This is a genomic window from Streptomyces sp. NPDC059169, assembly GCF_042755225.1.
In the GTDB taxonomy this organism is placed as follows: domain Bacteria; phylum Actinomycetota; class Actinomycetes; order Streptomycetales; family Streptomycetaceae; genus Streptomyces.
The window spans coordinates 95550-183703 of record NZ_JBHZCF010000018.1 but is presented as its reverse complement, the minus strand read 5'-3'; the positions used below and the strand labels follow the sequence as shown (position 1 = coordinate 183703).

The 88154-nt window shown below is 70.0% G+C and carries 75 protein-coding genes, 1 other RNA gene and 5 pseudogenes; 35 read left to right on the top strand and 46 right to left on the bottom strand.

Annotation, left to right across the window (positions count from 1 at the left end; all coding sequences use genetic code 11):
- Positions 1-518 (top strand): annotated as a pseudogene (locus tag ACFXOM_RS28950) (glutamate dehydrogenase); the annotation flags it as partial.
- A gap of 396 nt (positions 519-914) precedes the next feature.
- On the opposite strand, the gene ACFXOM_RS28945 reads toward ACFXOM_RS28950, so the two are convergent.
- Positions 915-1583 carry an O-methyltransferase gene (locus tag ACFXOM_RS28945; RefSeq protein WP_384942282.1) on the bottom strand — a complete coding sequence of 223 codons (669 nt, stop codon included), beginning with the start codon at positions 1581-1583 and terminating at the stop codon, positions 915-917.
- Positions 1584-1653: 70 nt separating this feature from the next.
- On the opposite strand from ACFXOM_RS28945, the gene ACFXOM_RS28940 reads away from it, so the two are divergent.
- A complete protein-coding gene (locus ACFXOM_RS28940) occupies positions 1654-2235 on the top strand; it encodes an SRPBCC domain-containing protein (RefSeq protein WP_384947304.1) in 582 nt (193 codons plus the stop codon).
- On the opposite strand, the pseudogene ACFXOM_RS28935 reads toward ACFXOM_RS28940, so the two are convergent.
- The 5 genes and pseudogenes from ACFXOM_RS28935 to ACFXOM_RS28915 all read right to left on the bottom strand — a co-directional run.
- A pseudogene (locus ACFXOM_RS28935) lies at positions 2218-2645 on the bottom strand (transposase family protein); the annotation flags it as partial. The gene ACFXOM_RS28940 and the pseudogene ACFXOM_RS28935 sit on opposite strands and share 18 nt — an antisense overlap.
- Positions 2646-2724: 79 nt before the next feature.
- Positions 2725-3681 (bottom strand): malate dehydrogenase, encoded by a 957-nt coding sequence (locus ACFXOM_RS28930; RefSeq protein WP_385040197.1) that lies wholly within the window; start codon positions 3679-3681, stop codon positions 2725-2727.
- Between the two features lie 284 nt (positions 3682-3965).
- Positions 3966-4259, bottom strand: a pseudogene (locus ACFXOM_RS28925) (transposase); the annotation flags it as partial.
- A 312-nt stretch (positions 4260-4571) separates the two neighbouring features.
- Entirely contained in the window at positions 4572-5273 is a 702-nt protein-coding gene (locus ACFXOM_RS28920; protein ID WP_385040195.1) for a DUF6882 domain-containing protein, read from the bottom strand.
- A 244-nt stretch (positions 5274-5517) separates the two neighbouring features.
- Positions 5518-5886 (bottom strand): ATP-binding protein, encoded by a 369-nt coding sequence (locus ACFXOM_RS28915; RefSeq protein WP_384947298.1) that lies wholly within the window; start codon positions 5884-5886, stop codon positions 5518-5520.
- A gap of 128 nt (positions 5887-6014) precedes the next feature.
- Between ACFXOM_RS28915 and ACFXOM_RS28910 the strand changes: the two genes are divergently transcribed.
- Positions 6015-6866: a Scr1 family TA system antitoxin-like transcriptional regulator gene (locus tag ACFXOM_RS28910; protein ID WP_384947290.1), complete on the top strand. Its 852-nt coding sequence runs from the start codon at positions 6015-6017 to the stop codon at positions 6864-6866.
- The gene (locus tag ACFXOM_RS28905) at positions 6823-7086 is read left to right on the top strand and encodes a DUF397 domain-containing protein (RefSeq protein ID WP_385040192.1); all 264 of its coding nucleotides are present in this window, start codon (positions 6823-6825) and stop codon (positions 7084-7086) included. The genes ACFXOM_RS28910 and ACFXOM_RS28905 overlap by 44 nt, the downstream gene beginning before the upstream one ends.
- Before the next feature lie 16 nt (positions 7087-7102).
- Here ACFXOM_RS28905 and ACFXOM_RS28900 read toward each other — a convergent pair whose 3' ends face one another.
- A complete protein-coding gene (locus ACFXOM_RS28900; RefSeq protein ID WP_385040189.1) occupies positions 7103-8371 on the bottom strand; it encodes a serine hydrolase domain-containing protein in 1269 nt (422 codons plus the stop codon).
- 220 nt (positions 8372-8591) lie between these two features.
- Positions 8592-9845 (bottom strand): cytochrome P450, encoded by a 1254-nt coding sequence (locus tag ACFXOM_RS28895; RefSeq protein ID WP_384942265.1) that lies wholly within the window; start codon positions 9843-9845, stop codon positions 8592-8594.
- A 249-nt stretch (positions 9846-10094) separates the two neighbouring features.
- Between ACFXOM_RS28895 and ACFXOM_RS28890 the strand changes: the two genes are divergently transcribed.
- Complete coding sequence (locus tag ACFXOM_RS28890) at positions 10095-11264, top strand: steroid 3-ketoacyl-CoA thiolase (protein WP_384942263.1); 1170 nt, start codon at positions 10095-10097, stop codon at positions 11262-11264.
- A 440-nt stretch (positions 11265-11704) separates the two neighbouring features.
- Here ACFXOM_RS28890 and ACFXOM_RS28885 read toward each other — a convergent pair whose 3' ends face one another.
- The 7 genes from ACFXOM_RS28885 to ACFXOM_RS28855 form a co-directional block, all read right to left on the bottom strand.
- Positions 11705-12106: a transglycosylase SLT domain-containing protein gene (locus ACFXOM_RS28885; protein ID WP_384942261.1), complete on the bottom strand. Its 402-nt coding sequence runs from the start codon at positions 12104-12106 to the stop codon at positions 11705-11707.
- 320 nt (positions 12107-12426) lie between these two features.
- Positions 12427-13266 carry an ECF transporter S component gene (locus ACFXOM_RS28880; protein WP_384947295.1) on the bottom strand — a complete coding sequence of 280 codons (840 nt, stop codon included), beginning with the start codon at positions 13264-13266 and terminating at the stop codon, positions 12427-12429.
- 29 nt (positions 13267-13295) lie between these two features.
- The gene (locus ACFXOM_RS28875) at positions 13296-15065 is read right to left on the bottom strand and encodes an ABC transporter ATP-binding protein (protein WP_384947282.1); all 1770 of its coding nucleotides are present in this window, start codon (positions 15063-15065) and stop codon (positions 13296-13298) included.
- The gene (locus ACFXOM_RS28870; RefSeq protein WP_385040186.1) at positions 15062-16171 is read right to left on the bottom strand and encodes an energy-coupling factor transporter transmembrane component T; all 1110 of its coding nucleotides are present in this window, start codon (positions 16169-16171) and stop codon (positions 15062-15064) included. Before ACFXOM_RS28870 ends, ACFXOM_RS28875 begins: the two co-directional genes overlap by 4 nt.
- Complete coding sequence (locus ACFXOM_RS28865) at positions 16168-16863, bottom strand: SCO2322 family protein (RefSeq protein ID WP_384942255.1); 696 nt, start codon at positions 16861-16863, stop codon at positions 16168-16170. Before ACFXOM_RS28865 ends, ACFXOM_RS28870 begins: the two co-directional genes overlap by 4 nt.
- Complete coding sequence (locus ACFXOM_RS28860) at positions 16863-18140, bottom strand: prenyltransferase/squalene oxidase repeat-containing protein (protein ID WP_384942254.1); 1278 nt, start codon at positions 18138-18140, stop codon at positions 16863-16865. The genes ACFXOM_RS28865 and ACFXOM_RS28860 overlap by 1 nt, the downstream gene beginning before the upstream one ends.
- A 266-nt stretch (positions 18141-18406) precedes the next feature.
- On the bottom strand, positions 18407-19498 hold the full coding sequence (locus ACFXOM_RS28855; protein ID WP_385040183.1) for an MBL fold metallo-hydrolase: 1092 nt from the start codon (positions 19496-19498) through the stop codon (positions 18407-18409).
- A gap of 582 nt (positions 19499-20080) precedes the next feature.
- On the opposite strand from ACFXOM_RS28855, the gene ACFXOM_RS28850 reads away from it, so the two are divergent.
- Both ACFXOM_RS28850 and ACFXOM_RS28845 read left to right on the top strand, forming a co-directional pair.
- Positions 20081-21544: an aldehyde dehydrogenase gene (locus ACFXOM_RS28850; protein ID WP_385040180.1), complete on the top strand. Its 1464-nt coding sequence runs from the start codon at positions 20081-20083 to the stop codon at positions 21542-21544.
- Positions 21544-21777, top strand: a complete 234-nt coding sequence (locus ACFXOM_RS28845) for a ferredoxin (RefSeq protein ID WP_384942248.1) — start codon at positions 21544-21546, stop codon at positions 21775-21777. The genes ACFXOM_RS28850 and ACFXOM_RS28845 overlap by 1 nt, the downstream gene beginning before the upstream one ends.
- A 235-nt stretch (positions 21778-22012) precedes the next feature.
- On the opposite strand, the gene ACFXOM_RS28840 is transcribed toward ACFXOM_RS28845, so the two are convergent.
- The gene (locus ACFXOM_RS28840) at positions 22013-22636 is read right to left on the bottom strand and encodes a TetR family transcriptional regulator (protein WP_384942246.1); all 624 of its coding nucleotides are present in this window, start codon (positions 22634-22636) and stop codon (positions 22013-22015) included.
- Between the two features lie 208 nt (positions 22637-22844).
- On the opposite strand from ACFXOM_RS28840, the gene ACFXOM_RS28835 reads away from it, so the two are divergent.
- The 3 genes from ACFXOM_RS28835 to ACFXOM_RS28825 all read left to right on the top strand — a co-directional run bounded on the left by ACFXOM_RS28835 (position 22845) and on the right by ACFXOM_RS28825 (position 26204).
- Entirely contained in the window at positions 22845-24158 is a 1314-nt protein-coding gene (locus ACFXOM_RS28835) for a glycosyltransferase family 4 protein (RefSeq protein WP_384942245.1), read from the top strand.
- Between the two features lie 199 nt (positions 24159-24357).
- Entirely contained in the window at positions 24358-25095 is a 738-nt protein-coding gene (locus ACFXOM_RS28830; protein WP_384942243.1) for a class I SAM-dependent methyltransferase, read from the top strand.
- The gene (locus ACFXOM_RS28825) at positions 25092-26204 is read left to right on the top strand and encodes a prenyltransferase (protein ID WP_384942241.1); all 1113 of its coding nucleotides are present in this window, start codon (positions 25092-25094) and stop codon (positions 26202-26204) included. The genes ACFXOM_RS28830 and ACFXOM_RS28825 overlap by 4 nt, the downstream gene beginning before the upstream one ends.
- Before the next feature lie 20 nt (positions 26205-26224).
- Here the strand turns inward: ACFXOM_RS28825 and ACFXOM_RS28820 are convergent, their stop codons facing one another.
- From ACFXOM_RS28820 to ACFXOM_RS28800, 5 genes are all read right to left on the bottom strand, one after another.
- Positions 26225-26518, bottom strand: a complete 294-nt coding sequence (locus ACFXOM_RS28820; protein ID WP_384942239.1) for a hypothetical protein — start codon at positions 26516-26518, stop codon at positions 26225-26227.
- Positions 26519-26751: 233 nt separating this feature from the next.
- Complete coding sequence (locus tag ACFXOM_RS28815) at positions 26752-27762, bottom strand: LLM class F420-dependent oxidoreductase (RefSeq protein WP_385040177.1); 1011 nt, start codon at positions 27760-27762, stop codon at positions 26752-26754.
- A 111-nt stretch (positions 27763-27873) separates the two neighbouring features.
- Positions 27874-28671, bottom strand: a complete 798-nt coding sequence (locus tag ACFXOM_RS28810) for a hypothetical protein (RefSeq protein ID WP_385040175.1) — start codon at positions 28669-28671, stop codon at positions 27874-27876.
- A gap of 166 nt (positions 28672-28837) precedes the next feature.
- Positions 28838-29785 carry an N-acetylmuramoyl-L-alanine amidase gene (locus tag ACFXOM_RS28805; protein WP_385040172.1) on the bottom strand — a complete coding sequence of 316 codons (948 nt, stop codon included), beginning with the start codon at positions 29783-29785 and terminating at the stop codon, positions 28838-28840.
- 32 nt (positions 29786-29817) lie between these two features.
- Entirely contained in the window at positions 29818-30471 is a 654-nt protein-coding gene (locus ACFXOM_RS28800) for a class I SAM-dependent methyltransferase (RefSeq protein ID WP_385040169.1), read from the bottom strand.
- A gap of 377 nt (positions 30472-30848) precedes the next feature.
- Between ACFXOM_RS28800 and ACFXOM_RS28795 the strand changes: the two genes are divergently transcribed.
- From ACFXOM_RS28795 to ACFXOM_RS28785, 3 genes and pseudogenes are all read left to right on the top strand, one after another.
- On the top strand, positions 30849-31997 hold the full coding sequence (locus ACFXOM_RS28795; RefSeq protein ID WP_385040166.1) for a permease: 1149 nt from the start codon (positions 30849-30851) through the stop codon (positions 31995-31997).
- Between the two features lie 341 nt (positions 31998-32338).
- Positions 32339-32620, top strand: coding sequence for a hypothetical protein (locus ACFXOM_RS28790; protein ID WP_384942227.1), 282 nt, complete (start codon positions 32339-32341; stop codon positions 32618-32620).
- A 117-nt stretch (positions 32621-32737) separates the two neighbouring features.
- Positions 32738-32929 (top strand): annotated as a pseudogene (locus ACFXOM_RS28785) (hypothetical protein); the annotation flags it as partial.
- A 300-nt stretch (positions 32930-33229) separates the two neighbouring features.
- Here ACFXOM_RS28785 and ACFXOM_RS28780 read toward each other — a convergent pair.
- From ACFXOM_RS28780 to ACFXOM_RS28770, 3 genes are all read right to left on the bottom strand, one after another.
- On the bottom strand, positions 33230-33667 hold the full coding sequence (locus ACFXOM_RS28780; protein WP_384947268.1) for a DUF5959 family protein: 438 nt from the start codon (positions 33665-33667) through the stop codon (positions 33230-33232).
- A 331-nt stretch (positions 33668-33998) separates the two neighbouring features.
- Entirely contained in the window at positions 33999-34289 is a 291-nt protein-coding gene (locus ACFXOM_RS28775; RefSeq protein WP_385040163.1) for a hypothetical protein, read from the bottom strand.
- A gap of 93 nt (positions 34290-34382) precedes the next feature.
- The gene (locus ACFXOM_RS28770) at positions 34383-34703 is read right to left on the bottom strand and encodes a winged helix-turn-helix domain-containing protein (RefSeq protein WP_385040161.1); all 321 of its coding nucleotides are present in this window, start codon (positions 34701-34703) and stop codon (positions 34383-34385) included.
- Between the two features lie 761 nt (positions 34704-35464).
- On the opposite strand from ACFXOM_RS28770, the gene ACFXOM_RS28765 reads away from it, so the two are divergent.
- Positions 35465-35803: a transposase gene (locus ACFXOM_RS28765; protein WP_385040158.1), complete on the top strand. Its 339-nt coding sequence runs from the start codon at positions 35465-35467 to the stop codon at positions 35801-35803.
- A 92-nt stretch (positions 35804-35895) separates the two neighbouring features.
- On the opposite strand, the gene ACFXOM_RS28760 is transcribed toward ACFXOM_RS28765, so the two are convergent.
- The 3 genes from ACFXOM_RS28760 to ACFXOM_RS28750 form a co-directional block, all read right to left on the bottom strand.
- On the bottom strand, positions 35896-36183 hold the full coding sequence (locus ACFXOM_RS28760) for a hypothetical protein (protein ID WP_385040155.1): 288 nt from the start codon (positions 36181-36183) through the stop codon (positions 35896-35898).
- A complete protein-coding gene (locus ACFXOM_RS28755; RefSeq protein WP_385040152.1) occupies positions 36176-36514 on the bottom strand; it encodes a hypothetical protein in 339 nt (112 codons plus the stop codon). The genes ACFXOM_RS28760 and ACFXOM_RS28755 overlap by 8 nt, the downstream gene beginning before the upstream one ends.
- A gap of 157 nt (positions 36515-36671) precedes the next feature.
- Positions 36672-37919, bottom strand: coding sequence for a helix-turn-helix domain-containing protein (locus ACFXOM_RS28750; RefSeq protein ID WP_385040149.1), 1248 nt, complete (start codon positions 37917-37919; stop codon positions 36672-36674).
- Positions 37920-37963: 44 nt separating this feature from the next.
- Here ACFXOM_RS28750 and ACFXOM_RS28745 point away from each other — a divergent pair.
- Positions 37964-38329: pseudogene (locus tag ACFXOM_RS28745) on the top strand (tyrosine-type recombinase/integrase); the annotation flags it as partial.
- Here the strand turns inward: ACFXOM_RS28745 and ACFXOM_RS28740 are convergent.
- From ACFXOM_RS28740 to ACFXOM_RS28725, 4 genes are all read right to left on the bottom strand, one after another.
- A complete protein-coding gene (locus tag ACFXOM_RS28740; protein WP_385040146.1) occupies positions 38289-38753 on the bottom strand; it encodes an IS5 family transposase in 465 nt (154 codons plus the stop codon). The pseudogene ACFXOM_RS28745 and the gene ACFXOM_RS28740 overlap by 41 nt on opposite strands.
- Before the next feature lie 155 nt (positions 38754-38908).
- Positions 38909-39391, bottom strand: a complete 483-nt coding sequence (locus ACFXOM_RS28735) for an SMI1/KNR4 family protein (protein WP_385040143.1) — start codon at positions 39389-39391, stop codon at positions 38909-38911.
- 2 nt (positions 39392-39393) lie between these two features.
- A complete protein-coding gene (locus ACFXOM_RS28730) occupies positions 39394-46431 on the bottom strand; it encodes an RHS repeat-associated core domain-containing protein (protein ID WP_385040140.1) in 7038 nt (2345 codons plus the stop codon).
- Positions 46432-46562: 131 nt separating this feature from the next.
- Positions 46563-50228 carry a LamG domain-containing protein gene (locus ACFXOM_RS28725; RefSeq protein ID WP_385040137.1) on the bottom strand — a complete coding sequence of 1222 codons (3666 nt, stop codon included), beginning with the start codon at positions 50226-50228 and terminating at the stop codon, positions 46563-46565.
- A gap of 683 nt (positions 50229-50911) precedes the next feature.
- Between ACFXOM_RS28725 and ACFXOM_RS28720 the strand changes: the two genes are divergently transcribed.
- Complete coding sequence (locus ACFXOM_RS28720; RefSeq protein WP_385040134.1) at positions 50912-52102, top strand: lipid-transfer protein; 1191 nt, start codon at positions 50912-50914, stop codon at positions 52100-52102.
- A 207-nt stretch (positions 52103-52309) separates the two neighbouring features.
- On the opposite strand, the gene ACFXOM_RS28715 is transcribed toward ACFXOM_RS28720, so the two are convergent.
- Positions 52310-52999 (bottom strand): 1,4-alpha-glucan branching protein, encoded by a 690-nt coding sequence (locus ACFXOM_RS28715; protein WP_384938474.1) that lies wholly within the window; start codon positions 52997-52999, stop codon positions 52310-52312.
- 165 nt (positions 53000-53164) lie between these two features.
- Here ACFXOM_RS28715 and ACFXOM_RS28710 point away from each other — a divergent pair, with 165 nt between their 5' ends.
- Positions 53165-54652: an MFS transporter gene (locus ACFXOM_RS28710; RefSeq protein WP_385040132.1), complete on the top strand. Its 1488-nt coding sequence runs from the start codon at positions 53165-53167 to the stop codon at positions 54650-54652.
- A 79-nt stretch (positions 54653-54731) separates the two neighbouring features.
- Here the strand turns inward: ACFXOM_RS28710 and ACFXOM_RS28705 are convergent, their stop codons facing one another.
- The 4 genes from ACFXOM_RS28705 to ACFXOM_RS28690 all read right to left on the bottom strand — a co-directional run bounded on the left by ACFXOM_RS28705 (position 54732) and on the right by ACFXOM_RS28690 (position 58397).
- Complete coding sequence (locus tag ACFXOM_RS28705; protein ID WP_384938478.1) at positions 54732-55373, bottom strand: response regulator; 642 nt, start codon at positions 55371-55373, stop codon at positions 54732-54734.
- A 196-nt stretch (positions 55374-55569) separates the two neighbouring features.
- Positions 55570-56724: a sensor histidine kinase gene (locus ACFXOM_RS28700; protein WP_384947244.1), complete on the bottom strand. Its 1155-nt coding sequence runs from the start codon at positions 56722-56724 to the stop codon at positions 55570-55572.
- A gap of 12 nt (positions 56725-56736) precedes the next feature.
- Positions 56737-57456, bottom strand: a complete 720-nt coding sequence (locus tag ACFXOM_RS28695; protein ID WP_384947242.1) for an ABC transporter permease — start codon at positions 57454-57456, stop codon at positions 56737-56739.
- A complete protein-coding gene (locus ACFXOM_RS28690; protein WP_385040129.1) occupies positions 57453-58397 on the bottom strand; it encodes an ATP-binding cassette domain-containing protein in 945 nt (314 codons plus the stop codon). The genes ACFXOM_RS28695 and ACFXOM_RS28690 overlap by 4 nt, the downstream gene beginning before the upstream one ends.
- A gap of 274 nt (positions 58398-58671) precedes the next feature.
- Between ACFXOM_RS28690 and ACFXOM_RS28685 the strand changes: the two genes are divergently transcribed.
- Genes ACFXOM_RS28685 through ACFXOM_RS28675 form a run of 3 tightly spaced genes read left to right on the top strand, consistent with a single transcriptional unit; the run spans position 58672 to position 61634 of the window.
- Positions 58672-59526: a MaoC/PaaZ C-terminal domain-containing protein gene (locus tag ACFXOM_RS28685; protein ID WP_384938486.1), complete on the top strand. Its 855-nt coding sequence runs from the start codon at positions 58672-58674 to the stop codon at positions 59524-59526.
- Between the two features lie 52 nt (positions 59527-59578).
- On the top strand, positions 59579-60655 hold the full coding sequence (locus ACFXOM_RS28680) for a Zn-dependent alcohol dehydrogenase (protein ID WP_384947236.1): 1077 nt from the start codon (positions 59579-59581) through the stop codon (positions 60653-60655).
- 37 nt (positions 60656-60692) lie between these two features.
- Positions 60693-61634 carry a 3-oxoacyl-ACP reductase gene (locus tag ACFXOM_RS28675; RefSeq protein WP_384938490.1) on the top strand — a complete coding sequence of 314 codons (942 nt, stop codon included), beginning with the start codon at positions 60693-60695 and terminating at the stop codon, positions 61632-61634.
- 435 nt (positions 61635-62069) lie between these two features.
- On the opposite strand, the gene ACFXOM_RS28670 is transcribed toward ACFXOM_RS28675, so the two are convergent.
- On the bottom strand, positions 62070-63215 hold the full coding sequence (locus ACFXOM_RS28670; RefSeq protein WP_384938492.1) for a hypothetical protein: 1146 nt from the start codon (positions 63213-63215) through the stop codon (positions 62070-62072).
- 403 nt (positions 63216-63618) lie between these two features.
- Here ACFXOM_RS28670 and ACFXOM_RS28665 point away from each other — a divergent pair, with 403 nt between their 5' ends.
- The 3 genes from ACFXOM_RS28665 to ACFXOM_RS28655 are packed head-to-tail and all read left to right on the top strand — an operon-like array spanning position 63619 to position 66460.
- A complete protein-coding gene (locus ACFXOM_RS28665) occupies positions 63619-64434 on the top strand; it encodes a Nif3-like dinuclear metal center hexameric protein (RefSeq protein ID WP_384938494.1) in 816 nt (271 codons plus the stop codon).
- On the top strand, positions 64431-65174 hold the full coding sequence (locus tag ACFXOM_RS28660) for a zinc ribbon domain-containing protein (protein ID WP_384938643.1): 744 nt from the start codon (positions 64431-64433) through the stop codon (positions 65172-65174). The genes ACFXOM_RS28665 and ACFXOM_RS28660 overlap by 4 nt, the downstream gene beginning before the upstream one ends.
- A complete protein-coding gene (locus ACFXOM_RS28655; RefSeq protein WP_384938496.1) occupies positions 65174-66460 on the top strand; it encodes a bifunctional RNase H/acid phosphatase in 1287 nt (428 codons plus the stop codon). The genes ACFXOM_RS28660 and ACFXOM_RS28655 overlap by 1 nt, the downstream gene beginning before the upstream one ends.
- 316 nt (positions 66461-66776) lie before the next feature.
- Here the strand turns inward: ACFXOM_RS28655 and yaaA are convergent, their stop codons facing one another.
- Positions 66777-67583: a peroxide stress protein YaaA gene (yaaA, locus tag ACFXOM_RS28650; RefSeq protein WP_384947230.1), complete on the bottom strand. Its 807-nt coding sequence runs from the start codon at positions 67581-67583 to the stop codon at positions 66777-66779.
- A 218-nt stretch (positions 67584-67801) separates the two neighbouring features.
- Here yaaA and ACFXOM_RS28645 point away from each other — a divergent pair, with 218 nt between their 5' ends.
- A complete protein-coding gene (locus ACFXOM_RS28645; RefSeq protein ID WP_385040126.1) occupies positions 67802-68347 on the top strand; it encodes an ATP-binding cassette domain-containing protein in 546 nt (181 codons plus the stop codon).
- 222 nt (positions 68348-68569) lie between these two features.
- Here ACFXOM_RS28645 and ACFXOM_RS28640 read toward each other — a convergent pair whose 3' ends face one another.
- Positions 68570-69169, bottom strand: a complete 600-nt coding sequence (locus ACFXOM_RS28640) for a TetR/AcrR family transcriptional regulator (protein ID WP_384947227.1) — start codon at positions 69167-69169, stop codon at positions 68570-68572.
- 186 nt (positions 69170-69355) lie between these two features.
- On the opposite strand from ACFXOM_RS28640, the gene ACFXOM_RS28635 reads away from it, so the two are divergent.
- Both ACFXOM_RS28635 and ACFXOM_RS28630 read left to right on the top strand, forming a co-directional pair.
- Positions 69356-69958, top strand: coding sequence for an ATP-binding protein (locus tag ACFXOM_RS28635; protein WP_384938504.1), 603 nt, complete (start codon positions 69356-69358; stop codon positions 69956-69958).
- 1074 nt (positions 69959-71032) lie between these two features.
- Positions 71033-72226, top strand: coding sequence for a hypothetical protein (locus ACFXOM_RS28630; RefSeq protein WP_385040123.1), 1194 nt, complete (start codon positions 71033-71035; stop codon positions 72224-72226).
- A gap of 363 nt (positions 72227-72589) precedes the next feature.
- Here ACFXOM_RS28630 and ACFXOM_RS28625 read toward each other — a convergent pair whose 3' ends face one another.
- Positions 72590-73333 (bottom strand): YoaK family protein, encoded by a 744-nt coding sequence (locus tag ACFXOM_RS28625; protein ID WP_384938507.1) that lies wholly within the window; start codon positions 73331-73333, stop codon positions 72590-72592.
- A gap of 315 nt (positions 73334-73648) precedes the next feature.
- Positions 73649-74095 carry a hypothetical protein gene (locus ACFXOM_RS28620; RefSeq protein ID WP_385040120.1) on the bottom strand — a complete coding sequence of 149 codons (447 nt, stop codon included), beginning with the start codon at positions 74093-74095 and terminating at the stop codon, positions 73649-73651.
- 855 nt (positions 74096-74950) lie between these two features.
- Here ACFXOM_RS28620 and rnpB point away from each other — a divergent pair.
- Positions 74951-75361: RNase P RNA component class A (gene rnpB, locus ACFXOM_RS28615), an RNA gene on the top strand.
- 299 nt (positions 75362-75660) lie between these two features.
- Here the strand turns inward: rnpB and ACFXOM_RS28610 are convergent.
- Positions 75661-76899 carry a tyrosine-type recombinase/integrase gene (locus ACFXOM_RS28610; protein ID WP_385040117.1) on the bottom strand — a complete coding sequence of 413 codons (1239 nt, stop codon included), beginning with the start codon at positions 76897-76899 and terminating at the stop codon, positions 75661-75663.
- An 893-nt stretch (positions 76900-77792) separates the two neighbouring features.
- Between ACFXOM_RS28610 and ACFXOM_RS28605 the strand changes: the two genes are divergently transcribed.
- From ACFXOM_RS28605 to ACFXOM_RS28595, 3 genes are read left to right on the top strand one after another with little or no spacing between them, the layout of a single operon-like run.
- Positions 77793-78461, top strand: a complete 669-nt coding sequence (locus tag ACFXOM_RS28605) for an RNA polymerase sigma factor (RefSeq protein WP_385040114.1) — start codon at positions 77793-77795, stop codon at positions 78459-78461.
- A complete protein-coding gene (locus tag ACFXOM_RS28600) occupies positions 78445-78831 on the top strand; it encodes a hypothetical protein (protein ID WP_385040111.1) in 387 nt (128 codons plus the stop codon). Before ACFXOM_RS28605 ends, ACFXOM_RS28600 begins: the two co-directional genes overlap by 17 nt.
- 55 nt (positions 78832-78886) lie before the next feature.
- Positions 78887-80500: a hypothetical protein gene (locus ACFXOM_RS28595; RefSeq protein ID WP_385040108.1), complete on the top strand. Its 1614-nt coding sequence runs from the start codon at positions 78887-78889 to the stop codon at positions 80498-80500.
- 51 nt (positions 80501-80551) lie between these two features.
- On the opposite strand, the gene ACFXOM_RS28590 is transcribed toward ACFXOM_RS28595, so the two are convergent.
- The 4 genes from ACFXOM_RS28590 to ACFXOM_RS28575 form a co-directional block, all read right to left on the bottom strand.
- The gene (locus tag ACFXOM_RS28590) at positions 80552-81007 is read right to left on the bottom strand and encodes a single-stranded DNA-binding protein (RefSeq protein ID WP_385040105.1); all 456 of its coding nucleotides are present in this window, start codon (positions 81005-81007) and stop codon (positions 80552-80554) included.
- Positions 81008-81061: 54 nt separating this feature from the next.
- The gene (locus ACFXOM_RS28585; RefSeq protein WP_385040102.1) at positions 81062-82114 is read right to left on the bottom strand and encodes a peptidoglycan-binding protein; all 1053 of its coding nucleotides are present in this window, start codon (positions 82112-82114) and stop codon (positions 81062-81064) included.
- 77 nt (positions 82115-82191) lie between these two features.
- Complete coding sequence (locus tag ACFXOM_RS28580) at positions 82192-82833, bottom strand: hypothetical protein (RefSeq protein ID WP_385040099.1); 642 nt, start codon at positions 82831-82833, stop codon at positions 82192-82194.
- Positions 82834-82853: 20 nt separating this feature from the next.
- Positions 82854-83576: a hypothetical protein gene (locus ACFXOM_RS28575; RefSeq protein ID WP_385040096.1), complete on the bottom strand. Its 723-nt coding sequence runs from the start codon at positions 83574-83576 to the stop codon at positions 82854-82856.
- Between the two features lie 333 nt (positions 83577-83909).
- Here ACFXOM_RS28575 and ACFXOM_RS28570 point away from each other — a divergent pair, with 333 nt between their 5' ends.
- The 5 genes from ACFXOM_RS28570 to ACFXOM_RS28550 all read left to right on the top strand — a co-directional run bounded on the left by ACFXOM_RS28570 (position 83910) and on the right by ACFXOM_RS28550 (position 88009).
- On the top strand, positions 83910-84518 hold the full coding sequence (locus ACFXOM_RS28570; protein ID WP_385040093.1) for a hypothetical protein: 609 nt from the start codon (positions 83910-83912) through the stop codon (positions 84516-84518).
- 53 nt (positions 84519-84571) lie between these two features.
- Entirely contained in the window at positions 84572-84862 is a 291-nt protein-coding gene (locus ACFXOM_RS28565) for a hypothetical protein (protein ID WP_385040090.1), read from the top strand.
- Positions 84859-85854: a hypothetical protein gene (locus ACFXOM_RS28560; protein ID WP_385040087.1), complete on the top strand. Its 996-nt coding sequence runs from the start codon at positions 84859-84861 to the stop codon at positions 85852-85854. The genes ACFXOM_RS28565 and ACFXOM_RS28560 overlap by 4 nt, the downstream gene beginning before the upstream one ends.
- 14 nt (positions 85855-85868) lie before the next feature.
- Positions 85869-86690 (top strand): ATP-binding protein, encoded by an 822-nt coding sequence (locus ACFXOM_RS28555; RefSeq protein WP_385040084.1) that lies wholly within the window; start codon positions 85869-85871, stop codon positions 86688-86690.
- 155 nt (positions 86691-86845) lie between these two features.
- A complete protein-coding gene (locus tag ACFXOM_RS28550; protein WP_385040081.1) occupies positions 86846-88009 on the top strand; it encodes a DUF2637 domain-containing protein in 1164 nt (387 codons plus the stop codon).
- Positions 88010-88154 lie beyond the last annotated feature (145 nt).

The following is an 88154-nucleotide window of genomic DNA, read 5'->3' as shown; positions in this document are numbered from 1 at the left end:
TCGCTCTGCTCAAGCAGGTCAAGGAGGTCGAGCGGGGTCGGGTGAGCGACTACGCGGCGCGCCGGGGTTCCTCGGCCCGCTACGTCGACGGCGGCAGCGTGTGGGAGGTGCCGACGGACGTGGCTCTGCCGTCCGCCACCCAGAACGAACTCGACGCCGATGACGCCGCCATGCTCGTCCGCAACGGTGTGAAGGCCGTCTCGGAGGGAGCCAACATGCCCACCACCCCGGCGGCCGTCCGCATCCTCCGCGAGGCGGGAGTCGCCTTCGGCCCGGCGAAAGCCGCCAACGCGGGCGGGGTGGCCACCAGCGCCCTGGAGATGCGGCAGAACGCCGGACGGGACAGCTGGCCCGCCTCCCGCGTCGGTGACGAACTGGCCGCCGTGATGCGCCGTATCCACGACACGGTGTACGAGACGGCGGAACGCTACGACCGCCCCGGTGACTACGCGGCCGGCGCGAACATCCTCGGCTTCGAACGCGTGGCGGACGCGATGCTGGCCCAAGGGGTCATCTGAGGGCGGGCCCGCCCCCTTGACCATCGGCTGCGGTCAGGGGGGCGGGCCGAGCGGCAGAGGTGTGGGCCCGCACCAGGACCGGCGCCCGGCACCCCTGCATCAGGCAGGTACGGAAGGGTCCGGGTGCGGGCGCCCGGCGGGTACGAGCGGAGAGCCAGTACGGTCCAGGGGCGTCAGCGCGCCCAACGGGCGGTGCCGCAGCGGCCGGCGGAACGCGGGCTCCTGCTGGTTCGCCTCTCCCGCTCCGTACGTCGGCGGGCGCCGGGTCGCACGTCGGTGAGACGTCGGGCCGACTGGTCCGTATCCGGTCCGGTGCGGTCACGGAGGTGACGGAGGTGACGGACCGGCAAGGGCCGGCGGTCCGTGGACGAGTGCCGCTGACCGCCGCGCTCCGGCTCAGCCCGTGACACGGGCCATCAGGAACCCGTCGTACCCCTTCGAGCCCACCGTCTGCACCGCGGTCGCCGTCAGTCGCGGGTGTTCCGAGACGAGCTCGAACATCCGGCGGGTCCCCCGGATCGCCGCGTCCTCGCTCGCAGCGTCGAGGATCCCGCCGCCGCGGACCACGTTGTCGACGATGATCAGGCTGCCTGGCCGGGACAGCTTCACCGCCCACTCCACGTAGTTCGGGTTGTTGACCTTGTCCGCGTCGATGAAGAACATGTCGAACGGCTCCGCGCCCTCTGCCTCCAGCCGGGCGAGGGTGTCGAGCGCGGCGCCCACCCTGACCTCGGCGACCTTGTCGAGGCCCGCGCGGGCGAGGTTGGCACGTGCCACGTCCGCGTGCGCCGGGTCGAACTCGAGCGTGACCAACTGTCCGTCGGAGGGCAGGGCCCGGCCGAGCCAGATGGTGCTGTAGCCGCCGAGCGTGCCGATCTCCAGGATCCTCTTCGCCCCCTGGGTCAGGGCGAGCAGGTGCAGCAGCTTGCCCTGGTTGGGCGCCACGGCGATCGGAGGCAGACCGGCGGCGTCACTCGCGGCCAGCGCCTCCGTCAGGGCCTCGTCGGCAGGGGCGAGGGCGTCGGTCACATAGGTGTCCACGGCGTTCCATTGATCTTCAGACATACCCGAAACGTATCCCAGAAGCCGTTGACCGTCGTGTCCTTTCCCACGCCCCGGAGCGACACAACACACGATGATCACCGGTGCCGTACCTGCCCTCGCACTGCCCCTGACCAGCCACATCGCGGTCTACGGCCAGCGCATTGTGATGGGTGTAGTGGTCGATCTCGACGCCTTTGGGGCGGAAGGGTTCGTCATGACGCACGAGGGCGGACTGAGGCTGCACATGCAGCGTGTTCTCACCGCGCCCTGCTCGGTCGTATTCCGAGCCTTGACCCAACCAGAGGAACTGGCCAAGTGGTGGGGCCCTGACGGGTTCACCACCCCGAGCGTGGGAAGCGACCTTCGGCCAGGAGGCGGTTATCGGATCGCGATGCAGCCTCAGGGAGGTGATCCATTCTACTTGGTAGGGGAATTCCTTGAGGTCGACCCTCCGGAACGCCTGTCCTACACCTTCCGATGGCAGGATCCCGATCCCGAGGATCGGGAGACGGTAGTGACGCTGTCGCTTCGCGATATCGACGGTACGTCGGCGGAGCTGGTCTTCACCCAGGGTGACTTCGCAACTGAGCGACGACAAGCTCTCCACGAGGAAGGCTGGACTCAGGCTCTCAACAAGCTGGAAGAGCTGATGTCGTCGGCTGCGTCGCCTTGAGATCACTCCTCCCCGGGAGGGCCCTACCGGTGGCCACACCATTTCCTCCCACGCCTTCAGTCGTTGCGGTTTTCCGCGAGCGGCCGGCCGACCACGACGACCAGGCGGGTGTCGGCGTCGATGACGACCTGGTGGTTGGTGGAGTACCGCTAGTTCTTTGGACTGCTCGGCTACGGTGTGGTCGCGGGTGGGGACGAGAGTGCCGTCCACGATGAGCACAGCGTCCTTGGCGAACCGCTTGCGGGGCGGAGCCCGAGCATCGGCCCGAGAGATGGACGATGATGCGGTCCGCCGCCGACTTCGACATCCCGAACAGCGGCGCGAGCTGCCGCATGGTCAAGGTTCGTGCGCCAGTGCGCCGCGACCAACAGTGCCCGGTCATCCAGCGGAAGGCTCCACGGCCGGCCCCTGCAGGATGACTCCGACGCCGTGATCACACCAGCCACACCAAGATCATCTCGCCCATGGCCAGCAGTTACGGGACAACCCCTAGACGGACACGGACGAGTAGGCGCCGTTCAAGGCCTCCCGGGCGGCGGCGAATTCCAGTTGCTCTCGTTCATCCAGTTCGTACTCCAGAAACTTCTCGACACCCGCAGCCCCCAAGATGCAAGGCATGGACATCACGGCACCGTCGCTGCGATACATCGCGTGCACCCTGTGAGAGACCGTCGCTATCATTCGCTCATCGGCCAGGATTCCCTCGATCACCTTCGCGACAGCCGTCGCGATTCCATAGTCGCTGAACCCCTTGCGCCTGACGACGTCGTTCCCGCGCCGCCTCACGTATGCATTGATCTCGTTTCGAATCTCGTTCTGACTTTCATCGGGCGAGCAGGAAAGCAGCTTCGCGAGCGGGATGCCTGCGACGTTGGCGCAAGACCAGAGGAAAAACGCGTGATCGCCGTGCTCGCCGACGACGTAGCTGTTTATGTTCCGGTGGTTGATGCGGAGTTTCGCGGAGAGAAAACGGCGCAGCCTCGCAGTGTCGTTGACCGTCCCAGTGCCCAGTACGAGGCTTTCCGGTCGCCGTGAGGTCTCGACGGCTACGCGAGTCATTACGTCTACGGGGTTACTGACGACAAGAAGCACGGCGTCGAGGGAGGCGTCATCGAGCCGTTCGACCACTTCGCGAACGATCGGGGCAGTCTTTTGGGCCAGAGTGAGCCGAGTCTTCGCCTGGGGATCAGTGTAGCCGACAGTAATTGCGATCACATCGGCTTCCGACATGTCTCCGAGATTGCTGGTCGGCCTGATAGACATTTGTGAGGAGGTGAATGGAATTGCGTCGTCAGTGTCCCAAGCCTGCCCCTCGGCACGCGCAAGGCCCCTGTCAAACAGAATGGCATTCCCTCCGTACCCCCGGCGGGCCATTGCGTTTGCTATTGCGGAGCCAACGCGCCCTGCGCCGATGATTCCTATGGTCGCATTGTTCTTCGGAGCCACGGACTCCACGCTCCCCATCCGGTCGGGAACCAAAGAGCGGAGACAGCCCCTTACACTGTGGCACCGGCCAGTTGGTTACGCGAGTGGTGGGGTACTGACTTCGGCTCGTCAAGATGGTGTTGGCTCGTTGAGGGTCAGGGCGGTGCCGGCTATGGAGCCGTCGAGAGTGGCGGGCCGGTATTGAAGCCGTTCGAGGCGGTTGCGGATGAGGGTTTCGAGCAGCACGAAGGACTGTCCCGTAAATGATCTTCGGGTCGTTGTGGGCCGTGGAGCGGTCCGCTCGGCTATCCGGCGAGGGCGAGGTTGTGCAGGCGGGCGATGCCGAGCATGGCGTGGTGGACGCCGTCGCCTTTGGGGCGGCAGTCGCGGAGGATCTTCGAGGTCTTCATGCGGGCGAAGACGTGCTCGACGCGGGCCCGGACTTGTTTGTGGGACTTGTTGTGCGCCTGCTTCCACTCGGGCAGATCTTCGCCCTTTCGCCGACGGTGGGGCATGACAAGTTCCGTCCCGGGGTAGCCGCCGTCGGCGATCGTCAGCGTGCTGCCGACGGCTGCTTTGGCGCCGGATTCCTCCCCCTTCGGACGCCGGGCTCGGAGGGATCGGTTCCGTGTGCTGCACACGGAACCCCCCGGTGCGGGCCCAAGGTGGCCGGGCCGAGGGGACGCCGCCAGGGCGCCCCCTCGGGTGGATCGCCGCGTCCAGCCAGGATCCGCCCACCGGGCCGTTCTCGCCACTTGATCATTGGGAGGGCCGGTCCGGACCGTGGCGCCGCAGTGGTCGGGGCGGCGCTCCCGGGGTGACGGGTGAGCTGGAGGGAGAACCGTTCCCGACATGCGGCGGTGGTGCTGTGCAGGGTGGCGGTCCGGCCGGGGATCGGGGTGGGCCGTGCGTCAGGCCGTGGCGGGCTCCCCTGAGTTGACGTTCACCGAGGAGATGCGGTCGAGTTCGTCGAACAGGACGTCGACCGTGCCGCCGTTGGGCAGCCCGGCGCTGATCCGGTCCGCCGCCCGCCGCAGCGGGAGGTCGTGGTGGGCGAAGTAGCCTTCGACCACCCTCCGCGCGGACCCTCCGAGGAGCTGGACCCCGGTGAGGAGCACGCGCGGCAGGGTGATGGCGTTCGGCTCGGCCCACGGGACCTGGGGGTCGTCGGGGACCAGGTACGCGCGGGCGTCGGGATTGGCCTGCACGCCGAGGTAACCGGGGGCACCGAGCACGCCCATCGCCGTGAAGGCGAGGGTCTCGGCAGCGCGGCGCGGGTCGTCGTGCCCGGAGAGGTCGAGGAACGCGTCCGCGAACTCGGCCAGCCCGTGGGTCTGTCCGTACTGTCGCACCTGCTCGGCCGCGGCGACCACGGGCGTGCCCTGCAGGCCGGGATTGGCCCACGACCACAGCCAGGACCGCTCGTTGGTGTCGAAGGTCCCGAGCAGCGAGATGCGCAGCTCGCGTCCTGCCTGACGGTAGGTGCACCGGGCGAGGTCCGCCGTCCAGTCGCCCGTGGGCAGGAACTCGTTGAAGGTCTCGAGCTGCTCCGCGCCCCAGGCGGCGTGCCGTGCGGTGAGGTGCTGGAACGGTTCGCTGAACATCGCGGTCATGGTCATGACCCTATGGGGCGCGTGGCACCGCCCGGCCGTCGGGCCCGTCGTCCGCGCAGGGCGACCTCGGCCACACCGGAGCGGCCGCGAGCGCCGCATCGCCGAGCGCCGCATCGCCGCCCGTGACCGGGGCGGCGGCTGCGGCCGACGGAACGTGCGGTCCTGTGTGCGCCGCCGGCACGACGAGCGGGCCCTGCGGGTCGTCGACTGCCCTGCGTGCACTGCCATGGCCGACGACGCCGGATCACAGCGGTGCGGTCCGGCACTCGAACCAGACCGTCTTGCCCGGCGATCCGCTCTGCGCAACGCCCCACGTGTGGACCACGGCGTCCAGCAGTGCCAGTCCGCGCCCCTGCTCCTCGTCGGGCGACGGGACCAACACTCTGGGGAGCGGCGGGAATTCGTCCCGGACCTCCACCCGGACGCCCACCGGGCAGCGCTCGATCAGCAGCGCACAGCGGCGGTCCGGGACGTGGCGATGGACGTTGGCGAGGAGCTCGGTGAGCGCGAGCCCCGCGGCGTCGGCCAGTTCGGGCATCCCCCAGAGGGCGAGGTAGCTGCGGAGGATGCGGCGCACGTGGCGGGCCGAGTGGTTCCCGACGGTGAAGCGCATCCCGTACTGGCGGGTGGGGGTGATGTCTTCGTTCACGGTACGAGCGTGGGGCCGGGTGACTACTCTCGGCCACGGAACGAATACAACCCGTCCCGTGGTGGGCGGAGGTGCGTACGGGAGGGTGCGGCGTGACCCACATCAACGTCCTGGATCCGGGCGCGTCGCCGCTCGACTACTACGGCTACGAGCTCCGCCGCTACCGCGAGGCCGCCGCGTTGACGCAGAAGCAGCTCGGCGCGGTCATCAACTACACGGGCTCGCTGGTCGGCCAGATCGAGACGGCCCGGAAACTGCCGACACAGGAGTTCAGCGAACGCGCGGACGCGGCGCTGGGCACGGGCGGGCTGCTGTCGCGGCTGGTGGGGCTGGTGCTGCGGAGCCAGCTGCCGGCGTGGTTCCAACAGGTGGCGGAGTTGGAGGCGCGCGCGGCGGAGATCTGCACCTTCCAGACGCACATGGTGCACGGCCTGCTGCAGACGGAGGCGTATGCGCGGGCCGTGCTCGGCGCCGTGGACCGCAGCAAGCTCGACGACCGCACGACGGTACGGCTCGCGCGCCAGCGCATTCTGGGTACGGAGGAGCCGCCGGTGCTGTGGACGATCCTCGGGGAGGCGGCGCTCCACCAGGAGATCGGTGGAGCCGAGGTCATGCGGGAGCAACTGTCGCGGCTGTTGTCGTACGAGGACGAGCCGCGGGTGAACGTTCAGGTGCTCCCGTACGAGGCCGGAGCCCACGCCGGGCTACAGGGCTCGTTCACCCTCTACCGCTTTGCGGCCGACCCGGCCATCGTCTACACCGAGGGGTATGGAACAGGGCATCCGACGGCCAACCCGGACACGGTCAGGGACTGTTCGCTCCGTTACGATCACCTCCAGGCCGCCGCCCTGTCCCTCAGGGACTCGGCCGCGCTGATCCGGCGCACGATGGAGGAACGCTATGGGGAACGGCAACTCTCATCCGACGGGCGCCCGGTGGCGTAAGTCCAGCTACAGCGGCGACCAGGGTGGGGAATGCGTCGAATGCGCCCCCCTCAACGGTGCCGCCTGGCGTAAGTCCAGCTACAGCGGCGACCAGGGCGGCGACTGCGTCGCGATCGCCGAAGCCTCCCACCTCGTCGCCGTCCGTGACTCCAAGGTCCCCGACGGGGACGTCCTGCACTTCCCGCCCGCCGCGTTCGCGGCGTTCGTCGGCTCCCTGTAGGCGCCGGGGCCGGATCTCAGGACGCCGACGGGCTCGTCGTCGGGGACTGCGGCGCCGAGGGGATGTCGAACACATTGTCCGGGGTCACCACCGAGGTGACGGCCCGGCCCATCAGCGTGCTCAGCGACTGGCCGCGGTAGTCGTCGTCCGAGTTGATGAGGATCACCAGCGTGGCCTGCTGGCCGGGCAGTTGGACGGCGAGCGTCTCGTAACCGGGCAGTTCGCCGTTGTGGCCGATCCATCCGTTCACCCGCATGACGCCGAGCCCGTAGCTGACGTTCGGGATGCCCGTCGGGCCGAACGCCAGGCGCTGCTTCTGGGTGGCGGGTTTGAGCAGGCGCCCGTCGACCAGTGCGGGGACCCAGGTGTGCAGGTCGTCGAGCGTGGAGACCATGGCCCCGGCCGCCCAGGCCCACGAGGGGTCCCAGTGGGTGGCGTCGACCGTGTCGCCCGTCGCGGTGGCGGTGGGGGCGCCGGGTTGCGTGTCGTCCGTGTACCCGTGGGCGTAGGGCTCCGGCAGTGCCGCGTTCGTCGGGAGCGAGGTCTGCTGCAGCTTCAGCGGGGCGTACACGTGCTCTTCGAGGTAGGCGCCCAGCGGCTGCCCGCTGACCTTCTCGATCACCAGGCCGAGCAGCACGGTGTTGGTGTTGCTGTACTGCCACTTCGAGCCCGGCGGGAAGTTCAGCCGGTGCGCGAAGGAGTAGTCGAGCAACTCCTGCGGGGTGTAGGACCGTTGCGGGTCGTCACGCAGTGACTGTTCCCACTTCTCGTCGTCGGTGTAGTTGAACAGGCCGCTGCGCATCTCGGCGAGTTCGCGCAGGCTGATGTGGCCGCCCTGGGGGACGCCGGGGACGTACTTGTCGATGAGGTCGTCGAGGCCGACCTTGCGCTGGTCCACCAGCTGCAGCAGTCCGGTCACGGTGAACGTCTTGGTCACGCTGCCGATCCGCATGTGCATGTCGGTCTTCATCGGGGTGCCGGTCGAGGTGTCCGAGACGCCGAACGACTTCTCGTACGTGCCGCGGCCGGGGATCCACACGCCGACGCTCACGCCGGGGATGCCGGTGCGCTCCATGGTGTCGGTGATCGCCGCGTCGAGCCGTTCCACCGTGGCCGGATCGAACTGCTGCGGCACGGACGTCGTCGTGGCCCCTGTTGGTGCGGCCGGCGCGATCAGTGCCGCCGGTGCGATCGGTGCGGCCGGTGCGGCCGGTGAGCCGAAGACGCCGAGGGCGACGAGCAGGAGGGCGGCGACGCTCGCCACCGCGATTCTGAGACGGATCATCCGCAGCCACCCCCGGTGTGCCCGGCGATCGGGCGGGAACGGGCGTCGTGTCACTGTACGGATCACCCATCATAAGATCGCCGCCATCCGACGGCGACCGGGGCGGGAGACGGGGGCGGGGCGTAGGGGGACGGCCCCCGCCTCCCCTGTCCGGGCCGGCGCGGAGAGCTCGGCGCGGGTGCCGGCTGCCGGGTCCGCTGGTCGGGGTCCTGCGCGGGGCTCAGCCGCCGCCGAGCGTGACCTGGAGCTCCTTGATGCCGTTCAGCCAGGCGGCGCGCAGCCGGCGGGGGGCGCCCGCGAGGCGCAGCCCGGGCATGGCGTCGGCGAGTGCGTTGAAGATCAGGTCGATCTCCAGGATGGCCAACGACTTGCCGAGGCAGAAGTGCGGACCGCCGCCGCCGAAGCCGAGGTGCGGGTTCGGATCGCGGGTGATGTCGAAGGTCTCGGGGTCCTCGAAGACGTCGGGGTCGTTGTTGGCGGAGGAGTAGAACATCCCGACCCGGTCGCCCTTCTTGATCTTCTGGCCGCCGAGTTCGGTGTCCTGGGTCGCGGTGCGCTGGAAGGAGACCACGGGCGTGGCCCAGCGGACGATCTCCTCGGCCGCCGTCGCCGGGCGCGTCCTCTTGAAGAGCTCCCACTGGTCGGGGTGGGTGAGGAAGGCGTGCATGCCGTGGCTGATGGCGTTGCGCGTCGTCTCGTTCCCCGCGACGGCGAGCAGCAGCACGAAGAAGCCGAACTCGTCGGAGGACAGGTTGCCTTCGCCTTCCGCCGCGACGAGTTGGGTCACGATGTCCTTCGCCGGGCACTGCTTGCGGGCCGCGGCCATGGTCATCGCGTAGCCGATGAGCTCCATCGCGGCCTCGGCGCCGATCTCTTCGGTGATGGCGTATTCGGGGTCGTCGTAGGCGACCATCTTGTTCGACCAGTCGAAGATGCGGGCCCGGTCCTCCTGGGGGACGCCGATGAGTTCGGCGATGGCCTGCAGGGGGAGTTCCACCGCGACGCTGGTGACGAAGTCGAAGCCGCCGCCGTCGGCCGCCGCGTTGCGTTCCGCTTCCTCGACGATCTTCCGGGCGCGTTCCTCCAGTGCGGCCTGGAGGCTGCGGATGGCGCGCGGGGTGAAGCCGCGCTGGACGATCTGGCGGACCCTGGTGTGTTCGGGTGGGTCCATGTTGAGCATGATGAGTTTCTGGGCTTCGATCTGGTCGCGCTGGATGTGCTCGTTGAAGCGGATGATGGCCGTGTTCTCGGTCGAGGAGAACAACTCGGGGTGGGTGGAGACGTACTTGACGTCCGCGTGGCGGGTGACGGCCCAGTAGCCCTCGTCGTCGAAGCCGGTGATGCCACGGCGCTGCGGGCACCACCAGACCGGAGCGGTCTGCCGCAGCCGGGCGAACTCCGGGAAGGGGATGCGGCTCTGCAGCAGGTCGGGGTCGGTGGCGTCGAACCCTTCGGGAAGGTGGGGGCAGGGCATCGGCAACTCCTGGTCCGGCGGCAGCAATGTTCTGACGGTCCATCAGGATCGACCGAAAGGTAGTGACGGGCTCCGCAGGTGGCAAGGGCCGTGGTGGGAACTGTTGCGTGCAGGAGCCTTGCGAACCGAGGGTAACGCTCGTGACACTGCAAGGGAACTAGAACGCGTACTAGTTATTTGCGGTTCGTGCGGGCGGGGCGCCGGGACGCCCCCGCCGCGCATTCGTTGGCTTAAGGAGAGGACGAGCTCATGGCCGCGGAACCCGTCATCGTCGAAGCCGTACGCACTCCCATCGGCAAGCGCGGTGGCGCGCTCGCCAACCTGCACCCCGCCTACCTACTGGGCGAGACCTACCGGGAACTGCTCGGTCGCACGGGCATCCACGCCGACTGCGTCGAGCAGATCGTCGGCGGGACCGTCACGCACGCGGGCGAACAGTCCATGAATCCCGCGCGGAACGCCTGGCTCGCCATGGGTCTGCCGTACGAGACGGCCGCGACGACCGTCGACTGCCAGTGCGGCTCCTCGCAGCAGGCCTCGCACATGACCGCCAACATGATCGCGGCCGGGGTGATCGACGTCGGCATCAGCTGCGGCGTCGAGGCCATGTCGCGCGTACCGCTCGGCAGCGGCTCCAAGCACGGCCCGGGGAAGCCCTGGCCCGACGAGTGGAACGTCGACCTGCCCAACCAGTTCGAGGCGGCGGAGCGCATCGGGCGGCGCCGCGGACTCACCCGCGAGAACGTGGACTCACTGGGGCTGATCTCGCAGGAGCGCGCGGCGGTCGCGTGGGCCGAGGAGCGCTTCAAGCGCGAGACCTTCGCGGTGCAGGTCCCGACGACGGAGGAGGAGCAGATCGCGGGGCAGGGCATGTGGCGGCTCGTGGACCGTGACGAGGGGCTGCGGGACACCTCGATGGAGGCGCTGGGCGGACTGAAGGCGGTCATGCCGACCGCCATCCACACCGCGGGCAACTCCTCCCAGATTTCCGACGGGGCCGCCGCCATCATGTGGGCGTCCAAGCGGATGGCCCGTGCGCTCAAGCTGAAGCCACGGGCCCGGATCGTCGCCCAGGCGCTGGTCGGCGCCGATCCGCACTACCACCTCGACGGGCCCGTCGACGCGACCCGGGCGGTGCTCGGCAAGGCGGGGATGTCGCTCCGGGACATCGACATCGTCGAGGTCAACGAGGCGTTCGCCTCCGTCGTGCTGAGCTGGGCGCAGGTCTTCGAGCAGGACCTGGAGAAGGTGAACGTCAATGGTGGCGCGATCGCCCTCGGGCACCCGGTGGGCGCGACGGGAGCGCGGCTGATCGCGACGGCCCTGCACGAGTTGGAGCGCAGGGACGGTGAGTTCGCCCTGATCACGATGTGTGCGGGCGGTGCGCTGGCGACCGGGACGATCATCCAGCGGCTGTGACGGGCGCACGCCGCGAGGTCGTCCTTCGTCTGGCGGGTGCGGCGGGTGCGGCGGCCGTCCGGCCGGTGTGACGGTGTGACGGTGTGACGTGGCCGGTGGACGGTCGCCCGGTGTCGGTGCCGGTGCCGGTGCTGGTGCCGGGGTCGGCGGTCGCCCGTCAGGTCGTGGCGGCACGGATGCCGCCCGTCGTCCGTGCCCTCCGCACCGGTGTGTGGAGGGCGTCCCGCGGCGTGGTGCGGATCGCGTGGGAGGGGCGGGAGCGGTCGTGGCGTGCGCGGCGGGTCGGCCGGTGGGTCTCCGCGGAGCGGCGGGGATGCCGTCGACGGGCCGTCGTCCTGCCCGAGTGGGGCCCGCCGACGGCGCCGCAGGGGCGTGCCCGGGTGCGGGCGAGGCCCCGGAGCGTCGTCGTCGCTCCGGGGCATCGAGGGCGTTCCGCCGGCTCAGTACCAGTGGTTGGCCTGCCAGAAGTTCCAGGCGCCGCAGGCGCTGCCGTAGCGGTCCTTCATGTAGTCCATGCCCCACTTGATCTGGGTCTTGGGGTTGGTCTTCCAGTCGGCGCCGGCCGAGGCCATCTTGCTGCCGGGCAGGGCCTGGACCAGGCCGTAGGCGCCGGAGGAGGCATTGGTGGCCGTGTGGTTCCAGTTGGACTCGTGCGACACGATCTTGTCGAAGCACTGGAACTCGGCGGCCGACATCATCTTCTGTGCCATCTCCTGCGGAGTGGCGGCCGAGGCCGTCGACGTGGTCCCCATGACCGTACCGGCCGCACCGAGGAGCACGGCGGTACCGGCCACGACGGACTTGCTGCGGGCGGTGAATCGGGTGATCAGCGAGCGGGACACGGCTCTACCTATCGTTCGGGGGCATCTGGGTCGCGAGGGGCGGGCCGAGCCGGGCTCGTGTGCTGGGCTTCGAGGCCCTGCGACGCCTTGCGACGGGAACAGTTGTAGCCGGGTCCCCGGACGCCGTGCCGTGACCGGGCTCACCCCCCAGATACGACGTAGAGCGGACATGGGTGGCCGAAAGTCCCAAAGTGGACAAATGTGGTCTATGTGCAGGTGGGAGGTGGTGCTCGGGGTGGCGGTCTTCTCGGGCGTCGACTACGAAGCGGGATAGTTCCGGGACCAAGGTCCTGTGGGCCGCCTCACCCGCGCGACGGGTTCTACCGCCCCTCGAATGTGACCTGGGCCTCGAAAGCGGCCCTCCTGGTCGCCCGCCGCAGTGCCTTCAGCAGGGTCGGGCCGACCGCCACGGTGAGGACGACGGTGAGGACGGCACGGCCCAGGTCCCAGCCGAGCGAGGTCGCGAGGACGTACGCGCCGAACCGGACCAGGTTCTCGCCGACCGGGTCCTCCGGGTGGAACGAGACCCCCGAAGCCGTGCCCTGCACGATCGTCCAGCCGTACAGGTTCATCACCGTGCCGTACGCGAAGGCGGCGACGAAACCGTATACGGCGAGCATCAGCACCTCGCCCCGCCCCCGCAGGCGGTCGGCACCGGGCAGCAGGCCGGCGCACAGGGTGAACCAGCCCATCGCCAGCATCTGGAACGGCATCCACGGCCCGACACCGCCCGTGAGCAGCGCGGAAGCAAACATGGTGACCGAACCGAGGACGAAGCCGAAGCCCGGGCCGAGAACCCGTCCGCTCAGCACCATCAGGAAGAACATGGGCTCCAGACCGGCCGTCCCCGCACCCAGCGGACGCAGCGCGGCCCCGACGGCGGCGAGTACGCCGAGCATCGCGACGGCCTTGGCGTCCACGCCCCCGTCGGCGATCGTCGCGATGACGACGCCGACGAGCAGCGGCAGCAGCGCGGCGAAGAGCCAGGGCGCGTCCTGGGCGTGGTCGGTGATGCCCGCACCTGCCCCCGCGAGCAGCGGCCAGCCGAACGCGGCGACGCCGATCAGGCTGACGAGGCCGAGGGCGACGACGGCACGGGGACCGAGACGGACCGGCCGGGCGTCCACGGAGCCGCCCCGGCCTGCGCCGCGGGCGTTCACGGGGCTGTTCCCCCCCGCGCTGCGGGCGTTCACAGGGCCTCCTCCACCTGGGCCACGGTCAGCCAGGGCTGTGGAGCGAGGATCTTGGCGACCTGCGGGGCGAACGCGGGAGAGGAGACCACGACGTCCGTCGTGGGGCCGTCCGCCACGACCTCCCCGTCGGCGAGGATCACCACCCGGTGCGCCAGCTCGGCCGCGAGCTCCACGTCGTGGGTGGCCAGCACGATGGCGTGACCCTCGGTCGCCAGTCCGCGGAGCACGGAGACCAGACGGGCCTTCGCGGCATAGTCCAGACCGCGCGTCGGCTCGTCGAGGAGCAGCAGCGGGGGCCGCGCCGTGAGGACGAGGGCGAGGGCGAGGGCGAGGCGCTGCCCCTCGGAGAGGTCGCGCGGGTGGGCCGCGTCCGGCACCCCCGGCAGCAGCTCGCCCACCAGCGCCCGGCAGGTCCCGGGGGCAGCGCCGACGTCCGCGTCGGCGGCGGTGCACTCGGCCCCGACGGTGTCGGCGCACAGAAGGTCGCGGGGTTCCTGCGGGACCAGTGCGACCCGGCGGATCAGCTCGCGCGGCGGCGTGCGGTGCGGAACGCGGGCACCGACCCGGACGGATCCGGACGTCGGCCCCACCATCCCGGCGAAGCTGCCCAGCAGGGTCGACTTGCCGGCGCCGTTGCGCCCCATGAGGGCGATGGTCTCCCCGGGTGCCACGCGCAGGTCCACGTGCCGCAGCGCCTCGATGCGGCCGCGCCGTACGGAGAGGCCGTCGGCCTCGGCGAGGTACGCGGCCGTGCGGGAGGGCACCGGCGTCGGGCCCGGCGCGGCTGCGTCGCCGCCCGCCCCCTCCGGGCGTCGCAGCCGGGCGAACACACCGCGCAGTCCGCGGGGTCCGGGGCCGGGGGCGCCCGTGCCGGCGGCCGGGGACGGCGGGCCGGCCGGGTCGGGGCCACCGCTCGGGTGCGGCACCTGCACCGCCGACGGGGGCGTGCGGTCGGTCAGCCGGGAGCGGAGGTCGCCGGCACGTCGGCGGGCGTCACGGACCGAAAGGGGGAGCGGGTCCCAGCCCACCAGGCGGCCGAGCGCGGCCACGGGCGGACGGACGGGGGAGAGCGCCATCACCTCGGCGGGGGCGCCCGTCACCGGAGGCTCACCGCGGCCCGGGAGCAGGACCACCTGGTCCGCGTACTGCACCACCCGCTCCAGCCTGTGCTCGGCCATCAGCACGGTCGTGCCCAGGTCGTGGACGAGTCGCTGCAGGACCGCCAGCACCTCCTCCGCCGCGGCCGGATCGAGGGCCGACGTCGGTTCGTCGAGGACCAGCACCTTCGGGTGCGGGGTCAGCACCGAGCCGATCGCCACCCGCTGCTGCTGGCCGCCGGAGAGCGTGGCGATCGGCCGGTCGCGCAGTCCGGCCAGGCCCAGCAGGTCGAGCGTCTCCTCGACCCGGCGCCGCATCACGTCCGGGGCGAGGCCCAGCGACTCCATGCCGTACGCCAGCTCGTCCTCGACGGTGTCGGTGACGAAGTGCGCGAGCGGATCCTGGCCCACCGTCCCCACCAGGTCGGCGAGTTCACGCGGCTTGTGGGTGCGGGTGTCCCGGCCGGCCACCGTGACCCGACCGCGCAGCGTGCCGCCGGTGAAGTGCGGCACGAGGCCGGAGACGGCTCCGAGGAGGGTCGACTTGCCGACTCCCGACGGTCCGACGAGGAGCACCAACTCGCCCTCGGGAACGGTGAGGTCGATGCCCCGGAGCGTGGGCCCCGCGGCGTCGCCGTACGTCACCGAGACGTTCTCGAAGCGGATCACGAGGACTCCTTGGGCGGTACGGGAGCGACGAAGGCGGGCAGCAGCCCCGGCAGGACCGAGACCGCGGGCCACAGCGGCAGGGTCGGTGCCACGAGGGGCACGACACCGGGGTGCAGGGCGTCGGGATCGACGGACCCCGCCCAGATCATCAGCGCCGCGACCGCCACGCCCGATCCCGCCACCAGCCAGGCACGGATGCCCCACCGGTCGGGGCGGTAGCGGGTGCGCACCTGGCGGCGTCCACCGAGCCACAGCCCGGCCAGTGCCGCGGCGGAGCCGCCCAGCAGCACCGGCAGCCCGTACCCGGCACCCGAGGCGGCGAGCAGCCCGTACGAACCGGCGCAGACCCCGAGGAGTCCGCCGAGCGTGAGGGCCGTCGTGGTGTGCCGGACGGCGGGCGGCACCTGGGCCGTGCGCCCGTAGCCGCGGGCGTCCATCGACGCGGCCACCGCGACCGACCGCTCCAGCGCCCCTTCCAGCACCGGCAGCCCGATCTGCAGGACCGCCTTCACCCCGCCCGTGGGACGGCCCCGCAGTCGGCGCGCGGTACGCAGCCGCACCACGTCGGCGACCATGTTCGGTGCGAAGGTCATCGCGACGACCACCGCGACCCCGGCCTCGTACAGTGCACCCGGCAGTGACTTCAGCAGTCGCGCCGGGTTGGCCAGGGCGTTCGCGGCGCCGACGCAGATCAGCAGCGTGGCCAGCTTCGCCCCGTCGTACAGCGCGAACACCACCTGCTCGGCCGTGACCCGGCCGCCGATCCTGATGCCCCGTGCCCAGTCGGGCAGCGGGACCTCCGGCAGGGCGAAGAGCAGATGCGTCCCCGGCAGCGGCGAGCCCAGGACCACCGCGAAGACCAACCGGATGACGAGGACCGCGAGACCGAGCCGCACGAACGCGCCGTACGAGCGGGCCCAGGGGGCGTCGGTGCGGCGTGCGGCCACCACGTAGCCGGCGACACCCACCAGCATGCCGAGCAGCAGAGGATTGGTGGTGCGCGAAGCGGCGGTGGCCAGGCCCAGGGCCCACACCCACCAGGCTCCCGGGTGCAGGGCGTTGCTGCGGTTCGCCTCGGGGGCGCGCAGTCGACGCGGGGCGGTCATCCGCGCCGCTGGCGGGACCGCCAGAACGCTGCCGCGCCCAGCACGACGACCGCGGCGACCCCCGCGAGGGCGCCGAGCGACGGTCCGCCGGAGCCGCCTCCCGTGCCGCCGTCCCGTTGCGCCGTGCTCCCGGACGGGGCCGGCGCCGTGCTCCCCGACGGGGCCGGGGCGTCTCCCGATACCTGTTCGCCGCAGCCCGTCCTCGGGTAGCCGGCGATCGCGCACAGCAGGGCGTCCGTGTTGTAGCGCAGCGGCTTGGCCACCGCGGCGAGGGCCTCCGCACTGCTCGCGTCCTCGCGGACCTGTGCGCACCCGGTGCGCGGCGACGGCGGGGTCTCGCCCCGCGGCGCGTCGCCCGCGGTGCCGAAGTCGATCACCACACCCACCCGTTTGGTGCCGGGCCGGGCGGGGGTGCCCGCGCAGAGCGCGGCGAAGCCGGGGGCCCGGCGCGGTTCGGCCGAATCCTGCGAGTCCGCGCTGACGGAGAAGCGGAAGCCGTCCACCGTGCCGTCGGCCGGGCGTGCTGTCGCGGGGCCCTGGGTCGCGTACGACCACGCGCCGCCGTCGGACTGCCAGAACGACCAGTACCGGTAGCCCGCGGCCTGCGCGGGCGCCGCGCCCAGCACCAGGGCGACGGTGGTGAGCACGGCGGTCAGCGCGGGGACGAGCCGGACCGGTCGGGTGCACCGCATCACGACTGCTTGGTCTGCTTCCGGCGGGTGCTGATCACGAAGCCGATGCCGGCACCGGCGGCGAGACCGGCTCCGACGATCCACCAGATGCCGGCGCTGTCGCCGCCCATCTGGCCTTCGGCCGCGGAGCCGGAGTCGGTGCCCTCCCGCAGCGAGGCGTCGGGACCGGTGGTCGAGGCCGGCGCGGGGCCGGTCGCGTTCAGCTGCTTGACCAGGTCGACGCCGCCGAAGTCCCTCGCGTCGCCGCCGGAGGCGTGGACGGCGAGGACCAGCTGCGCGTACGCGGCGGGGCCGCCCTCCTTCGCCCAGGAGGCGGAGTTCTTCTCCAGCCACCGCATCGCGCCGGCAGCCTTGTCGGCGTGTCCGGCGGCCGACAGCGCGACCACGGCGTCGGCGGTGTTGCCGAAGTCGGGCAGCGGGGTCGGGTCCGTCGCACCGGGCATCGGCGGAGAGTCGAGGTGACCGGCCTTGGCGAGCGCCTCGGCGAGGTATGCGGCTCCGTTGCGGGCGGCCTGCTCGGGCGTGGGCGTGGCGACGGTGTCGCACTTCGGTTCGCCGTCCGGCTTCGGGCCCTCGGCGACCATGCCGTGGCCGAGCCCGGCGAGCACCGCGGCGGCCGTCGCGTCACCGTTGGCGAGCAGCGCGCCACTCTTGTCCGGCTGGTAGGCGAACGCCCCGCCGCCCGCCTTGTCCGTACAGGGGATCGCGAACGAGACGAGCGCGTCGTACGGGTTCTTGCCGGCCTTCGAACGCAGCTCGCCCGGCTTGGCCTCGGCAGCGGCGAAGGCGCCGATGACGACCGACGTGGAGTTGGCGTCGGACGGCGTCCCGGGGTTGTAGCTCCAGCCGCCGTCCTCGTTCTGCACGGACTTCAGCCAGCCGAGGCTCTTCTGTACGGCGCCGCCGTGGCCACCGACCGCGACCAGGGCCTGGACCGCGGCGGCCGTGGCGTTGGTGTCGAGCATCGTCTTGGCGTCGCACGGCTCGGTGGCGTCCGGGCGGTAGGACGCGAAGGCGCCGTTCGCGCACTGCTGGCCGACGAGCCAGTCGACGGCCTGCTCGGCGGGCACGGTCTTCACGGTGCGCTGCGCGGTGAGGGCGAGCGACTGCCGCCACACGCCGTCGTACGTCGGGTCCTTCGTGCCGTACAGCCCGGAGGGGATCACCGGCGAGGGCGACGGGGACGGAGCGGCGGGCGCGGCCACCGCTGGTGCACCGGCGACGCAGAGCACGGCGGAAGCGGCGGCGAGCGCGCTTGCGCTGCGGCGAACGGTCATGGCGGGCTGGCCTCTCCTGCGGGGGCCGGGCACGGGCGCGTTGGGGCACCTGGGCTCCGGCTCCGTATTCCTCGACGGTGCCGGCCACCGGGTGGTCCGGTGGCACGAGCCGATCAGTCCGGCACGGGGCATTCCGACGAGCCGCCTCCGAAGGCGGCTCACGGCACGGCGTCTCCCCTGGTCGCGCGCAGCGCGTAACGGGGGACGGGCCAGTGCCGGATTCGCACCGGCTCCCCCCGTACGGGAATGATGACGACTCGCACACTCTACCGGCCCGTAATTCCTCCCGGCCGGGCCTCCCCCGGCGGAGCCGGGAGGTCCCGCACCGCCAGGTAGGAGACCGGGTCGCTGCCCGCCACCGCCTCCGCCCGGCCCAGCTTCACCAAGCGGCGCAGATGGGCCTCCGCCTCCGAGACGGCGATGGTGCGCGAGCCGAAGGGGATCAGGTCCCAGGGGCGGTTCCACTCCATCTTCTCGGCCAGCTGCCACGGGGTGTGCGGTGTACTGAGCAGCGCCAGCAGGCCGGAGAGCCGGTCCTCGTGGTGGGCGAGCAGCTCGGCGACCCGGGACCGGGCGTCGGTGAAGGAGTGCTGGTGGGCGGGGAGGACCTCGGCGACGCCGAGCCGGCCGATGCGTTCCAGGGAGTCGAGGTAGTCGCCGAGGGGGTCCGTGACGGTGGCGTCGTCAGGGTCCTCGTACAGGCCGACGTGCGGGGTGATGCCGGGCAGCAGGTGGTCTCCGGAGAAGAGCCGTCCGTGGCCGGGGCGCCGCCCGGGGTGCTCCTCCTCCAGGTGCAGGCACACGTGGCCGGGGGTGTGGCCGGGCGTCCAGATCGCCCGCAGCCGCCGCCCCGCCAGGTCCAGCAGCTCCCCGGGCACGATCTCCCGGTCGGGCAGGGCGGTGCGCAGCCCGGGCAGGGCGCGGGCCCGGCCCGCTGCCCGGGCCGCGAGCAGCGGCGCCAGGTGCTCCTCGGGCGCACCCGCGGCGGCGAGCTTGCGGCCCAGGTACTCCAGCCAGACTCCCGGCTCGACCTCGCGGGTGCGGCGCACCACGGCGGTGTCCGCCGCATGCATCGCGATCCAGGCACCGGACGCCTCGCGCACCTGGCCCGACAGCCCGTGGTGATCGGGGTGGTGGTGCGTGACGACGACGCCGTGGATCTGGTCGATCGAGGAGCCCAGCGCCCCCATGCCCTCGGCGAGGGCGGTCCAGGAAGCGGGGTCGTCCCAGCCGGTGTCGACGAGGACGGGACCGCGGTCGGTGTCGAGGACGTGGACGAGGGTGTGTCCGAGGGGGTTGTCCGGGATGGGCACCCGGAGGGACCAGACCCCTCCTCCGTGCTCGGTCACGTCGGGCATCGGTCGTCCCCCTCTGCGCTGAGGCCACGGGTACGGCTCGGGCAGGCTCACTATACGAGGCTTGACGAAACGTCAGAACAGCACGTGGACAACCGTTTTGGCCCTCCCGGCAGTGGTGTGGCCGCCGACGGGTGGCGAACCGTCGAGTGCCCGTGCCTCATCCGCGGCTCCCTGCGGACGGTCCGCGCGGTCGGCGCCGGCCGCAAGGGCGGTGGCGCGCTCCTCGTGCGGCGGCCCGCCGCGCGGTCGGGGCCTGCCCGCCCGACGGCACCGGGGCGCGCGCACGCCCGTCGGCGTCGGTGTCCGCCCGGGCTCGGGTGCGGCCGGCGGCAGGCGGCGTCCCGGCGGTCCGGTCGACGGCGCCGCCGACCGGACCGTGCTGCGCGTGACGGGCGTGCAGAGGGCGGGCCGGAGGGGCGGTCCGCGGCCGCCACCCCGCCGGGACCGGGTTCGCGGCCGTGCGGCACCGGGGCCGGTGGCTCCGGTCCGGAGCCTGGTCTAGCGCAACCGGACCTGGTATCAGTTCTGACGTAGCGTCAGAACATTCACACCTGGTACCCCGGTGCAGCGGGAGGCGGCGTCATGAGCGATCTGGTGGAGCACGGAAAACTGTTCATCGGCGGCGAGTTGGTCGATCCGGCGGGAGCGGAGACCATCGACGTGGTCTCGCCGCACACCGAAGAGGTCATCGGGCGGGTGCCACACGCCGCACGGGCGGACGTGGACCGTGCCGTCGCCGCCGCTCGGTCCGCGTTCGACCGCGGACCCTGGCCCCGGACCACCCTGGACGAGCGGATCGAGGTCGTGGGCCGGATCAAGGACGCGATCGCCGTACGGCACGAGGAGATCGCCCGCTCGATCAGCGCCCAGAACGGATCGCCCTACTCCTGGAGCGTCCTGGCCCAGGCGCTCGGCGCGATGATGGTCTGGGACGCGGCCATCGGCATCGCCCGGGACTTCACCTACGAGGAGCGCCGCACCGGCGCCCTCGGCCCGATCCTCGTGCGGCGCGAGCCGGTCGGCGTGGTCGCTGCCGTCGCGCCCTGGAACGTCCCGCAGTTCGTCGCCGCGGCGAAGCTCGCGCCCGCGCTGCTCGCCGGATGTACGGCCATCCTCAAACCGTCCCCCGAGTCCCCGCTCGACGCCTACATCCTGGCCGACATCGCCCGGGAGGCCGGTCTGCCGGAGGGAGTGCTGTCGATCCTGCCCGCCGACCGCGAGGTCAGCGAGTACCTGGTCGGGCACCCGGGCGTCGACCGGGTCTCCTTCACCGGTTCGGTCGCGGCGGGCAAGCGCGTCATGGAGGTCGCCGCCGGCAACCTCACCCGCGTCACCCTGGAGCTGGGCGGCAAGTCGGCGGCCGTGGTCCTCCCCGACGCGGATCTGGACGCGGCGGTCCAGGGCATCGTCCCCGCCGCCTGGATGAACAACGGGCAGGCGTGCGTCGCCCAGACGCGCATCCTGGTGCCGAGGGCGCGCTACGACGAGTTCGCCGACGCCTTCGCCGCCGCGGCGGGGGCACTGGTGACCGGTGATCCGCTGGACCCGGCGACCCAGGTCGGGCCGCTGGTGGCGGAGCGCCAGCGGCAGCGGTCCCTCGACTACATCGGGATCGGCCAGGAGGAGGGCGCCAAGATCCTCGCGGGAGGCGGCCGCCCGGCCGGGCTGGACCGGGGGTGGTACGTCGAACCGACCCTCTTCGGCGGTGTGGACAACTCCATGCGCATCGCCCGCGAGGAGATCTTCGGGCCGGTCATCTGCTTGCTGTCGTACGGCGACGAGGGTGAGGCGGCGGCCATCGCCAACGACTCGGACTACGGGCTCAGCGGCAGCGTGTGGACCGCCGACCCCGAGCGCGGCGTGGACTTCGCCCGCCGGGTGCGGACCGGCACGTACAACGTCAACACGTTCAGCCTCGACATGCTCGGTCCGTTCGGGGGATACAAGAACTCCGGACTGGGGCGGGAGTTCGGACCGGAGGGCTTCGGCGAGTACTTTGAGCACAAAATGATTCATTTGCCCACCGGATACGGGAGCGAGAGCTGATGGGTGACCGCTGGCACGTCGAGGTCGACCGGGGAGTGTGCATCGGATCGGGCATGTGCGTGAGCCACTCGCCCGGCGGATTCACGCTGGATTCGGCCCGACAGTCCCACCCCTCCGCGTCGGACACGGACGCGGACGAAGAGATCCTCACCGCGGCCGAGTCCTGTCCGGTCGAGGCGATCACGATCACCCTCGCCGACTCCGGCGGCGCGGTGTTCCCGCCCGAGGAGTAACCGCGGCGACCCGGGGCCGGCGCGGCCGTGCTGCGGGCCCGGGTGGCGCCGGCCGGGTTGCGGTGAGCCCGCCGCACCGGCGGGCGGCGCCGGGCTGTCGTACGGGCGCGGTCGGGCAGGTGGCAGCGCGCCCGGCGTGCTTCCGGGGCGCGCCGCAGACCGGGCGCCGCCGGAGCGGGGGCCGGGTGCGGGTGGTGCGTCGCGCCCCTCCCCGGGCGCGCGGCGCCGTCGGGCGCTACGTCCCCTGCTGATCCCCGCCGGTGAGGTCGATCAGACGGCAGACCGTCTCGATGTCGATCTTCACCTGGGCGATCGAGGCGCGCCCCGAGAGCCAGGTGATCAGTGCCGAGTGCCACGTGTGCTCGATGACCCGGACGGCGGACAGTTGCTGGGGTGTCGGACGGTCCAGCCCCATGGCGTCCAGGATGATCGCCGTCGTCTGGCGCGAGACCGTGTCGACCTCGGGGCTGACGCTGCGGTCCGCGAAGGTGAGAGCCCGGACCATGGCGTCCGCCAGGTGCGGCTCGCGTTGGAGCGCGCGGAACGCCCGCATCAGCGTTTCCGCCACCCGTTCGGCCGCGCTGTCCCCGGCCGGAGGGCGCTTGCGCAGGTTCGTGTGCATGTGCTGGAGCTGGTCCTGCATGGTGGCCACCAGCAGGTGGACCTTCGAGGGGAAGTAGCGGTACAGCGTGCCGAGGGCCACCTCGGCCGCCTCGGCCACCTCGCGCATCTGTACGGCGTCGAAACCGCCCCTGCTGGCCAGCTGGGCGCTGGCGTGCAGGATGCGTCGGCGCCGCGCCTCCTGGCGCTCCGTCAGGGGCGGGGAGGCCGGAACTGCTGCCTTGGCTTCCGCGGTCATGTCTCCCGTTCCCCAGAGTTCCTGCAGGCCCAGCATGACAGGGTCGCGTGCGTGGCGTGAATCACCTGGTGCAGGCATTACAGCCGCGCTACCTGCCGGTAGATTCGGTGGTCCTTGAGCGATCAAGAACGATCAAGTGTGAAACTTGTTCTAGATTAGCGCCAGCGGTTACGCTCCGGCGAAATGTGGAGTGAGGAAGGGGCTGTGAGTGACCGCTGAGGCCATAGCTGCCGGGCCCCGTCCGGGCGCCTCGGGCAGCGCTGACCGTCCCCTGCGCATCGCTCTCCTCACCTACAAGGGCAACCCGTTCTGCGGCGGCCAGGGCGTGTACGTACGGCACCTGTCGCGCGAACTGGCCCGTCTCGGGCACAGCGTCGAGGTCATCGGCGCCCAGCCGTACCCCGTCCTCGACGAGGGCGTCACGCTCACCGAGCTACCGAGCCTCGACCTCTACCGGCAGGCCGACCCCTTCCGGACCCCGAAGCTCGACGAGTACCGCGACTGGATCGACGGGCTCGAAGTCGCCACGATGTGGACCGGGGGCTTCCCGGAGCCGCTCACCTTCTCGCTGCGGGCGCGCCGCCACCTGGCCGCGCGACGCGGGGAGTTCGACGTCGTCCACGACAACCAGACCCTCGGGTACGGGCTGCTCGGCGACCTCGGCGCACCGCTCGTCACCACCATCCACCACCCGATCACCGTCGACCGGCAGCTGGACCTCGACGCCGCGGACGGTTGGACGCGGCGTGCCTCGGTCCGCCGCTGGTACGGCTTCACCCGCATGCAGAAGCGGGTCGCGCGGCGGCTTCCGTCCGTGCTGACCGTCTCCGGCTCCTCGCAGCAGGAGATCGTCGAGCACCTCGGTGTTCAGCCGGAGCGGGTGGAGGTGGTGCACATCGGCGCCGACACGGACCTGTTCTCGCCGGACCCCTCCGTCGCCGAGGTGCCGGGCCGGATCGTGACGACGTCCAGTGCCGACGTCCCGCTCAAGGGCCTCGTCCACCTGATCGAGGCACTCGCCACGCTGCGCGCCGAGCGCCCCGACGCGCACCTCGTCGTGGTCGGCAAGCGCGCCGAGGACGGTCCGGTGGCCCGGCTGATCGAGCGGCACGCGCTGTCGGGCGCGGTCGAGTTCGTGAAGGGCATCTCCGACGCGGAGCTCGTCGACCTCGTGCGCAGTGCACAGGTGGCGTGCGTGCCGTCGCTGTACGAGGGCTTCTCGCTGCCCGCTGCCGAGGCGATGGCGACCGGCACGCCGCTCGTCGCCACGACCGGCGGAGCCATTCCGGAGGTCGCGGGCCCGGACGGTGACACCTGTCTGGCCGTCCCGCCGGGCGACGCGGGAGCGCTCGCCGCGGCGCTCGGCCGACTGCTGGGCGACCCCCCGCTGCGCCGGCGCATCGGCGAGGCGGGCCGCGACCGCGTGCTGACCCGCTTCACCTGGGCCCGCGCCGCCCAGGGCACGGCCGACCTGTACCGGGAGGCGATCGCCGCCCGCGCGGCGGCGGGCGGTGCCCGATGACCGCCCCGGCCCACCCGGGCCGAGCGCGCCGCCCCGGCCCCTCCGCCCGGGCGGGCGCGCTGTGCCCCGGGCGCGCGAACGGCGGCACCGACGCGTCCGCGCGCGCGGGCAGCAGGGCCACAGGCCCGCTCCGCTCCGCGGCCATTGCAAGGCGCGCCCTCCGTGAGGGCGCCGATACCCATCCGGAAGGGCAGACCTCGTGCTGACCGTCGACTTCTCCCGCTTTCCGCTCGCCCCGGGCGACCGCGTGCTCGATCTCGGGTGCGGCGCCGGGCGGCACGCGTTCGAGTGCTACCGGCGCGGGGCCCAGGTCGTGGCGCTCGACCAGAACGGTGAGGAGATCCGCGAGGTCGCCAAGTGGTTCTCGGCGATGCGGGACGCAGGGGAGGCTCCGCAGGGCGCCACGGCCACCGCCATGGAAGGTGACGCGCTCAACCTGCCCTTCCCCGACGAGTCGTTCGACGTCGTGATCATCTCCGAGGTGATGGAGCACATCCCGGACGACAAGGGCGTCCTCGCCGAGATGGTCCGGGTGCTCAAGCCCGGTGGGCGCATCGCCGTCACCGTGCCCCGCTACGGCCCCGAGAAGATCTGCTGGGCGCTGTCGGACGAGTACCACGAGGTCGAGGGCGGCCACATCCGCATCTACAAGGCCGACGAGCTCCTCGCCAAGATGCGCGAGGCCGGTCTGAAGCCCTACGGCACCCACCACGCGCACGCCCTGCACGCGCCGTACTGGTGGCTGAAGTGCGCGTTCGGCGTCGACAACGACAAGGCGCTGCCGGTCCGCGCCTACCACAAGCTGCTGGTCTGGGACATCATGAAGAAGCCGCTGGTCACGCGGGTCGCCGAGCAGGCACTCAACCCGGTCGTCGGCAAGAGTTTCGTGGCGTACGCGACCAAGCCCCACCTGCCGCGGGCGGCGACCGCCAAGTGACGTCGACCGGAGGTGTCCCCGGCGGAGCGGCCAGGGGAAGCACCGAACACCTCGTCCTGCCCGGCGTCCTCACCGCGGAGCAGGCGGCCACGACCGTCGCCGGGATCCTCGCGGTACAGCGCGAGGACGGAGCCATCCCCTGGTTCCGCGGCCACCACCTGGACCCGTGGGACCACACCGAAGCGGCCATGGCACTGGACGCCGCGGGCGAGCACGCCGCCGCCGCGCGCGCCTACGACTGGCTGGTACGGCACCAGAACGAGGACGGCTCGTGGTACGCCGCCTACCACGACGGCAACGCCCACGAGCCCACCGACCGGAGCCGCGAGACCAACTTCTGCGCCTACCTCGCGGTCGGCGTCTGGCACCACTACCTGTCCACCGGTGACGAGGCGTTCCTGGACCGGATGTGGCCGTCCGTCCACGCGGCGATCGAGTTCGTGCTGCAACTGCAGCAGCCGGGCGGCCAGATCGGCTGGAAGCGGGAGGCGGAGGCGGACGGCAACGCCGCCGTCAACGACGCGCTGTTGACCGGTAGTTCGTCGATCTACCACGCGCTGCGCTGTGCTCTGGCGATCGCCGAGGAGCGCGACGGGCCGCAGCCGGACTGGGAGTTGGCGGCCGGGGCCCTCGGCCACGCGATCTGCCACCACCCGGAGCGGTTCCTGGACAAGTCCCAGTACTCGATGGACTGGTACTACCCGGTCCTGGGCGGAGCACTGACCGGGGCTGAGGCGAAGGCACGCATCGAGGAACGGTGGGACGAGTTCGTGGTGGCCGGGCTCGGCGTCCGCTGCGTGCTGCCCAATCCGTGGGTGACGGGCGGCGAGAGCTGTGAACTCGCCCTGGCACTCTGGGCGATGGGGGAGTCCGACCGGGCGTTGGAGATCCTCCAGTCGATCCAGCACCTGCGCGCCGAGGGCGGCATGTACTGGACCGGATACGTCTTCGAGGGGAACCGCGCCGTCTGGCCGGAGGAACTCACGACCTGGACGGCCGGTTCACTGCTGCTCGCGGTGGCCGCCCTGGGCGGGGACGAGGCGACCACTGCGGTCTTCGGAGGGGAGAGGCTGCCGCGCGGGCTCGAGCCGGAGTGCTGCCGGCCGTAGCGGACCGCCGGGAGGGGGTGTCAGCGGCGGCGCAGACGGCCGGCCACGGCGTGTCCGACGAAGAGGTACACGACCGCGGCGAGACCGTAGCCGGCCACGACCCGCGCCCACGCCTCGTCGAAGGTGAACAGGTCGTACGACCAGCCGGCCAGCCAGCGGGCCGTGTCCTGGACGAAGGACACCAGGGCGTTGGCGCGGTTGGCGTCCAGGACGTACATCAGGATCCACAGGCCGAGTATCACGGCCATGACGTCGGCGATGACGACGATGATCGTCGCCGCCTGGTTGCTTCCACTGCGTTGACGAAGGGACATGGACGTCGGTTTGCCGTTCCTCGGTGAACGAAACCCGCCCGTGCCGTCCCGGAGGGGTGCGGGGCACGGGCGGACGCCGGCCGCTGCGAGGGCTCGCCTCGCTCGACGGGACGGTCGGCGTCCTCGCCGGCTCACCCTCCACACGGCCGCCGGGCGGAGGCGGAAGCAGGTGTCCCGGCCCCCGGCCCCTGGCGCTGGAAGCGCGTTCCCCGGCCCGTTCGCCGGGGCGGAGCTCAGGCGTTCAGCTCCGCCAGCACCCGTAGGGTGTGCCGATCGGGCGCCGTCACCAGCAGATCGGTGACCGGACCCTTGCGCCACAACTCCAGCCGTTCGGCAATGCGTTCGCGGGGACCGACGAGCGAGATCTCGTCGGCGAAGGCGTCCGGCACCGCGAGCACCGCCTCCTCCCGCCGACCGTCGGCGAACAGCCGTTGGATGAGGCGGGCTTCCTCCTCGTAGCCCATCCGTCCCATCAGGTCCGCGTGGAAGTTGCGTGCCGCGTGGCCCATCCCGCCGATGTAGAAGCCGAGCATCGCCTTGACCGGCAACAGCCCTTCGGCGACGTCGTCGCAGACGGCCGCCCGCGCCATCGGCGCGATCATGAAGTCCTGGGGGACCCGCTCAAGCGACGGCCGGTACACGTCGGTCCGCAGCGGCGACCAGTACAGCGGGAGCCAGCCGTCGGCGATCCTGGTGGTCTGCTCGATGTTCTTCGGACCCTCGGCCCCGAGCAGCACGGGCAGTCCGGGGCGCAGCGGGTGGGTGATCGGTTTGAGCGCCTTGCCGAGCCCGGTCCCGTCCGCTCCGGTGTACGGGTGGCCGTGGAAACGACCGTCGAGCTCCACCGGCCCCTCGCGGCGCAGGACCTGGCGGATGACGTCGACGTACTCCCGGGTGGCGGTCAACGGGCTGCTCGGGAACGGCCGTCCGTACCACCCCTCGACCACCTGCGGTCCCGACAGACCGAGGCCGAGCAGCACCCGGCCGCCGGAAAGGTGGTCGAGGGTGAGCGCGTGCATCGCGGTGGCCGTGGGCGTACGGGCGGCCATCTGCGCCACCGCCGTTCCCAGCCGGATCGTCGACGTGCGTGCGGCGATCCACGTCAGGGGGGTGAAGGCGTCGGACCCCCAGGCCTCGGCGGTCCAGACGGAGTCGTAGCCGAGCCGCTCGGCCTCGACCGCGAGGTCGACGTGGGTGGGGTTCGGGCCGCGTCCCCAATAGCCCAGTGCGAGTCCGAGCCGCATGCCCCGTATCCTTTCTGACGATCAGTCAGTCAACGTCGCGGGGCGACTGTACGGCAAAGGCCCCCCGCCCGGAAGGGCGAGGGGCCGGCGGGAGCGTCCGCGCGCGGTGCGTCAGCCGCGCTGGATGCCGCTGGTGTCCTGAAGGACGCCGCGGCGACCGTCCTGCGTCTGCGCCACCAGTGCGGCACCGCGCTGCTCGACCGCGAGGTACCAGGTGCCGGGCGCGAGCTCGGCCACGGGAGTCGGCGAACCGTCCTCCGCGTACAGCGGGCGGGCCACCGGAACGGCGAACCAGAACGGCGAGAAGTCCGCGGCCGGCGCCGGGGCGCCCTGCGCCGGACTGGCCGGCTGCGGGGTCTGCTGCGGCTGGGCGCCGAACGCCTGCGTCTGGGCCATCTGCCCGCCGTAGGGCTGCTGCGCCCCCGGGTAGCCGTAACCTCCCTGCGGCTGCCCGCCGTAGGGCTGCGGCGCCTGCGGCTGCGGTGCGGGCATCAGGGGCGACATGAGGGCCGGGACGAGCGGTGTGGCGACCGCGCCGCCGGCCAGGACCAGGGCGGAAATCAGTCCGAGGATGAGGCCGGCGCCCACGGACACGCCGTCGCCGAGGTCCACGACCGTCCAGAAGAGGTTCCAGACGGTGAAGATCGTGGCCGCGACGCCGAACTGGGCGAGGTCGATGCCTGCGACCTTGCGCGGCTGCTGCAGGCCGCGGGCGACGACGACGAGTGCCGCGCCCACGACGCCCACCATGTACACACCGAGAGCGGTGTTGAGGGACTTCCAGGCGTTCGGAGGGTCGAGGCTGATGCGTGTGTCGTACGAGACGACATTGAGGAACGAGGCGATGAACAGCACCACCGCTGCTCCGATCACCACGCCATCACCTCGAGTGAGGGAGCGGATGTTCACGTGTTGGTCCTTCGTCGGTTGCGTGTCGTCGGGCGGTCGTCGGTGCCGCCGGTCAGCGGTGCACGGCGTGAGGCTCGGGGGTGGACCCCATCGTACGGATGTGCTGCGGCCTCCGGGGAACAGCCCCGGATCCCCGGGCCGGAGAAGAATCTAGCGCCTGCCGGTTCTACCCCAGCAGATAGGTGCTGATGCCGTCCGCGATTCCCTGCGCCGCCTTCTGCCTCCACTGCGAACTCGTCAGCAGGGCCTTGTCCTTGGAGTCACGCATGTTGCCGCATTCGATGAACACTTTCGGAACGGTGGAGAGGTTCAGCCCGCCGAGGTCCTCGCGCACGTCCAATCCGGTGCCTTTGCCGACGTAGTTGGAGGGCGCGCCACCCGTGGCGCGCACGAAGTTCCCAGCGATGCGTTCGCCCAGCTCGCGCGACGGTCCGACGATGTTCGTGGTGTCGGCACCGCCCTTCTTCACCAGGGCCGGCAGGATGACGTGGAAGCCGCGGTTTCCCTCCGCCGAGCCGTCCGCGTGGACGGAGACCACCGCGTCCGCCGCGGACCCGTTCCCGAAGCGCGCACGTTCGTCCACGCACGGCCCGAACGGCCGGTCGGCGTCCTGGGTGAATCGCACCGTTGCGCCCTGCCTTTCCAGCAGCGTGCGAAGACGGTGTGAGACATCGAGGGTGAATTCGGCTTCGCTGTAGCCGTCATTGGTGGACGTGCCCGTGGTGTCGCATTCCTTGCGGTGGGTTCCGACGTCCACGAGCTTGTTGATCTCGTTCGGGTGCCGGACGTTGCCCGGGTTGTGCCCGGGGTCGACGACGACGACCTTCCCGGCGAGGGGGCCCGTACCGGCTCCCGACGGCCGCGGGCTCCCCGACGGCTGCGGGGACCGGGCCGTTGCGGACGCGGCGGGGCTTCCCGCCGGCGCCGTCCCGGGCGCCGCCGAGGCGGCACCGGAGCCGCCCGCGGCGCCGGGCCGGGCGTCGGCGGGCGGCGAGCCGCCCTCCCCGCCGCATCCGGCCAGGCCGGCTGCCGCCAGCGCGGCGGCGGCGAGGACGGTACCGCCGCGGACCGGGCGGCGGCGGGGCAACGGCGGCTGGTTCTCGACGTACGGCACGTCGCGATGCTAGGGGATGTCCGGGCCCCGGCTCAGATTCCCGCTCCCGTGCGCCGCAGGACGCGCAGCGAATCCGTCGCCGAGACCTCGGCGAAGGCGCCCGAGGCGAGCGCCCTGAGGTAGATGCGGTACGGGGCCTGACCGGTCCATTCGTCGACCGGGTCGGGGAAGACGTCGTGGATCACCAACAGTCCGCCCTCGGCGACGTGCGGGGCCCAGCCCTCGTAGTCGTGGGTGGCGTGCTCGTCGGTGTGTCCGCCGTCGACGAAGACCAGCCCCACCTCCCGGCCCCACACCTTCGCCACCTGGGGCGACCGGCCCACGATCGCGATCACATGGTCCTCCAGGCCCGCCTTGTGGAGAGTGCGGCGGAAGGTGGGCAGGGTGTCCATCCGCCCCACCTCCGGGTCCACGACTTCCGGATCGTGGTAGTCCCAGCCGGGCTGCTGCTCCTCGCTGCCCCGATGGTGGTCGACGGTGACGGCCACGGTTCCGGCCTCGCGGGCGGCGTCGGCCAGCAGGACCGTGGACCGCCCGCAGTACGTCCCGACCTCCAGGAGCGGCAGGCCGAGTGCCCCGGCCTCCACGGCCGCCCCGTACAGGGCGAGCCCCTCGCGTACGGGCATGAAGCCCTTCGCGGCCTCGAAGGCGGCGAGGGTCTCCGGCTTGGGGGCGGCAGCTGCCATGGGTTCCTCCGGCGGACGGGCTACTCGGCGGTCACATCGTAGGCGGCGGGACGGGGGCGCGCCGTTCCTCCCTCCGGTACGTGACGTCCTGGTGCCGGCACGCGGAGTCCTCCCGCCGGCACGCGGCGTCGTCCGGCTGGCACGTGGCGTCCTCCGGCCGGCACGTGGCGTCCTCCGGCCGGCGCGTGGCGTCCTCCCGCCGGCGCGCGGTGGGGGCGGTCACGTTCGGCCACGGAGCTGGAGGGGACTCGCCCGTGGCCCGGAGCGGGGCCCGCCCGCGGGGCGCGGACGGGCGGTCCCCGCCATCCGGGGCGGGTACGCGGCCCGCGGCCGTGTCCGCAGGCCGTCCGGGCGTGCCCGGCCAGCAGGCTGGGCGGATGGATGCCGCGCTCGACGCCGTACTGCACGCACTGGCCCTGACCGGGGCCATGACCTGGGAGATCACGTGGGCCCTGATCCTCGGCTTCACCCTCTCCGCCGTGGTCCAGGCCGTGGTCCACAAGGCGACCGTGGTGAACCTGCTCGGTGACGACGGCCCCCGTAGCCTGGCCACCGCGGCGGGCCTCGGCATGGCGTCGTCGTCCTGTTCGTACGCGGCCGTGGCGCTGGCCCGCTCCCTGTTCCGCAAGGGGGCGAACTTCACGGCGGCGATGGCCTTCGAGATCGCCTCGACCAACCTCGTCGTGGAGCTGGGGGTCATCCTGGCGTTGCTGATGGGCTGGCAGTTCACCGTCGCGGAGTTCGTGGGCGGGCCGATCATGATCGTCGTGCTGGCCGTGCTCTACCGGCGACTCCTGCGCGGCCGGCTGGTGGCGGAAGCCCGCGAGCAGGCCGCGCGGGGGGTGGCCGGCTCCATGGAGGGACACGCGTCCATGGACATGTCCATCCCGGACGGGGGCTCCTTCTGGCGCCGACTGCTGTCCGGGGCGGGTTTCACCGCCATGTCCCAGGTGTTCGTCATGGAGTGGGCGGCGATCCTGCGCGATCTCGTGCTGGGCCTGCTGATCGCCGGCGCCGTCGGGGCCTGGGTGCCGGACTCGTTCTGGGGCGCTTTCTTCTTCGAAGGGCACCCGCTGGCTGCAAAGCTGTGGGGGCCGCTGATCGGCCCGCTCGTCGCCATCGCCTCGTTCGTCTGCTCCATCGGCAACGTCCCGCTCGCGGTGGTCCTGTGGAAGGGCGGCATCAGCTTCGGCGGCGTGATCGCCTTCATCTTCGCCGACCTGCTGATCGTGCCGATCCTCAACATCTACCGGAAGTACTACGGGCCGCGGATGGCGCTGTTCATCCTCTGGACCTTCTACGCGGCCATCGTCCTGGCCGCGTACGCAGTCGAGTTCGTCTTCGGTGCCCTCGGGCTCGTTCCCGACCAGGCGCGGGCGAAGCTCCCCGAAGGGGGCGTCCGCTGGGACTACACGACCTGGCTCAACATCGCCTTCCTGCTGCTGGCGGCCGCCTTCGTGGTGCGCTTCGTGCGGACCGGGGGCGCCCGGATGCTCCGCATGATGGGGGGTGACCCGGCCCGTTGAGCGGGGGAGGGGGAGAGCGGTCCGACGAATCCACCACAGGGCCGTTCCGCGCTTCCCGGGTTCCGTGCTCCTTGGTTACGCGCTCCTGGGTTCCGTGCTGCCCGGGTTCCGCGCTCCCGGGTTCCGTGCTGCCCGGGTTCCGTGCTGCCCGGGAGGGGGCCGGGGCCATGGGGCGTCCGGCCGAGCCCGCGGGAGAGTGCGGGGCGCGGGCGTCGGAGCGCCGGCCAGGTGGGCTGGAGCGCGCCTACGGGTGTTCGGCCGGGATTGCGGGGACCATGGAGAACACCCATCTGCATGTTTCGACTGCACTTCCGATTTCGACACCGTTGCGGAGGCGGGCCATGGACACCTTTGCGACCTGGACCACCCAGGGGATCGTCGCCGGCTCGGGCGGCGTCATGACCACCGAGGGGGGCCCGATCACCGGTGACCTGACGGTGCACACGATGTGGACCGAAGGACAGGCACAGGTGACCGTGCAGCACACCGGCGCCACCGAGTGGTACGCGTTGCAGGGCAGCCCGGTGGACGCGGACGACGAGGCCACGGGCAGGGCGGTCCACCAGGCCGCCGTGGAGCTGGTGAAGGAGGGGGGCGGGGCCTCCCTCTCGTTCCCGGTGTGACGCTTCCTTGCACGTTCTCTCGTTCCCGGTGTCACGCTTCCCCGTCGTTCTCGGAGTGACGCTTCCCCGGCGGAACGGAGGTCCGCTCGCCGCCGACCGCCCCGCGCTCGCGCCTCGGTGACGATCCCCCAGGGCCGCACCACCCGCACGACGTACGACCTGGCCGGCCGGGTGACCTGCAGCAGCGACGAGGACGGCGCGGGCACGGTGGTGCGCCCCGGGTCCACGGCATACGACGAGGACGGCAACCCGACCGCGGTCACGGACGCGCTGGGCCACACGGCCACACGGACGTTCGACGCGCTGGGTCGCCCGACGAAGCCGGTAGAGCCGGTCGACGCCGGCACGTCCGTCGCCACGAGAGGACCGCATCGCCAAACGCATCTCGGGCGGCGAACGGGTGTACTGCCTCTCGGTGCCGCTCTACGACGGAGACTCCGTGATCCCGTACCAGACCAGGCTGTACGCGATCGGCAACCAGGGAACGAACGACTCGATGGTCGTGAAGAACACGCCGACGGGGAAGCAGCCGACGCCGGTCGGACACGGGAGGCCGGGGAAGGGCTCAGCCCTTCCCCGGCCTCTCCGTCTTTCCCCGGCCTCTCCGTCTCACGACTCCAAAGGGAAGCGGTCCCTGACCTCGGCGAGCAGCCGGCGATGGCGAGCGGTCCAGTCGGGCGGCGTCTCCACGGGCACCGTGACGAAGACCTGCGAGCCGGTGACGTCGTAGACGCTCACCTCCGTGTACCCGCTCTCGGTCTCCTCCGTGCAGTCGATCATGATCCGCGGGGAGCGTCCGCTCTCCAGCCAGGTCGCCTTCCGCCCGGCGTCGACGGAGTCCAGCACCTCGGCCCAGCTGTCGAGGTCGAAGGCGTTGACGTACAGCTCGACGCGGCCGCTGACGAACCCGGTGCCGATCACGATCTCGCCACGGAGAGCGTCGTACCGGTCGGAGCCGGAGAAGCTCATTCCCTCGACGATGCGCAGGGAGACGCTCTGCTCCTCGTCCGCGAGGTGAATCAGCTCCAGGGCGTTGGAGTCGGGCACGGTGTCCCACCCTTTCGTTCGATGCGCACACGGAGCACATCCACGATCCCACGAGCGGTACCTCGCGGGCGCGGTCGGCGTGCGTCCGGCGGGCTCACCGCCCTCCCCGCGCCGCCACGCGCGGACGACCGCCCCCACTGCCCCGCCCGCTCCCGCCGATCGGGCGGCACCAGGCGGGGTAGAGGGGCGGGGACCGGCCACGATGTCGCGGTGCCGGGCGGGTCCTGAAGCGTCACGAGTCGGGCGCACCCGTCCGGCCGTGCAGAGCAGAAGTCCGGGCCGGGCCGAGGTCTTCGATCGTCCGGGGCGCGAAGGTCGGGCAGGGACTTCTTCAGGTGGGCCCAGACGCCTTCGTCGGGGTTGCGGTCGGCGCGTACGGCGGAAGCTGACGATGGTCAGCCAGTCGCTGTTGCTCGCAGAACTCCCTCAAGGGCTTGGCGCGGTGGGTGCTGGCGTCGTCCCACACCACGATCAGCGGGACTTCGCCGAGCTGCCGGCGGGCAGAGGTCAGCAGGTCCGCGAACTCGCGGGCACGGAAGCCCTTCTTCTCGCCGGTTCGGTTCCTGTATCTCTGGATTCGGCGGATCAGGCGGGTCTCTCGGCCTGGCCGGACGCAGATCATCCCGGCCATCAGGACCCGGCCCGGAACCCTGGCCCATCACTCGGATCAGCGGCGACCGCCCGCGTCGCAACCAGGTCCGGGCCGTATCGGGTTTCAGGTCCTGCCCGGCTTCGTTCTCGAAGGCCATACACGCGCCCGGGAGCCGGGCCGTCCTCTTACCCGCGGCCACGGCTCCGTCCGGCACGACTCAACGGCACGCCGCACGGGGAGCTGCGGCGACCAGCCCAGCCGGTGCAGCAGATACGACTCCCCGCGCGGGGTATGCCGGTAGTCGAACAGGCGATGGATCAGCTTCGCTACCCTCGCCAGGATCCACCGCTGGTCTTCCGTCCGCCATGCGCGGCCGGGCCTCCCGGAGGTCAGGGCCACACTGCCGCCCTCGCGCCAGACGGCGTGCCAGGCGTAGGCCGACATTCCGCGACACCCGTAACCTGCGGGGCCGCCTCCGGCGGCCGCACCCCCTGCTCGAACATCTCCGCGGCCTCGAAGCGCACAGCCTCCTTCTTCGCCCGCCCGCAGGCGGTCAGTCCGCCGTCATCCGCGTACCTCATGACGAGGATGGAACACCGCCAACGCCTGCTGTCACCCCATCCTTTCAATCTCAGCGTCGACTACTGCCGCCACCGCATGCAGATGCCCTGCCAGAAACTGCCTGACGGGGCACCGATATTACTGTTGCACATATCGGATCTGGCACCGCCGGAGGCGGGTTAGTAATTCGGTTTAGCCATCCCGAATTTCGAGATACTCAGTGGCCTCAGCCCCCTCATCCCAAAAGACCCAGAGTCGATTGCACACCTTGCAACGCCGAGCATCTACGCCCCTGCCGAGAAGCGTCGTGCCGTCAGCATCGTCAGCATCGAACTCTTTATTGGGCAAAAGGATCAGGCTGTAGTCTGGATCGTCATCTCGAATGACAGCTCCGCATTTGCACCTCATCTTGGCCATCAGGCTCCTCCAAAGAAACTAATGTTACCGATGAAACTGTCCTTCCCTCAGCTGTGGATCTGATCGTTCACTCGCCCGAGAGCCTCGTCAAATTGCGATGCAGAAAGGCCAGCGCCCGAAAGGTCCACATTTACACCACCCCCGTGTAGCTTCGAATGCTTCGTGGCTATCGTGTTGATGATTCCATTCACGTTGGAGTTAGTCGGCGAGTAAACATCCCACAGATCGTGAGGCTGGAACGGGACCTGGAATGTAGCCGTATCCAGCTCGGCGGACCGATCGTGCTCGTCTGGGACAACGCCCGCATCCACCTCGTCCCGCCGCTGAAGGCGTTCTTCGAGGCCAGCGCAGACTGGCTGACCGTCTTCCAACTGCCCACCTACGCGCCCGACCTCAACTCCCAAGAAGGCGTCCGGCCGCTTGTCAAACGCGACATCGGCAACCTCGCCGCCGCCGACCTTGGCCAGATCACCCGGGCCGTCAAACGCAAGGTCAAGCAGATCCAGTACCGCCCACACCTGATCGACGGCTGCCTCGCCGGCACAGACCTGATCATGGACGGCTGACCGACATCACGACTTCAAGTTCAGGTACTGCCGTCAACAGCTCGGGGCACACGGTCGTGCTGCCGCTGGCCTGGTGTCGGCGCAGGGGGACTCTACTGCCATGCGCCGGGTTCGGCGCGGACGAGGGCGCGGGCGGTCCCTCGATACAGTTCATGGCCGCTCTGGGCGCAGTGTCCGGCGATCCAGCTCGTCAGTTCGTCCGGGGTGTGCGGCGTGCCTGAGGTGGCTCCGCAGTTGCGCTCTCCGCCGGTGACGCAGACCGCTGCGAACGCTGGCAGGGCCATGGGGTCGGGGACGGTGGCCACGTGGTACTCGCGGAAGCGGTAGCGGCCCCGGGAGGCATTGCGTACTGGTGCGCCGGCGTTCGGGGATTCAGGCATCCTCGGTCGCCTCTTCCGGATCTGGGATGCGCTGTCCGCGCGAGTCCGCGACCCTGAGCGCGTCCGCCAGAGCTTCTGCCAACCGGCGGGCCAGCCAGCGGTACTCGGTCGCTGACAGAGCTTTCGCGCCGGGTGCCGTGGCGTCGCGGGCGTACTCCAACAGTTCCATGCCCATGCTGAGCTGCACCGTCTCGATGCTGTCGGCGAGGGTGGAGAGGTAACCCCGGCCGTCGCTGCTCAGGTAGCAGGGCTTCCCCTCCGGGCTGGTCCACGGCAGTAAGCGGGGACCTCCCCGACCCGACGCGGCGTCGTACAGGTCTCTGCGACGCATGCGGTCGGCATCGCTCCTGGACTGGCTCACTGGGCACCTCCGGCCTGGGTCGCTGATGGTGGACACAGTGACCGTAGGCAATGACTGAACGTCACCCCAGGCGGTAGCCATGGCAGTTCGCCACTCGTGGTTCACGAACTGCCACGCTGCGTGTCAGTTACCCGGCAACGCCCAGGTAGTCGGCCATTTCGCGCATCTCCGTCGTGAGGGTCCGCTTGCGCTTGCCCAGGATCTCCTGCATGGTCTCGGCGGCCCCGCACTGGTGCCGCAGCCACTGCGGTGCGGCTTCCCTGGCCTGGGTCAACTCGTCCAGGGCGGCGGACAGGTCCCCGGTCCGGGTGTAGGCGCGCGCCACATCGAGGGTGAAGCGGTTGCCGTCGTTGGGGCTGGGCCTACCCAAGCGCTTCCACGCCTTGGGCGACAACTCCTCCTGCTCGCCTGCCTTGCGCACCACCGCGCGGGCGTCGCCGATGACCAGGGAGTCTTCGAGTGCCTTGACCGCGACGGTGACCGGCCCGAAGACGGACCAGTGACGGGAGACGTTGCGATGCGCCGTCCCGATGGCGGTTGCCGCGACCCGGGCAGCTTGACGGTACTCCTTCGCCTCGTCGGGACGGTTGTTCCTCGCGGCTGCGGCAGCGGCCTCCATCGCCAGGCCGCCCCATACCGCGTAGTGGTCCGGCTCGGCCCCGGTGATCTTCGGCTCCACCGCGTCCATGCTCTGAGTAGCGACCTGCTCTGCCTCGTCCAACCTGCCCTGGCGCACCAGCAGCCAGCACATGCAGCCGACGCCGGAACCCGCCGCAAGCATGTCCCCGGCTTGACGGGCGTCCATGATGGCGCCGCGCACGGCGGCATACGCGATGTCGTACTGCCGTACCTGGGTGAGGTAGGTGCCGGCCAGCCGCAGGGCCTCTGCGCGGGTCAACAGGGCCTGCCGGTGCTCGTCCCCGCTGTCGTAGTAGGCGACGGCTTGTGCGGCATCGCGCAGCAGGCCCGGCAGCTGAGCCGCGACGCTCTTGTAGCTGTCGGAGAAGTACAACACCCGTGCGTCTTGCAGCGTCCGCCGGAAGATGCGCAGGTTCGGTTCCTCGGCCACGGCCTCGGCGTCCTGGTCCACGAGCCCGACGGCTGGGGTGAGGGCGGCGCGGAGCTGGATCAGGTTGACCCGGTTCGGCTCCTCGGCCTGCCCGACGGGCTCCGGTGCATCCGAGGCCATCAGCGCGGCCGTGGTCACCCCCAGCGCGCGGGCAAGCGTGTGCAAGGTCTCCATGCGGATCGTGCCGCCCTGCTCGGTCTTGCGCACAGTGCCCGGCGATACGCCTGCGGCGTGGGCGAGTTCCTCCTGGCTCATCCCGGCCCGACGCCGGTACTTGCGGACGTTGTCAGCCAGCTCCGTGGTCATCAACTCACCACCTCCCATTCCACGGTACGCCCGGCCGGCACATCAAACTGGCTCTCCGCACCGGACTCCGCAAAGGCGAACTCCTCGTCCTCCGATGGGTAGACCTCGACCTCGACGCGGGTACCGCCGCCATCCGCCGCACCCTTCAGCGCACCAGCGCGGGCGGGCTCACCACGCTGCCCACCAAGACGCGGGCCTCCGACCGCCGCATCGCCCTCCCCACCCACTGCGTCCAGTTGCTGAAGCTCCACCACGAGCAGCAGAAGCGCGAGCGTGAGGCCGCGGGCACCACATGGCAGCACGGCGGGCACGTGTTCACCACCACGCAGGGCAGAGCGATCGACCCAACCAACCTCACCCGCGCCTTCATCACGCTCCTCCGCAAGGCCGGCCTCCGCGGGTGTCGGTGACGATGAACCGCTTGTGGCCCTTGACCTTCTTGCCCGCGCCGAAGCCCCTGGTTGCGGCCGGAACGGTGTCGGCGGTGCGGATGGACTGGAAGTCGACCAGCCCTGCGGTCGGTTCGACATTCCTGCCGTCGGCCGTCCGGACCTTGCCGCGCAGGGCATCGTGGATGCGCTCGACGGTGCCGTCGTCGTGCCACCAGGTGAAGTACCAGTAGACGGTGGGCCAGGGCGAAAAGTCCTTCGGCAGCTGACGCCAGGCGCATCCGGTTCGGACCACGTAGAAGATCGCATCCACGATCCGTCGCCGCGGGTGCTTCTCCCGCCGCCCGCCCTTCGGGCCCACCCTCGCCGGTGGCAGCAACGGCTCCACCAGCGCCCACTGGTCGTCAGTCAGGTCCGACGGATACCCACCCTCAGAACCACTCACGCAGGGCTCAACGACCTCTCCCGCCCCAGGACACGGCAGATCTCAAACACGGTCTCAGCGGCAGCGTTGCCTTCAAACGAAACAAAGGTCCCCTCCACACCACTGCGCGGAGGGGACCTTGCTCTGTCCTCAAGAACACCGGAAAGGGCGTGACCCTAAATCGGTGGACTGCAGGGAACCAGTCCAGACAAGAACTCCTCGAATGATCCCGCTACTTTACGAGGAACACGGTCCTCGTCGATGTAGGCGACAGAAGGCTCACCAGCTGGTCCGGACTCGGAATAGTCGAGCATTACTGCATCATGCCCGCCTGAGGGCATATCGCAGATGACTACGCCGATTTCCGGATAACCCCATTCGGCAATCAGGTCAGCACTCCCCAGGCCAGAGGAGGAATCAATCCCCCACTTCCCGCCAATTCCGAGAAGTGCGCGAATCTCGAAATGGTCGACAGCCCAGGACGTAGCGAACTTCGTAGGAAAACGGCGTCGCTTCAATACTCCGCCGTTTTTTTCCGATAGCGCCGCGACATAGCTTGACGGAAGTTGCAGACCCAGAGCCTGCTCGGCCCGACTAATCATGTCAACGCTCAGTGGTGGACCCGTATAGAAGTCCCCATCTTCAAATAGTTCATTCATCGCTACCTCCCTCCGGAGAATCCACCCGTGTGGGCCGTCCGTTTATGGGCCTCTGTCTCAATCAGCTGCATGAGACCAGGTTCTTGATGATGGTGCCAGGTATAGCCATCTGGCGTCTCACTGAGTCCTGCCGCCCGGTTAGATCTCGCGAAATCTGTTCCGCGACTACCGGAGAGCTCGATCCGAACATCAGGCACATCTGGATGGCGCCATGCAGAGAAGTCAGGGAAGCCGTTTTCATCGAATGGAACATTCGTCTTGGGGTGAACATCTCCCGCCAGCTTCCCATTACGCACCTTCGGTATTCCGCCATCGGCACATTCACAGGCCGCCGGGTGCCCTGTAACTGCACCGCCGCAATTGTGAACGAGGACCGGCGTGGCCCCCGCCACCACATAGTACGCGTGGATGTCCTCGATCGTGAGGTCGTGGGTTCGCTGGCGTTTGGTGTAGTGGCTCAGAGCGGTGATCTGGACGTGGGTTCCGGAACTGGTGCGCAACCATTGCCCGGGCTGGAGGTCTCCCGCCTCAACCCATTCCTTCATGTCGAGGACCCAGAAGGGGTGCGTATCAGTAGCTACGATGCTCGAGAGTCCACCGCTAGTAGATATTGTGATTTCGGTGAAGTCTTTGTCGTCTTCCGTCGTGATCGTTGAGACGACCTTTTTCTCGACGGTTTCTTCCGTTTCCGTGTCGGTGGTGGTGACCAAATCGCCGACTTTGACTTCTTCAATCGACTTCTCTGTGCCATCTGCGAGGAGGACGCCGGTTCCAGGCAGGAAACTGTGACACATTCCGAGGATCTTGCCTACCCTGGCGGAGTTGGCTATGGCAGCGCCAGCACCTCCCGCGGCCGCGCCCCATACGGCCCCCTCGACTTCATCGGCGAGAATTCCGGTGAGGCTGTGATCGGCGTCCGGCGTGAGTGCGTTACGAACAGCTGCTCCGGCGGCTCCTGCAACTGCTCCGCATCCAGCGGCGGCGGCGAACCCTATGCCTCCGGTCGCCAGTCCGGCGGCAGTTGCGGCGCTCATGCACAGCCCGCCTGCGACGATTTCCGTTGCGACTTGAGCAATGGTTCCCTTGTTTTCAGAGATCCAGTCTGTTGTTTTGTTCCAGGCCTTTCCCCAGCCGCATTTGGAGAAGAACCCGCAGTCCGGCTCCGCTGTCTCGCCGCCACCACTTGAGGTGCCGCCCGAGTGGCCTCTGCCGCCTCCTCCACCCCCATTGCTGACGCTGCAACTTCCGCGGTGGCACGTGGGTCCTGCGGAGTTGCTCGGGTCGACGGGGCCTTCGGTGATTATTTTTCCGGAACCGTCGCCCTTGGGTGTGCCGATACCGCACAGGTCGGCGGGGCACATGCCCGTGGGGTCAGAGAGCGTGACGGGAGTGTTGTTGGCGTAGCTGTAGCCGTTGAGCGATTGGTGCTGGTCGGGTGAGAGGAGGGGGTCGGTGCTGATGAACTGGCCTGTGGACGGGTCGTATTCGCGCGCGCCGATGTGGGTGAGTCCGGTGGTGGTGTCGGCTGGTTTGCCGAGGAAGGCCTTGTCGTCGGGCCAGGACGTCGGGTTGGCACCGCGGGGTGCGCCGAAGGGCGTGGTGTGGCGCTTGGTGATGGCGAGGGTGGTGGCGTCGATCGCCAGGCTGGAGGTGCCGTGGTGGTCACCGGCGAGGAGTGTCAGCTGGGTTTCGGTGTTGCCCTTGGTGCCGGTGCGCAGGGCTATGGTCTGGCCGGCTGCCGTGTAGTAGCGGGTACCGCTGAGGGTCTTGGCCGAGCCCTTGGTGGTGAGGCGGACCTCGTTGCCGCCGAGGTAGAGGATGGTGTCGCCGTCGGCGGTGGTGTTGCGGCGGATGAGGAGTTCGCCGTCGGCGTCGTAGAGGTACCCGGTGCCGAGAGCCGGCTTGGAGCCTGCGGCCGGTTCTGTAGCGGCGGCGATCTTGCCTTCGGTGTTCCAGCTCAGAGTTTGCTGGGCTTGGGTGCCGGGGCGGTTCTTGGTGTTGCCCGTCTCGTCATATGCGTAGGTCGCCGCCTTCGCGCCGGTCGTCGAGACGAGCGTGTGAGGCTGGGAAGCTCCGTAGGTGTAGCTGGTGGTCTTGTCGCCCGTGGCGGTGTGCTCGGTTTCGGTGCTTCGCTGGCCCGAGGTCTTGTAGGTGTAGCTGGTCCAGTAGGGGGCGGCGCCGTCGAGGTTGGCCGTGGTGCGGTTGGAGGCGGCGCAGTCGGCGGTCTTGGGGGTCCAGGCTTCGGTGAGGCGGCGGTGGCCGTCGTAGGTGAAGCACTGGTAGTCGGCCTTCGTGGTGCCGCCTTGGGTGGTGGCGTCGAAGATCGAGGTGACGTTGCCGGCCTTGTCCTGGGTGAACTTCAGTTCCTGCGGCATGTAGCCGTGGACGGTGTCGGTGACGTAGGAGCGGGTGAGCCGCCGGGTGCCCTGTTCGTAGTCGAAGCTGAGGTACGCCTTGGCGCCGGCGCTCCTCGTGCTGAGGGTGAGCTGACGAACGTCTCCGGTCTCGGAGTATTGGGCTGCCTGGAGGTACTGGCTGGTGCCCTGTGCGGTGATCTGCTGACCGGTGGCGTTGTAGGTGTTGGAGACGATCTCCGACGGCAGGCCCGCGACGGCGGGGTTGGACGCCTGCCTGACGGTGCCGTCGAGGTTGTAGGCGGTGGAGAAGGACAGGGTCTGGGGGACGCCTGCGGTGACGAGGGGGTCGCCGGCGGGGAGGGTCAGCTGGCTTCCGGTGACCTGGTAGAGCGGGTCGTAGCTGGTGACCTTCTTGGTGTAGGCCTTGCTGCTGGTCTGACCGACGCCGTTCTCGTAGCGGACTGAGGTGTCCGGCTGGCCCTTTTTCAGGATGTCGAAGGTCCACGCGGCGAGCTTGGTGGCATCGGTCTTGGTGCCGCTCCACAGGCCGGTCTTTCGTCCGAGGACGTCGTACTCGAAGAGGAGCTTGTTGCCGGGGCGGGAGTCGCTGGAGCTGATGACCTGGTTGAGGTCGTTGTACTGCGTGGTGGACGTGCCCTTGTCCGGGTCCGTGACACTGACCTGGCGGCCGAACAGGTCGTAGCCGTAGCTCCACGTGGCCTTGTCGGGGCCTTCGATGGTGGCCTGCTGGCCGGCCGGGGTGTAGGTGTAGTTGGTGGTGGTGTAGTCACCGTCCGGCTGGGGGCTGGCGTATTCGCGGCGCTGTGTGGTCTGGCCGAGAGCGTTGGTGACAACGGCACTGGCTTGCCCGCCGGCGGGCGCGGTGGTGGTGACGGTGTCGCCGCTGTAGGTGGTGTTGATCGTCCACAGGGAGACGTTCTTGGTCTTGGTTTCCGCCTTGATGGCACGGCCTGCGCCGTCGTAGGTGGTGTCGACCTGCATCGGGGCTTGGCCGCCGTCGGTGGCGACAAGCCCGCCTGCCGGGGTGCTCTTTTCATCCCAGATGTCGGACAGGGCTGAGGTGGCGAAGCCGCGTGCGTCGTAGAGGGTTTCTGCGATCAGCCGTCCGCCGATGGGCGAGGGTGCCTGGGTCTGGCGGGGCCGGAGCAGTGCGTCGTAGATCTCGTACGTGGTGTTGTAGCCGCTTGCGTCGCCCTTGAGTACGGCTGTGGAGACCCAGGAGGGAGCTGCGGCGGTGACGCTGTAGGCGTAGACGTAGTTGGGCGTCCTGTTCAGGACCTTCAAGCGGTTGGGCAGCCAGAGTTTGGTGATGCGGCCGAGGCTGTCGTACTCGCTCTCGGTGATCTGGCCGTTGGGGTCGGTGGCCTTAAGGGTGGCTCCGGTGGCGAAGTCCACGAGTGTGGTCGTGGTGTGGCTCTTGGCGTTCTCAACCGTGTTGCTGGTGAGCGGGCCGGCGGCCGTGGGCGCGTAGGTCGTCTTCGCGGTCAGGGTGTCGTGGGCGTCCTTGACCTCCAGTGGACGGCCGAGGAGGTCGTAGGTCGTGGTGGACACCTTCTGCCAGACGGGCTGGTCGTTTGCCCCGTAGCCGGAGGCGCGGCCGGTCCAGCGTGCTTCGCCCTTGGTGGGGGTCTGAGTGCTGGTCCAGTCCGCGGCGGTGTCGTAGGTCGTCGCCGTGTCGGAGGTGACGTCGCCAGGGGTGCCGGATCCACCGGGCAGGTTCAACTCGGGGTCGCCGACGGCGCACGGCCTGGCAACGCTGCGGCTTCGGGAGACGAGGCTGTTGATGCCGAGGCTGTCGTTGCGGGCGTACCAGGTGCGGGTGCATGTCTCGTCGCCGGTGACGGCGTCGTCGCCCTTGTCCTCGACGGTCTCGGCCATGCCGTAGGCGTCGTAGGTGGTAGCCGTCGAGCGGGTTCGGTCGACGGGGGTTCCGCTGGAGGTGATGTTGGTGCGGGTGTGGGTCGCACCGGTTCGGACGTAGTAGGCCTCGGTGTCGGCGTAGGACTTGTGCTGGGTGGCGGTGCGCTTGGACCACGGGTCGTTGACGGTGCCGCCGACTTCCTGTGCGCCGTTGTAGGTGACGGTCTCGCGGGTGAACCCGGCGTACTGTTCGGCGTCGGTGATGGGCGGGGCCTTGATACCGGTCAGTGAGACCGTCTTGCGTGCGTCCTTGTCAGGGGTCTTGCCGTCGCTGCCCAGGACACGGTCGCCGTTCATGCCCTGCATGTAGACGGTGGCGGTCTTGGACTGGGTGGTGCCGGTCCGGCCGGTGAGGTGGGTGACCTTCCTGAAGCCGCGCCAGAGGGACCAGGTGCGTTCCTTCTCCTTGACCAGCGGGTCTTCGTTGTAGTGCCAGGCTGCACCCTCGTAGGTGTAGGCGTGTTCGACGGCCTCGGATCCGCCATTGGGGTCGGTGGTGGAGACCGTCCAGACGGGGTACTTGTGGAACCAGTCGAGGATCGGTTCCTTCTCCCCGTTCGGGGACCAGTACACGGGGTAGCAGCGGCGGGTGTTGGTGTCGACCTTGGGCATGGTCTGCCCGGCCAGGCAGTCCGCCGCCATGTAGGTGACGATGGTTTCCGCGCCGGTCTCCGAGGTGATGGTGCGCAGACGCGGTCTCTCGAGGGAGAGGATGTCGTCGGTGGCGCCGTCGACGCGGTTGGGGCGGAACTCGTGGCCGAACGTGACCGGGTCCAGGGTGAGGTCGGTGCCGCGCTTGCCGGTGTGGCGGATCTCGGAGAGCCACAGGGACTGGTCGGTGGCGTCCCCGGTGTCGCCCGGGTCGAGGTAGGTCTGCTTGAGGGCCCAGGCGTCCACCGACTCGTACGCCGGGGTCGTGGCGGCCGCGTTCCACGCCTGGGTGGCGATGCCGGTCATGCGCTTGCGGGTGTAGAAGGAGGGACCGATGTTGCCGGTGCACTTCTGGTCCGCCTTGCATTCGGCGTCGAAGGGCACGTCCGGCCAGTTGTCGCGGGTTGCGTCGGTCAGGGACCCGCAGTCGCCGGTGATGCAGCGCTCCGCGTAGCCGAAGACGACCTTGTTCGAGGCGGCGGGCGAGCCTGAGAACAGAGCGCCGGCGCGTTGGCCGTAGCGGATCTCGTTCAGGTAGCCGCCGCGGGTGTAGGCGGTTCCGGTGTTGTCGTCGCCGAGCAAGTCGTAGTGGTTGGTCTCGGCGGTGTACCAGTAGGACATGGCGTTGCCGTGGGTGTCCTCGACGTAGTCGAGGTTCCACCGCCATGCCTGCTGCTTGTGCCGTCCGGAGAAGCCGGAGCCGTCGGCGTAGCCGGGCTCACCCGGGTCGTCGCCGAAGACGGGGACGGTCCATACCGAGTTGGTGCGCTCTGATGCGCTGGCTCCGTTGAGCTTGTTGAGGCCGAAGACGTACTTGGTGCCTTCGCCGGTGGTGACGGTCCAGTGCTCGCCGTTGTCGTCGCCGTTCTCCGCGCCGGTGGCCACCGTGACGGTGGAGGCGTCGTCGTTCTTCAGCCGCCACTTGCCGGTCGTGTCGTCCTTGACGAGTTCGGTGGCCTTGCCGTTGAGGACGAGGGAGGCGTTGTCGTACTTCCAGCACAGGTCGAACTTGTCGGCCTGCCCGTCGTCGTCACAGGTGCCGTACCTGCGCTCGACATAGGACGAGGTGATGTCGAAGCCTTCGCCGATCACCGTGCTCTGGTTGTTCGTCGAGGCGGTGCGGCCGTCCACACTGCCCGAGTCGTACGCGATGGACAGGTCTGGTCTGGGGCCGGCTGCTGACGGGGGCACGCGCAGCGGGTAGGACCAGGTGAACGTGCCCGATGAGCCGCCTGCCTCCCACGTGGAAGAGGCCGACAGGGGGGTGGCCTTGTAGTCGCCGCTGCCCGACTTGGTGCCCGCGGCAACGGCAAGGACCATCGTCTGACCGGCAGAAGGCGCAGCAGTCAGGGACCTCGCCGCCCTGCTCGGCGCCGTACCAAAAGCCAGTTCGGTGTTGAGGGTCTGCTTCCTGCGGTGGTTGACGGACTCGACCTCGGTGCGGGTGCGGCACTTGACCGTAGCGGGAGAGGTCAGTGCGCAGGCGGGCAGGCGCTGCACCTGCAGTCGGCCGGCCCAGTCACCGCCGTAGGCGGAGGCGAACGGGCCGTAGTCGATGCCGAGGTCAGCTGACCCACCCTTTGCGGGTCCGGTCACGGCGAGGACCACGCCCTTGACGCCCAGGGCTGCCGCCCGTTTCTGGTCCAGGACGTTGACCGTCACCGAGTCAGCGGTCGCGATTGGCTTCTTTCCCTTGGCCGGCTTCGGTCCTGCGACGGTGACGGGAAGGGACCCCGGCGCGGCCTTCGCCGTTCCTGTGGTGGGGATCTTCAGTTTCGCCGTACCGGCCTTGGGCCACGCGACCGTCCTGTTCTGGTCGGTCCTGGCCCGCGAGGCATCTGCCCGTCCCGCAGCTGCGGCCTTGGCAATGACCGCTGCGGCCTCCTTGTTCACCTTCGCGGTGAACGGGGACACCTCGACCGACTGCGGCTTCGTGAGATCCGGCCTGCCCAGCGGATCGACATCGGCCGCGAAAGCCGCCGGGGTGAGGAGCCCGGGTATCAACGAGAACGTGGCGATGGTGCTCAGTGAGCGTACGGGCCATGGTCTGCGGCGGCCGCGGTTGCCGGCCACCGGTCGAAACCGGTTCATGAGTTCTTCCGCCTTCGCTGAGGCCGCCCGACTGACGGCGCACGGTGGTGTGCCCGCGGTCTGGACCGCGGGGAAGCGCAGTGAGAGGGCCGGGTGCAGCAGAGTGCCTGCCGCACCCGGCGGTGCTGGGGCTATTCGGCGCCTGGAGTGCCCAGGACCTTCTCGGCGACCTGGTCCGGGGTCATGGCACCGGCCCAGATGCGCATCTCTGCAAGTGCGCCCGGCAGGTAGTGACCGTTCCCGCCGCCGGAGGGTCCACGGCCTGCGGCAAGCTCGCCCGTTCCCTGTTGGGCGACGCTGAAGGAGGGGTCGTTTTCGGGTAGTTGGTCGGTGGCACTGACGAACAGGTGAGTCCTGCCGTAGCCGGTGCCCGTGTCTTCCGTGGCGTTGAACACTCCGGTGACCTGGACCCAGGTGTCCGTCTCAGCCGGAGCTTCCGAGGGGACCGAGCCGGCGGCAATGACCTTTCCGGTGGTGTCCGTGGCGGTACGTCCGAAGCGCCACAGGTAGACGTCGTCGGCAACCTTCTCCGCCCACAGGGCCCATGACGACTCCTTGCCGTCCGGAGTGGACTGGCCGAAGATCTGAGCCTTCGCTCCCACGGGCATGGCCTTGAGCTTTGCGCTGTCCAGTTTGACGTCGGCGGTCACCGTGAACGATCCGGTCTCGTCAAGGACCGGTCCCGCGGTGGAAGCGAAGCCCGAGGTGCCGTCGAGCCGAAGCTCACCTTGCGCCGGGTCTGCTACGGCACCGGTGGCGGAGAGGCTCATGTCCGAGGCGTAGGGGGTCGGGTCAGGGATCTTGCCGTCGGCTGCTGCTGCGGCGTCCCAGAAGGCGACCAGCTCCGTCGCGGGTATTCCGTCGGCGGACTGAAGCTGGTTCTCCAGGCGTACTTCGTCAGCGCTGAGCTGCCGCTGCCATACGGCGAGCTCGTCGATGCTGCCCAGGAAGTACTCGCCTGCCTTCGAACCGCCCACCGTCATACCGGCCGAGGAGGTCCACGGTGTGTAGGCAGGGTTGGCCGTCGCCAGAGTGATCGGTGTTCCCTGCGGACGGCCGTTCACGAAGAGCTGGATGGTGTCGTTGCCCTTGTCGAGGTCGTTCTTGGTGTCGAAGACACCGGTCAGATGCGTCCACACGTTCAGTGGTGGGTTGGGGGCGTCTGCAGCGGCGCTGACATAGGCAGGAGTGGCCGCGTCGGCGACGGCCCTGTTGAAGACCCACTTCTTCGCCGAGGCGGAGTAGAACAGGTTGAACGCGGCGGACTTGTCCGTTCCCGGGGCCGAGGCCACGACCCTGGTCTTGGCCCCGTCCTTCAGAAGCACCCAGGCGGAAACGGTGAACGAGTCCTTGGTGTTGACGGAAGGAGCGGCGGTGGAAGCGTATCCGGTCTGCTTGGCCGGATCCGTGACGTCCTCGTTCAAGCGCAGCGAGAAGTCGCCCGTGCCGCGGCGCCCCCGCTCCGACCAGGTCGCAGCGGTGCCGGCCTGCTGATGCAGGGTGAGCTCGTGGCGTACAGATCCTTCCGTGGCCGTGTCGGCTGACTTCGCGCCGGTGCCCTCACCGAATTGCCAACGCCCCACGGCAGTGTTTCCCGGCTCGACCTTGAAGTGGAATTCCGCAGGGGTTCCCGTGCGGTCCCGGACGTCGATGGCCTCCACGATCAGCACCTGCTCACCGAAGGTGCTGGGTACCACGCTGATGGTCAGGCTGCCGTCGGTTGCGCTGTCCGTACGGTGCGCATCGTTGGCTGACTCGGTCAGAAGCCGCCACCGGTAAGCCTGGATGTCCTTGTCCGCGGCATTCGGCTTGACCGTGAAGGAGCCTGCGATGCCGGGGCCGCCGTTGCCGGGACACTCGTTGGCCGTGCAAGCGGTGTAGGGGCCGTTGGACGTGATCTGCGGTTCCTGGGGTGCCGTCGAGTCGATCTTGAAGTAACACCACCGCTTGTATCCGGACGAGATCGCCGTCGTTACACCCTCATACGTCCAGAACGTCTGCACCAGGGACCTGACCCGGTACAGCGCCCCGTCCACCCCTCCGGCCAAGCGCTGTCTGGCGAACGTGTCGTCCACGATGTAGCCGGTCGACGGCACATTGAACTGCACGGCCGCAGTGTCGGTCCACGCTCCGCCTGGCAGTTTGCGTTCGACCCAGAAGTGGACCCGTAGCGAACCACGCTCGTCATCGTTTGCCGGCTGCACCGCGGTTTGGGCCCGCGCCTGCAGCATCGGGTCCAAGCGCGTCGCGACAACGGGTGTGGCGTCCGAAGTAGAACAGCCCTGGACACTACCGTTGCCGGGAATGACCCCGTCATCCGTCACGGCACCTGGCCTGATGACGTAGACGACCTTCAGCTCGGCGTTCTCCTTGAACCGCTTCCACGCGTCCGGGTCGTTCTCGTTCTTGGCGCGGAGCATCAGCGTGAGGCGGGAGAAGTTGCCGTCCGCGAACGAACGGACGGTCTTGGTGAGGTTCTCGTCCGGCTCGCTCGGGTTGTCGTTGAACTCGATCCAGGAGTCGGGCTGTTGCGGTGAGCAGAGGTCACCGCGCCCCGCTGAAACGCTCCGGTCGCCCATCAGGTCCAGTTGGGTTGGCCCCGGCCACGTGGTGGAGCTCGAGATGTTGTTCGTGCGCCACAGGTCGACATCATGCGCCGAGCAGGAGAACGACCAGGTCTCATAGGCGCGGAAGGTGGCGTCGATGACGTACTTCCCCGCCAACTTCGTCGGCGCGAACTCGAAGTACATGCGGTTGGTGTAGTCGGTACCGCAGTACCAGGGGCCGAGACGGCTGCAGTTGCCGACACCGTAGTCGCCGGAGAAGTTCCAGAACGTGTCCCCGTCGGAGGAGAGCACCGTCCTCTCCGACACTCCCAGACCCATCGACGGGTCGATGTAGACGGGGTAGACGGTGTTCTCTCCCCGCAGGACCTGCGGGTCCGGCTTCACGGCGACTTCACCGTCGGCGACCTGGACGGGCAGCACCGCGCTGACATCGCCCTTGTCCGGCGCGTCCGTCTCCGGAGCGTCACTCTCGGCAGGCTCTCCCGCGCTCGCGGCCGGTGTGCGCATCAGCTGGGACTGCAGTCCCGCATCGGCGCCTCCGGCCGAGTCCCACATGAGACCGGCCGGCCCCTTGAAGACGGTGTTGCCGTCACCGTCGAATGCCCGCAGGCCGCCACCGGCGCCCTGAGCGATCGTCAACCCTGCGCTGGACGTGGTGAGTTTGACCTGGTCCAGGGCCGGATTCGCCGCAGCCTCGGCCGTCTTGACGACCAGCACCTCGCGGTAGCCCTCGGCCGTGGCGGTCAGCTTCAGGTCGACGCCCTTGAAGACCTCCGGATACGTGGCCGAGGGTCCTTCGAGTACGGGCTCGGGCAGTCGATCCGGCCATCCCAGGCTGACTGAACCTTTCGGCGCGCCCAGGCGGATCAGGTCCTCGCCGCTGCCGCCACCGGAGAACGACAGGTCCACCACGGCGGCCTTCGGGCCGACCGTACCGTTCGCCCGGCGCTCCAGAGTGGTGTCCACCGCGCGCCAACTGCCGTCCTCGCCCTTGACTCGCTGCGGCGTCGTGGACTGGGTCAGCGTGAACGTTCCGTCAGGGTTGGCCTCGGTCCTCGTGTATTCGGAGCGCTCCGAGACCACTTCGACGGGCTCGCCCTCCTGGGCAGCCAAGGCCGACGCATCCTGTGCCGACAGCTCCGCTGCCGTCGGTACGGACGCGGCCTCCTGCGCCGAGGCCGGCCAAGCCCACGGTTGCAGCACAGAGCCCATGACCGCCGCGATGGTCAACGCGGCTGTTCTACGGCGCGCACGACGCCGTCCCCCACCCCTCACAACCCCCCCTGGGACTTACGCGATCTTTACAGTCGGGCCAAATATGAACTCCCGTTGTGGAGCGAGTCAAGTGATTACGTCACGTAACAACGAACACATGCTCTATTTATGTGCAAGGGTGTTGGTTGGCTCCCTTGCTGCGGCCGCAGCGGGTGGATCGGCCCCGTGTGGCCGATGATCCGTGCAGGATCCGCCGTCGCCAGAAGGGGCGGGTCCCTTGTGGTGCCTTCGGGTCCGAGCGTCTGACCTTCCGTCAGATTGAAACGTGTTCTAGTCTGCCCGTATGGGGAACGGAAGCGCCGGAACCGCCCTGGGACGCGCCGAGTCGGCCGACACGGTGCGCCGCCGGCTGGCATGCTCCGTCCCGCTCGAAGCCGTGCGACAGACCCTCGACACCCCTCGACCGGCACCGGAGGCGCAGCGCGGCCCGGCTACGGGGACGGGCGCCCGCGACGTGGGGCGGCTCGGGCTGCACCTCCCGAGCGGCATGGCTGCTGCGGGCCGACGCCCTCGCCGCCGAGGCGCACGCCCCTCGGCCACGAGACTCCCATCCACGAGCTTCCCGGCCCACGAGCTTCCCGGCCCACGAGCTTCCCGGCCCACGAGCTTCCCGGCCCACGAGACTGAAGGAGCCCCCGATGAAGAGCTACATCGTCGGCGTCGGCATGACGAAGTTCGAGAAGCCCGAGTCACGCGACTGGCAGTACTGGGACATGGCCGAGGAGGCGGGAACGGCGGCGCTCGCCGACGCCGGCATCCGCTACGAGGACGTCGAACAGGTCCCCGTCGGCCACTGCTTCCAGGCATCCACCGCGGGCCAGCGCGCGGCGTACGCGCTCGGCCTCACCGGCGTCCCCGTCTACAACGTCAACAACAACTGTGCGACCGGGGCGACCGCGCTGATGCTGGCACGGCAGTTCGTCGAGGGCGGGGTCAGCGACTGTGTCCTCGCGCTGGGCTTCGAGAAGATGAAGAAGGGCGCGCTCGGCGGCGGAGCGGACGGGGGCGACTTCGCGGCATCACCCGTTGCCCGGCACTACGGCATCATGGCGGCGGCCCACGGCTTCGCCGCGACCCCGCCGACCGCCCAGATCTTCGGCAACGCGGCCCGGGAGCACATGGATCGGTACGGTACGACCCAGCGGCAGCTCGCGGCCGTCGCCGCGAAGAACCACCGCCACTCGGCGGACAACCCCAACGCCCAGTTCCAGGACGTCTACGACGTCGACGAGGTCCTCGCCGCCAAGCAGGTCCACTCGCCGCTCACCCGGCTCCAGTGCTCGCCCACCTCGGACGGGGCCGCCGCGGCCGTCGTCGTGTCCGAACGGTTCGTCGTCCGGCACGGTCTGCACGGCAAGGCGGTCGAGATCGTGGGCCAGGCCATGGCCACCGACACCGCCGAGTCCTTCAGCTCCGGTTCGTGCATCGACGTCGTCGGCAGGCCCATGTCGCGGGCGGCAGCCCTACGGGCGTACGAGGAGTCCGGGGTCGGCATCGAGGACGTCGATGTCATCGAGCTGCACGACTGCTTCTCCGTCAACGAACTGCTGACGTACGAGGCGCTCGGTATGTGCGTGGAGGGCGAGTCGGGCAAGCTCGTCGAGTCGGGTGCGACGACGCACGGTGGGCGATGGGTGGTCAACCCGTCCGGCGGACTGATCTCCAAGGGGCACCCCCTGGGGGCGACCGGGCTCGCCCAGGCCGCCGAACTGACCTGGCAGCTGCGGGGCGAGGCGGGTGACCGGCAGGTCCCGGGAGCGAGTACCGCGCTCGCCCACAACATCGGACTGGGGGGTGCGGCGGTCGTCACGGTGCTGCGCCGGGCCTAGACGGCGTCCGCGGGCGCGACCGGCCTTCCGGACCCCTCCCGGGGTGGAGCCGCCCCGGGAGGGGGCGCGGGGTGCGGGTGTCTTCGGCGGGCGGACCGGGGAGCCCCGGTCCCCCGCCCCACGCGAGGAAGCCGGGGAGCCCCGGTCTCCCGCCCCACGCGGGGAAGGAAGTGCGGTGCCCGGAGTCCCGTGGCCGCTCCGCTCCGGTCAGGTGCGCGTAGCGGCGTGCAGGACGGCGAACAGCCCGCGGGCGCGGGACCCGTCCGCCAGGTGCCAGGTGCCGGCGACATGGCCGACGGCCTCCCGAGGAAGGAGGGGGCGGCCGTCGGCAGCGGGGCGCAGGACTCGGTGCAGACGGAGCACCGTGTCGTGCGGTGCCGCCAGCTCGGTGGCCTCCCGGCCGTCGACGGGCGTGGTGGTGACGACCGCGGAGAGGTCTCCCGCACCGGTCCCGGAGAGGTCTCCCGCACCGGTGTAGGCGCGGGTGACCTCCCGGTCGGGGGCGTCGCTGGTGTTCTGGTCCTGCGCCTGGGCCCGCCCCTCGACCAGGGCCAGCAACTGGGTGACCAGTACGGGGTCGTGGCAGCCGTCGTAGGCCCAGCGCCGGCCCAGCACCCCGTGCTCCATGGTGCCGACCAGGGCGCCCTCCGCCCCGTCGAGCGGGGCACCGCGATACGTGAGGGGCACCAGGTAGTCGGTCGGCTCGGGGCCGGAGGCGTCGGTGACCACCATGAATTCGATCCCGACCTCGCCCTGCGGGTCGTCCAGCCGGAACCCGCCCGCCTTGGTCAGCGCGGGCCCGTCTGCCGCACCGCCGTACCACGGGCGGGTGGGGAGCCAGGTGGTGAGCAGCTCCAGCTTGGTCGGTGTGACGGTGGTGTGGTGGATGACGGCCATACCGGTGCTTCTCCCTCTGTCGTGCGCCGAGTTGGACGCGGGCCTGACCACCCTCCCACCCCGCTGTGGGCGCGGGCGTCCCGGGCCCCGCGTTGTCGCGGCACTCGGGCTGCCCTCCGTCTCCCGGGCAAATCCCGATGTACGTACCGTCAGGTCCCTGAGAGCATGACGGTCATGACCAACGCCCCGTCGGACACACGGCACGCCACTGGTTCCTCCCGGGCTTCCGGGGCGGCGCGGATGTGGGCGGTCGTCCTCGCCTCCTGCGCGGGGCAGTTCCTCGTCGTCCTCGACGTGTCCGTCGTCAACACGGCGCTGCCCTCCATGCGGGCCGATCTGGGGCTGACCGCGGTGGGCCTGCAGTGGGTGGTCAACGCCTATTCCATCGCCTTCGCCGGGTTCATGCTGCTCGGTGGGCGGGCCGGTGACCTGTTCGGGCGGAAGCGGACGTTCCTGGTGGGGCTCGGGCTCTTCACGGCCGCGTCGCTCGCGGGCGGACTCGCCCAGGACGGGGCGCTGCTGCTCGCGGCACGTGCCGGACAGGGGCTGGGGGCAGCCGTACTCTCCCCGTCCACGCTGGCGCTGCTCACCTCGGCGGTGCCGGAAGGGCCCGCTCGGGCACGGGCCATCGCCACCTGGACGGCCGTCGGTGCGGGGGGCGGCGCGGCGGGCGGGCTCGTCGGAGGAGTGCTCACCGACGTGCTGTCCTGGCGCTGGACGCTGTTGGTCAACGTGCCGACCGGCGTGCTCGTCCTGCTCCTCGGGGCGTGGCGGCTGGTGGAGAGCCGTGCCCCGGGCGGGGGCCGCGCGCACGCGGGCACTTCCCCCGCCGACGCCCCCGGGGGAGCACAGCGACTCGACGTGCCGGGTGCGGTGCTGGTCACGGCCGGTCTCGCAACGCTCGCGTACGGCATCGTGCAGACGGAGCAGGCCGGCTGGACCGCCCCAGCGACCCTCGTGCCGTTGGGCGCCGGACTCGTGCTGCTCGCGGCCTTCGTCGCCGTCGAGGCACGGACCCGGGTGCCGCTGATGCCGCTGAAGCTCTTCCGGGTGCGTTCGGTGTCCGGTGCGAACGCGGCGATGTTCTGCAACGGCGCGGCCATGTTCTGCATGTGGTACTTCATGACGCTCTACGCCCAGAACGTCCTCGGGTACGGTCCGATGGCGGCCGGGCTGGCGCTGATGCCCAGCTCGGGCGCCGTGGTCCTCGGCTCCAAGCTCGCGCCGCGACTGATGCGCACCCTCGGCGCGCGCAACGTCGCCGTGCTCGGTGCCCTGGTGGCCGTGCTCGGCTTCGGGTGGCAAACGACGATGGACGCGCACGGAGCGTACGTCACGGCCATCATGGTGCCCGGCATCCTGATGATGACCGGCGCCGGTCTCGCGGCGACGCCCCTCGCCTCGCTCGCCACCGCCGGCGCCGCACCGGGCGACGCGGGTCTCGTCTCCGGTCTGGTCAACACCTCGCGGACGATGGGCGGTGCGCTCGGGCTCGCCGTGCTGTCGACGGTCGCGGCGGCGCGGACGGGCGGGGCCACGGACCCGGAGGCGCTGACGGCCGGATACGCCCTGGCATTCGCGACCGGCACCTGGATCGTGCTGGGCGGGATCGTGCTGATGCTGCTCTGGCTCCCGGCGGACCGCCGCCGTTGAGGGGCCGCCCCTGGCGGCGGGAGGGCCAGGGCACCTGAGCGGCGTCGCCCCTATCCGGTCGGCAGCGGCCCGGCAGGTGTCAGAGCCAGCCCTGCTGCCGGGCGGCTCGGACCGCCTCCATCCGGTTGCGGGTGCCGGTCTTGCCGATCGCCGCCGACAGGTAGTTCCGCACCGTCGACTCCGACAGGTGGACCGTGGCGGCGATGTCGGCGACGGTCGCGCCGTCCACGGCCGCGTTGAGCACGTCCCGTTCACGCGGGGTCAGCGGGCTCGGACCCGCGCTGAGCGCCGCCTTCGCGAGTGCCGGATCGATGACGGTCTCCCCGCGCAGCACCGCGCGGACGGCCTCTGCCAGTTCCTCCACCGGACCGTCCTTCACCAGGAACCCTGCGGCGCCGGCCTCCATGGCCCGTCGCAAGTACCCGGGCCGGCCGAACGTGGTCAGGATCAGCACCCGGCAGTCGGGGACCTCCTGCCGCAGTTCGGCTGCGGCGTCCAGTCCGCTCTTCCCGGGCAACTCGATGTCCAGCAGCGCCACGTCGGGCCGGGCGGTGAGCGCCTGGTGCACGATCTCGTCACCCCTCGACACCTGGGCGACCACCTCGATGTCCTGCTCCATGCCGAGGAGCAGCGCGAGGGCGCCGCGCATCATGCCCTGGTCCTCGGCGAGGAGGACCCTCACGCACTTCGCAGGCCGCTCGTCCCGGGGCCATTCGTCCATTGCTCAAGGATATGGCGCCGACTGGGCTGGAGCGCGCCCGCGGACCCCCTCCGACCTGCTTCTCCGTGGCCCTGCGGGGTGCCGTCCCGAGGCCGGCCCGCCGTGGTGCGGAGCCCCGGGCCCCGCCGAGCCGGTAGACCCTGCGTGTCGGGACGTCCTCGTGCCGCCCCTGCCCCCGGAGCTCCGGCTGAGCCTCCTACGGAGCCGCAGCGGCCGTCTCCGGTGTGCCCGCCGGGAGTTCCGCCGCGAGCCGGAATCCACCCCGCGGCGCAGGGCCTGCCCGGAGCGAGCCGCCCGCCGCGGTGACGCGCTCGGTCAGTCCCTTGAGCCCGCTGCCGGGCGGGGCGGATCCCTCCCCCCGGCCGTCGTCCGTGACCACGAGCCGGACGTGCTCGGCGTTCCCCGTGACGTCGATCTCGCACCGCGAGGCGCCCGAGTGGCGCACGGCGTTGGTGACGGACTCCCGCACCACCCAGCTCAGCAGTGCCTCGGTCTGCGGCTCCAGCGGCGGCCCCGACCGGCGGACGACGGGATCGATCCCCGCTGCGGTCAGGAGCGAGCGGGCCCCGTCCAACTCCGTGGCCAGACTTCCCTCGCGGTAGCCGGTGACCGCCTCGCGGATCTCGGTCAGCGCCTGGCGGCCCACCGACTCGATGTCGGCGACCTGGCCCAGTGCCGCGTCCAGGTCGCGTGGGGCGAGCCGGCGTGCGGCCTCGGACTTCACCACGATCACCGAGAGGGTGTGGCCGAGCAGGTCGTGCAGATCGCGGGAGAACCGCAACCGCTCCTTCTCCACCGCCGTGCGGGCCAGCTCCTGCCGGGTGGCGCGCAGTTCCCGCACCGTCTCCGACAGCCGCAGGATCGCCGCCGTCACCATGCCGGAGAGGAAGGTCCCGTACGCGATGTTCACGGCGCTCCAGCCGTCCCGCCACGCGGCGACCAGTCCGGCGGCGGCACTGAGGCCGAAGATCACCGGGGCGAGCCGGCGGCCCCGCAGGACCGCCCCCGCCGCGAGGCCGAGCAGGGGGAAGAACAGCAGCCACGCCCCGCCGTAGCCCGCGGCCAGGCCGAAGGTGACGGCGCCCAGGGTGACCAGTGCCCAGGAGGTGGCGGGCGCCTCCCGTTTCTCCTTGTCGAAGGCGCGGAAGGCGAGCGTCACGTAGAGCGTGTTGAAGACGAGGAGGCCGATGCTGCCGATCCAGGGGTTGGGCGTCTCGCCCTGGACCAGGTCGGAGAGGGCGCCCATGCCCATCAGCAGCCAGGGCAGCAGGGTGAAGCCGCTGGGCTTCGGACCCGCCTCCTCGTGTTCCCGTTCGCCGTCGCACCTCATCCGGCCGTTCGTCCGGCGCATGGCCTGCTCCCGTCACACCGTCGTCGCCGCACGACGGTACGAGGCGACCGCGTACGCCCCGAAGAGCAGGGCCCAGACCGCCAGCACGATCACGGCGAGGATGCCGGGGGCGTGTCCGTCGGACACCGCGACGCCCAGCTCGGCGAAGCGGTTGGTGGGGGTGTACGCGGAGACGGCGCGCAGCCAGTCGGGGAACAGCGCGACGGGGAACCACAGCCCGCCGACGACCGCGAGTCCCAGGTTGCACGCGACGTTGACGACGCCCGTCGCCTGGGCGGTGAGACGGTAGCCGTTGCCGATGCCGAGCAGGGTGAAGGGCAGGGCGCCCAGCCACAGCGTCACGGCGACCGCCGCCCACTGCCAGGCTTCCATGCGGACACCGTTGACCAGGCCGCCCGCCGCGAGCACCGCGGCGATGGACGGCAGGACGATCACGGAGCCGGTGAGCGCCCGTCCTGCGACCACCTGGCGCGGGCTCATCGGCGTGATCCGCAACTGCCGCAACCAGCCGATCGACTTGTCCTCCGCGACGCCGTTCCCGACGGACAGGGCCGAACCGAGAGCGCCGTAAGCGGCCATGCCGACCATGGAAGCCGTCTTCCACCGGCTGTCGTTCGTGCCCAGGTTGGTGAAGAGCAGGTACATGAGCACCGGCATGCCGATGCCGAAGACCACGAATCCGGTGTCGCGCAGCGTGCGCCGCACTTCCAGCTTCACATAGTCGATGATCATCGGGCGCTCTCCAGTTCTCCGTGAGCGGCGGCGGCGGCGGCGGGGTCGGCTCCGGTCAGGGCGAGGAAGGCGTCGTCGAGCGACACGGGGGCGACTTCGAGGTTCCTGATCGCTCCCAGCTCCGCGAGGGCGACGACCGTGGCGTCGGAGTCGTCCGAGCGGAGCCGGGCGCGGTCACCGCGTACGTCGACGGAGACGACGCCGGGGAGCAGCGCCAGGCCTTCGGCGGAACCGCCCGCCAAGTCGACGGAGACGAGGGACCCGCCGACGCGGCGCTTGAGCTCGTCACCGGTGCCGTCCGCAACGATCCGGCCGTGGTCGATGACGACGATCCGGTCGGCGCTGTCGTCGGCCTCCTCCAGGTAGTGGGTGGAGAACAGCACGGTGTTCCCGCGGCTGGCGTAGGAGCGCATCGAGGCCCAGAAGACCTGGCGCGCCTCCACGTCCAGGGCGGCGGTCGGTTCGTCGAGGACGATCAGTTCGGGGGATCCGGCGAGCGCCACGGCGAACCGGACGCGCTGGGCCTGGCCGCCGGAGAGGCGGTCGACGCGGCGGTCGGCGACGGTGGCGAGACCCGCCAGCTCCAGCGCTTCGACCACGGGCATCGGGTTCGGGTAGGTACGCGCGACGAACGTCACCAGTTCGCGGACGGTGACGCGGGGGACCTGGCGGCCCTCTTGGAGCATCGCCCCTACCCGTCCGGCGCGGACGGCCTTCGCGGGGGTGTCACCGAAGAGCCGCACGGTGCCGTCGTCCGGCTCGTTCAGGCCGAGCAGCAGGCTGATGGTGGTGGACTTTCCCGCGCCGTTGCGGCCGAGCAGTGCCACGGTCTCGCCGCGTCGGATGTCGAGGTCGATGCCCGCCACTGCCCGGACCGCACCGAAGGCCTTGGTGGCCCCGGTGAAGTGGACCGCGGACGCGGGCTCCGGTGTCGTCTTCATACCCCTGACGCTACAAAAGCGCGGAGCCGCGGGGGCAGATCCTCGTGTACGGAAGCGGCAGTGACAAATGTCCTGGGGAGTCGCTCCCGACACCGCTTTCTGACGCCATGTCAGGAGTCTTCACAAGGAGGGGGGTGTGCGTTATACATAGCCCACCGGCTAGAACGCGTTCTAGAAAGGGCGTGAGGAGCGGCCGGTCCCGCACGGCCTCGGTGCGGCTGACGGTGCGGACGGTCGTGCCGAGGTCTTCCACTCCCCAAGGAGCAGCATCCACATGCCCATCGATGCCGCCCGGGCGATCGCGGCCGAACCGCGCAGCGCGGAGATCACCTGGGACCACAAGGACATCCAGCTCTACCACCTCGGCCTCGGCGCCGGAACCCCCGCCACCGACCCCGACGAACTGCGCTACACCCTGGAGTCCCGGCTCCGCGTCCTGCCGAGCTTCGCCACCGTGGCGGGCGCGGGCATGGGCGTCGTCGGCGGCCTCTCCGCGCCCGGCATCGACATCGACCTGTCCGCCGTGCTGCACGGCGGACAAACGATCACCCTCCACCGGCCCATCCCGGTCCGCGGCCGCGCCACCAGTACCTCGCGGGTCGCCGCCGTGTACGACAAGGGCAAGGCCGCGATCCTCGTGCTGCGCTCCGAGGCCGCCGACGACGACGGGCCGCTGTGGACCAGCGACGCCCAGATCTTCGTCCGCGGTGAGGGCGGCTTCGGCGGCGAGCGGGGACCCTCCGCACGCGTGGAGCAGCCGGAGCGCGAGCCCGACAAGGTGGTCGAACGCGCCATCCGTGAGGACCAGGCACTGCTCTACCGGCTCTCGGGGGACTGGAACCCGCTCCACGCCGATCCCGAGTTCGCCGAGCTCGCGGGCTTCGACCGGCCGATCCTGCACGGGCTGTGCACGTACGGGATGACGCTCAAGGCCGTCGTCGACACGCTGCTCGGCGGGGACGTCTCCAGGGTCCGCTCCTACGCCACGCGCTTCGCCGGCGTCGTCTTCCCCGGCGAGACCCTCCGCATCCGGATGTGGGCGGGGGAGAACCGTGTGCAGGCGTCGGTGACGGCCGTCGAGCGGGACGACGCCCCCGTCCTGGCGGACACCCTCGTCGACCACACCTGAACCGTTGCTGACCTCCTGACAGCTGATGACCTCCTGAGGGGAGCCCGCACCCATGCGCGCAGCCGTACTGCACGAGATCGGCCAGGACAAGCTCGACGTACTCGACGACGTCGAGCCGGTGGGCTTCGGCCCGGGCAAGGTCAGGATCCGGGTCAGGGCGACCGGACTGTGCCACTCGGACCTCTCCGCGATGAGCGGGGTGCTGCCGCAGCCGGCGCCGTTCGTCCCCGGCCACGAGGGGGCCGGTGAGGTCCTCGCGGTGGGCGAGGGCGTCACCGCGGTCGCGCCGGGCGACCGCGTGCTGATCTGCTGGCTCCCCGCGTGCGGGACGTGCCCGGCCTGCCGCCGCGGCCAGGGGCAGCTCTGCCTCGCGGGCTTCATGAACGCCGGCACACCCAACTTCAGGCGTGCCGGCGGGGAACTCTTCGGCTTCGCCGGCACGGGGACCTTCGCGGAGGAGGTCGTGGTCGACGCGGGCTGCGCGGTGCCCATCCCGGACGACGTCCCGTACGAGATCGCCGCGCTCATCGGCTGCGGGGTGACGACGGGCCTGGGCGCCGCCATCAACACCGCGCGGGTGGAGGCCGGTTCCTCGGTGGCCGTCATCGGATGCGGTGGCGTGGGCATCGCCGCCGTCCAGGGCGCCCGCGTGCAGGGTGCGGCCCAGATCGTCGCCGTCGATCCGGTGGCGTCCCGGCGCGAGGCGGCGCTGTCCTTCGGAGCGACCGAGGCGGTGGCTCCCGACGCGCTCGCCGACGCCAGGCAGCGGATCACCGCGGGCGAGGGCTTCGACTACGTCTTCGAGGTGGTCGGCAAGTCGGTCACGGCACGGACGGCGTACGAGACGACGCGGCGCGGCGGCACGTTGTGCATCGTCGGGGCCGGCGCGACGGACGACTTCCTGCAGCTCAACATGTTCGAGTTGTTCTTCGACGAGAAGCGGATCCTGCCGTCGATGTACGGCGGCGGGGACGTGCTCCGCTCCTACGAACGGACCATCGCCCTCTGGCGGGCCGGCCGCATCGATCTGGAATCACTGATCACGCACCGCGTGGGTCTCTCCGAGATCAACGAGGCGCTGACCCAGATGCGCACGGGCGAGGCCCTGCGCACCTGCATCGAGATCTGAACCCGCGTACCGCCACCGAGATCTGAGAGGACGGTCCATGTCACTCCCCCTTGCGGGTCTGTCCGCCATCGTCACCGGTGCGGGCCGCGGCCTCGGGCGCGCGGAGGCGCTGGAGCTCGCCCGGCTGGGCGCGAGCGTCGTCGTCAACGACTACGGTCAGCCGGGCCGGGACGGCTCGGGCGAGGCGTCCGCGCTACCCGCGGAACAGGTCGTCGAGGAGATCCGGGCGGCGGGCGGCCGGGCGGTCGCACACCTGGGTGACGTCTCGGACTTCGACACGGCCCGCGACCTCGTCGAACTGGCCGTCCACACGTACGGAAAGCTGGACGTCCTGGTCAACAACGCCGGGATCCTGCGCGACCGGATGGTCTTCTCCATGAGCGAGGACGAGTGGGACGCGGTCATTCGCGTCCACCTCAAGGGCCACTTCAACACGACCCGCTTCGCGGCCGCCCACTGGCGGGAACGGTCCAAGGCCGCCGGCGCGCCCGTCTACGGACGCATCGTCAACACCTCTTCCGAGGCGTTCCTGGCGGGCTCGGCGGGACAGCCCAACTACGCGGCTGCGAAAGGTGGCGTCGTCGGCCTCACCACGTCCACGGCACTGGCGCTCGCCAAGTACGGCGTCACGGCGAACGCGATCTGCCCGCGGGCCAGGACGCGGATGACCGAAGACGTCTTCGCCGGCTTCGCCGAACCCACCGACGGGGGGCTCGATCCGCTGGCCCCGGAGCACGTCTCGCCCCTCGTCGGCTATCTGGCCTCGCCGGCGGCGGCCCGCGTCAACGGACAGCTCCTGGTCGTCCACGGAGGCATGGTCGCGGTGATCGAGCGGCCGAGGGTCGCGGCGACGTTCGATGCGGCCAAGGGGGTCTTCTCGTACGAGGAGTTGGACGAACTCCTGTCGTCCCACTACGGGGCGCGTCCTCCGAACGAGACGTTCGCGGCGGCCGAGGTCCTGGGCCTCAAGAGGTCCTAGAGGGGAACGGGGCCCGGCAGCTGTGGCGGGCCCCGTCACCCGGCGCTACCGCGCACGCCGAAGGGCCGCCACGCCCTGGAACCCGAGGAGCGCGGCGGCCCTTGAGCCGCGTGCGCACATGTGCGCCGGCCGGTGCTCGGCCGGCTATGCGTCGTCGCCGGCAGGGCGACGGTGGCGGCCGTGAGCCGGAGCGGCCGATTCCTCCGCCGGCGCCGCACCACCCCGGTGCTTTCCGGGGCCGCCGGCTTCGGCCTGGTTCGCGACCGCCCCCTGCGGTCGCGCCTGGGTCGTGTCGGTTCGGGCTTCAGGCATGTGGGAAGTTCACCCCGTCGTTATCGCTGATGTCATGTTGCCAGGGACGACCGCACACCGTCCCCTCCGCCGGTCACCGTCGGCAGCCGGACGGTGCGGCTGCGCAGCCCCCGGCCGCAGAGTCTAACCACGGACCACCCCACCGGTGAGGGGCGCCTGCTGCAAGGGGACCGGCTTGCAGACGCCAGCACCTCCGACGGCTCCGCACGGTTCCCCACCTGCACGTTCCAGTCGTGCCGGTGTCATGGTCGGCTGCGCGAGGGGTACGTCCCCGGGCGGGGTGAGACGAGCCATTGCGCACGGTGCCGCACCTGTTGCGTACGGCAGTTGCAGTACCCCGTCCCGGGTCCACAGGCCAGCTCCCGTCAACCATCCTGCGGGGGCCGGCAGTTGGTGCAGTCGTCTACCCGCGGGCCGCCACACCCCGACCCAACTCCCCGCCGCCGCGTCGATCCTCAGTGCCACCGCGCACCGCTCCGGCGCCAGTATCTGGCCGGGCTGGATCGCGAACGGCGTGACCGCCGCGTCGGCCAGCCGCAGGCATTCCGGAAACCGCACAGGGAGCAGACTGCCGAGCACTCCCCAGCCCAGCCGGTCGTGGCCCGCCGCGTCCGAGCGCACCAGGAGCAGTCCGCTCTCGACGTCGGCGAGCACCAGCCGGTCGTTGCTCTCCGGAGTGATCTGGAGCAGCGGGGACACTTCTCCGCCCCGCTCCAGGTCGATCACCACGGACTTGGTGATGCCGTCCGACTCCCGGTCCAGGGCCAGCATCCGGCCGGCGCGGTCGAGCCACACGCCGCCCGAACACCGACCCGCCACCTCCGCCACCCGCTGGGGCCCGCACCGTCCCCCCGTCACCAGCCACACCGCCGTCGTGCGCCCGTCGAACGCGACGGCGTACGCGCACGTGCCGTCGGGCGACGGCGGCAACAGGCACATCGATGCGGACTCGACCGTGCCGAGCGGGAGTTCGCCGGTGCCGGGCCCGGTCGGGTAGAGGAGCGAGAACGCCTGCCGTTCCGCCATCCTGCGGTGCACCAGGACCCGCCCGTCGGCCAGCGGGACGACCTCGGTGCCGGCCTCCTCCGGTTGCCCGAGCGGCAGGGGCACCGCGTACGGCTCCGCCCCGTCGAGCATCCACCGCTCCACGAACCGGGCGTCTCCCTCACCCGCGAGACGCGCTGCGTAGCAGCCGTCCGCGCTGACCGTGAACGCCGGACGTCCCAACGCCTCGTGTTCCGCAGCCGTCTCGATGGCACACGCTGTCATCGGATGGTCACCTCCGGACACCGACGCTAGTTTTCGCACTTCCAGTCGAACAGGTCCAGCCGGGTCACTTCACGCATAAGGGTGGCAGTGCCGCGGTTCACCTGAGGGGGAGGGGACCGATGTGCTGGGCGGGGCGGTTCGGGTACGCCCGCGCCGCCGAAAGGGCAGGTCGGAGCGGTGGTCGTGGCTCCCGGAGCTGGACCTGCGATCGAGCACGGACCGGGACGTGCGACCCGGCGCGACGGAGCTGCGGGAGGCGGACACCCGGTCCGGTGCCGATCGGCGCCCGGCTGCGCAGCGGCGTGCCGCCACGGCCCCGTGCCGACCGGCCCCGCGGTGGGCCGCCGATCCGCGGGACCCGCGCCGGTACAGGCGCAAAGGGGAGCCAGGTAGCCTTTGTCCCGTGCCACGTCTCTCCGAAGTCATCGCCGCGCTCGACGCCCTCTGGCCCCCCGAGCGGGCCGAACAGTGGGACGCCGTCGGCACGGTCTGCGGTGCACCCGACGCCGAGGTGACCCGCGTCCTGTTCGCCGTCGACCCCGTGCAAGAGATCGTCGACGAGGCGGTCGCGCTCGACGCCCACCTGGTCGTCACGCACCACCCGCTCTACCTGCGGGGGACGACGACGGTCGCCGCCTCCCACTTCAAGGGCCGCGTCGTGCACACGCTGATCAAGCACGACATCGCGCTGCACGTCGCCCACACCAACGCCGACACCGCTGACCCCGGCGTCTCCGACGCCCTCGCGGGCGCCCTCGACCTGCGCGTCACCGGCCCCCTCGTACCCGAGAACGGTCTGGGTCGGATCTGCGAGCTCGACCACCCGGTGACGCTGAGGGAGTTCGCCGCGCGCGCCGCGCACCGGCTGCCCGCCACCGCCCAGGGAATCCGGGTCGCCGGCGACCTCGACGCGACCGTGCGGAGGGTCGCCGTGAGCGGCGGTTCCGGCGACGGTCTCTTCGACGCGGTGAGGGAAGCGGGCGTCGACGCCTTCCTGACAGCCGACCTGCGCCACCACCCGGCGTCCGAGGCCGTCCAGCACACACCGATCGGTCTGGTCGACGCCGGCCACTGGGCCACCGAATGGCCCTGGTGCGAGCAGGCTGCCGCCCAGCTCGACGAGATTTCCGACCGCCACGGCTGGGGCCTGCGGGTCCACGTCTCGAAGACGGTCACCGACCCCTGGTCCTCCCACCACACTTCAGGAGCCCCCAACTGAACGCCGCGCCCGCCGACCAGATCCGACTCCTCGACGTCCAGGCCCTCGACGTCCGTCTGTCGCAGCTCGCGCACAAGCGGAAGACGCTGCCGGAGCACGCCGAGCTCGAGTCGCTGAACAAGGACCTCACGCAGCTTCGCGACCTGCTCGTCGCCGCGCAGACGGAGGAGAGCGACTGTGCGCGCGAGCAGACCAAGGCCGAGCAGGACGTCGACCAGGTGCGCCAGCGCTCGGCCCGGGACCAGCAACGCCTCGACTCGGGTGCCATCACCTCCCCGAAGGACCTGGAGAACCTCCAGAAGGAGATCGCTTCCCTCGCCAAGCGCCAGGGCGACCTGGAGGACGTGGTGCTCGAGGTCATGGAGCGCCGCGAGTCCGCGCAGGAACGCGTCGACGAGCTGACCGACCGCGTGGCCTCCGTCCAGGCGAAGGTCGACGACGCGACCGCCCGGCGGGACGCGGCGTACGAGGAGCTCGACGGTGAATCGGCGACCGTCGCCAAGGAGCGCGAGGTCGTCGCCGGTTCCGTACCCGCGGACCTGATGAAGCTGTACGAGAAGCTGCGGGAGCAGCAGGGCGGGGTGGGCGCGGCGCGCCTGTACCAGCGCCGCTGCGAGGGCTGCCACATCGAGCTCAACATCACCGAGCTGAACGAGGTCCGCGCGGCCGCAGCCGACACGGTCGTCCGGTGCGAGAACTGCCGCCGCATCCTCGTCCGGACGTCGGAGTCCGGCCTCTGATGCGCGAGCTGATCGTCGAGGCGGACGGAGGATCACGGGGCAACCCGGGCCCGGCGGGGTACGGCGCGGTCGTCCTCGACCCGTCGACGGGGGAGACGCTGGCCGAGGCGGCGGCGTACATCGGAGTCGCCACGAACAACGTCGCCGAGTACCGCGGGCTCATCGCCGGCCTGGAGGCGGCCCGGTCCCTCGCTCCCGGGGCGTCGGTCCGCGTGCGCATGGACTCCAAGCTCGTCGTCGAGCAGATGTCCGGTCGCTGGAAGATCAAGCACCCCGACATGAAGCCGCTCGCGGCCGAGGCCGGACGGGTCTTCCCGCCGGGACAGGTCCGCTACGAGTGGATCCCGCGCGAACAGAACAAGCACGCGGACCGGCTCGCCAACGAGGCGATGGACGCGGGCAAGAAGGGCAAGCAGTGGGAGCCGTCGGCGTCCCGCGCGATGCTCGCCGAGGACCGGCGCGCGACGCGGGTCGTGGGCGACGCGACCGCGGGCGCGGCGAAGGCGCGTGCGGCGCTGTCCTCGGCGGCCGGCCGCGGCGGGGGTGCGGGCGTGGCCGTTCCGGACCGGGGCGTGTCGGCTCCCGTCGTCGCCCAGGGGCGGGTGGCGCCGGCCGACGCGACGGAGGAAGCCCCGGCCGTCGGCTGGGGTCCCGCCGACGTGGGCCCGCCGGCGACGTTCGTGCTGCTCCGGCACGGTGAGACGCCGCTCACGCCCGAGAAGCGGTTCTCGGGCAGTGGGGGTACCGACCCGGAGCTCTCCGACGCCGGGCTGCGCCAGGCCGAGGCGACCGCGACGGCGCTCGCCGCGCGGGGCAGGATCCAGGCGATCGTCGCCTCCCCGATGCGGCGCTGCCTGCAGACGGCCGGTGCCGTGGCCGCGCGCCTCGGGCTCGACGTCCGGGTCGACGACGGTCTGCGGGAGGCGCACTTCGGCGCTTGGGAAGGACTGACGTTCGGCGAGGTCCGGGAGCGGTACCCGGACGACCTGGACGCCTGGCTGGCCTCCCCGAAGGCCGCGCCCACGGGCGGCGGCGAGAGCTTCGCGACGGTGGCCCGGCGGGTGTCGGCGGCGCGCGACCGGCTCACCGAGGAGTACCGGGGCCGCACGGTCCTCCTGGTCACCCACGTGACGCCGATCAAGCAGCTGGTCCGGCTGGCCCTGGGGGCGCCGCCGGAGGCTCTGTTCCGCATGGAGCTCGATGCGGCATCGCTGTCGGCGGTCTCGTACTACGCGGACGGCAACGCGTCGCTGCGCCTCCTGAACGACACCTCCCACCTGCGCTGACCACCGGCTCGCGCGGCTCGTCCCCAACCCCGGGGCGAGCCGCACGTCCGATCGGGGACGTACAGCCGGCCGGGGCGCGGTGGTCGGCCGGACGGTGCCCGCGGCGGTTCAGCCGGTGGCGGCCGTCCTGGGGCGGGGCGCGCCGATCGCGGGAGGACCGTGGCGGCCGAACGTCCCCGTCTCACGGCCCCGCCGCACGGGGCGTTCGCCCCCCGCACGCCCACGACCGGTGTGCGACTCGAGCGCCGTGCGCCCGGAGATCGCGGAGGCATGGTCGTCCGGCTCGACGGTCGGGATCGGGGCGGTCCGTGCGGCCTCAGTGGATCTCGGAGACCACCACGTCCAGCGACCACGCCCTGCCCGCCCTGGCGGGCGGCTCCGCCTCGACCGCGTACCCGAGGTCCCGCAGCGCCTCCACCAGCTCGCCCGGTCCCTTCGGGGCGATCCCCGCCTCCAGCAGGCTGCGGACGATCCGGCCCTTCGTCGCCTTGTTGAAGTGGCTCACCACCGACCGCTTCTCGACCCCGGTCGCCTCGTCGACCTGCGCGTGCAGCACCCGCACCGTCGCCGTGCGCCCGGCGACCGCACCCTTGGGCCGCCAGGCCGCGGCGTACGCGGAGGACCGCAGGTCGAGGACGAGTCCGTCCCCTGCGGCCTGCGGTATCACCTCCGCCATGGGCTCCCGCCAGTAGGCGGCCAACGCCCCGAGCCCCGGCAGCTTCACGCCCATCGAGCAGCGGTAGGAGGGGATGCGGTCGTCGACCCGGACCGCCCCCCACAGGCCGGAGAACACCAACAAGGACCGACGCGCCCGCTTGCGGGCTGCCGCGTCCAGCGTGGCCAGCCCGAGCGCGTCGTACAGGACCCCGGTGTAGATCTCTCCCGCCGGCCGGGCCCCGGCCGCCAGCAGCTCCGCGTTCTTCGCGACCTCGCCGCGCAGCCCCTCGCTGAGTCCGAGCACCCCGCGGGCCTTCTCCTCGTCCCCACGGCACAGCTCGACCAGTTCCTCGAGCACCGCGGCCCTCGACGGGGCCAGACCGGGGAGCGACAGCGACTCCGGCTTGAGCGGTGCCCCGCGTCCGGAAGCGGCCTTACCTTCCGACGGCGGCAGCAGCACGAGCACGGCGGTTTCTCCTCACTTGCGTACGGGTCGGGGGCGCGGCCCCTGCGCCAGCGTAGTCGGGTCGCGCCCCGCACCCCTCCCGGGAGCGCCCCGCACCCCTCCCGGGAGCGCCCCGCACCCCTCCCGGGAGCGGCCCGGGTACCGGCCCGCCCCACGCTCGGCTCGGGCCCGGATGCTCGGGAGGGGGCCGGCAGTCGCGGCCCGGCGGGCGCCTGACGGTGTCGTGCCCGGGGCAGCAGCCGCTCCACTCCGGCCGCTGCCGCTGCAGGGACGGGCCGCGATCGACCGCGTACGGCTACCCCTCGGCCGGTGAGGACGACATCGCCGAAGTGCTGCGACGGGTTCGGCTCGACCACGTCGTCGAATCCCTCCCCGGGCGCCTCGATGCCGACCTCGGCGAGCGGGGCCGTGGACTCTCCGGCGGGGAGCGTCAGCGCCTGGCCGTCGCCCGGGCCCTGCTGTCGCGGCCGCCCATCGTCCTCTTGGACGAGGCGACGGCCAACCTGGACGCCGACGCCGAGACGGAACTGCGCGGCACCATCGCCTCCATCGCCCGGGACCGCGCCGTCGTGACCATCGCCCACCGTCTGTCGACCGTCATGGAGGCCGACCAGATCGTCGTCATGGAGGCCGGACGCGTGCGCGCGGTCGGAACCCATCCGGACCTGATGCGGCGCGACGACCTCTATCGACGGCTGGTCACCCGGCAGTTCTCGGTTCCGGAGGCGTACGCCATGGCCGCGGCGCCCTCCGAGGTCGGATGACGGATGCGGGGCCCCGTCGCACGGGAATGTGCCACCGCGGACACCAACCGCCCTGATGTCGGTGGGCCGGTGACCGTGCGGTGCAGGTGCGGAATCCTGCCGTTCGGTGCGCGCCGGCAGGCCTTCCGCACGTGGAGCGGCCCGGACCGTCAGGCAGAACGCGTTCGGCCCGGATCCGCAGCAGCACCGGCGCGAACGGGCTCGCGGGACGGGCGGGAGCCGTCACCGAGCGGCGCGCCAGACCGGCTCGAGGCTGTCGAGGAGGTCGCGGTAGGCCGTGGTGGCACTGTCCCAGCGCGCGTTCGCCAGCGGCGCCATGAGGAGACCGAAGATGGCGCCCGTCAGGAGGACGGCGTGGCTCCGGGCGCGGTCTTCCGGCACGCCGATACCGAGGAGGACGGAGGAGAGCAGATCCGTCCATTGGGCGATGGTGTCGCGCATCACCGGTCCGTACCGGTCGGGATGCAGCAGGCTGTCCGCCATCACCTCGAGGTACAGGGGAAACGCCGCACGGAGGCCGGGGGCGGTGAAGTCCTGCCACACCTCTTCCATGAAGCGCCGCATGGCTGCGGCGTCCTCCGGTGGCCCCGTCGATTCGAGCCGATCACGAACGTGGAGCAAGGGACGCTCCTCGTTCAGGGCGAGGACTTCGGTGACCAGACGTTCCTTGGTGCCGAAGTAGTAGAGAAGCATGCGGTCACTCGTGCCCACTGCACTGGCGAGAGGGCGGAGCGACAGATCGGACAGTCCGTTGCGGATGACGTAGGCATGGACCCGGTCGAGAAGTTCACGCCGTTTGGCCAGGTCTGGCGAGCGCGGCATCGCGGCTCCTCGGCTGCGGGACGCACGGGGACGATCAGTCCATGCATCCCATATTTCCGATTACTCCTCATTTTAGCGTAATGTTCGCTACAGTTATTCATCGAGTCCGCGCGATGGCGAGGTGCAGCTCCCGCCCCGTTCATCGGTTCGCCGAATACCGCATGCAGTACAAAGGACTGGTTTCCCATGGCCTCTCGGGCCAATGGTCACATCACAGGGTCGTGCGAAGAGTCCTGCGGCCGGCTCCAGTTCTGCCCGCACGGGCGGAGGTCGACGGAGGGATCGACCTCCACTCGGAGACCGCCGTCCCGGCCCCTCTCATGGGTCGCCCGACAGCGGATTCTCTGGGCCCGCGCTCTGCAGCCCCTGCTGCCGTTGGACGCCCCGCGCGCCCGCTCCAGCGACCGGGAGGCCTCCTGGCCCCTGCGGCGGGAACCGACCTCGGTCCCGCACGCACGGCGCCTGGTGGTTGCACAACTGGAGGACTGGGCGCTGCAGCACCTGGAGGCACCCGCAGAGCTCCTGGTCAGCGAGCTGGTCACCAACGCCGTGTGTCACACGCGGGGCCCCCTGCGACTCAACCTTGCGGTCTGTGACCGCCGGTTGCACTGCGAGGTCGAAGACACGAAGAGTGACGGCCCGGTACGGTGCGCAGCCAACAGCTGGGACGAAGGGGGACGCGGTATCGGACTCCTGGACATGCTTGCCGATGAGTGGGGCAGTTGTCCCACGGCGACGGGGAAGACGACCTGGTTCGAGCTGGCAGCCACCGTGCCGGAGGCCGACTGACGCCGCTGGCCCTACCTGCCCGCACGGAGCGGGCGCGGTGCAATGCCGCCGGCCGGGGCGGATGAGGGGGACCGCAGGATTCCGGCGGCCCGACGGCTGACCGCCAGCCAACGCGCCGCCTGGAGACGGGCCGTGCACCGGGACGAGTTCGAGACTCACCAGCGCGGCCCGGCCGAGGTACTGGGGTCCCGCTTCGATGGCGTCCCGCCGAGCGGTGTGGCAGGGATCTTGGCGTAGATCCAGGTCAAGGCCCCGTTCGGGGTGGCTAGGGATGGTACCCACCTGACGCCTCGTCAGCGAACAGCACCCTCGCGCGTGCCGGCGAGGCAAGCCGTCCTGGTCGTCTCCACGGACCCCGTCGCCACGACCTGGAGCGACTGACGAGACGTCAGCATCGTCGCGGCAGAGGGCAAGCCGATAGCGGTCGCGACCTGCGGATTCCTCCTTGATCCCGCTACACCACATGAGGGGACATGACCCCCGCTTCGCCGGCGGTGTCGAGCAGGAGGTCTGCGGTCACTCGCCGGTTCCCGTGTCATCCAAACGATGGTGCACGACAACCGCCGGACGAGCCGGTCTCGATGACCAGCGCAGGGCCCCTGGTTCTTCACGACCCGGCCCGCAAACCTCGCCGTAGCCCGGCACTGGCGCACCGCCCCGATCACCACAGCGGTCACGGCACCCGAAGCGGGCCTCATTCCTCAAGTCGCCGGTATCGAGCCGGCAGTCCCATCTACAGCTGCCCTATCGGAATCCGTTCGGTGAATACGTGCGGCACCCTGCGCTTGACCATTTGAATTGTGAAAAACCAATCAGTAACCTCAATTTTTCATCAACTCGACCGCTGATCCACATCCATGTCTATTGCAGGAAAACTGTTCGCCTGTATGTTCCTGTTTGCCGAACAACACGGAGAGGTTTCCGTGGTGTGGTGGGTCCGAGCTGAGGGCTGAACAGTGGCAGAAAAGGGGAGTCACTGTCCGACGGCCGCCGGCGCGGATCCTGTTCGAGTGGAGCCGCTGCTGCGTGTTTTCTGAGCGGCGGCTATCGAGACGAAAGGGTGCATATTCGCTCATGGGTTTCATCGCACGTACACGCAAAAATTCGCGCGGGGCGCGACCATCCTGGATGGTGCGGTCGCTGTCGGCGCTGGCACCGATCACGGCCCTGAGTGCCGTGGTAGCCGCACCAGCGGCGGCGGCCTCGATTCCGCAGGCCGCGGATTCGGCTCCGGAAGCCATGTTCAGCGGCAGCGCCACTCGCCACTGTGCGCAATGGGTCGATGCGCCGCCCAACGTCTCCAACTGGTTCTGCGCGGGCACCGTGTCGGGTCTCGGGGATGAGATCAATGCGCGCGGGCTCCACGAGTTGATCGATCTGTACGACTTCGGCTCGAACCACCAGTTAAGCGTGGTGTCCAGCAGTCCCACCTCGTACTGCGGCCACAGCGTGACGTACGGGCTGGTTCCCTACCTCAAGACCTTCGACGGCTACGTTCCCCACGGGGACTGCGCGCCGACGTTCATGTCCAGCTCTGACGCCTCCCCCGCATCCGCCGTGGTCGGGTGGCCGTCTTCCGGGTTGGGCCAGCGGACCAACCACGTCCGTCCGGGCTTCCCCGTCGGATACCTGAAGCTGCAGTGGGGGTGGAAGCAGAGCGAGGCGAAGGCGGCCTGCGCCACGGTCCACTGCTCCTTCTTTCCGGACAAAGCGGACGACACGAAATACATGCCTTCCCAACAGATGGACGGCGCCGACATCAGGAATCTGACACCTGTGGACCAGAGGTCGCCATCCACGACCTACGGGCTGACCATCGACGAATCCAGTGAGGTTTCGCAAACGATCGAAAAAGAGGTGTCGGCCAACGTTGGAATAGAAAAGGGGGCGTTTCAGCTCGGTGTCAGCGTGAGGGGGGCCATCGCGGACACCTACTCGGTGTCGTGGGGGACGAGTAGAAGCTACACGCAGACCGTAGACGTCGTGGCGCCTCCGAACAGTAGGATCGTCATGTGGGTCCAAAGGCCTGCCACGGAATATACCGGACACTTCACGCTGCCGTCCGGGCAAGTGGTTCCCGGGGAGTTCTCCGTATTGCTCCCGGACACGGGTAAGTCCCGTCGGGTTCCTCTCTACACGGCCCTTCCGGAACCCTTGGACGAGAGACAGCCCCTCGTCACCCCCGAGATGTGGCGGGACGAGCAGTACCCCACGCCCACTCCGCCGCCGCCGCCCGCACCGCCGCAGCATCCGCACACTCTCCACTGAGTGGCGACCGTTGCCGGTCCGATCGTGAGGCTGTGCGTCGAACGGGGGTTTCGAGCGGCTCATCGCAGCTGGTCGCGAACATGAAGGCAGGGCCTCTTGGCAGCTCGGGTTGCGAAGCCGACCGAGATCCATGAGGTCCTGCTGCCGCAGCTCCCCGCGCTCGCGCCAGTGGAGTTCAACTCGGCTGCCCCGTCGTGTGATTGGGCCGCTCACCGCTTCAGGAGCGCAGCCGGTTCCCCGGAAGGCGGCGGCGGTGACGTCGGACATGACGGACGGAGCGAGAGACCGGCCGCCCCGCGCCGCGCCGCCCCGCGAGTGTGTCGAGGGCGGCGGTTCCTTGAGGACCCGCCGTACCACGAGGTGCTACCCCGCCGCGGTTCGCGCGCGGCAGCGGGGCAGCAGCACGTACGCGCACGCCACGAGCAGGACGCCCGCCGCGACCGTCAGCAGCGCCCGGCCGCTTCCCCACGGCACCATCAGCGCCCCGAGCAGGCCCCCGACGAAGATCCCGGCGATCGTCGAGACCAGCCGGATCCGGGCCGTGCGCCGTTCGCCGGCCGGGATGTCCCTCCCGGCACCCGAGCTGAGGTCGTGCATCAGCTGGATCAGCGACATCTGCATCAGCAGCGTCGGCATGCCCGGGACGCGGGCACGCAGGACGGCGTCCGCGCGCAAGCCCATCGCCAGGCCGACAATGGCGATGACCAGGTAGTCCTCCTCGTCGTTCAGGGACCTGGTGCCGTGCCGCCACAACGCCAACGCGCCGGCCGCCGCGAGCAGGACGGCCTCGGCGGTCAGCGCGGCGGGGAACCAGCCCCGGCGGCGCGCAAAGAGCCGGCGCGTGAACAGCGATCCGGTCACCACCCCCACCACGAAGGCTGCGATCGCGATGGCCGGCCGGGCGGCGGGCACATGTCCGTTGCCGGTGAGGGTGAAGGCCAGGAACAGGAGATTGCCCGTGGCCAGCGCGGTGAAGATATGGCCCAGGGTGAGGAAACTGATCGCGTCGATCGCGCCCGCGAGGACCGTGAGGACCGCCATGGCCCCGATCTGATGGTGCTCGCGCAAGTCGGCCGGGTCGGACGGTGAGGGGGACCTTTCAGGCATGGGGCCAGTCTCCGCAGTTCCCTGGTGTTCCCGGGTCGACCGTGGCACGACACGCAGCCGGCACCCCCCGGCCGTCACCCGACCGGGCCGCTCCACGGTGCACCGCACTCCGGTCCGCAGCCCCCCGGCCGACCATCAGGTGCAGGTCCACGACGCCGATCCCCACGCCCCGACATCCCAACCGAACTACCGGTCCGCCACGTTGACAACACCAGCCTTCTTGTTGCTTCGGCTCGACACGGCAAGAGCCCCGGTCGGCCGTCTACTTCACCTTGGGGGAGCCGGGGACGGGACCCCCCGGCTCCCGCCTATGCGCTAGAGAACGGTCACCTTGGCGACGACCGATCCACACTCCGGCTGTTCAACGTTGCCGTAGCGGACTTCGAGGGTTCCCTCGGCCGGCGGGAGGAACTGCGCCTGCTGCCAGTCGGTGACGGTCTCTTGGGCTATGTCGCCCTCGATGAGGAAGTAGCCGACGAACCCGGTTTCCGGGTTGTACATGTAGTAGGCCGCGTTGTCCGATACCGGGACGGCTGGCTCACTGGCGAGCCTGAGGACGTCGATGGTGCCGTGGAACGTCGGCTGAGTAGCCTCGACCAGATTGTCGAGGACGTAGTGCTTCGGAGCGTCCGCCTGGGGTGTTACGTGAGCGGCCCGGAGAGTGGGCGCGGCCATTGCTGCCGCGCCGACACCCAGGTCGGCAGTGAAAAGTGCGGCGGCAGCGAGTAATCCGACACCTGCTCGTTGCACGTTCCGGTTCATGTCTTTCCTTTCGTTATCTGGATCAGCCCGCGATCTGTGGTCGCGGGAATGTGTCGACGGCTTCAGGAGGCAGGTTGTGGGGCACGGGAGTCGTCCCCTCCACCGCGAATGTCACCTTTCCGCACAGCGTCGAGGGCGACTGTCGAATCCCGACCCTTAGGGCGTCTGGCCGCGACGATCTGCCCCGGGGAGAGCCTCGAACCGCATGTGCGATCCGCTCCGGGTGTTCGTCGACCCAAGACTTGTTAACGGTTTTACAATTCGACTCCTGCTTCCTTGCCTGCAAACGGGAAGACCTCGCGTCGCCGCGTGTTTGCGAACTTCCGTGGCCGCGACGGGAGGATCATAGTCACATGGAGAGGTTTTGAGGAAATTCGATGGAGAACGCTGAGGAGTTCCTGAGGTTATTCATTGCGCCTTTGACGAACTCGTTGATGGGGGAATTAAAATGTGTCCGCTTCCTGGCTGATTGTTCGGTATGGACAGGTCGGCTCCTCGTGTCAACGACATCCGCGAAACACCGGCTGCCTTCACCGCAGTTTCGGCGCGGCAAGCCGTGCCGCCAGGAGCGACCCCGGGGATTCAGGGGCTGGAGCGACTGCCCTCGGGGAGGTTTCGTTCGGAGGTGGACGACAAACCGCCTTCCCCGGCTCCGGTCCTCGGCACGTCGGAAGCACACCGGACGGGATCGCTCGCCGAAGGTCGGGCGAACGGGCGCCTGCGGACGTTTCCCGAGGCCGGCACCCGTCCCCCCGGCATCCGTGCCCGGCATTCCTCCAGGACGCAGACCGTCGCCTTCGCGTGGGGGCGGCCGCTCGCGGCCGAACCGCCGGGTACCATGGTCGCTACGGCAGACGAGCCGGGCGGACGGCCGCGTGGGGCCCCTTCGGGGCGCCTCCCGAGGAACGTCCGGGCTCCACAGGGCAGGGTGGTGGGTAACGCCCACCCGGGGTGACCCGCGGGACAGTGCCACAGAAAGCAGACCGCCGGGGACCTCGGTCCCCGGTAAGGGTGAAACGGTGGTGTAAGAGACCACCAGCGCCTGAGGTGACTCAGGCGGCTCGGTAAACCCCACCCGGAGCAAGGTCAAGAGGGGCCGCCCCGAAAGGGACGTGGCCCTGCGCGGACGTTCGAGGGCTGCCCGCCCGAGTCCGCGGGTAGACCGCACGAGGCCGGTGGCAACACCGGCCCTAGATGGATGGCCGTCTCCCCGGCGACCGCGAGGTCACCGGGTGACAGAACCCGGCGTACAGCCCGACTCGTCTGCCATCAGGGGCCTCTGGCCAGCGAACATGCTGGTCAGGGGCCCTTTTTTCGCAGATCGAGGGGCTTCGCCAGACCCCGGTCCGTACCGGTTCAAACCGGTACACGCGGCTGTGAACGTAGCCACCAAGGTAGCCACGAAGGTAGCCACCCATGCGGCCACTGCGGGCACTCGTCCTGATCGCTGGGCTGCGGTGATTCTCCGTGCACTACAGCCCGGCTTGCCCGAACGCAAGGCACCCTCCACCAGCGGAAGGCTGGTGGAGGGTGCCAGGGGTTCGATGCGGGAAGTCTGGGAGGCGTCACGCGGCGATGAGAGCGGCGGTTGGCTTCGGTCGCGCTGTCAGGCCGGCGGCAAGGGCCCCATGCGTCGCGCCATGATCCTTGAGGAGGTGGCTGTACGTACGCCGGATCTCCTCGACGGTATCCCCCACCCATGCGGCCACGGTGTGCTCCGGGATCCCGTTCTGGAGGCAGGTGGAGATGAAGGTGTGCCGGAGGTCGTGGAAGGTCGGAAGGTTCCCTTCCTCGTCCTTGATGCCCAGCCTCCGCAGGGCGGGCTTCCATAGGTCATCGTTGAAGGTGTTGCGGTTCAGCAGGTTGTTGCGCGATGTCCAGAAGTAGGCGCGTGCCGGACCACGCTTGCACTCTTTGATCTTCCTCTTGTGCTCCCACAGAACGGTCTCCGTGAGTCGAGCCGGGAAGCGCGCCTGGTGCTCCACCAGGGCCTCCAAGAGGTACGGGGGTGCTGGCACGACCTTCGAGTCAAGGCGCGGGCTCGTCTTGAGTCGGTCGACGAGAAGGCACTTGTAGTCGGTTTCCTTGATCCTCAGCACCTGGCGGCGCACGGTCAGCAGGCAGCGGTCCCAGTCGATCACGTCCTCGCACACCCCGAATGCCTCCGCCTGCCGGGTGCCGCACGCGAAACCGAACATGGGGATGAGGCGGTAGCGCTCGGGGAACTCGTCGTAGATCGCCCAGCACTCCTCCGGGGTGAAGACGTACGACGTTGACCGGCCCACGTACGGGCCGTCGACCTCGTACGTTGGGTTGGAACCGATCTTCCCGTTCTGGAGCGCATCCTTCATGATCATCTGGAAGACCTTCCAGTGACCGTCCGCAGTGGAGTTGGCGATGGCCTTGTTCGCCTCAAGTTCCTGGACCCAGGTCTCGACCTGGCGCTTCTCGATGGTCCTGAGCCGCTGGTTCCCCCACCGCGGATTGAGGTGCACGCGGACGGCTATCTCGTACTTCTCGATGCTGGACTCTTTCGCGCGGCGCCTGCTGAGCCAGTCGGTCGCCCACTTCTCGAAGGTGAGGTTCGCTTTGACGGGTTCCGGTGCGACACCGTCAGCCATGCCGTCCAGGATCGCCTGAGCCTGAGCCTGGGTCAGGCCAGGTGAATCGGGAATCGTGGCGCGTGTGCGCTTGCCCTTGCTGTTCGTGATGTTGTGGTACCAAGAGTGGTTGCAGCCGGCCTTCTTGGGTCTGTTCTGGTCAGGGCAATCACATCGCTTGTAGACGGCGGGCTTGTGAGCCACAGGATGCCTCTCGTGAATGGGGTCGGATCTTCGGTGGTGCCCTGGCCAGGGGAGTTGGGACTCTACGTAGGCGCAGCCCTGGCTGGTCAAGCCGTCGAGCAGGGGGTGGAGTGGGTCGTGATACACCCGCTATTCGCGGCTATAAGTCCCGTGCTGGTGTGCGGAATTCACTCCGTACGCGCGTCGAGCCATGCCTCGAAATCGCGCTCGCGTACGCGAAGGATGCGTTCGCTGATGCGCACGACGGGGATATCCCAGCTCCTGTAGTTGTCAAGTAGAGTGCGCTTTGGGAGTTCCATCCGCTCGGCAATCGTCTCGAAACTCAGCAATGCATTTGAACCGCCGCGAGACATAGTCGTCCTTGCTCATTCGTAGGTGTCCCCCGGCGGACCGATCCAGCCGGATGGAGCCGGTTGCGTTCAGCCCGGCACCGATCAGTACGTGGATCAGCGGAATCTGTTACACCTGGCAGAAGTCCAACGCGCCTGCCGCGCGTTGAAGTTGCTTCGGGCGGTGGTGGCTGCATTGGATGGGTTCGAGCCGACGGCTGAGACCTTGGCTGTGGGTGACCTCGTCAGCGGTCTTGAGCGCCCTCAAACGTTGCCCACTGGTGATCCGTCGACGAAACCCGCGCCACGGGGGCATGGCCGCTCTTGCTCGGGCTTCGGATTTTGCTGCACCGGCTTGCTCCCCCGGCGCATGCCCGCACGATGTGCACGGCGAGCGTTGCGAGGCGTCGCTGACCTGTTCGATGCAGTCCGTAAACGATTGGTTATGCTGCCTCAGCACCGCATCGGAACGTGATCGTCCATTGGTGGGGAGACCGTGGAGGTACGGCCGAGTGTGGCGCTGTAGCTGACATCCGCAGCACCGGCTTGGGGGGACTTCACGCCGTGACCGACATTTTGGAGGCCCTGGTCGCACGCGCCGCAAGAGGCGGGGAGGACGGGGCCGACGCCATCGCGGCGTTATACGACGAGCTCAACGACACCGTGTACCACTGGGTGCGGTTCTACATCCGCGACGGGCACATCGCGGAGGACCTGAGTCAGGAAGTCTGGCTGAAGGTCGCCCAGAACGTTAGCAAGTACCGACCCGGCACGAACCTGCTGGGCTGGCTGCGCACGATCACGAATAACACCGCGCTAGACCACCTGCGCTCCGTGCAGCGGCGCCCGTCGGAAGCGCTGTACGCCGATCACCTCGAACTCGACCGGCCGCGAGTCGACCAGAGTCCGGAAGAATACGCCGAAAGGCGTGTACTGGCCCAAGCTGTTGCATCCCACCTGAAGAAACTGCGGCCCGAGCAACGGCAGGTCCTGATCCTGCGGTTCTTCGACGGACTGAGCCCGGGGCATACTGCGCAGATCATGGGGAAGACGGACGGCGCTGTCCGTACATTGACGGTACGGTCACTGCGCAAGCTCGCTGAGGTCATGCCGACCGGGGAGTCGTCTTCCCAGTTGGTAGAGGAGCTGCTGACGGCGGCAGTGGGCAGAAGCAGAGTTGTCGGTACACGGGTTGAGACACGAGAGGCGAAGGCACATGTCGCGACGCGCTGACCAGAGCGAGAGCTTGGAGCGGGCGCTGGACGGCGGGCCCGTACCTCACGATGAGGACACCCGCCAGATGCTGGCTGCCGCGGGAGCGCTGCAGCCCAGTTACCAACGCAGCTCTGCGCGGGTGCGTGCCACCAAGGACGCGATGCTCCGTGAGTTCGCGCGTGCCCAGAACCCACCGGAGACCCGCGAGGACGCCGGGTCGGGTGACGGCCTCGACGAGCCCGTGATCCACCGTGAGGAGATCGAGCTGCCCGACGGCGGTCACCTCGTCCTCACGGACATCGAGAGCATCACGCCCGAGCGTGCCGAGGCTACGGCTGCCCACATCGCTCGCATCCTGGAGAGCAAGGAAAGAGACCGGCAGACGTGAGCCTGGCAGAGGTGAGCAGCGCAATACCCGGCGGTCCCAACATCGAGGTGCGGCCGTGACCGAGTCGCAGCCGCCCGTCCAGATCCACATCGTGCGCCCGGGGGACGAGGGCTACGAGGAACTCACTGACGTGGGCTTGGCCAACATGGGAGGCGAGCGCCACCTGTTCCTGAAGCCTCAGCGCTTCGACTCGGCCGTACGGCAGGTGAGTTCGGCGATGCCGGATCTCCCGATGGAGCACGTCGAGCGCCTGCTCCGTGAGCACCCCGAGGACTTCAAGGACTTCGGCGAACTGTTGGGCTCGATCGGGTCTGTTCCGCCCATGGACATCACGCCGATGCCAGGCGAGCCTGTCCAGCCCGCACGTCTGCATGGCCGTACGAAGCGGTGGGTGATCGCCGCTGCGCTGATGCCTGCGCTCGCAGGGAGTTGGGCGCTGGGCTACTTCACCGCCGGCAGTCCGGTCGGCACTGCGGCGAGTGCACCGGACGCGAGTCCGTCGGGTGTGCAACCCGCGGCGAAGCCGTTCGTTGGCCCGGAGTTCCTCGACTTCTCCAAGGCCGGGCAGATCGACTGCAAGCCGATCGCCAACCTGGAAGCGGAGTGCACCGACGCGGACGGCATGGTGATGTCGAGCAAGGCAGCCACCGGGCCGGACAGTACGATTTTCACGTTCTCGTACGGTCCCGAGCGCATCGGGCTGAGGATCTTCGGTGACGCGGACTACGCCGAGACGTGGGCGCGGCAGGACGGCACGACCGAGTTGTACCCCAACCTCTCTCGCTCCGGCCGGTACGTGCTGTGGGGCACGGACGAAAAGCGGTTGGCGGAGTACGCGGATTTGCTCCATGCGGAGGAGACCCGCCAGTCGTCGACCACGAGCAAGATGGGTGCCCCGGCGCCGCTCCCGCCTCGTCTGGCCGCGCTCACCCTAGGTGCGTTGGGGCTGGACGAGCGGGACGTGGAGACCATCCTGTACTCGCCGCACAGCGCGCCGGTCGACGAGACCGTTCTCCTGGCCGCGCGAGCAGTACTCGGTGTCGGAACGGCCGTTCCGCGGTTCACGGGCGACGACGACATCGTGGCGATCGCCGTCGGTCTCGATCGGCCGCCCGTGGTGTCCCCGCTCGAGCACACCATGGACATGGACGCCCCGGTGGTGCCCATCGTGGACCGGGGCACTCCTTCCACGCCGACCGCTAGCCCCGAAGGGACACAGCCGACTACGACATCGCCGGCTCCTGCGCCTGAGCCGGTCGCGGAAGCCCCCCAGGTCGAGCAGCCGACGTCGACACCTGCTCCGGTCGAGTCAACAGCGCCGGAACAGTCCACGCCTCCAGTGACGTCGATCCCTGAGCCGTCGACGCCCCCGACCCCCGATCCGGTCGAGGAGACGCCCGCTGCCCCGGAGACCTCCGCTTCGGGCGAGACCCCAACCGACGAGGGCTCCGACCCGGCTGGGGGAACGCCGGCCGCCCCGGAGAGCCCAGCACCGTCCGACGAGGGCTCCGCCCCAGTGGAGGAGATTCCGGCACCCGTGGATCTGCCCGCAGACACGGCCGCTCCCACCAAAGAGTCGGCCCCGGCGGACTCCGCGGACCCGGGCACGGGCCAGAGCGGGGGCGACCTGCTGATCCTGGACTCTGCCTGGACGGTCGCGGTCGGCTGAACAACCAGATGGGGCCCGGACATCAGTCCGGGCCCCATTCTGCATGCGCGGTCAGAACGGTGGCTCGTCCCTGTGCGGCGCGGCCCACGGGTCGTCGGCTGTGGGACGTTCCTGCGTCGCGGCGGCGGGGCGATGCGCGCTGCCCCCGGTCTTGGTGACCTTCGCGGTGGCGTTGCGCAGGCTGGCTCCGACCTCCTCGACGTCCAGCTCGTAGACCGTGCGCTTCACGCCCTCACGGTCCTCGTAGGAGCGCTGCTTGAGGCGCCCTTGGACGATGACACGCATGCCCCGTGTCAGGGACTCGGTGACGTTCTCGGCCGCCTGCCGCCACACGGCGCAGGTCAGGAACAGGCTCTCGCCGTCCTTCCATTCGTTGGTCTGCCGGTCGAAGGTGCGGGGCGTGGAGGCGACGCGGAACTTGGCTACCGCGGCGCCGGAAGGGGTGAAGCGGAGTTCGGGGTCGTCGACCAGGTTCCCGACGACGGTGATGACGGTCTCGCCTGCCACGGACAGGACCTTTCAGGATTGGGCCGGCCCGCGGGTGCGGGCCGGCCGGGGCGGTCAGGAGAACAGGATCTTCCAGGTGAGTGGGCCGGGGATGCCGTCCGCATCGCCCTTGAGGGAGTCGTGCGCGAGCTGGAAGTCGCGGACGTTACGGCGGTCCGCGTCCGACCACTTCGGACCGGGCCCGCTCGTGTAGTGCTTCCCGTAGCCCTTCCGAACGAGCTGCTGCCCGAGCAGGGTGATGCTCGCGTTGGACTTGCCGGGGCCGAACTTGTCGACGCCGGGGAACGGTGGTGCGGGCTTCGCCGTGACTTTGCCGGGGAGGGTGCCCAGGAGATTCTTGAGGGAGTCCTCGCCGGGGACGCCGTCCGCGGCGTCGCCCGAGAGGCCGAGGGACTTCTGGAACAGGGCGTAGTTCATGGTGTCGACGTCCGTCCACACCGGGCCGGGACCGCTGGTGTAGTACTTGCCGAACCCCTTCTTGACCAGGGCCTCACCGACCTTGGTCACGTGGTCGCCCTTCGCGCCATAGCCGTAGGTCAACCCGTTGATGGTGTCCTGATAGCGGGCCACCTCGGCGCTGGACCCGCCCGAGCTGGAGCCGCCAGGGTTCGGCGACGCCTCGTAGTCGCCGGCGGGCATGCCCGCCTTCACCCACGAGTACAGCTTTGTGCCGGGGCACGCGGTCGCGTACCCGTCGCGGTGGCCCTTCTTGGCCAGGGTGCGGCCGGTCTTCTTGCACGCCTCCTCGTACAGCGCGCGGCACGCGGCGAGCGCCTTGGTGCTGGGCTCCTGGTCACCGCCGATAGCGACCTGGACGCCGATGCCGCTGACGTTGTGGTTGGGGCAGTGGGCGCCCTGCAGATTCCAGCCGCGCCCCTCGTAGATGTTGCCGGCCTGGTCGACGACGAAGTTGTAGCCGACGCCCGACCAACCGTTGCCCAGGTGCTCGGCTTCGATCGCCCGCATGATGGCGTAGCCGGTGCGGGTGATCGGGGTGCCGCCGTCGTAGTGGACGAAGAACTCGGTGCGCTTCGACAGCGCGACGGACGACGGGGTGCCGTTCCACGCCTTCGCGCCCCAGGTGGCGCGGGAGATGATCGTGGTCATGAGTGCTGTGCCCTTCGGTCTGGTGATGAGGGAGGGCACGGTGCAGGGCGCGCGGGGTTAACGTCGCGTGCTGGCGTTCAGGGGTCGACGACCTCGGCGTCGACGACGTTGCTGTCCTCCAGTTCCGGCGGGTACTCGACGGCGAACAGGCTCTTGTCCAGGCGCTCGGCGAGCGCCGAGAGGTCGACGGGCTGCTCGTCATCGCCGACTTGTCCGCCGAGACCAGTGATCTCGATGGCCACCACAGCGTCCTTGCCGTAGTGCTCGCGGTGCTGCCGCTCCAAATACCAGGCGTCTGCACGCCAGTCCGGAGAGGTGCGGTCCTCGACGGTCTCCTCGACGATCTCGCCGGTCACGGAGTCACGGAACCGACGGGTGGTGACCTTAGTGACGATTCCCCCATCTGCGACCCTGCGAATGTTGGCCATGGCGCGCAGGGCCGCGGTAGCGCGGGCGGTGCGGATCTTCTCGTAGAGGGCGGCGTACTCGCTCTCTTCCTCCTCGGGTGGCTCGCCTGCCTCGCGGGCCTCGGCCTCGGCGCGGCCACGGGCCATCCACCGGAGGAAGCTGGTACGGGAGATCCCTGCCATTTCCGCGGCCAGTTCGACGGCGACGCCCGTGCGTGAGGCTGCGACGAGGCGTGCCTCGACCTCTTCGGAGAGGAGGCGCGGGCGGCCGGGGCGGGGGTTCGGCCGGCGGGCCTTGCGTCGAGTGGACATGGGGAACCTCAGCGGCGGGTTCAGCGACCGGTGTTGAACAGGTGGCCGCAAGCGGGGCAGGTGGTGTGTGCGGGGCGGCCGTCGTCGTCTGGGCTGAGGCCATCGTCGTCGGGCAGGTGGAGGGTGCGGGGCTCGTCCTCGCGGACGCCGCCGGGCAGGGTCTCGGGGTCGACCTGGCCGAGGAGCTTTTCTATCTCGTCGTGGGGAATGGCCAAGCTGTCGAACAGCTCTGCTTCGCCGGTCGCCAGGTCTTCGAGGACCGCAGCGAGCTCGCGGGCGTCCCACCCTCCTTCGCTAGGAAGCCGGTTGAGTTTGATGGCCAGGGCCTCGGCTTCGGCGTCGGACTTGGATGCCCAACCGCGCAGGAGGGGGACGAGCCATCCTCCGTCCTCGTCGAGGACGACACCGCCGGGGAGGGGCATGCCGCGATTCTGCATCTCGATCAGGGCTTCGCGGCGACCGTGGCCGTGCAGGACGCATTGGGTGCGTTCGTCGGCGACGGGTACTTCCACCAGGCCGTGCATGCAGATTGCGTCGATGAGGAGTTCCAGCTCGTGACGCTTGGGGTTCCGGGGCGCCGGTGTGAGGTCGGTGAGCGGCACGTAGGCGATGAAGCGCGGTGGCTTGGCGATCGTCTCGGTCACGGCTGGTGCGGTCCTCTCCCATGCGTTGGTGTCGACGACGGGGGAGGACTGCGAGCCCGCGGACTTCAACCGCGGCGCCCCGCCTCGCAAGCGGGACATGCCGTCATGGCCGGTCCTCGCCCGTCGCCGGTCCGGTGCTGCTCTCGTTCCGGATGGGGGCAGCGCCGGGGCTCCACCGGCTTCCGGTGACGTCGCCGGGAGTGGTGGAGCCGCGAGGGAACGTAGGAAGGCACGCGCCTTACGTCGCCTTCTACACACGGCGGTCTCATTGCTGTACTATTCATGACGGCTGGGAGAGCGACCCAGCTACCTGGGCCTAGGTGTAACAAAAACCCGCGGTTGTCGTACCTCCTGACGACGCCCCGAGACACCCCGCCCGGGACAGTCCCAAACCCCTGGGCTCTGGCGTCCGGGGAAAGGAAGGATCACCGCATGGCGAACGACGCCGCCGCCGAGGAAACTCAGGCTGAGCAGCCGGCTGGACCGTCTCTTTCCGACATTGGCTTGGTCGGCGCCCTCGCCCGTCTACTGGACGAGCAGATGGTGAAGAAGGAAATCAAGCCGCGGATCGACGGGCCGAAGGTTCCCCTCCTCAAGGCGTACGAGAGCGGCCAGTCCGAGCTTGCGGTCCGCGTCGGGGGCGACCTGATCGGCCGGTACCGGGTCAACCTGTCGCAGCCGAAGGTCGTCGTGGACGAGGACAACGAGACGGCACTCAACGAGTACGCCGACAAGCACGGCGGCACGAAGGTCGTCATCATGCGTGATGGGACCTGGGAGAAGGCGCTGCTGGAGTTCGCGGAGTACGACGAGGACACGGGCCTGATCATCGACACCCGGACTGGCGAAGTGGTCCCGGGCCTCAAGTACGAGCCGGGCGGGCAGCCCACCGGCAGCCTGACGTGGACGTGGGAGAAGAAGGACGTCGGTAAAAAGCGGCTCATGCGGCACTACCAGGACGGTGCGCTGAACCACCTCCTGACGGACACGCCGCAACTGATGGCCAGGCCCCGGCCTGCCGCAGAGGACGCCCAGCACTGACCGCCCCGGGCCCGGTCCCCGGCGGCCGGGCCCTGCTCCCAAGGATTCCCCTGATGGTTAAGCCCACTGACGTGCTTGCACCGGCACTTGCCAGCGGCATTTCTGACCGTGCGTTCCGCTTGTTCTGCGTCCTCGTCCTCAGCACCGACGGCGGATGGGTCCCCGTCCCGCAGTTCGCGGCGATGTGCGGGATGACGTCCCACCAGATCCGCATGTTCCTCGCCGAACTCCGCGTCGGCGGCATCGTCGAGACCGAACGCCGCTACGAGCCGGGCGACACCGGGCGCAAGACGTGGCACACATACCTCCGCCTGGTCGACGACGCCCCCGCCGAGGCCGCATGAGCCGGAACAACGCCCCCGGCTCAGTCCGGCACAAGCGGCGTACGCCGTTCGTCATCATCGAGTCGGCGACCGCCCGGGACACCCGTCTCAGCTACCGCGAACTTGGCCTGCTGACATACCTCCTGGACCAGAGCGAGGACTGGCAGGTCCGCTCCGAACAGCTCTCGCAGGGCCAGGGGCGCGAGGGGCGCGACGCCGTCCGCAAGTCCCTCCACAAGCTCGCTTCGTGCGGGTACTACCGCTTGGAGCGCCGCCGCTACCGCAACGGCAAGACCGCCATGGGCACGGCCATCTCCGACCACCCCGTCGAGCAGTGGACCGCCGACTACGTGACGTTCGGCAACAAACTCGACATCCCCGTGGTGGAGCAGGAAGACGGCACTTTCCTCGTGAAGTACGCGGACGGCACCCTCGGCAGCGACGGATTCGACGCGCCCGCCGAGGATGTCGAGCCCCCGGCCGAGAACGAGGAGGAGCTGCCGGCCGCCGAGGAGGAGCCGGAGCCCCCGGCCGTCACCGCACCGTCAGAGCCAAAGCCCGTCGCGAAGAAGGCCGCGGCACCGAAGAAGACCGCGGAGGAGAAGACGACCGAGGCCGAGGAGAAGGCCGCCCAGGAGAAGGCCCTCAACGAGGCCGCGCACACAGTCGCCACCTGGTGGTGGGAGCACGCCGAGAAGCACCTGGGGAAGTACGTCGGGCAGAAGGGCGGGTTCGTCGCTGTCCGCAAGATGGTCCGCCGCGCCCTGGACGCGGGCTACAGCCAGCAGGAGTGCGCAAAGGCCCTCCAGCACGCTCGCGTGCACTTCCCGGCAGCGCAGCAGTGGCAGAACGCCCTCGGCGTCGTCACCAACCACATCCAGCCGAAGCAGCCGCACGGCCGCATCCCCTATAGCGACTCGTCCACCTGGACCACGCTGGGCGACGACTCCTCGACCACGGCCGTCCCCGACGACGCTGACGACGCCACCTTCGGCGTCCTCGAACGACTGTAAGGAGCGTGACCCCGATGTCTCTCACCACGGACGCCCCGGCGGTCCCCGCCCCGGCCCGCGGCCTCAACCCGCTCGGTGACCTCAGCGCGCACATCCTCGCGGTGCTGGAGCGCGGTGGTGCGGACATGACCAAGCTCGGGGTCCCCGCTCAGCCGGAACCAGAAGACGGACTCTGGACCGACGTGGCAGTGCCGCAGGCCCGCGCACGCCGGAATCTGTGGAAGGGCAGCATGACGGACGCAGCACACGACGAGTACTTGCACTTCCGCTTCGAGCACTTGGACCCGAGCCAGAAGCCGAACACTCTGCGGAACTGGCTCGGCTCCCTCGTGGAGGCGAAGAAGCGCGGGGCGCGGCCGGAGGTCCTGAACCTGATTGTGCCGGGCAACATCGGCAGCGGGAAGACCGCCGCGGTGTGCGCCCTGGGCAATGAGGCCGCGGAGCAGGGGCTGGTCGTGCGGTTCGTGAAGCACGCCACTTACCTGACGTGGCGTAGGCCGGACTCCGCGCCGCACAACCTGACCGCGCACCAGGTGCGGGAGCGGTTCGTTACTTGCGATCTGCTCATTCTCGACGAGTTGTGCGGCGAGATGGACATGACCGCCACGGAGTTCGCGCGGAAAGAGACGGTCGACTTGATCGACTCCCGGCTGGCGGCCGGCCGCGCTACGGCGTTCTCGACGAACCTGCGTAGCCGCCGCACGCCGGAGCATCCTGGGCTCGGGATCGTGGACATACTCGGAGAACGGCTGTTGTCGCGGCTCGAGGCATCCGCGCACCTGGTCAAGATTCAGGGGCCGGACCGGCGGAAGCCGGCGAAGCCGCTCGACTGGTAGCCCCACCCCTAGAGCGAATCCGCTTATAGCGGGCTGAAACTGACGTGGTGTGAGTGACGTCAGAGCAGACGAACGAAAGACGCCATATCGTTTGATCGACCCCGGCGGCCATGAGCATAAGCCGACCGGGGCGACCCGAACGAAGGGATGGTGTCTTGTCGAAGCAGTGGTTTGCCCGCGCCCGAAAGGGCAGCAAGCAGGAGTCGCCAGAGCCGCTCACCAAGCCTGGCGCGCCGCCGCTCACCCGATGGGAGCGCTTTGGCGCTGCCCTCACCGCACTGTTCGCCGTTGCTGTCGGTGCCCTGGGCTTCTACGCGTCCTTCGACGCGGTCTCCCTCAAGGCCGAGTCGTGGGGGTTCGATGACCCATGGGTACTGCCTGTGTCCATCGACTCGGCGATTCCCGTGTTCACCGCGGCGAACCTCTACCTGATCCGTATGGACATGGCTCTGGCATGGGTGCGGTTCGTGCCCTGGGCGCTGAGCTTGATCACTTGCGCGCTGAACGTCGCCGCCGGCAACTCCCTGTGGGCGAAGGTCGCGCACGGCGCGATCTCATTGCTGTGGGTCGGCGTCTCCGAGATCGCCGCGCACGTCTACGCCGTCCGTATCGGTGCAGCGACCGGCCGGCGCCGCCGCCTGGACAAGGTCCGATGGAAGCGCTGGCTGCTCGCTCCGTGGCCCACGTTCACGCTGTGGCGCCGCATGAACCTGTGGGAGCTGGAGTCGTACGACACCGTTCTCAATCTGGAGCAGGAGCGACTGGTGTACGAGGCGAAGCTCCGCGGGCGGTTCGGCCGGGCGTGGCGCCGGAAGGCCCCGGTCGAGGCGCTGTTGCCCTTGCGCCTCGCGCGCAACGGCATTCCTCTCGCCGAGACCGCCGAGGCGGGCCTCGCCGCGGCCGGCATCGACACCGCCGCTGCTTTACCCGCTCCCGCGGTGCCGGTTGCCAAGCCGCTCGCGCCTGCCCCGGCCGTGCAGACGGCGCCCCGTCGGGTGACCGCCACCGTTCCCGCCCCGGCCCCGGCACCCGCCCCGGCTGCTCAGGCACCCGCCCCGACTTCGGCGCCCACGTCGACCCCACTCACCGAGGCCCAGGTGTACGACATGATCAAGGACACCATCCAGGCCCGTGACGCGGACCGCTTCAGCACCGGCGACCTGACCGGCTCCGCCATCGGGCGGGCGATGGGCCAGACCGCGCAGAACGGCCGCAAGGTCCGCCGCCGCCTGCTCTCCACGTACGCGGCCAACATCCTGGGCCTGACCCTGCCCGACAACTTCACGGTCGAGGACGTGATGACCGCAGCACAGCCGTAAGGCATGCTGCACCCACCCGCACCAACGCGGGGGGGGGGGCCCCCCCCCCCCCCCCCCCCCCCCCTCCCCTCCCCCCCCCCCCCCCCCCCACCCCCCCCCCCCCCCCCCCCCCCCCCCCCCCCCCCCCCCCCCCCCCCCCCCCCCC

What these genes read in the sequence shown, in the direction of transcription:
- ACFXOM_RS28720 (WP_385040134.1), top strand. Translation starts at nt 50,912, where the DNA reads ATGAAGAGCTACATCGTCGGCGTCGGCATGACGAAGTTCGAGAAGCCC.
- ACFXOM_RS28920 (WP_385040195.1), bottom strand. Translation starts at nt 5,273, where the DNA reads ATGACCGCGATGTTCAGCGAACCGTTCCAGCACCTCACCGCACGGCAC.
- ACFXOM_RS28915 (WP_384947298.1), bottom strand. Translation starts at nt 5,886, where the DNA reads ATGCGCTTCACCGTCGGGAACCACTCGGCCCGCCACGTGCGCCGCATC.
- ACFXOM_RS28690 (WP_385040129.1), bottom strand. Translation starts at nt 58,397, where the DNA reads ATGAAGACGACACCGGAGCCCGCGTCCGCGGTCCACTTCACCGGGGCC.
- ACFXOM_RS28565 (WP_385040090.1), top strand. Translation starts at nt 84,572, where the DNA reads ATGGTTAAGCCCACTGACGTGCTTGCACCGGCACTTGCCAGCGGCATT.
- ACFXOM_RS28775 (WP_385040163.1), bottom strand. Translation starts at nt 34,289, where the DNA reads ATGATCTGCGTCCGGCCAGGCCGAGAGACCCGCCTGATCCGCCGAATC.
- ACFXOM_RS28945 (WP_384942282.1), bottom strand. Translation starts at nt 1,583, where the DNA reads ATGTCTGAAGATCAATGGAACGCCGTGGACACCTATGTGACCGACGCC.
- ACFXOM_RS28580 (WP_385040099.1), bottom strand. Translation starts at nt 82,833, where the DNA reads ATGTCCACTCGACGCAAGGCCCGCCGGCCGAACCCCCGCCCCGGCCGC.
- ACFXOM_RS28555 (WP_385040084.1), top strand. Translation starts at nt 85,869, where the DNA reads ATGTCTCTCACCACGGACGCCCCGGCGGTCCCCGCCCCGGCCCGCGGC.
- ACFXOM_RS28730 (WP_385040140.1), bottom strand. Translation starts at nt 46,431, where the DNA reads ATGAACCGGTTTCGACCGGTGGCCGGCAACCGCGGCCGCCGCAGACCA.
- ACFXOM_RS28700 (WP_384947244.1), bottom strand. Translation starts at nt 56,724, where the DNA reads ATGCGCCGGACGAACGGCCGGATGAGGTGCGACGGCGAACGGGAACAC.
- ACFXOM_RS28820 (WP_384942239.1), bottom strand. Translation starts at nt 26,518, where the DNA reads ATGTCCCTTCGTCAACGCAGTGGAAGCAACCAGGCGGCGACGATCATC.
- ACFXOM_RS28600 (WP_385040111.1), top strand. Translation starts at nt 78,445, where the DNA reads ATGTCGCGACGCGCTGACCAGAGCGAGAGCTTGGAGCGGGCGCTGGAC.
- ACFXOM_RS28695 (WP_384947242.1), bottom strand. Translation starts at nt 57,456, where the DNA reads ATGATCATCGACTATGTGAAGCTGGAAGTGCGGCGCACGCTGCGCGAC.
- ACFXOM_RS28685 (WP_384938486.1), top strand. Translation starts at nt 58,672, where the DNA reads ATGCCCATCGATGCCGCCCGGGCGATCGCGGCCGAACCGCGCAGCGCG.
- ACFXOM_RS28640 (WP_384947227.1), bottom strand. Translation starts at nt 69,169, where the DNA reads ATGCCGCGCTCGCCAGACCTGGCCAAACGGCGTGAACTTCTCGACCGG.
- ACFXOM_RS28750 (WP_385040149.1), bottom strand. Translation starts at nt 37,919, where the DNA reads ATGACCACGGAGCTGGCTGACAACGTCCGCAAGTACCGGCGTCGGGCC.
- ACFXOM_RS28575 (WP_385040096.1), bottom strand. Translation starts at nt 83,576, where the DNA reads ATGTCCCGCTTGCGAGGCGGGGCGCCGCGGTTGAAGTCCGCGGGCTCG.
- ACFXOM_RS28570 (WP_385040093.1), top strand. Translation starts at nt 83,910, where the DNA reads ATGGCGAACGACGCCGCCGCCGAGGAAACTCAGGCTGAGCAGCCGGCT.
- ACFXOM_RS28675 (WP_384938490.1), top strand. Translation starts at nt 60,693, where the DNA reads ATGTCACTCCCCCTTGCGGGTCTGTCCGCCATCGTCACCGGTGCGGGC.
- ACFXOM_RS28770 (WP_385040161.1), bottom strand. Translation starts at nt 34,703, where the DNA reads ATGTCGGCCTACGCCTGGCACGCCGTCTGGCGCGAGGGCGGCAGTGTG.
- ACFXOM_RS28845 (WP_384942248.1), top strand. Translation starts at nt 21,544, where the DNA reads ATGGGTGACCGCTGGCACGTCGAGGTCGACCGGGGAGTGTGCATCGGA.
- ACFXOM_RS28840 (WP_384942246.1), bottom strand. Translation starts at nt 22,636, where the DNA reads ATGACCGCGGAAGCCAAGGCAGCAGTTCCGGCCTCCCCGCCCCTGACG.
- ACFXOM_RS28890 (WP_384942263.1), top strand. Translation starts at nt 10,095, where the DNA reads ATGGCCGCGGAACCCGTCATCGTCGAAGCCGTACGCACTCCCATCGGC.
- ACFXOM_RS28865 (WP_384942255.1), bottom strand. Translation starts at nt 16,863, where the DNA reads ATGCGGTGCACCCGACCGGTCCGGCTCGTCCCCGCGCTGACCGCCGTG.
- ACFXOM_RS28680 (WP_384947236.1), top strand. Translation starts at nt 59,579, where the DNA reads ATGCGCGCAGCCGTACTGCACGAGATCGGCCAGGACAAGCTCGACGTA.
- ACFXOM_RS28620 (WP_385040120.1), bottom strand. Translation starts at nt 74,095, where the DNA reads ATGAACCGGAACGTGCAACGAGCAGGTGTCGGATTACTCGCTGCCGCC.
- ACFXOM_RS28855 (WP_385040183.1), bottom strand. Translation starts at nt 19,498, where the DNA reads ATGCCCGACGTGACCGAGCACGGAGGAGGGGTCTGGTCCCTCCGGGTG.
- ACFXOM_RS28815 (WP_385040177.1), bottom strand. Translation starts at nt 27,762, where the DNA reads ATGCGGCTCGGACTCGCACTGGGCTATTGGGGACGCGGCCCGAACCCC.
- ACFXOM_RS28940 (WP_384947304.1), top strand. Translation starts at nt 1,654, where the DNA reads ATGATCACCGGTGCCGTACCTGCCCTCGCACTGCCCCTGACCAGCCAC.
- ACFXOM_RS28900 (WP_385040189.1), bottom strand. Translation starts at nt 8,371, where the DNA reads ATGATCCGTCTCAGAATCGCGGTGGCGAGCGTCGCCGCCCTCCTGCTC.
- ACFXOM_RS28905 (WP_385040192.1), top strand. Translation starts at nt 6,823, where the DNA reads ATGGGGAACGGCAACTCTCATCCGACGGGCGCCCGGTGGCGTAAGTCC.
- ACFXOM_RS28755 (WP_385040152.1), bottom strand. Translation starts at nt 36,514, where the DNA reads ATGCGTCGCAGAGACCTGTACGACGCCGCGTCGGGTCGGGGAGGTCCC.
- ACFXOM_RS28760 (WP_385040155.1), bottom strand. Translation starts at nt 36,183, where the DNA reads ATGCCTGAATCCCCGAACGCCGGCGCACCAGTACGCAATGCCTCCCGG.
- ACFXOM_RS28630 (WP_385040123.1), top strand. Translation starts at nt 71,033, where the DNA reads ATGGGTTTCATCGCACGTACACGCAAAAATTCGCGCGGGGCGCGACCA.
- ACFXOM_RS28655 (WP_384938496.1), top strand. Translation starts at nt 65,174, where the DNA reads ATGCGCGAGCTGATCGTCGAGGCGGACGGAGGATCACGGGGCAACCCG.
- ACFXOM_RS28850 (WP_385040180.1), top strand. Translation starts at nt 20,081, where the DNA reads ATGAGCGATCTGGTGGAGCACGGAAAACTGTTCATCGGCGGCGAGTTG.
- ACFXOM_RS28735 (WP_385040143.1), bottom strand. Translation starts at nt 39,391, where the DNA reads ATGAATGAACTATTTGAAGATGGGGACTTCTATACGGGTCCACCACTG.
- ACFXOM_RS28895 (WP_384942265.1), bottom strand. Translation starts at nt 9,845, where the DNA reads ATGCCCTGCCCCCACCTTCCCGAAGGGTTCGACGCCACCGACCCCGAC.
- ACFXOM_RS28705 (WP_384938478.1), bottom strand. Translation starts at nt 55,373, where the DNA reads ATGGACGAATGGCCCCGGGACGAGCGGCCTGCGAAGTGCGTGAGGGTC.
- ACFXOM_RS28800 (WP_385040169.1), bottom strand. Translation starts at nt 30,471, where the DNA reads ATGGCAGCTGCCGCCCCCAAGCCGGAGACCCTCGCCGCCTTCGAGGCC.
- ACFXOM_RS28710 (WP_385040132.1), top strand. Translation starts at nt 53,165, where the DNA reads ATGACGGTCATGACCAACGCCCCGTCGGACACACGGCACGCCACTGGT.
- ACFXOM_RS28790 (WP_384942227.1), top strand. Translation starts at nt 32,339, where the DNA reads ATGGACACCTTTGCGACCTGGACCACCCAGGGGATCGTCGCCGGCTCG.
- ACFXOM_RS28670 (WP_384938492.1), bottom strand. Translation starts at nt 63,215, where the DNA reads ATGACAGCGTGTGCCATCGAGACGGCTGCGGAACACGAGGCGTTGGGA.
- ACFXOM_RS28860 (WP_384942254.1), bottom strand. Translation starts at nt 18,140, where the DNA reads ATGACCGTTCGCCGCAGCGCAAGCGCGCTCGCCGCCGCTTCCGCCGTG.
- ACFXOM_RS28625 (WP_384938507.1), bottom strand. Translation starts at nt 73,333, where the DNA reads ATGCCTGAAAGGTCCCCCTCACCGTCCGACCCGGCCGACTTGCGCGAG.
- ACFXOM_RS28585 (WP_385040102.1), bottom strand. Translation starts at nt 82,114, where the DNA reads ATGACCACGATCATCTCCCGCGCCACCTGGGGCGCGAAGGCGTGGAAC.
- ACFXOM_RS28715 (WP_384938474.1), bottom strand. Translation starts at nt 52,999, where the DNA reads ATGGCCGTCATCCACCACACCACCGTCACACCGACCAAGCTGGAGCTG.
- ACFXOM_RS28870 (WP_385040186.1), bottom strand. Translation starts at nt 16,171, where the DNA reads ATGACCGCCCCGCGTCGACTGCGCGCCCCCGAGGCGAACCGCAGCAAC.
- ACFXOM_RS28635 (WP_384938504.1), top strand. Translation starts at nt 69,356, where the DNA reads ATGGCCTCTCGGGCCAATGGTCACATCACAGGGTCGTGCGAAGAGTCC.
- ACFXOM_RS28560 (WP_385040087.1), top strand. Translation starts at nt 84,859, where the DNA reads ATGAGCCGGAACAACGCCCCCGGCTCAGTCCGGCACAAGCGGCGTACG.
- ACFXOM_RS28795 (WP_385040166.1), top strand. Translation starts at nt 30,849, where the DNA reads ATGGATGCCGCGCTCGACGCCGTACTGCACGCACTGGCCCTGACCGGG.